Genomic DNA, 115,343 nt, shown 5'->3' with positions numbered 1-115,343 from the left:
TCGCCAGACTCGACATCAAGATATTCAACCCAATCACAAACATCACAAAACTCAACACCATAAGCACCGATATTTTGAATCGGAGCTGCGCCAACTGTGCCCGGGATCAGGGCTAAATTCTCAAGTCCAGGCATATTCTGATCTAAGCTAAATAGGACCAATTCATGCCAGTTTTCACCCGCCTCAACATCAAGATAAAAGTGAGAGTCATCTTCGGAGCAGGAAATACCTTTAGACAATACTCGCACTACAGTGCCATTAAAATCATCGGTAAATACGATATTGCTGCCACCACCAAGCACAAGCATTGGTTGCTTTGATTGATATAAAGATAAGCAAGTCGTTTGCAGTTCCATCTTGGAATGGACTTCAATCAATGATGAACAGGATTGCTCTACGCCAAAAGTATTAAACGGTTTTAGCGAGTATGGAAAAGACATGATGATGTTCTGCCGCGATAAAAGCGACATTGTAAACGCTTCACCCTAGAATTGCAGCAAACTGAGATTGATCGATAAAACAGATACGTCATGACTCAAGCTTTTGAGCTGTTGAGCTGTTGAGCTGTTGAGCTGTTGAGCTGTTGAGCAAGAGTTAAAGATGAGCAAAAACAAGTTGAGGAAGCTGTGAATAAAACATCAAAAACAAAAAAGCCAGCTTATTCAGCTGGCTTCATTGTTTAATTAGGCGCTTGGCGATGACCTACTCTCACATGGGGAGACCCCACACTACCATCGGCGCGATTGCGTTTCACTTCTGAGTTCGGGATGGGATCAGGTGGGACCACAATGCTATTGTCACCAAGCAAATTTGGTTTAAACAAGACTCGAGAGCGCACTCCGTGCTGCTAGATTCTAGGAACTAAAATCTGCTCTTATCTTATTTAATAATTCGGAAAGCTGTATTGAGTACCACTTCTTAAGTGTTTCTATTCGTCTAAGTGCTACTTAGCAAAACCCATCTGGGTTGTATGGTTAAGCCTCTCGAGTCATTAGTATCAGTTAGCTCAACGCCTCACAACGCTTACACACCTGACCTATCAACGTCCTAGTCTCGAACGGCTCTTTAGTGGACTTATAGTCCAAGGGATGACTCATCTTGGGGCTCGCTTCCCGCTTAGATGCTTTCAGCGGTTATCGATTCCGAACATAGCTACCGGGCAATGCCATTGGCATGACAACCCGAACACCAGCGGTTCGTTCACTCCGGTCCTCTCGTACTAGGAGCAACTCCCCTCAATCATCCAACGCCCACGGCAGATAGGGACCGAACTGTCTCACGACGTTCTGAACCCAGCTCGCGTACCACTTTAAATGGCGAACAGCCATACCCTTGGGACCGACTTCAGCCCCAGGATGTGATGAGCCGACATCGAGGTGCCAAACACCGCCGTCGATATGAACTCTTGGGCGGTATCAGCCTGTTATCCCCGGAGTACCTTTTATCCGTTGAGCGATGGCCCTTCCATTCAGAACCACCGGATCACTATGACCTACTTTCGTACCTGCTCGACGTGTCTGTCTCGCAGTTAAGCTGGCTTATGCCATTGCACTAACCGTACGATGTCCGACCGTACTTAGCCAACCTTCGTGCTCCTCCGTTACTCTTTGGGAGGAGACCGCCCCAGTCAAACTACCCACCAGGCACTGTCCTTACCCCAGATAATGGGGCCAAGTTAGAACATCAACACTACAAGGGTGGTATTTCAAGGACGACTCCATCAGAACTAGCGTTCCAACTTCATAGTCTCCCACCTATCCTACACATGTAGGGTCAATGTTCAGTGCCAAGCTATAGTAAAGGTTCACGGGGTCTTTCCGTCTAGCCGCGGGTATACGGCATCTTCACCGCAATTTCAACTTCACTGAGTCTCGGCTGGAGACAGCGTGGCCATCATTACGCCATTCGTGCAGGTCGGAACTTACCCGACAAGGAATTTCGCTACCTTAGGACCGTTATAGTTACGGCCGCCGTTTACCGGGGCTTCGATCATGAGCTTCTCTTGCGATAACCCAATCAATTAACCTTCCGGCACCGGGCAGGCGTCACACCGTATACTTCCTCTTGCGAGTTTGCACAGTGCTGTGTTTTTGATAAACAGTTGCAGCCACCTGGTATCTGCGACTCCCGTCAGCTTAGAGAGCAAGTCTCATCACCAACAAGAGCGTACCTTCTCCCGAAGTTACGGTACCATTTTGCCTAGTTCCTTCAGCCGAGTTCTCTCAAGCGCCTTGGTATTCTCTACCCGACCACCTGTGTCGGTTTGGGGTACGATTCCCGCTAACCTGAAGCTTAGAAGATTTTCCTGGAAGCATGGCATCAACTACTTCATCCCCTTGGGGACTCGTCATCAGCTCTCAGTGTATAGTGACCCGGATTTGCCTAAGTCACCCACCTACCACCTTAAACGCGGACTACCAACGCCGCGCTAGCCTAGCCTTCTCCGTCTCTCCATCGCAGTTAGCGGAAGTACAGAAATATTAATCTGTTTCCCATCGATTACGCCTTTCGGCCTCACCTTAGGGGTCGACTCACCCTGCCCCGATTAACGTTGGACAGGAACCCTTGGTCTTTCGGCGAGGGGGTTTTTCACCCCCTTTATCGTTACTCATGTCAGCATTCGCACTTCTGATACCTCCAGTGTGGGTTACCCCTTCACCTTCAACGGCTTACAGAACGCTCCTCTACCGCGCAACTCTAATGAATTGCACCCGTAGCTTCGGTGGTATGTTTAGCCCCGTTACATCTTCCGCGCAGGCCGACTCGACTAGTGAGCTATTACGCTTTCTTTAAATGATGGCTGCTTCTAAGCCAACATCCTAGCTGTCTAAGCCTTCCCACATCGTTTCCCACTTAACATACACTTTGGGACCTTAGCTGACGGTCTGGGTTGTTTCCCTTTTGACGACGGACGTTAGCACCCGCCGTCTGTCTCCCGAGTAGTACTCATTGGTATTCGGAGTTTGCAAAGGGTTGGTAAGTCGGGATGACCCCCTAGCCTTAACAGTGCTCTACCCCCAATGGTATTCGCTCGAGGCGCTACCTAAATAGCTTTCGAGGAGAACCAGATATCTCCCGGTTTGATTGGCCTTTCACCCCCAGCCACAAGTCATCCGCTAATTTTTCAACATTAGTCGGTTCGGTCCTCCAGTTGATGTTACTCAACCTTCAACCTGCCCATGGCTAGATCACCGGGTTTCGGGTCTACGCCTTGCAACTAAACGCGCAGTTAACACTCGGTTTCCCTACGGCTCCGCTATTCGCTTAACCTCGCTACAAAACGTAAGTCGCTGACCCATTATACAAAAGGTACGCAGTCACGGTCTCAAGAACCGCTCCCACTGCTTGTACGTATACGGTTTCAGGTTCTATTTCACTCCCCTCACAGGGGTTCTTTTCGCCTTTCCCTCACGGTACTGGTTCACTATCGGTCAGTCAGGAGTATTTAGCCTTGGAGGATGGTCCCCCCATATTCAAACAGGATATCACGTGTCCCGCCTTACTCGTTTTCATCAAAGGTTAGTTTTCGTGTACGGGGCTATCACCCTGTGCCGCTGGACTTTCCAGACCATTCCACTAACACCCCTCTGACTTAAGGGCTAATCCCCGTTCGCTCGCCGCTACTAGGGGAATCTCGGTTGATTTCTTTTCCTAAGGGTACTTAGATGTTTCAGTTCCCCTCGTTTGCCTCATGTAGCTATGTATTCACCACATGATGACCGCTTATGCGGCCGGGTTCCCCCATTCGGACATCGTTAGCTCAAATGCTTGTTACTAGCTCGCCAACGCTTTTCGCAAGTTACTACGTCCTTCATCGCCTCTGACTGCCAAGGCATCCACCGTATACGCTTAGTCGCTTAACCATACAACCCAAATGAGTTTCACTTGCGTGAGCCACTTGAGTCGTTGCGACCAGCTGGTTTTACTTGTCTCATCTTCGACCAAGAAGATGGACTCGCCTTAGACTTGAATATTCAAGACACTTAACAAGTGTTTTAAGAACTCAATTTTTTTCGTATTAACACAACGACAGACATCATTGTGTTAATTACTATCAGCTTTCCAAATTGTTAAAGAACAATGCTTACCGGCTCGCGGTGCATGTCGCTCTCCCTTCCCTTACAGGAAGTTCAACAAGCCATCTGTGTGAACACTCAGCAAACATCGAGTTAGTCGTATAGGTAAGGAGGTGATCCAGCCCCAGGTTCCCCTAGGGCTACCTTGTTACGACTTCACCCCAGTCATGAACCACAAAGTGGTGAGCGCCCCCCCGAAGGTTAAGCTACCCACTTCTTTTGCAGCCCACTCCCATGGTGTGACGGGCGGTGTGTACAAGGCCCGGGAACGTATTCACCGTGGCATTCTGATCCACGATTACTAGCGATTCCGACTTCATGGAGTCGAGTTGCAGACTCCAATCCGGACTACGACGAGCTTTGTGAGATTAGCTCCACCTCGCGGCTTTGCAACCCTCTGTACTCGCCATTGTAGCACGTGTGTAGCCCTACTCGTAAGGGCCATGATGACTTGACGTCGTCCCCACCTTCCTCCGGTTTATCACCGGCAGTCTCCCTAGAGTTCCCACCATTACGTGCTGGCAAATAAGGATAGGGGTTGCGCTCGTTGCGGGACTTAACCCAACATTTCACAACACGAGCTGACGACAGCCATGCAGCACCTGTCTCACAGTTCCCGAAGGCACAACCGCATCTCTGCAGTCTTCTGTGGATGTCAAGAGTAGGTAAGGTTCTTCGCGTTGCATCGAATTAAACCACATGCTCCACCGCTTGTGCGGGCCCCCGTCAATTCATTTGAGTTTTAACCTTGCGGCCGTACTCCCCAGGCGGTCTACTTAATGCGTTAGCTTGAGAGCCCAGTGTTCAAGACACCAAACTCCGAGTAGACATCGTTTACGGCGTGGACTACCAGGGTATCTAATCCTGTTTGCTCCCCACGCTTTCGTGCATGAGCGTCAGTCTTTGTCCAGGGGGCCGCCTTCGCCACCGGTATTCCTCCAGATCTCTACGCATTTCACCGCTACACCTGGAATTCTACCCCCCTCTACAAGACTCTAGTTCGCCAGTTCGAAATGCTATTCCTAGGTTGAGCCCAGGGCTTTCACATCTCGCTTAACAAACCGCCTGCGCACGCTTTACGCCCAGTAATTCCGATTAACGCTCGGACCCTCCGTATTACCGCGGCTGCTGGCACGGAGTTAGCCGGTCCTTCTTCTGTAGGTAACGTCACAGATGAGCCGTATTAAGACTCACCCTTTCCTCCCTACTGAAAGTGCTTTACAACCCGAAGGCCTTCTTCACACACGCGGCATGGCTGCATCAGGGTTTCCCCCATTGTGCAATATTCCCCACTGCTGCCTCCCGTAGGAGTCTGGGCCGTGTCTCAGTCCCAGTGTGGCTGATCATCCTCTCAGAACAGCTAGGGATCGTCGCCTTGGTGAGCCATTACCTCACCAACTAGCTAATCCCACCTAGGTTCATCCAATCGCGAGAGGCCCGAAGGTCCCCCTCTTTCCCCCGTAGGGCGTATGCGGTATTAGCAGTCGTTTCCAACTGTTATCCCCCTCGACTGGGCAGATCCCTAGGCATTACTCACCCGTCCGCCGCTCGCCACCTCAGGAGTAAACTCCCTTGTGCTGCCGCTCGACTTGCATGTGTTAGGCCTGCCGCCAGCGTTCAATCTGAGCCATGATCAAACTCTTCAATTAAAAGTTTTTTGTTTAACTCGCGTTAAACGACTCAATGAATTCTGTCGTTTGTTTCCGCTTTTAAAAAAGCGAAACCAAAACTTTGTACATATTGCTATGAACACTCATTCATTGATTTAATTCTTTGATTACTCGCCAAACGGCAGAGTAATTTCGATTAACTCAACACCTGTGAGTGTCCACACAGATTTCTTGTTTAGATTGTTAAAGAGCATTTGACCTCATCGCTTGCGTTACCGCTCACTGGGTCAGGGCTGCGTATTTTACGCATTCCCGTTTTTGCGTCAAGTAGTTTTTTAAACTTTCTTTTCGCTCATCAAGGATTGAATCACTCGATGAACTGGCACTTGCAACTGCGTATCGCTGTCTGCCGTGTCAGTGGATGCGCATTATAGGCAGCGGAACTTTTTGTGCAAGCGCTTTTTTAGCCCCCAAAGACTGTACGCCGACATTTTAAGCATTATGTTTATTTTTTATCTATTTTGGCTTGGTTATTCAATTTTGATGTAAGTTTTTATCTGATAAATGATAATTCGCGCTCAATTTTTCGGCAGCAGTCTAGTGTAAAAGTAAATAATTCATTACCATATGACTTGCTGTTAACAGTTATTTATCATTTTCTATTTCATTCAGAGAGCATTTATATGCAAAAGTCATTTCTTATTGTTTTGGTTATTGCCATTCTTGGCGCAATTGCGCTATCTCAATTTGCAACAACATTACCCGCTTACATCGCCTTTGTTGCTGGCGTGATTATTACTACGCTTATCTTTAAATTTGTCCCTGATTTAGGTACCACTCAAGCTGCTGATGAACAATATGTCGGCCCGACAATGACACTCTATGTAGGCAACTTGCCTTATCGTGTGCATGAGGGAGAAGTGAAAGTCTTGTTTGGTGAATTCGGCCCAGTCAATTCAGTCCGTTTAGTTCGAGATCGTAAAACAGGTCGCCGTAAAGGCTTCGGTTTTGTTGAAATGTCCGAAGCAGGTGCTCAAAAAGCAATGGTTAAGCTAAATGACTTTAACTTCCAAGAAAGAACCTTAAAGGTTAGAGAAGCTAAGACTCAAGATTCGGAAGCTGCCGACCGTACAGGTACTGATGAATAATCTGCGTTAGCTTATCCGTTCTGGTTGATTGTGGTGATTCGCTCTAGGGCCGAAAAGCCACAATCGACTAACATAGTCATCAATCCCTCACTGATTTCCGCTTTAGTATAAAACGCCTGCATAACCGAATCTTGATGCGCGTCTTTTAGACCTTGCTGTTCGCTCTTAGTAGCTAACAGTGTTTTGACTCGTTTAGCTATTGCTTCACCTGAATCAAGCAGAGTCACACCTTGACCCAATACCTGCTGCAATTCATCACGCATCATTGGGAAATGAGTACATCCAAGTACCAATACATCTAACTCCGCCTCGACAATCGGCGACAATATCTGCGTTAATCGCACCATATCCAGCTGACCAGTGGCAATCTTCTGCTCGGCCATCAGTACTAATTCCGAACATCCGAACAGCTCTACATGGCAGTCATCGGCAAATTGGCTAATGAGTTCGTGAGTATAGTGGCGCTTTACCGTACCTGGGGTGGCTAGTAAACCGATACGCTTACTTTTAGATAACTGCGCCGCGGGTTTAATGGCGGGGACAACGCCCACCACAGGAATAGATAAAGTGGCACGCAGCGCGGGCAGCACAACCGTACTCGCGGTATTGCAAGCAACGATAACAATGGCAGCATGGGTACGCTCGACGACTTGGTCGATTAGCGCGACACAGCCTGAGACAAGTTCATGCTCCTCCAATTCGCCATAGGGCAATCTGGCATTATCGAATAAATAGCAGTAATCATGGTGAGGAAGCAGTTTGCGAATTTCTGCTAATACGGATAGACCGCCGATGCCAGAATCGAATACTAATATTGGTTGCGACAAGCCCATCTCCAGTTAATTCTTCGCCCCATGCGCGGGCGGATTTTCCCACAGCTTTGCTCAAACCGCAAAACCAAGATGCTGGACATTCGTGTCACCTAGTATAAAATTTGCGCCCCAATTTACAGCCACGGTGAATCAACAATGAATTTAGCAGCAATGGATCCCACGACCTATGATGCGCAACTGACTGCAAAGCGTATCAAGCTAGAGCAGACCTTTGCCCAATTTGAGACGCCGAGTGTTGAAGTGTTTGCCTCTGAGCCTGCCAACTACCGTATGCGCGCCGAGTTTCGCGTATGGCATGAGGGCGACGATTTATACTATTACATGTTTGATAAAGTATTGAACGACAAAGTACGTTGTGATCAATACTTACCTGCGAGTGCGTTAATCAATCAAATGATGGCGGCACTGATCGCCGAGTTAAAACCTAACCACAGCCTACGCCACAAACTCTTCCAGGTTGATTTTTTATCAACGCTCAGTGGTGAGATTCTAGTATCACTGCTGTATCACAGACAGCTTGATGACCAATGGCGCAGCGAAGCCACCGCGCTCAAAGCTAGATTGAGCAGCCAATTTAAGGTCAATATCATTGGCCGTGCGCGCAAACAGAAAATCGATTTAGATAAAGACTTTGTGGTTGAGTCACTGCAAGTGAATGACAAAGTTTTCCATTACAAACAAATCGAAAACAGCTTTACCCAGCCAAATGCCAAGGTGGCAATCAAGATGCTGGAATGGGCTATCGACGTGACTCAACACAGCCAAGGCGATTTGCTGGAGCTTTACTGTGGTAATGGCAACTTCTCTATCGCGCTGGCACAAAACTTTAATCGCGTGCTCGCGACCGAGTTAGCTAAACCTTCGGTGGATGCAGCCCAATACAATATCGAAGTCAACAATATCGATAATCTGCAAATTATCCGCATGTCGGCGGAAGAGTTTAGCGATGCGATGGCCAAAAAACGCAGCTTCAGGCGCTTAGAAGGCATCGATCTGGATAGCTATGTGTGCAACACCATTTTTGTTGACCCACCACGAGCAGGTATTGACCCAGCTACGTTGGACTTAGTGCAAGGTTATGAGCGGATTTTGTATATCTCGTGCAATCCCGACACCTTAAAAGACAATTTGCAGCAATTAAATCAGACTCACAAGGTGACACGTTTTGCGCTATTCGATCAGTTCCCTTACACCGACCATATGGAAACAGGTGTGCTGTTAGAACGTCGTTAGGCGACTCTATATACCTAAAAACAAAGGAGCCTGTGGCTCCTTTGTTTTTAGTCAAACCGTACCCAACTAACGATGTTCTACTTTATGTTGTAATGCTTCAGCGCCCTTGGCGACCATGCGCAGCTGCATTACTAATTGATCGGCAAGCACTTTACGATCGGCGCGCTTCATATCCAGTGCCGACGCTCCGGCGTTAAACACTAAGGTCACTAGCGCTTCTGCCTGCGCTCTGGCTAGCATAGGTGTACGGCCCGCCGTCGCTTCGGTGTAATGGGCCAATTCAGAAATAAAATGTTCAATCTCGCGAGCCACCGCAGCGCGGAATGCCGCCGAGGTACCTGAACGCTCATGCAGTAAAATTCTGAAAACGTTTGGATTAGAATCAAGAACTTCCATAAAGGTATCCACTGATATACGGATCACGCTACCACCCGCTTCAGCACGTTGACGCCCCTTGCGCATCATTTGCCTTAGGGTAAGCCCGCCCTCGTCGACCATAGTCAACCCGAGTTCATTCATATCCTTAAAATGACGATAAAAGGATGTGGGCGCAATGTTGGCTTCCCTCGCCACTTCTCGCAAACTTAAGCTAGAGAAGCTCCGCTCAGCACTGAGCTGGTTAAACGCCGCATCGACTAGAGCCCGCCGAGTTTTCTCTTTTTGCTGTGCACGAATACCCATTCTTGAATCCGCTAACTGAATGTAATGACGCGATAATACCGCTTTTGCGATTGAAACACAGCCCTATCCACCTTGACCAAACAAGATTGCTGGGCTAAATTAGCTTACAGTTGTACGCTCAAATGCGGATATTGGAAACTATAATGAATAAACCCCCTATCATCTGGCTTAATGTCACCCTATTTAGCCTAACCTTTCTCAGTGCGGTAATCCTCGTTCCTTGGTATGGCCTAGCCCACGGTTACGGTGCCAGCGAATGGATTGCTTTTGTGGTGTTAGCCTTTGCCAGTGGCCTGTCGATCACTGCGGGTTACCATAGACTCTGGTCACATAAAGCCTATAAGGCACATCCTGTAATACGTTTCATCTACGCACTTGGTGGTGCATTAGCATTACAAAACAGCGCGTTACATTGGGCATCCGATCATCGAGTGCATCATAAGCATGTCGATGACAATGACAAAGATCCTTACTCCGCCAACATGGGTTTCTGGTACAGCCATATCGGTTGGATGCTGCGCGAATACCAAGCCCAGCGTTACCATGACTACCAAAACGTGCGTGATTTACAGAACGACCGTATCGTGATGTGGCAACACAAGCACTATCTTGCACTTGTGCTACTTATGAATATTGGTCTGCCTGCTTTATTAGGCTGGTTCACTGGCAATATCGCGGGTATGTTACTGATGGCGGGACTTCTGCGCTTAGTGGTCGTGCATCACTGCACCTTCTTCATTAACTCCCTCGCCCACGTTTGGGGTAGCCAACCTTATACCGATAAAAATACGGCTCGCGATAATGGTTTTCTGGCTGTACTGACCTACGGTGAGGGTTACCATAATTTCCACCATATCTTCGAAAACGATTATCGTAACGGGATTAAATGGTGGCATTACGATCCGACTAAGTGGTTGATTAAGGCGTTATCTTGGGTGGGTTTAGCCAAAGACTTACGCACGAGTCCGCAGGAGCGAATCGAGAGTGCCCGCTTACAAATGCAACTGCTGCATGCTAAAAGCAAAGTGCTCAATTTGCCAAATGCCGATGAAATTATTGAAAAAATTCAACAAGAGTATGAGTTGATGAAACAACACTTACTCGAATATTATCAAGCCCAAAAGGCACTGTTAGAGGCCAAACGTAAGCAACTGGTCGATCAGCAATTATTGCAGCAAGTCGAAGAGCTAAAAACCCGACTCCTGAATCAGCAAAAAAGCTGGAAGAGCCTGACTGCAACTTATAGCTAGGCCACAATTATCGGTAAAAATCATACGGCCGCCTTGCATGGTGGCCGTATCCTATTATGATGATGCCTCATTCACTTTTTACAGGATGTTAGGCTCATGTCGAATTGTGCAGTATCTCCAACCGATAGCATTAAACTCACCGAATATAGTCATGGTGCCGGTTGCGGCTGTAAAATTTCCCCTAAAGTACTGACCACCATTCTTGCCTCGCAGCTGCCTGTATTTACCGATCCTAATCTGCTGGTCGGCAATCAGAGTCGCGATGATGCGGCCGTGTATAAGCTCAATGATGAGATTGGCATTATCAGTACCACTGATTTTTTTATGCCCATTGTTGATGACCCCTTTACCTTTGGCCGCATTGCTGCCACCAATGCGATTAGTGATATTTACGCCATGGGCGGCACGCCGATGATGGCGATTGCTATTTTAGGCTGGCCAATCAACAAATTGCCTGCCGAAATCGCGCAACAAGTGGTTGATGGCGGTCGTCAAGCCTGTATGGAAGCAGGCATTATGCTGGCTGGCGGTCATAGCATCGATGCACCTGAACCTATCTTTGGCCTTGCGGTCACAGGGCAAATCGCCCTTACGGATTTAAAACAAAACGACACAGCTAAAACTGGCGATCGTTTGTATCTCACAAAACCGATTGGCATTGGCATTCTTACCACGGCACAAAAGCAGAAGAAGCTAAAAGACGAAGATAGCCACATTGCGGTGAATGCCATGTGCCAGCTCAATAGCGTAGGCGCTAAGATCGCTAAGATCAAAGGCGTAAACGCCCTGACAGATGTCACTGGCTTTGGCCTTGCAGGCCATCTGCTCGAAATGTGCCAAGGCGCTAAACTCACCGCCAAATTAACACTCGATGCAGTGCCGCTCTTACCTCGCGCCCTCGACTATCTTGCGCAGGGTTGTGTTCCCGGCGGAACCCACCGTAACTACGACAGTTATGGCGAGCACTTACCCACTCTAACCGATTATCAGAAAGCCATTTTGTGTGACCCACAAACCAGTGGCGGCTTGTTAGTGGCGGTATCGAATGAGGCCGAAGCAGAACTGGTGGCACTGCTTAATGCCCATCAAATTGAGCCTATCTGCATTGGTTCGTTAGAAACGCCCACCTCCACCGCCAATGTGGTGCTGTGTTAATGACAACAACGATTATCCAGGCTCAGCAATACCACGATATCTTTGTCGCTGGGCAGCCATTAATCGACTTAAGAGCGCCAATCGAGTTTGACCGCGGCGCGTTTCCTTCTTCGGTAAATCTGCCGTTAATGGTTGATAAAGAAAGGGAAAAGGTCGGCACTTGCTACAAAGAGCAAGGACAGCAAGCCGCGATTACCTTAGGCCATTCACTCGTACATGGCGCAGTAAAACAACAAAGAATTGATGCTTGGTTAAACTTTTTATCGGCCCACCCCGAAGCTTACCTTTACTGCTTTCGCGGCGGGCTACGCTCACAGCTAACTCAGCAATGGCTTAAAGAAGCGGGCGTAGTCGTACCTTATGTACAGGGTGGCTACAAAGGCATGCGCCAATATTTAATTGGTGTGATTGATGCCGTCCCTAGCGAACAACGCTTGTTAAGCCTAAGTGGTATGACGGGCTGCGGTAAAACGGATTTTTTAAGACAGCGCAAAGAGGCAGTGGATCTTGAGGGTATAGCCAATCATAGAGGATCGAGTTTTGGTAAAAACATCGACCCACAACCAACGCAAATAAACTTTGAAAATCAGCTCGCGATTGCACTACTCCGCCACCAACAGGGTAATCATTCCTGCTTACTACTTGAGGATGAAAGCTTTCTGATTGGCCGCTCAGCGCTGCCGCAAAGCTTTTATAGCGCCATGCAGGCAGCCGATATTGTGGTACTCGAAGAAGAAGATGACATCAGGCTCACTCGCTTACTCGATGAATATGTTCATAAAATGCACCGAGGATTTATCGAGCGTCTCGGCTTAGAGGCAGGTTTCGAAGCCTTTAGCCACTACCTATTACAGAGTCTTGGCAGCATTCGCAAACGTCTTGGCGGTAAGCAATATCAAGAGTTACAAGACATGATGCAAAATGCGCTATCGCAACAACTTAATCAAAACCAAACTTCACAACATTTGGCCTGGATAAGTATGCTACTGCACAAATATTACGACCCCATGTACGAATACCAGTTGCAAAAGAAAGCCGGCAATATTCTGTTTAGGGGAGGTCACCAAGCCATGCATGAGTGGCTGGATAACTATCAGCGGGATAACTATCATCGGAATAACAATCCGTTGGATAGCCACCACTCAAACCGCTAAAAACAAGAAAACCGTGTGCGAACTGCCCACGGTTTTCTTTATCCATCTCGTTAACTTAATGCTTATTGAGTAGATTTGCGACACTATCCCTGAGCGAGTGCCGATCAGCATTTTGCCCATCCACCACATCCGTTAAACTCACCAATACCTTGGACCAGAAGCGTTTAGGCATTGTAGTCAATGCATGGCCATCTTTATGACTAAAGTAAGAGCCCCACAGACCATTGAGCGCCATAGGGATTACGGGCACGGGATCGCGGGCCAAGATTTTATCGATACCAGGGCGAAACTCACCGAGTTCACCATCCGGCGTTAAACGACCTTCAGGGAAGATACACACCAACTCGCCATTCGCTAACGCTTCATGAATTGATTCAAAGGCTTGATTGTAAGTCGTCTCACTCTGGCGCGGCGAACAAATCGGAATCACTCCTGCATGGCGGAACAGGTATTTCAGCACCGGAATTTCACTGATCGATTTATCCATCACAAAGCGAATCGGCCGGGTCGACGCCCCCATAATGATCAACGCATCCACATAGCTCACATGGTTACAGACTATGATACCCGCGCCTTCTTTGGGGATCTTTTCCCGCCCAGTCACAGTCACTCGATACATCACATGGCTGAGTAAGTAACTGATAAATCGTTGGGTAAACTCAGGCACTTGTGAATACACATAGAGAGCAACAACGAAATTCATCACGGCTAGCAGTAAGAACAACTGTGGAATACTCCAGCCAGCCACACCGAGTAACAGCATAGACAACAACGCTGACGCCACCATAAAGAGCGAGTTCATAATGTTATTCGCGGCAATCGCTTGCGCACATTCTCCCTTCGCAGAACGCGCTTGAATAAAGGCGTACAGAGGCACGATAAACAGACCACCGCTGACCCCAATCATAAAGAAGTCCAACATCACTCGATAATGCTTCTGCTCAGCAATAAAGCTTTGTAAGCCATAAACAAAACTAGCATCCGCAGGTGCAGGCGGAATCGCCCACAGCAAGTCCACACCAAACACGGTTAACCCGAGCACCCCAAAGGGCAACAAGCCTAACTCCACATGGCCAAAGGAAAAACGCTCACAGACAAAGGAGCCCACCGCAATCCCAATAGAGAACATTCCCAGTAGCAGCGACACCACTGTCGCACCAGAGTGCAAATGCAGCTTGGCAAAGTTAGGGAATTGGGTCAGATATGTCGCCCCCAAAAACCAGAACCAGCTAATGGCGAGGATGGCCATCCAAATCGAAGGCGTTTGGCGTGCCTTCTTAATGGTGCGCCAAGTGCCTGATAATGGCCGAAATTGGATTTTCTGTACCGTGCCCTGCGGCGGTAAAGCAGGGATCGCACGGCTAGACAAATACCCCGCCAAGGCAAGGGCTGCGACCGTGATGGCCGACCACAAGGTGGCGTTGTTTTCAGACACTAAGATCCCGGCACTCAAGGTACCGATCAAGATAGACAAAAACGTCCCCATCTCAACCCAGGCATTGCCCGTCACTAACTCATCCTCTTTTAAGGCTTGAGGCAAGAGGGAATATTTGACCGGTCCAAAATAGGCTGACTGGCTACCGGTTAAAAACAGCAGTAATAACATCATCATATAATTCTCACTCACAATGGCGAGTGCGGCGCTGAACATAATGATGACTTCGAGCAATTTTAATCGACGGATAAGTTTGGCTTTATCCATATTGTCGGCCACGACGCCAGCATGGGCAGAGAACAGGAAAAACGGCAGGATAAAGACCCCCGCAGCCAAATTAACAAACATGTCGACGCTAATGGGTAAATCATTGACTTGGCTGAAGGTGACGAGCAACAGCAACACATTTTTATAGATATTGTCGTTAAGTGCGCCCAGACATTGGGTTGCGAAATACGGTAAAAAACGTTTTGTTAGCAGCATGATGCTTCCCTCTGATAACCCATTCCCTGTAAATACCCTGTCACATGACTCTCTAGTAAAGCGGGTAAAGATGCCGTATCGGCAAACAATTTATTATCCAGTGATAAGGCGGTGAGTCCGTGGATGCCGCCCCAAAGCACTCGGCTCATTTGAAGTTGCTGCTCAGCAGTCTTATTGGGGAACAATAGGGCTAACTCACGCTCAATTAAACTGAATAAACCCGCAATAAGTTGGCCTTGGGATTCGGGCAAAGGTTCGGAGTCGAGTAGCTGCAGTTCAAATACCAACTTAAAACATTGGCGCTGCGCATGGGCAAACTCAGCGTATTTTTGCGCCATACTGATGATCTGATTGCGACTATTATCTGCATTTACCTCGGAGAGCTCATGCATCAGCGCCTGCAGCGTTGCCTCAGAAACGGCTAACAAAAGGTAGTTATAGCTACCAAAGATATTGATTAAGGTACTCGGCACATAGCCAATCTGGCTTGCAATCTTGCGTAAACTCAGTTCTTGTGTCCCTTGCTGTTGCAGCAGTGCCATTGCTGCTTCTATTGCCATAGCACGAATCTCATCATGACTATGTTCTTTGCGTCTCGCCATAGGTCTCACTCCCTGTTGAATGGTGTGAGATTAACAGCCTAAAAAATAAAAAACAACGTTCAAAATAAGTTTATTTTGCGTACAGCATGAAGTAAAAGGCATAAAAATGAGGGAAGAAAGTCTAACTCTGGGCAATCGCTCGATGCGAACCTTGGAGGGAATTTAACTTTTAACGCATAAAAAATGACGCCCTCAATTGAGGGCACCATTTCGAGATTGAACTTTTACCTAGCGGCAGTGATAACTCATCACGACTCTGTCGGCCCCAGCGCCAAAATAGTCCGCTTCGAAGGCAGTATCGACAAACCCTAAACGCTGATATAAACCATGGGCAGGATTATGGGGATCGACAGTTAAATCCACCCGCTTAACCAGAGGTGGTATTTGGCTTAAACATTGTTGTATTAATTGTTTACCAATGCCTCGTCCGCGGGCTTGCTCACTCACCGCCACGGACAGGATCCACATACAGGTAGGGTCGCCACTTTGAGCGCAGAGCACATAACCTAACAGCTTACCGCCATCATCTATGGCAACAAGAAAATACTCAGGCCAACAATCAAACCCTTGGCGGAAGAAAAAATCGGGATAACAATGATCGCCAAAGATAACCTGTTCAAGTTGAAAAACGTCGGCTAACTCTGACTTTAATACTGGACGAATCGACTGCATGTAAACCTATTCACCAATTAAAATTTTATCCCACTCTAAATTTGGCGCACCAACAACAATAAAGTTAGGATTCTCAAGCGTCTCACGCTCGTTATAAGTCAAAGGTTGCAGCTCGGTATCCATGAGCTGACCACCCGCTTCCTCAATAATGATCTGCGCGGCGCCGGTATCCCATTCACCTGTCGGCCCTACTCGCACATAACAATCGGCGCGTCCTTCGGCGACCAGACAACTCTTCAAGGCCGCACCGCCCATGACCACAAGCTCACAATGCTTAGGATGATTGAAGAGGGTCAACACGGATTGAGGATCCTGACGACGACTCACCGCTAACCTAAGGGAAACTTGCTCACGGTGCTGAATTTGCCGACTACTGATGCGCACTTCCTGCTTATCGGTGCGTTTATAGGCACCTAATCCCGCGATGGCGTAGTAACACACCTGCGTCATCGGCACATAGACCACACCCATTACTGGACGATTGTGCTCCACCAACGCAATGATCACCGAAAAATCACCACTACCGGCAATAAACTCTCCCGTGCCATCGAGAGGGTCGACTAACCAATAACGTTTCCAGCCTTCACGCTCACTCAGGGGAATATCGGCAGCCTCTTCAGACAGGATAGGAATATCGGGCGTCAATGCGGCCAAACGTTCACATATCAGCTTATTCGCCGCTAAGTCCGCCGAGGTGACAGGGGTATTATCAGACTTAGTCTCTCGCTCAAAATTACCCTTGAGGTAAATCTCACGAATAGTGCGACCCGCATCCGTTGCTATCGCAATCACCTCGTCGATTAACTCTTCTGGCTTCATAACTACTCCAATCGCTAACATCGCGAATGATCCACAAGCACTCAATTGCTGAATGCTATAACAAAAAAGATTATTTAAGTTGTAGATGTTTCTGCGCTAAAAACAATGCGCTTACACTACGGGATTCTGAAAAATCGCTATTTTCGAGTAACGCTTCCCACTCGGCCAACGCCCAAGGCACCACATCTATGGGTTCAGGCTCATCGCCTTCGAGGCGGCTTTCATATAAATCTTCTGCTATGAAAATTTGCATCTTGCTAGAGAAATAACCCGGCGCAAGGCTAAGTTCTTTCAACAGGGTCAGCTTACGGGCCCCAAAACCGATTTCTTCCTGCAATTCTCGATTGGCCGCTTCGATAGCTTGCTCACCAGGGTCTATTAATCCCTTAGGAAAACCTAGCTCGTAATTGTCAGTACCAGCGGCATATTCACGGGCTAACAGCATGTTACCTTGATGAATGGGTACAACCATCACAGCGCCACGGCTTCCGCCCTTCATCCGCTCATACTGGCGCTCGACACCGTTAGAGAATTTAAGATGGACTTGTTCAATTTGAAACAAACGGCTCTTAGCGACAACTTCAGTATGCAAGATTTCCGGCTTGTGGTGCCGCTGTGACATAACTGCCCCTGGATAAAAATAGCAACAAACTAACTAGGATAAGTGACAATCTTACTATCCTGTCTTTAATCTACAACCTGAATTTAGTGCGGCTATTCCAAAGAACACGACCCAAGTAATGGGATTTAAGTCACGCACTAAGCAATAACAAAGGAGAAGCGGCTAAAACTATCCCGCTTTTTATCGCGAAAATTCACCCACAAAAAAGGGGCTAAGCCCCTTTTGATGTCAATATCATCTAAAACTGATAACGCAGATTGAGTTGATAACTCAATAGGTCATTCGGCTCGATAGCTAGGTATTGATAACCTAAACCCACAGACCAAGCATCACTAAATTGGTAACTAAAACGCACTCCCGCATACCAATCTGTGCCATCTAAATCAGTCGTTATCGTGGTATTGCCCATGGTACTACTAATATCCGCTTGCCAATGGAACAAGCCAACGGGTACTTCAAAGCGCCAACCCTCATGTTCAAGCAAGGTAAGCCTCAGGCCAAGCATAACCCCATCGGCAAGCACTGGGGTGACGGTTTTCACCAACTCATGGTATTGTTCCGGCGTTAACGTCGCGCCCTTAATCCTCGCTGTTCCTTCACCAAAATCGGCATAGCCCAGTTCCAACGCTACAATCGGTGTCCATTGATAACCTAGGCTCACCCCAAATGCGGTATCCGAGTCATCGACGTTGAGGAGTTGTCCCTCTCCGACTTGGGCGTTTAACTCAGGCAGGGTTTTATCGGCCTGCGCTTGGCCGATAAAACCCTCAACATACCAGTCTGTTGCCTGTGCCTGTTGCATCACACTGAGCAATAACAGGCAGCCTAAGGCCAATCGCTGTAATTCTCGGCGACGCAATATCGCGCATGCCAAGATAAATGCCAACGCCCATAAGGTCATACTGCCTCCTCCTGACTTATTATCGATAATCACCTCTTGATAGGCTTTCACTGTGATAAGCACTTGCCCCGTCGCTTCACCACCTTGGCCATCGCTAATCCTATAGGTCACGGTATCCACACCATCGAATCCTGTTTTAGGGATATAGCGCAGTTTATTGGCTTCGATAGCCACAGTGCCCTGTTGAGCCGTCGCACTTAACAAGGTTAACGTATTACCATCCACATCGGTGTCATTACTCAGCACATCGATAAGCAAGCTGGTGCGGTCATCGGTAGCGGCGCTGTCATCGACAGTCACAGGTGCCGTGTTGCCATTTACCACGATCGTCAGCTCACTACTTGCCGTACCGCCTTTGCCATCGGTAATGCTATACACCAACACATCGGTGCCGATAAAGTCTGCCGCCGACGTGTAGCTGAGCTGCTGATTGGCCAGCACGGTGACTGTGCCAAACTCACTAATCACTTGCGTGACGCTCAAACTATCGCCATCGCTATCCGTATCGTTGGCAAGCACATTGACATCGATACTTTGGTTCCAAGCAATCGCAGCAGAGTCGGGATTGGCGACAGGCAAGTGGTTACCATTGAGCATCACCGCCACGCCACTTGGGTCGACGATAGTACGGTTAGCCACACCATCATCATCGTTAGGACCGCCGTCTTCGATAGTCAACTGCACACACCAATGGCCTTCGGTTAATCCCGGTGTCCAACGGCTATCCCCCGGTGGCGGGCAGAAACCACGTTCCCCCTCAGTACTGGCAACAGTGTTGTTTGCATCAATCACAAAGTCTCGCCAGCCCGCTTGCGCATTAAACTTGCGGTAGACGGCATTCGCTGGAGCGGGCGAACGTTGTGGCAATACCAAGCTATAGCTTTGGCCCTGTTGTGGCAGACCCGTCGCGATAAAGTCGAAAATACCGCCCACATTGGCAGCTAAAGCATCTTCAGCCACGGCTTCAGGCTGTAGTTGCACACCGCTCTGTCCACGGCTTAGGGCAATATTTCCCAAACGTAAACAGACGCCCGCTTGCCCTTCGGCCAAGAAGTACACTGGCTGCAATTCCCCTTCAGGCATCACATTACAGTCATTGTTCGCATCCAAATAATCTGGGATGCCATCACTATCGCTATCGCTATAGCCTTCTTGAACATCAGGGATTAAATCGCCATCCGCATCGGCACTCGTCAATGCAGCTAAACTTGGACGCACTACGATGTACACTGTTTCGGTACTCGACAGCATAGGCGAACCATCATCGGTCGCTGTTAAGCTCACGGGATAAATCCCCGGCGTTACCGCGGCTGGAGAGAACATCATCCCCGTCGCATCCGCTTGCAAGCTTAACGCGCCGCTTGCCCACGTCAACGTCAATGTATCTTGCTCATTGGCATCGGAGGCGGTGGCACGAATATGCACGTCGCCGCCATTTTGCGCGACTATCACCTGCTGTTGGCCAGCTTGAGTCACCGCCAAACTAACCTGTGGTGCAATATTGGCTTCGGTAATCACCACTTGGGTCTGCTGCTTACTACCAAGATTCAGGCTTGGGTCAAGGCTGATTAGCACCTCTTCATTCCCTTCACTCACACCATCGTTCAAGGTAGTAAAGTGGATTTCTGCCATTTGTCCTGAGGCGATCTCCACTACGCCATCAACCAAATCATGGTCGCTGCTGTCTGCCGTTCCTGACACTGTGTAAGGAATGCTCAGCGGATAACTCGGCGCCTCACCATTGAGGTGAACACTCACGGTCACTTGATTCCCTTCAGCAACAACTTGATCTTTGCTCAGCGAAATCAATGGATTGACTTTGACCTTCTGCGCTTTAATCGCCTTATTGCCCTCGCTGTCTACAGCCTGCCAATAGGCTAAGTAGTTGCCAGGAGCGAAGAACAAGCTCTTATTCACCAGCGACACGGGTAATGGATGTCCATTACGGTCAACCGCCTTGGCAAAACCGAGTTTCACCCGCGTAAACAGGCCAGTCGCATTCACTTCCACATCATCAGGGAGGGTGATCACGGGTTGACTCGCTGAGTCAGCGCCTTCAATCAGCACATTCACTTTAGCGGTTGCTCGGCCTTTGTTGCCATCGCTAATGGTATAACGCAGTGCAACAGGCCCCACATAAGCCTTGGGCGCGGTAAAGCTGAGTCCATCAGCAGTGATTTGTACACTGCCAATATCCGCAGCAGCACCATCAATGCTTAAGGTGTTGCCATCGACATCCACATCGTTTGCCAGCACCGCCAGCGAATAGGTGTCATTTGCAGTACTGGTTAAGGTATAGCTGTCATCGATAGCTTGAGGATCGTCGTTCACTGGCGTAACCGTAACAGTGACTGTGGCAGGCTCTGAGCTCAGCTCTGCATCTTTAGCGATAAAGCCAATAGAGTCAGTACCATTAAAATCCTTCTCAGGCGTGTAGAGCCAGACACTACCGTGCTGCTCTAAGGTACCAGAGGCAGGTTGGGCGCTGATCTCATAGGTCAGAGGATCATTATCGGCATCCTCACCCGCAAGCGTGATCATCACCGAACTGTCTTCCTCAAGAGTTACAGACTGATTGGAAGCGACAGGCGCATCGTTGACGTTTGCCACCACAATCGTAAAGCTCTGGTCAATCGTCAGACCATCCACATCCGTAGCACGTAGCACCACCGCATGACTGCCGACATTAGCATTAGTTGGGGTACCGCTTAACACGCCCGTGGCCGCATTAAAGCTCAGCCAACTTGGCAGTGTCATGGCGCTTAAGGTGACACTGTCGCCCACATCGCTGTCGGTCGCCACCACGGTATAGCTATAGGCCGCATCTTGGGTGGCGCTGGTTAACGCCGTTGAACTGATGGTTGGTGCATCGTTGACGTTTGCCACCACAATGCTGAAGCTTTGCTCTGCGGTTAAGCCATCTACATCGGTGGCGCGAAGCACCACGGCATGACTGCCAACGTTAGCATTAGTTGGGGTACCGCTTAACACGCCAGTCGCGGCATTAAAGCTCAACCAACTTGGCAGAGTGACTGCGCTTAAGGTGAGGCTATCGCCGACATCGCTGTCGGTCGCCACCAAGGTATAGCTATAGGCCGCATCTTGGGTGGCGCTAGTCTGTGCACTAGAGGTGATGGTCGGCGCATCGTTAACGTTCGCTACCACAATGCTGAAGCTCTGCTCTGCGGTTAAGCCATCGACATCGGTGGCGCGTAGCACCACGGCATGACTGCCAACATTGGCGTTAGTTGGGGTACCGCTTAACACGCCCGTCGCGGCATTAAAGCTCAGCCAGCTTGGCAGTGTAACCGCGCTTAAGGTGACACTGTCGCCCACATCGCTATCGGTCGCCACCAAGGTGTAGCTATAGGCTGCATCTTGGGTAGCACTGGTTAACGCCGTTGAACTGATGGTCGGTGCGTCGTTGACGTTTGCCACTGCAATGCTGAAGCTCTGCTCTGCGGTTAAACCATCCACATCGGTGGCGCGAAGCACCACCGCATGACTGCCGACATTAGCGTTAGCTGGGGTACCACTCAGCACGCCCGTGGCTGCATTAAAGCTCAGCCAGCTTGGCAGTGTCACGGCGCTTAAGGTGACACTGTCGCCCACATCGCTGTCGGTCGCCACCAAGGTGTAGCTATAGGCTGCATCTTGGGTGGCACTGGTTAACGCCGTCGAACTGATAGTCGGTGCATCATTAACGTTTGCCACCACAATCGTAAAGCTTTGCTCTGCCGTCAGACCATCCACATCGGTAGCGCGAAGCACCACGGCATGACTGCCCACGTTAGCATTAGTTGGGGTACCACTTAACACGCCCGTGGCGGCATTAAAGCTCAACCAACTTGGCAGAGTGACTGCGCTTAAGGTGAGGCTGTCGCCGACATCGCTATCCGTCGCCACCAAGGTATAGCTATAGGCTGCATCTTGGGTAGCACTGGTTAACGCCGTTGAACTGATAGTCGGTGCATCATTAACGTTTGCCACCACAATCGTAAAGCTCTGGTCTGCGGTTAAACCATCCACATCGGTGGCGCGAAGCACCACCGCATGGCTGCCGACATTGGCATTAGTTGGGGTACCACTCAGTACGCCTGTCGCCGGATTGAAGTTCAGCCAGCTTGGTAAGGTCTCTGCGCTTAAGGTGACACTGTCGCCGACATCGCTGTCGGTCGCCACCAAGGTGTAGCTATAGGCCGCATCTTGGGTGGCACTGGTTAACGCCGTTGAACTGATGGTCGGTGCATCGTTGACGTTTGCCACCACAATCGTAAAGCTCTGGTCAATCGTCAGACCATCCACATCCGTAGCACGTAGCACCACCGCATGGCTGCCCACGTTAGCATTAGTTGGGGTACCACTTAACACGCCACTGGCTGCATTAAAGCTCAGCCAACTTGGCAGTGTCACGGCACTTAAGGTGACACTGTCGCCCACGTCGCTGTCGGTCGCCACCAAGGTGTAGCTATAGGCCGCATCTTGGGTAGCACTGGTTAACGCCATTGAACTGATGGTTGGTGCATCGTTGACGTTTGCCACCACAATGCTGAAGCTCTGCTCTGCGGTTAAGCCATCGACATCCGTAGCACGTAGCACCACCGCATGGCTGCCCACGTTAGCATTAGTTGGGGTACCACTCAGCACGCCCGTGGCTGCATTAAAGCTCAGCCAACTTGGCAGTGTAACCGCGCTTAAGGTGAGACTGTCGCCCACGTCGCTGTCGGTCGCCACCACGGTGTAGCTATAGGCCGCATCTTGGGTGGCGCTGGTTAACGCCATTGAACTGATGGTCGGTGCGTCGTTGACGTTCGCCACCACAATCGTAAAGCTCTGGTCAATCGTCAGGCCATCCACATCGGTAGCGCGAAGCACCACGGCATGACTGCCCACGTTAGCATTAGTTGGGGTACCACTGAGCACGCCCGTCGCCGGATTGAAGCTCAGCCAGCTTGGCAGTGTGACGGCGCTTAAGGTGACACTGTCGCCCACATCGCTGTCGCTTGCGACCAAGGTGTAGCTATAGGCTGCATCTTGAGTGGCACTGGTCACAGCAGTTGAACTGATGGTCGGTGCGTCGTTGACGTTTGCCACCACAATGCTGAAGCTTTGCTCTGCGGTTAAGCCATCCACATCGGTGGCGCGTAGCACCACCGCATGGCTGCCGACATTGGCATTAGTTGGGGTACCACTCAGCACGCCCGTGGCTGCATTAAAGCTCAGCCAGCTTGGCAGTGTAACCGCGCTTAAGGTGAGACTGTCGCCCACGTCGCTGTCGGTCGCCACCACGGTGTAGCTATAGGCTGCATCTTGGGTAGCACTGGTTAACGCCGTCGAGCTGATGGTCGGTGCATCGTTGACGTTTGCCACCACAATGGTAAAGCTCTGGTCAATCGTTAGACCATCCACATCGGTGGCGCGTAGCACCACCGCATGACTGCCGACATTGGCATTAGTTGGGGTACCACTCAGCACGCCCGTGGCTGCATTAAAGCTCAGCCAACTTGGCAGAGTGACTGCACTTAAGGTGACACTGTCGCCCACGTCGCTGTCGGTCGCCACCAAGGTGTAGCTATAGGCCGCATCTTGGGTAGCACTGGTTAACGCCATTGAACTGATGGTTGGTGCATCGTTGACGTTTGCCACCACAATGCTGAAGCTCTGCTCTGCGGTTAAGCCATCGACATCCGTAGCACGTAGCACCACCGCATGGCTGCCCACGTTAGCATTAGTTGGGGTACCACTCAGCACGCCCGTGGCTGCATTAAAGCTCAGCCAGCTTGGCAGTGTCACGGTACTTAAGGTGACACTGTCGCCCACATCGCTATCCGTCGCTACCAAGGTGTAGCTATAGGCCGCATCTTGGGTGGCGCTGGTTAACGCCATTGAACTGATGGTCGGTGCGTCGTTGACGTTCGCCACCACAATCGTAAAGCTCTGGTCAATCGTCAGGCCATCCACATCGGTAGCGCGAAGCACCACGGCATGACTGCCCACGTTAGCATTAGTTGGGGTACCACTGAGCACGCCCGTCGCCGGATTGAAGCTCAGCCAGCTTGGCAGTGTGACGGCGCTTAAGGTGACACTGTCGCCCACATCGCTGTCGCTTGCGACCAAGGTGTAGCTATAGGCTGCATCTTGAGTGGCACTGGTTAACGCCGTCGAACTGATAACGGGAGCACCATTAGGCTTCACTGCGTTACTCGCCGTGGAAGCGCTACCGGTTCCGGCTGAGTTTATAGCTGCAACCGTAAATGAATAGGAAGTCCCATTGGTTAATCCCATTATCGTGATGGGTGAAGAAGTGCCCGATGCCGTAATACCGCCTGGAGTCGATACTAAGGAATAGCCCGTAATGGCATCACCACCAGTGAATGCCGGAGCACTAAAACTCACCGTTGCTTGAGCATTCCCCGCAGTGGCAGTGCCGATTGTTGGCGCGCCGGGTACAACGGCATTGACACTGAATGAACGACTAACTTGGGTCGCCGCCAAATAACTCGCATTGCCCACCTGGTCTGCGTTGATGGTACAAGTGCCTACAGTGACAAAGCTCAATAAGCCCCCACTGGTGATGGTACAGACACTCGGAGTGGATGAGGTAAAGGTTGGCGCCAAACCTGAATCAGACGTTGCAGTCAAAGTCGGTGAAGTACCAAAGTTTTGCGATCCCGGATTGAGGAAGGTAAGCGTTTGGATCGCTTTGGGCGTAATTGGGTTAGATGCGCTGGAGGCAGGGCTGAAACCCACGGCATTCTCAGCTTCCACCGTAAAGGTATAGGTCACACCATTAGTTAGACCACTCACCACAATCGGTGAGCCTGCTCCACTGACAGGTAAAACGTCATTTGGCGTCACCGATACAACATAGCCGAGGATATTCGAACCCCCGTTATTGGCAGGAGGTGCAAACGCCACGCTCGCCTGGGTATCGCCTGCCGTCGCAACAATAGTGGTGGGCGCGCCGGGAACAATCGCACTTACCGCAAACGAGCGGCTGACTTGGGGAGCGGCCAAGTAGGATGAATCGCCCGCTTGATTCGCATTAATAGTACAGGTGCCAGCGGTCACGAATGTTAGCGTAGTGCCGCTCACCGTACAGACACCAGGGGTGGACGAGGTGAAAGTGACAACATAACCACCGCCTGCAGACGAACTGGCTGTCAGCGTTGGTGTAGTCCCAAAGGTCTGTGCTCCAGGGTTGTTAAAGGTGATGGTTTGTGGTGATGCCGGGGTAATGGAATTCGATGCTGCCGAAGCCGCCCCCGTGCCCGCCGAGTTAGTCGCTGTCACCGTGAAGGTGTAGGAAACACCATTGGTCAAGCCGGTCACTGTAACCGGCGAACCGGAGCCAGTACCAGTTGCACCACCTGGGCTAGCAGTGACGGTGTAACCACCAGCAAGGATCGATGCACCACCGGTACTGGCAGGTGCAGTAAATGTTACCGTTGCCTCGGCATCGCCTGCGGTTGCCGTACCGATGGTTGGCGCATCAGGAACTACCGCATTCACCGTAAAGCTTTGGGTTACTGTAGTCGCCGCATTGGTTGCGCTATTACCAGCCTGATCGGCATCAATCGTACAGGTACCTGCGCTTACAAAGGTCAGAGCAACGCCACTCACCGTACATACACCAGTGGTAGACGACGAGAAGGTGACTGTGAGACCGGAGTCTGAAGTTGCAGACAAGTTCGGTGTGGTACCAAAGTTATAGTTGCTCGGCTGGGCAAAGGTAATTGTCTGGTCGGCTTTAGGGGTTGCCGAGTTGGATGCGGCCGAGGCAGTGCCTGTACCTATACCGTTGGTCGCCGTCACAGTAAAGGTATAGGCAGTGCCGTTGGTGAGACCGGTGATGAGAATCGGTGAACTGGCACCCGTATTTGTAAAACCTCCGGGGTTAGAGGTCACGGTATAACCAGTGATAGCAGAACCACCGTTATTGCCGGGAGCGCTGAAAGCAACTGATACCTGGCCATCACCTGCAGTTGCAGTGCCTATGGTTGGCGCATCAGGCACTGTCGGAATGGCCACAGTATGGGCGGAACCACTCGTATAGGCGGCTGGACCTACGTTGCCAGCAGCATCGCTGATATTCGTTGCGCCATTCAGGTTCAGCTTGATAGTACCGTTGCCGGTGATACCACTGACGGTCACCGTCACACTTGAGCCAGAGGTCGCGGAGACACTGGCGACAGTGCCGGTCGCGCCACCGGTAGTACCAAGCGCAAAGTCATCGGTAGAAATGTTGTTGACGGATTCGCTGAAGTTAACCGTGAAATCGACGCTGGTATCAGTCGATACTGCGCCACCAACAGGAGCAGTGCTAGTTACAGACGGTGTAACGCCATCCACAACCAGCGCTTTATTGGCGCCCAATGAGTTGGCAGCACCCGGTGTTGCCAATGTCAGCGTTGCGTTGTTGCTAGCGGCGTCACGAATGGTGCCACTGTTTAACGCCAGTGCACTGGTTGATACGTAGTCCAAATCGCTGCTATTGTCACCCGCCTGAACCGTATAGCTGAAGGTCAAGCTACTGGTTCCACTGCCACTGGTATAATTAACTGCACGATCTGTTGTGCCTGTTTCAAGGGTTAATTGCGGCGTACCAGTGACATTGACCACTTCGCTAAAGTTAACTTGGATACTGATGCTATCGCCCACTTTATAAGTGCCATTGGCTGTACTGGCTGTCACAGAAGAAACGGTGGGTGCTGTACTATCCACAAGAACACTGCTTGTGGAGCCGACAGAATTTAGCGCTGAAGAATCCCCTGATGATTTACAAATAAATCATCAAATTAGAGTGGAAGCGCATCTTGTTGCATGATCAAATGGTTTCGCTAAAAACTACACTTGGACAACAAGATGCGCGAAGCCAATATCCTACAACATTCTTTACACCAATACTGCCCAGAACTTCACCTAAAACGATTAAACAGCTTGATGCTGGCCTCTAAGGCACTGATTGAATGTAAGACACTGACCTTGACTGAGTTAGGTCGAAATTTACCAACCACGGCCCGAACCAAGCACAACATCAAGCGCATTGATCGTTTGCTCGGCAACACGCATCTGCATCAAGAACGGTTAGCTGTCTACCAATGGCATGCCAGCCTCATCTGTTCTGGTAACCCTATGCCGATTGTGCTCGTCGATTGGTCAGACATCCGAGAGCATAAACGCATCATGGCTCTGCGCGCCTCAATAGCCTTCAATGGCCGCTCTATTACCCTGTATGAGAAGTCCTATCCCCTATCAGAACAATGCTCTAAGGCCTCCCACAACGGTTTTTTAGCGGACTTAGCCAAGATTTTACCTTTGCATGTTACCCCTCTCATCGTGACTGACGCGGGGTTCAAAGTGCCTTGGTACAAAGAGGTTGAGGCGCATGGTTGGTTTTGGCTAAGCCGTATTCGCGGTACAGTTCAATTTGCAGATATTGGCGCTGAAAATTGGCGTGCAGTTCGCAGTACACATGACTTGGCCAACGGTCAAGCGAAGAGCCTGGGTTGTAAGACCTTGACCAAAACTAACCCTATCAATTGCCATCTCACGCTTTATCGTAGCAAACCTAAGGGGCGTACAAATCAGCGTTCAACGAGGACTAATTGCCACCATCCATCGGCAAAAACGTACTCAACATCGGCGAAAGAGCCTTGGGTGTTAGCCAGCAATTTACCACCAGAATCTCGGAGCCCAAAGCAGCTGGTAAACCTGTACGCCAAACGTATGCAAATAGAGGAAACCTTTCGTGACCTCAAAAGCCCGGCATACGGCTTTGGCTTACGCCAAAGTCGTACCAACAGTCCAGAGCGATTCGACATCATCCTACTGATAGCGTTGATGGTTCAATGCCTGTTGTGGCTAGTTGGTTTACACGCACAGCAACAGGGCTGGGATAAGCATTTTCAGGCCAATACCATTGGGCATCGAACGGTACTCTCAACGATTCGCTTGGGATTGGAGGTGCTCAGGCGGCCTGATTATCAAATCACGGAGAAAGAATTGCTGGCGGCCTGGGTATTATTCGCCAATCAGTTGCTCAAATATGGCTATGCTATGGCTGATTTATGAGGGGATCCTTCAGAATTTAGCGTCAGCGTCATGTCATTATTGGCAGCATCTTTCAAGGTTCCGCCGTTCAAACCAAGCGCACCTACGGTAATACCATCAGAATCAACCAAACCACTCTCAACCGTGTAACTGAAGACAAGCGCAGAGGTTCCAGATCCCGACGAGTAGGTTGCGTATTTGGTTGTGCCACCAATAGTCAATGCAATGCGAGGGGTACCTCCACTAATATTCACGATCACGTTTTCGCTGGTGTTAACCGTGAAACTCAGTGATTGCCCAGTGATATAAGTTGCGCTGAAAGGAACGCTTACACTGGTGACTGTTGGAGGGGTGACATCAGGAACCGTATTAAATACAAAGCTATCAAATACATCAAAATAACCGCCGCCATTTGAAGTAATAACTACCTTGTCAACATTATCAAAGGGATTGTTGTTTAACGTTACAGTAAATGAGCCATTAGCCTGACCAAAGCCAGACCCAGTACTTTGAGTCCCCACAGATGATCCGTCTCTAAAGCCCTCAACCGAGGCAAAACCACCACCAAATGCATTGATGTAAAAACTAACGAAGTCAAATTCATTGCCCGAGGTGGTTTCGACAGTAATTGTTTCAACTCCAGAATACATACCTGCAAATAACCCGGCAGAATTACTCTGACCATCATCCGTATCCTGAAACCAGTTAGCGGCGCTGTAAGTTATTTTAAAGTCACCCTGTGTAAAAACATTTGATCCATGGTCTGCACTCTCAACAAAACCAGAAGCATTGAAATCGACAATGACATTAGAAGGAATTGAAGCCGCATTGACACTCATACTTAGCAACACTACTGCTGCAAAACCCAGTTGAACGATCCACTTAATGCCTGTATTTATATTTACGAATCCACAAGCCGGAGTTTGATATCGCTCATCGGGATGATCTGTTTTGCAGCATGACATATTAAGCCCCTTAATAGCTGTGTACGAAAATTTTTGATTTAGCTAAAGTAGCTAAAACCAGCAATCCAGAAGATTTAACTCCCTCTGGATTACTGAATTAATTTAATAGCAATTATCCAACGTTAATTACGCGACGGATAAATACCCTCTAACGCGATAATAAAATTCATCCCCAGATAGGGATTGCGAATTCCGACAGGCTGTCCTCCACCAACAGGATTGACGGTTACGGTGCCAGCAGGTGTAACGCTACCATGCACTCCACCGAGGCTGCTCTTGGTAGAATCTGGCGCCGTACTGGTAAACAATCCATTAAACGCAACACTGGTAGGCCCCGCCTTAGCTGTCGTAGCAGAGAGGTAGGTAGTCGCGCCTGCTGCCGGAGGAACCATTGCAGTGGCCGTGGTGGTAGCAACATCAACCGTTGCTGTTACGCTACTTGCATTACCAATGAAAGTAGCTGTTGGTGCATGAATGGGTAGCTGATTGGTAGTGAGGTTAACGTTTTCAACACCGGCAACTTGTCCCAAAACAACATTACTTAACCCTGCACCAGTTCCGGTACCCACAGGAGTACGACTTTGCAAGTTAGGCAACCCAAAGGTTGTGGTGCCATTGCCACCATAGGTTGTACCCAGAAGAGAGAAAAGCGCGCTGTTGGTGGAAATGGCCAATAACTGTCCATTGCAAAGCGCCCAGCCACGCGGAGCGAAAGTACCAGCGAACATGCGGATTTCTCCAATAAATGGATCTGACATTGTATTTCTCCTTAAATAACGATTTTGTCTATGTAACGTCTTGCAATGACTTAATTACTCACGACAATTAATCGACAGCGAGTCCTTTTGCTGATGACAACATCATTCACATCACACAATCGAAGGCCTATTGTGAAACATAATGAAAACAATTTAGCTACAACTAAACATATCTGAAAAATCGGCAAACACAATTAAGCAGAAATAATTTTGTGTAAATTATCAGCCGACGTTTAAGGCCACAGCATTGACTCATAGGTTTCGGAACGGCTTTGAAACTGAAATCCATGCCGTAAATAAAGTGATTTAGCTTGAGTATTTTCACTCTCTACTGATAAATGAACAGGCAACTGACGTTGCCTCGCCTCAAACTTGACCGCCTCTAATACCGCTGAACCTAAACCGCGACCTCGCATACTTGGCGCAATAATAAAATCAACAAGATGAACCCTATGCTCATTGGTATCGAGCATCAGTTTGCCGACCGCTTGTTGCTGATAAAACAATATATAGGTAATGGCATGTGGATATTGCTCCCGATAGGAGACTTGTTGCAGCCGATATTGTTGCTCCAACATGTTCTGTACGACATCAAGGGGTAAACCAAGCTCATAGAAGAAGGTTTTAGTTGAATAAAAAAGTTCTGCCATAAATAGGTTATCGCTTGCATTGGCAGGCTTAATACTCAAGCCAGTGAATGGATTTAACTCAGCTAGCATCATGGTTTTTATCTCGAACTAAAGGTTGCAACAGTTGCTCATAAGCATTCAATAACAGTTGCCATGAGAGAGTTTTTGATTCATTTAATGGGGTAGATTGGGCGGGTACCATGGGTACAAACAATTGCCCTTGTCGCTTTACATCAAAGCGCCAGTGGCCTTGCCAATGCTCAATATCTTCTGCGGCTAACGGCCATTCTAAAATGGCCGAAAGTGCACTGGGTTTAAGCGCATTTAATTGTTGATAATCCATTAAGATGCAACGACTTGATTGATAAAGTGCAGCAGTTTGCTGGGCAAAACCATGTAACACGCCCATTCGAAATGCATCTACACTAGGCTCAGCATGTGTGTTTTCACTAAGCGGCAATGTATGGCGAAATACAGCCTTCACCCGCCCCGCCATATGCATCCCAGCCTCTCGTTGATGCGAAGCCAAAATATCTCTGGGATGGCGCATCAGACATAGCACTCGACTATTAGGGTAGAGTTCTAGCAACATGGGCCAACAAGCTAAATCCCACGCATTCCACTTGATCACTAGCTCACGCTCATCAGGCCTCAACCGCCCTTGTAGCCTTAAACATAAATCCACCAGCAGTGGTGTTAAGGCCGAAGGCCAAGCATCATGGTGCATCACATCGCTGCAGAGCATAGATTCGGATAACACTCGGCAAGTTTTGAGTAGAGAAAAACTACTAGAAACGAGTGTTGACCCACAACGAGACCAATGGAAAATCATCAAGTTAGGATTGATAGCGGGCAAACTTTCGCGTTGGGATAATAAGGGTTCGAGCAAGGTTTGAGGCTGGATAAAACTGGCCAGTAAGCCACGACGAGCATCGCTGATATCGTCCTCCAAAAAAGGTTTTGATAACCGCTTAAAAACCGGAACCCAACTGATTGTTTTGGTTTGAGCATGATAACGAGCAGGAAACCACACTTGGCTGAAGCGTGCTAAATCCGGAATGAACCCTTGTTGCTGTAAGGCAATAAATGCCAGCATCTGCTCTAAATTTAGCTCGGGCCAATTGAGGAAGTCGGCCATCAGAACAATAAAATGCTCAACATCCTGCGCTTGATGCAGTAAAAACAATGATTCAGGCTGATGCAGCAATTGCCAATAGTGTTGCTGCTGTTCATGAATATCAATCATTAGCTGGCCATTGGATAGAAGTTAATGTACTGCACCATGCGTGGTAACACGCCTCGATTTGGCGTCGGTCCATGGAGCAAGGCATGGTGCCAAATAATTAAATCCCCTGCGTTTGCGGCAATGGGGTTAATAGGCCACTCTTCCCAACGCTGTTGCTGCAACTCAATATCAGTCTTGTTTTGTTCCTGTAGCCAAGCTTCTATTTTGAGGTGAAAACCGGGAACACAGCAAAATGCCCCTTGCTCGGCAGGGGTATCCGTAAGATAAATCAATCCTTGAGTTCCAAATGGCACGGGTAGTTGCAGTGGCATATCCCAATGCATATTTGGGCCAGGAAACTGCCAAGTGGGCGTTTCAGGGGGATTAAAACTCACTCTATCAGTCGTCATCACTAAATCGGTTCGCTGCCATAATTGTTCAAAGGCTTGACGGATTAGAGGTGCTTGCCGATTGGCATCGAGGATAGGATGACGAAATAACTGCAGCATGATTTTCTGCATCAACTCATGGGACTGATACCAAGTTGATGGATCATTTTCATTCGCGCCAAGCTGTTGCCAAATCACGGCTCGACTGGCCGCGCATTGGGCTTTTGACAACACTTGCGGGATGACTAAATAACCTTCCCGTTGCCAAAAGGCGAGTTGGGCATCGGTAAGCACTTGAGGTAAAGCGTTACCATAAGCTAACTCGGTATTGCCGCTTTCTGGCTCAGCTTGGGATAAGGCACGCAATCGCTGATTAATACCGACAATATCCGCGGTGGTCAGTTTAGTTTGTCTTTGAACGAAGGCGATAAAATCAGTTTGTTTATCAAATTGATAGAGCGCCTTGATCCCAGGTTCTAATCCAATACCGCACAGATCCAGCAGCGCTTTATCTAGGCTCCATTCTCCCTCTGCCACCTCATTGGTTTGTCCACGCTTTTGCAACTGAATTTTTTGCCATAGTCGCTGCAAGTGATAAATGCCCAAACAACTCAAATCCTCACTGCCAACAAGCGCCAATTTATGCTGCTGATATTGGAAGATAAAATCGGGATATGCTCCCAGCTCGTAACGGAAGTCCACTCTGCTAAGAGGTTTAAGCCACAAGGATTTTTTATATTGGGAGAGGGTTAATTGTGATTGGTTTTCAAGTAATTGATGTTCGCCATAAACCCTGATTTTTGTCGTCAGTTTTAGGCTTATGGGTTGGGGTTCATAATCGGGTAACAATAAGCTCCCCACTAGCCCACTTCTGTCATCTTGAGCGAGCAAGCGGGCATGAGCTAAATCGAGACAGAATAAAGGACCCAAATAAATTGGCAGCCGATCTTTTAGCTCGAGCCATGCATCCAACTCAATCGACTCAGGGATTAAACATCCATCCTCTGCTAAAAAATGCTGTAGATGGCTAAAAATCTGTACCTGCGGTTCCTGTTGCAGCAGGTGTTTCATGGTTTCAGAAATTATCAGATCAAAGGTTTGTGTTGATGCTGGCCGCCAAAGCGTAGCGTCAGCACAAATAATCGCATCGACACGATCCGCTACATCGAAATATGCCAGCAGCTTTTCAACACTCTCCAATGACGCTCGATGAATGTCGAGTAAGGTTACTCGCACTTGCTTCGCCGTAAATAGCGGTAATAAGGCTAAGATTAACCAAGCAAAAGGCCCGGTTCCGGCATAGAGTATGTGCACAGGATGGTTCGAGTTAGCTTTAAGTTTGTCCTGTATCGCTTGATAAATTCCTTGAATAAACACTCTGCTACGTTCGGGATCTTCTGCACATTGCGCCGCAGTTGTCGGTGATACCGCCTTGCCAAAAGCCGTAATACTCGCCTCTGTATCGAGAAACAACGCCGGGTGCAGTTCCAACCCAGTCAATTGGCATAACTGCGCCAGCATTGGATCGATAAGCCGCTTTGCCTCCCCCGCTGAATGGGATTGCAACAGCGCCTGAGCAAACAGCTTTAATCTTAGAAACGCCTCGCGCTGCCCTGCATTAGGCTTTGATCTTGGCATCATGGATAAGCTCCTTTAACCACGAGTTGACTTCACAATCGATCACCAAATTAATTCTGGCATCCACGCCTTTATTCGCGACCCAATGGGTTTGGTCAGCATTGATATACCAAAGCTCTCCGGCCCGCATAGGTACACGTTTCTCATCCACATAAAAATAAAGCTGATCATGGGTTTGTAGGGGCAAATGTAATCTAGCCTCACCCTGTTCAAGTGATAATCCTTGATCCCTATGGGGCTTGATTTCAGCACCAGCGTGTAAGCGCATTAAGCGCACCGATTTAACTGGGCAAGCAAGGGATTGAATAAACTGCAGCAGCGCGGGGCTCGATTCCAGTGAAGGCAAATTATCCCAATCTGTCGCGGCACTAATGGAAAAGGCTTGTAAAATGGGGTGCGCGACTCGATATTCCTCGGCGCAGCGTAGAGCCAACACATCCCAACCGCCCTGAGAGCCCGCGTGATAATCACGTTGGTTAATGTGTGGCAACCACTCATGCTGCAACAAAGTCGTGAGTTCTTGCTGTAAACTAGTGATATTCGGAGCTTGGGTGAGTAAGGCGAATGAGCAGATATCCATATCCAAGTGTCTCATTTTTAGACAAAAACGAATTAATCAAGCCTAGCACAAAGTGTCATGCTGGCAAGATAGGCTACTGTAAACCTCACGCTGAGCTGAGTTAACCACACAGGATATCCCATGTTTGACTGGAAGAAGATTGATACTGTACTGCTCGATATGGATGGCACCCTGCTCGATTTGCACTTTGATAACCATTTTTGGCTGAGTCTGGTGCCACAGGAGCTGAGCAAGCAGCGGGGATTAAGCCAGAGCCAGGCACAACAACTGGTGGAAGAAGCCTACGGCAGAGTCGCAGGCACGTTAGATTGGTATTGCCTCGATTATTGGCAGTCCGAGCTGCAGCTCGACATTATGGGGCTTCACCGCGACTTAGTTGACCGTATTCAACTGCGCCAAGACAGTATGCCTTTTCTCGATGCCCTCGCCGCCGCGGGCAAAAAACGCATCTTAGTCACCAATGCCCACCCTAAGAGTCTTGCTCTTAAGCTGGAGCATACTGAACTGGGGAGTGGTTTAGATGCGATGATCTCAAGCCATGAAACGGGTTATCCCAAGGAACACCCACAATTTTGGCAAACGCTATTCGAAAAATTCGCCCTAGTGCCTGAGCGCTGCCTGTTTATCGATGATAGTGAACCTATTTTAAATGCAGCGCGCTTAGCGGGCGTGGGGCATCAGCTCGGGATCAGCAATCCCGATAGCCAGAAACCTGCCAAAACCTTCAATGATTTTCCGGCCATTAGCGACTATCGTTTATTGCTTAACGATCTCGCGAGTTAACCCCTCGAAATAGAAAAGGCACCCAAGGTGCCTTTATCAAATCATGCATTAGGTTACATTACTGGCTAGATTAAAGCCCAGGAATACGCCCCTGATAAACAATAGGGAAGTAACCGTCATCTCCACGCTTGCCGAGGATATTAAGAGATTTACGCATATCTTCCGGCTGTTCGTTGGTCTCTTTGATCTTAGCGGCAACCTTGACCATATTCCCCTCGTCTAACTGTAAGGTACCGATAATTCCCAACTGGTTTTTACTCTCATCGGTAGCAAGCTGGGCTTTCCCCTCAACACAGCTAAGGCCCAACTCGATATTACCCAGTGGATAATCGCCGAATTGATTCTTCACATTGGTTTGGTTTAAGAATAATTTACCCGATAACTGCTCGCACCAAGGTTTACCTTGTTCTAGGGTTTCAACCAGCAGGCTGACTTCACCATTAATTTCGGTTCTAAAGGGCAGCTTAGTATTACCAATTAAGAAGCTATCGGGCGCTTCAAAGCGTAATCCCTGCGCACTAATGCCAGCCATTGACCAAGTGATTAACCCTTTAGCACTTACGGGTGTTGCTCGGCTACCTACTTGAAAATCCAGCTTCACTTTGCCTAAAAACAAAGACCAAGGGCTGAGTTCCCAACGCACTTGCTCCAATTGGCGCTGCTGAATATTCAAAGTTTCAATGCTACCCGCCCAAATACTGCCACTCACTCCAGAAATTCCCACATTCGCTGGGAGTGGTGCGAGGCGCACGGCCACACTGGCAGGAAACAACGCCACTAAAAACACGATATAAATTAGTACACCAATAATAATCTTTTTTATCAGACTCACAGCTACACCTTAACCTATTGCGCTAGTTGGATCCGTCTTACTTTGACATAGCCAGGCGCGTCAGCCTCCGCCAAATCAACACTCTCAAGGGATAAGCCCTTTTGCTGCACTAAATCATTCAAATAACTGAGTAAGGCATCGAATGGCACATCATCCATCCACACTTGGATTTTATCGCCCTGGGGCTGCATGCGAGTAATCACTAAGCCATAACTACCCGCTGTTTGGTTGACGACTGAACTTAAACTGCCGCTCATCGTCGGCTTAGCGCCGCTTTGTTTTAAGCCAGCGATTTTATTCGCCGTCTGCTTTACATAGGTCAAGGTTTGCTGCTGAGCCGTTAAGTTGCGCAGTGCATTGGCCTCAGCATTGGCGATTGGCGTCCAAATCCCCCAGTAAAATAGACCGATCACTAAAAATACGGCGCCAAAACCTACGATCTGCTGCTCGCGCGACGCAAGCCCTTGCCACCAAGTCCGCAAATTATCCATCTTATTTGCTCCTCAAGGTTAAGGTGCTGGTGACCTGATCTTCACCGCTATTCATAGTGCCACCATCCATTTGGAAACGACGGCCGACAATCTCTTTAAACTTCTCAATTTGCGCGTAATTTTTAGCAGTGACCTGCATGCGGATTTCATTACGGGCACTTTCAAATCTCAAGCTATTGGGTTTTAGCTCAGGTACTTGTTTAAAGGCGTCTTGTAACCCCGCCAGCATAGCAAAAAACTCTGCACCACTGCCTTGGCCTTGGAGTGCGCGCAGTTGGCTCTCCATCTGCGAGCGTAAATTCACGATGCGTGAATTGCCTGGTATCACTTGTTGATAAATGGCTTCACTTTGCGCCTTCAAATCGGCGATTTGGCCATTTACCTGATGAATGGTTAAGCCTTTATTTACCAGAGACAACACAATAGCAATGGCTAGTACAATTGCCGCATTTTTCCATTGCAACAGATGCTTACTGTATTCGCGCTTAGGCGTATAGACACCCGTCAGTAAGTTAATCGGCGCATGTAAAATGCCGCGCGCCAGCACCAACATAGGTAAGTCGAGTGGCTGTGGCTTAAGCTCGACACCGTCCAACTCCATCTCGGTGTAACTGGCGACCGACACCTCGTCTGTCTGAGCCGTCAGTTGCTTCATAGCTACTGGCAGCCAAGGTAAAGGCAGGCTATGGCCGGTTCCTAATCCTGTACGCAGTAATAACTCGTTACCGAAACGCATGGCCGCCCATTGGCATTCCTGTAATGGCAAGGCGAGGCAATCGGGCACGATACGCTTCACTTTTAAACCCGCTTCAGCCAAGCAGCTAAGCCAAGTTTGCATTTGCTCATGGGCAACGGCTACCACGCTGAGGGCATCGCCATTGCGTGGGCCAACGGTAAAGTGCATCGCATCCACATCATCGGCGATGGTTTCTTCCAGCATAAAAGGCAGGGCTTTTAAGGCTTGGCGTTGGCCTTTTTCGGGCAGATTCACGCTGGTGAGCGTCATGGCGGAGGCTGGCACCAATACATCGATAGGCCGATTTCCCGCGCGCTCGGTTAAGGTTGATAAACCTTGGGCGTTGGCAAGTTCACCAGAGGCGATAATTTCTTGTTCTTGTTCGGACCAAACCAGCCAAGAGCATGCCTGCTCTGCGGTTCTGCCTAAGCGAATAAATAGCCGTTCACTCACAGTTTTTCTCCACCAGCTTCCATCTTAAAAGATTGAGCTTGTTTGCTATTATTTTTGTCCACCAAACTGACGGGTGAGCACATCCATTTTGTTACCGCTGCTCTTTTTGAGCACGCTCTCCATTCTAAAAATGGCGTTATCGACCTTAGCGCCCGAGGCGAGGAGGAAGTACTGACTGTCCACCACAAAACTGGACTTCATCGCATCTTCCCACTTAATCGACCCCATTGAGGAGGATTCATAAAAATCATCGATCTTGGCAAAACCATCGCCAGGGCGTTGGTTGATAATGCTTTCGGCCTCACCGACGGAAATCTGATTATCGAGCATGGCCGCCAGCAGCGCTGCTTGTTCGACATCAATGGTATTCACATTCAACAATTGCCTGTCATTCCCCGGGATAACACAAATATAAGGCAATAATTTCAAATAAATATCCTGTGTGTATCCCATCACTGCCCGCAGCTCACTCCGATGATTCATCAGAGTGTTGGCGGCACGGTATGGCACATGGCGAGCTTCATACTCGGCATCTTCAGCGCCATAGGGGCTGGTGATCGTGTCTTCGTCGATATAATCCTTTAGGGTTTGAGTGAGATGATCAGCGGTAAAATCATCCATACCTAAACTCACTAATAACGCCTTGTATTGCTTAGCCGCCAAGGGCAATTTAGGTTGACCGTTTTCCACATCTTTTGTGGTGACAGACAAGGCATTTAAGTTAAAACACGAACGCATATCGGTGATCTTGCCTGCAATCTCGCCATATTCTGCCGGAAATACCACATCGCTCATGGCCCAATATTGTTGCTTATGGACACGCCCCTCTGAATCGTCTAAGTCCTGCTTGAGGATCTTCTTCGCCAGCTCTTCGGCGGAAATCGCATACCAATAGGCCTGATCGTACTGAGCTAAGTTTAAGGTGCGGCGCATCGACAACTGATTACGACTGGTAATATTGGTGGCAATAATCACCACCATGGCCACGATCAGTAATACGACGATCAGCGCGACACCACGCTGTTTAGTAGGAGTTCGCCTTATCATGCGCCATCCTCATTTTCTGGCTCACCGGTGCCGGGATCTTCTTCCCCGTTACCGGAACCATCGCCGTTATTATCTTTGTCACCGTTGTCTTCTTTATTGTCTTCGGTGTTTTCGTCTTTGTTGTCTTCATCACTAGACTTTTCTGGCGCCGCCGCGCCCAGAGGCAGCATAAACTTACGCTGAATCTTACCTAGACCTTCAATCTCAATTTCGATTGCAATGGCTTTGGGTAACTTAGTCGCCTCAACCTTGCGCTCCCACTTATCCTCCATAAAGAAGGAATACTCGACCGAAAGCACCTTATCGATAATCACCGTCTTGATTGGCTCGGCGCCAAATTCCGGCTCAGGGTAAGGAAAATACCAGCGTTCTAATTTTCCTTCTCGTACAACATAGGCGACTGACTGCAAACTGCCACGGGGCAATAAGCCGTCTGGATTGAGCCAGCCCAAGCGGTAAAAGACTAAAGCCTCGGACTCCGAATCTAAAAGGTCATTCCCCGTCTGAAATACCGTTGTTCCGCGGCCACCTTCGAGGAGTCTAGGTGTGCGGGCAACCATCTGTCCCAAGTCGCGCTCAATCGCCCCAAAGCCCTGTTGCAACGCTTTTAAACGGGTTGAGAAATTCTTTGTCACTTCATCATTGGTCAGAACTGTGCTGAGTACCGCATTGGCCGCTAAGCCCAACATGGCAAAAATCGCAATCGCGATCAGCATTTCCAGCAGGGTAAACCCCCGATGAGCATTAGTTTGTTTTAAGGACATAACTGCTCACTTGTGCTGCAATACGCTGATAACGCTCATCTTCACTGACACTAATACGGATCATGCGAAAATTATCATCGGTGGTTTTCACCACTTCTTTTCGCCAGTACCAATCCTTACCCGCCAGTTCTACTTGGCCCTCTTTTTTACCGATTTCCGGAAATTGAGGCTCGAGTCTGGCATCGACCATTTGATTGTCGGCAACCCACTGAGCAAGGGTGCGCGACTCCAAAATCGGCATATTCGCCATTTGCTCACCCAAGCTTTTGGTGATTGAAACGGCGGCAATCGCAAACACCGCCAAGGCGACGATCACTTCGAGTAACGTCATGCCCTTAGCGTATTTCATCGGGGCGCCCTAGGGTTAAACGGCCAAGGGCATCGCCCACCACCAATACGTCGAGGGGGCCTTTATCTGTCTTGGTAATAAAACTCAACTCAAAGGCGCTCATTTCGCCGCTGGGAAATAGCAAAATCTGTGGTTCAGGGTGCTTTTTCTTATCTTCCGCAGAGGGCTCGATTAAAGGTTCTTTAAACCAAGAGTCATCTTGTTCGTCCTCTTGTGCGAGCGGTAAACCATCGAGCACCAAATTAATCACCACACCAGGTTCCATTTGTTTTTCAGACAGAATTCTGTCCTTTTCCAATGGATTCCATTTACCATCTTTATAAAAAACAAACTGATAACTGGTTTTTTCCACCACAATACCGATAAATTGGCCGCTTAATACGGTTTCATCCAGCACTAACTCTGTAGCGGCTATAAATTGCTGCGCGGTTTTTTCCAGCGCCTGTTGTGGCCCCGAATTGCCAATAGACATGGTCACCGCCGCGGCGGTGAGTCCCATTAGCAAAATCACCAGCATCACCTCCATCAAGGTGAAGCCAGCGTGGCGCAGCGTTAACATCTTATTGGAAATTCTGTAAGTTCCAGTTACCGATATCATCTTCGGTACCTGGTTGACCGTCTGGGCCTGCACTAAAGATATCTAACTTGCTGTTTTCGCCAGGGCTTAACAGTAAGTAGTTATTACGCCATGGGTCCTGTGGTAAACGCTTTACATAACCTTCTTCGCGGTAGTTACGAGGCTCAGGTGAAATCGTTGGTTTTTGCACTAAGGCTTCTAAACCTTGCTCAGTCGTTGGATAAACACCGTTATCTAACTTGTACATATCTAAAGCGTTTTCGAGCGCGACTATGTCAGATACCGCTTTTTGTTGGTCGGCTTTATCTTTGTTGCCCATCAGATTTGGCACCACCATAGACGCCAAAATACCGAGGATAACGATTACCACCATCACTTCAAGTAAGGTAAAACCCTTGTGCTTTTTATTCATTTGCATCGATTACATCTCCTAAAAAACCTGTGCCATTCTCAGCACTATGACTGAAAGGCAATATTCCATAATGTCAAAAACTAGCCACTAATCAAATTGTTCAGCGCCAATATCGGTTGCAGAATGGCCATCACGATAAAGAGTACAACCCCCGCCATACTCACCACTAACATGGGTTCGAATACGCCGAGGGCGAGCGTCACATTACTCTCAAACTCGCGATCTTGGTTATCCGCAGCACGCTCAAGCATATCTTCGAGCAGACCACTCTTCTCCCCCGAGGCGATCATATATAGCATCATCGCCGGGAATAGCTTAGTGTTAGTCAACGCGGTACTGAGGCTAGTTCCTTCCCGTACGCGCGCCGTTGCATCATCCACCGCCGCCCGTACCCGCATATTTTGCAATACCTCGCTGGCAATGCGCATCCCGTCCAACAAAGGCACCGAACTGGCGGATAAAATACTCAAGGTACGCGCAAAACGCGCAGTATTAAGCCCTTTACTCACTCGGCCAATCACCGGCATTTTCAGCAAAAATGTATGGTATTTCATCTTGAAAATCGGTGATTTGAGTAGACGCTGGAACACTACCAACAGAATACCAATCGCTAAAACAACAAACAGACCATAGTGTTGGACAAAATCCGAGGCAGCAATTAAGAAACGGGTCGTCGCCGGTAACTCGGCGCCCATATGCTCAAACTGACCAACGACCTTTGGTACCACAGCCGCAAGTAACACTGAGACCACCCCAATGGCGACAATCGTCAGCATGATGGGATAAATCATCGCCTGTTGCAGTTTAGATTTAAGCTGCTGGCGACGTTCGGTGTAATCGGCTAAGCGATTTAGCACCACTTCCAAGTGGCCTGATTTTTCCCCCGAGGCCACCATAGCGCGGTATAAGTCATCGAAAATATGCGGAAATTCAGCCAAGGAATCGGCCAGACTATAACCCTCAACGACCCGGGAGCGCACCGCCATGATCATACTGGCAAGTCGCGCCTTCTCACATTGCTGGCCTACCGCCTTAAGACATTCCTCGATCGGTAAGCCCGCCGCCACCAGTGTCGCGATTTGACGGGTGATCAGCGCTAATTCCGCCACTGAAATCCCGCGCTTAAAGGGCGAAAATCCCGCACCTTTCGCCTTGGCTTCTTTTTCAGTGACCGGCAGAATATCCAGCGGCATCAAGCGTTGATCGCGCAATTGGCTACGTGCGTGTCTGGCGGTATCCGCTTCGATCACGCCCTTAAGCTGCTTCCCCTTGGCGTCCAGCGCCTTATATTCAAATGCAGGCATAGCTTACTCCTCGCGGGTCACCCTTAGGACTTCTTCCAGAGTGGTGATACCTGAGAGCACCTTGCTCATGCCATCGTGGCGAATGCTTGGTACCGACTGGCGGATATATTTCTCAATCGCCAGTTCGCCACGTCCACCGTGAATAAGCTCGCGCACATTATCGTCGACCAACAATAGTTCGTGAATGCCCGTACGACCACGGTAGCCACTGTTACCACAGGCCTTACAGCCGTTAGCACGATAAATATGGCGTGGATCATCGGCAGTAATACCCAACAGCTCACGTTCACGCTCATCGGGCACATGCTCTGTCTTACATTTTGGACAGAGGGTACGGATCAAGCGCTGAGCCAATACCCCGAGCAAACTTGATGAGACTAAGAAAGGCTCTACGCCCATATCCTGCAAACGGGTAATCGCGCCCGAAGCGGTGTTGGTGTGGAGAGTCGAAATCACTAAGTGACCCGTCAAGGATGCCTGCACCGCAATTTGGGCGGTTTCAAGGTCACGGATTTCCCCGATCATCACTACATCGGGGTCTTGACGCAGAATCGCCCGTAGACCACGGGCAAAGGTCATGTCCGCCTTAGTGTTAACTTGAGTTTGGCCTATGCCTTCTAATTCGTATTCGATGGGGTCTTCAACGGTTAAGATATTGGTATCTTTAGAGTTAATCTCAGTAAGTCCAGCATACAGCGTGGTACTCTTACCCGAACCCGTAGGACCCGTTACCAAGATAATGCCGTGGGGACGACGAATAAGCTCATCGAACTTGGCTCGGATGCTGTCCGTCATACCCAGCTGTTTTAAATCCAGATTACCAGCGTTCTTATCCAGCAAACGCAGCACCACACGCTCACCGTGGCTCGATGGCATGGTCGATACCCGCACGTCCACCGCGCGGCCCGCAATCCGCAGCGAAATACGGCCATCTTGTGGTACACGTTTCTCGGCGATATCGAGGCGCGCCATAACCTTAATCCGCGACACCAATAAAGATGACAGTTTACGGTTTGGCTTGAGCACTTCTTTGAGTACACCGTCGATACGGAAACGCACGACCAATTGCTTCTCGTAGGTTTCGATATGGATATCCGAGGCTTCTTCTTTAATCGCTTCTGATAACAGGGCGTTAATGAGCTTAATGATCGGCGCATCATCATCGCCTTCGAGCAAATCTTCGGTTTGTGGCAACTCTTCTGCAAGAGTAAATAAATCCATTTCGTTACCAATGTCTTCCATCAGCTGCTGCGCTTCGGAGGAATTGGCTTGATAGGCCTGAGTCAGTTTGACCTCAAACTTACTCGGCTCGAGCTGTACCAAAGGTAAATCCACGCCCGAGTAGCGACGCGCTTCAAGCATCGCCGCTAACGGGGTTTTGGCGGTATAAAACAGGTTCAAGGCGCCATCATCGCCATAGGCTAAAATCACCTCATGGCGGTGGGCAAAGGCAAAGGGTAAACGCTCTTTGCTGCTGGAGCGAAATACCTCATCACCTTCGGCTTCAATACCTAGTTCATTGGAAACTAAGCTTAAATCCTCGACTTGGGATACTTGTATTTCACTCATTGTGTTTTATCTTTGTTTTTGTTTTCATCCAGCGACTTGAGAGTCGGGTCAGTTTTACGCATCTGAGTCTCTAGCCCTTTGCCTTCTTTATAACGATCTAAAATATCGTTCACTTCTGGCGGCACATACTCAGACTGGTTCCACTCATCTAATACCGGCACTTTAGTCTCAGGCATTAGATTGACACCACGCTCCTGCTGTTCAAGCTGCAATGCTCTGAAATAGTTGTATTTACGACCTGCGATACCTTCCATCGTCACACCATCACGGATAATGGTGGGTTTGATAAAGATCATCAGGTTCTTCTTGGTCTTCTTACTGGAAGAAGATTTGAATAGATGGCCAAGTACTGGAATATCGCCGAGGAATGGCACTTTCTGCACGCTTTCTTGCACTTCTTCGTTAATCAAACCACCGAGTACCACGATTTGGCCTGAATCAGCCATAACAGTAGTGGTTAAACGGCGAGTCGCGAAGGAAATATCCACACCCGTGTTACCGTTTACGCCGGAGACTTCTTGCTCAATCGCAAGCTTAACCGCGTTACCTTCGTTGATCTGAGGCACCACTTTTAACTTCACCCCAACCTCTTTACGTTCAACGGTTTGGAATGGGTTGCTGTTGTTTGAGCTGGCGGTAGAACCAGTCAGAATAGGCACTTCATCACCGACGATGAAAGATGCTTCTTGGTTATCTAAGGTAGTAATAGAAGGTGTTGCCAGTACGTTTGAGTTAGTGTCACTCGATACGGCTTGTACTAGGGCACCAAAGTCACCCATGGCAACGCCCCATGCCATGCCATTCACTTTACCTAAGGCTTGAGCAAGTAAGGTAACATCGCCCTTTGTATCTGGGTTTTTACCAATCACGTCACCTGTGTTTGGATTGGTAATATAGGTTCCTTCTTTATCCTGCGCCTGCCATACACCCGCGCCAATCTCACCTATGGTTGGGCCTAAGTTATTGAACTGAGTGCCACCATCCGCTTTCGCGGCCCATTGCACCCCAAAGCCGACGTTATCGCCTTCGGCAACTTCCACGATAATGGCTTCGACTAATACTTGGGCGCGGCGAATATCGAGTTGGTTGATCACGCTTTCAATAGTGCGCATTTGATCTGGCTCAGCGCTGATCACTAATGCGTTAGTATCAGTGTGGGCCATAATATTGATTTCATTACGACGTTTGCCACCACCCGCTGCCTGAGCGCTAGGATCTTTTTCACCTTCCAACTTTTGGGCAAAACCAGTTAGCACTTCAACTAAGTCTTCGGCCTTGGCATACCGTAAATAACGTACTTTCGTATTGCCCGTGCTGGCTTGCTCGGCATCGAGACGGTGGATCAGCTCCACCACCCGTTGACGACTCTTTTCATCACCACTAACCACTACGGCGTTAATCCGCTCGTCGGCCACCACTTTGGGTGCTTGTCCGGGAAGCTGCGCTTGGTTAGCTGTCGCGCGGTACAGGGTATCGATAATTCGCACCATTTCGCCAGCAGAAGCATATTCAAGTGGCACGACTTGAACAGAGGTATCACCCTGTTTATCTACACGGCGAATGATTTCAACTAACTTATTAACCACCGCAGCGCGGCCAGAGAGCATCAGCACGTTTGATGGATCGTAGTTCACTACGTTACCACCACCAGCGTTATCGTTTAACTGACGTAATAATGGTGCTAATTGCTTGGCTTCGGTGTTATACAACGCCACGATGCGGGTAACCATTTCATCGCCTAGGCCAGGATCGTTGTCATTAGCAACACGAATCGCCGCGGTTTTCGCATCTTTGTCTTTGATCACTTTGATAACGTTATTTTCCATCTCGACGATGGCATAACCGTATACTTGCAGCACGTTGAGGAAGAACTGGTAATACTGCTCGTCATTGAGCAGATCATAGCTGCGAACGTTGATCTTGCCGCGAATCGTCGGGTCAACAATGATGGTTTTGTTCAAGTTTTTACCAACAATATTGATAAACTCTTGAATATCAGTGCCTTTAAAGTTGGCCGCATATTGTTCAGACCAAACAAATTGCGAGGTCAGCATAGTGGCGCCCGCCACAACTCCAGCAATCAGTTTGCGTCGAATCCGTTTGTTATTCATTATTTTACTTTCCCCTAACGCGTGTTATTGCGGCAAACTAAACATGATTTCAACCAACTGCCCTTCCCGTTCAACCATAACAGAAACTTCAGTTAATTCAGACAATTGGCTCATCATTTCTAACGCCTGACTCATTACGGTCAGGTCGTATCCATTAATCGATTTAGCAAGGTCATTGGGTTTAAAGCCTGCTTGCTTAAATAGGTTCACATCTTTGCCAGGATTGAGGCGATAGCCAACAACGTTTTCTCCCTGTCTCACGGGCGAAATCGCAATATAGTCAGTAATTTTACTGGGATCGGCTAAGAGTTCACTGCGAGATTCGGCCAGCTCTTGAGAGATTTCAGCATTCTTGCGCTGATCCACTCGGCTAACGACTTCAGCTTTTCCGCTCTTGGCCTTTTGTAATTGTTGATTCGCTGGGCTTTGACTGGTGTAAACCAAACCATCAAGCATCAAGGTTTCATAGCGACCCGCATTGGTAATGATAATCCGGTCTGCATAGACTTCTTTTAACGAAGCGGATGTACCCTTAATTTTATCACCCAAGCTGTAGGTTTCTTGGCTACCACTGGATTCAATAATCGCTAGACCTTTTTGGTCAGCGGTGGATGCCACCACCCCCGTCAGTTGAATAGAAAGGGAAGTCTTTGGCGCATCGGTTACGGTTTCGACCACTTCGACTTTAGGTTTATCCGCCTTGGCGTCGGCTTTGCCGAAAAGTGCGAGTTGCTGTAATCCTGCCAGATCAATTTGCCCAGCCCCTTTACCCGCCGTGGTCACCGCAGTGGGAGACCATGCTGTAGGAGAAGAGGTGGTAGGCACGAGTTTCCATGTAATTTGCGCGGCTAAGAGTAAACTCAGAATAAAACCAAGCCAGAAAACAACCTGACTCAACGGCTTATGCGGAATACCTGCAGCTTTTGCGATAACGTTATCTAATAAATCCATATTTATGTGGACCCTCAATACAGGTCTCTGTTCTGATTATAAAAATTATCATGTTCGCCACATGCTAACCTAGGCCGCATTTGGCAACAACCCCATAACAGTATTGCAATTGGCGAAAATTGGCCATTTATGCTAACTTTGCCCGCCTAAAAAGGGTGTGAAGCGCACCACTCTTTAACATAATAGCAATGCGACTTAGGCATTTTATTACTCAGCATGTGAACTCATCGATCTTTTATCTTGGAGACACTATGACACAAAGTTCAGGCGACAGTGGCAGCGTTCGACTCGATAAATGGTTATGGGCCGCACGTTTTTATAAAACCCGAGCCATAGCCAAAGAAATGATCAACGGCGGCAAAGTACATTACAACGGTGCGCGCACCAAATCTAGTAAGAATGCTGAGATAGGTGCCGTCCTTAAGATACGACAAGGTTATGACGATAAAGAGATCGTCATAAAAAAATTATCAGAATCACGCCAAAGTGCATCAATTGCACAGGAATTGTACGAAGAAACCGCCGCCAGCATCGCTAAACGCGCGTTAAATGCCGAAGCAAGACGATTGAATATTCTTAATAATCCTGCACCCGACCATAAACCGGATAAAAAGCAACGACGCCAACTTATCCGATTTAAAGAATGCTAAGAATTACGTAAAAGTTACCTAATAGTGAGATACAAAATGACCCAAGATATTTTACACCGCTACCTATTCGATAATGCCGATGTGCGTGGTGAACTGGTGCAATTGCAAGATAGCTATCAGCAGGTAATAGGCTCACATGCCTATCCTCCTGTGCTGCAAACCCTGCTCGGCGAGTTGCTAGCGGCGACCTCTTTATTAACCGCCACCCTAAAATTTAGCGGTGATATTAGCGTGCAGTTGCAAGGGAATGGCCCAGTATCGCTGGCGGTGATCAATGGCAATAACCAGCAGCAATTACGCGGTATCGCACGCTGGGATGGCGAGTTAGCCGACGATGCCAGCCTAGCCGATCTGTTTGGCCAAGGTTATATGGTTATCACCCTCACACCGGACGAAGGCGAACGCTATCAAGGCGTGGTCGCCCTTGATAAACCCACCTTAGCCGCCTGTGTCGAAGACTACTTTAACCAGTCAGAGCAATTACCCACAGCAATGTGGTTATTTGCCGACGGTAAACAAGCTGCTGGCATGTTCCTGCAAATATTACCAAGCCAAGAAGATCATAATGCCGACTTCGAGCATTTATGTCAGCTGACAGCGACCATCAAGGCGGAAGAGTTATTCACCCTAGAAGCGCAGGACGTATTACACCGCTTGTATCATCAAGAAGAAGTACGTCTGTTCGATCCTATCGAAGTCAGCTTTAAATGCACTTGTTCACGCGAGCGCAGCGCGGCGGCGATTAAAACCATCGATCAAGCCGAAGTCGAAGCCATTCTGGCGGAAGACGGTAAGGTCGAAATGGGTTGTGAATACTGCAATGCGAAATACGTATTCGATGCTATTGATGTTGCAGCAATCTATGCCAATGGCACCACTTCAAATACCCAGCAGTAAGTTTTTACTTACTGTCAAAAGGGCACCTTGGGTGCCCTTTTTTGTACCACCTCAATGATCCAGCTCACACTTTAGCTACGGATAGGATACAATCGGCACACTTTGTCCCCTAGCACGCCTCGGGCGATAAATAAAAGCAAAATCGGCAGACGATCGATAAAAAATAACCTTACAAATACAAGTCAATGGAGACCTCACTATGGCGGATGGATTAAACCGCGTTCATTACAACCCCTCAACAGCACAACTGGTCGAATTTGCCCTGCTCCGCGGCGAAGGTGAATTAACCGCCAATGGTGCGCTGGTTGCCAAAACTGGTACACGCACAGGTCGCTCTCCTGGCGATCGTTTTATTGTTAAAGAACCTAGTTCAGCGGCTGATATCGAATGGGGACCCGTCAACCAAGCATTTGAACCCGGTGCTTTTGAAGGATTATGGGCGCGTGTAGAAGCATTCCTCGCCGATAAAGAGTTGTTTGTATCTGACCTCGAAGTCGGTGCAGACCCAGAACATTACCAGCCAGTGCGCGTGACGACTCAATACGCTTGGCACCAACTGTTCGCCCGCAACCTTTTTATCATCCCAGAAGAATTTAACCGTCAAGACAAGCCTGTATGGCAAATCATCAACGCACCAGACTTCGTCTGTGTTCCTGAGCGTGATGGCACCAATTCAGATGCGGCGGTGATCTTAAACTTTGCCGAGCGCAAAGTGTTGCTAGCGGGCCTGAAATACGCTGGCGAAATGAAGAAGTCGATGTTCTCTGTACAAAACTTCCTGCTGCCAGCCCAAGGCGTATTGCCAATGCACTGCTCGGCAAACGTAGGTAAAGACGGCGACACCACCCTATTCTTCGGTCTGTCGGGTACAGGTAAAACCACCCTGTCTGCGGATCCAAAACGCTTCCTGATCGGTGACGATGAGCACGGCTGGGCACCGGGCGGCGTATTCAACATCGAAGGCGGCTGCTACGCCAAATGTATCGACCTGAGCCAAAAGAACGAGCCTGTGATTTGGGATGCGATTCATTTCGGTACTGTGCTGGAAAACGTGATAATGGACGAGCACCGCGTACCTAACTACAAAGACAGCAGCCTGACGGAAAACACCCGTGCGGCTTACCCGCTCGAGCATATCGCCCAGCGTAAAGAAGACAACCGTGGCGCCGAGCCTCACGCAGTGGTGTTTTTAACCTGCGACGTGTCTGGCGTGTTGCCACCAGTTTCTATCCTGAGCAAAGAGCAAGCGGCTTACCACTTCCTCTCTGGCTACACGGCGAAAGTCGGTTCGACTGAAATCGGCTCAACCTCTGCGATTCAGTCAACCTTCTCTACCTGCTTCGGCGCGCCGTTCTTCCCACGTCCTGCGGGCGTGTATGCTGAGCTGCTGATGAAGCGTATCGAATCATTCGGTAGCCAAGTATACCTAGTTAACACTGGCTGGACTGGCGGCCCACACGGTATTGGTAAACGTTTCGACATCCCAACCACCCGCGCCATTGTCGATGCGATTGTCAGCGGCGAGCTGAAAAACGTTGAAACCGTTCATTTAGATACCTTAAACCTCGCGGTGCCTGTAGCGGTTAGCGGTGTCGACAGCAATCTACTCAACCCAGTGAACACTTGGAGCGATAAAGCACTGTACGCCGAATACGCCCAAAAACTGGCCGAAGCCTTCACTAAGAACTTCGCGAAGTATCAAGTGTCAGACGCCATCCGTAACGCTGGCCCAAAGGCATAAACGCGTAGCGGATTCATTTAGATAATGTAATCAAACACATTGTTGAGTAAAAAAGCGCGGATTCAGTGATGAACCCGCGCTTTTTATTTGTCGGTTAATTTTGTAACTAAAACCCACCCGCACTAACGTCGCTGCGTTAGATTTTTATGTGTTTTATTTCTTATCGATTAGTTAAACCAAGCTTAAATTAATGCTGCGTTTTTATAATCACCAATAACAATCATCATTTTTAGGAAGCGGCACCCAAATGGAAAATCATAAACCTGCCACAGGATTCCAGCGATTTCTCAATACTGTCGAAACAGTAGGGAATAAACTCCCCGACCCCGCAGTATTATTTGCACTATTTCTAGGCTTGGTCTGGCTGATCTCTTGGGGGTTATCGGGCGTCAGTTTTGATGAAATCGATCCCCGAACGGGTAACCCGATTCAAGTCGTCAATATGCTCGAAGGCGGTGCATTAACCGCCTTTACCTCAACACTCGTATCAACCTTTGTGACTTTTCCGCCGCTCGGTGTCGTGCTGGTTGCAATGCTTGGCTTAGGTGTTGCAGAACATACAGGCTTTATTAATGCGGGGCTGCGCTCAATTTTATCCGTGACACCCAAGATTTTACTCACTCCGGTACTGATCGCAGTGGGTATCCTGAGCCATGTCGCGGTTGACGCAGGTTATGTACTCGTTATCCCACTGGGCGCGGTGATCTTCTATGCTGCGGGTCGTCATCCCCTAGCCGGTATTGCCGCCGCTTTTGCTGGCGTATCCGGTGGTTTTTCTGCAACAGTGGGCGTGCCATCGAGTCTTGATCCTATGTTAGCGGGCTTAACTCAGGCGGCCGCAAGATTATCGGCCGACCCAGCTGCCGCAACATTAACAATTAACCCACTGAATAATATTTTCTTTACGTCAGCTTCAGCCGTGTTAATTATCTTAGTTGGCTGGTTTATTACCGATAAGATCATCGAACCGCGCCTAAAAAACACTGCGGTAAATGGCGATCCAGCAACACTCCCCACACTTGATGAGCTGCAACCCCATGAGCGCCGCGGACTCAGATTTGCGATGCTATCCATGTTATTGTGTGCATTAGGATTAGTATTCACCGCCTATGGTGACAACTCTGCTTGGCGCGCTACTGACGGCGCCTTAACCAGTGCCTCCGCACCATTAATGCGCTCCATTGTGGCGATTATTTTTGTGTTCTTCCTTATCCCCGGCATTGTCTATGGCTATGCCGCTGGCACGGCAAACAACCACAGAGCGATTATTCAGGGCATGAGTAAATCCATGAGCGGTATGGGTTATTACATCGTCATGGCCTTTTTCTGTGCTCAGTTTATTTATGCCTTTGGCCAATCCAATTTAGGCGCATTAATGGCCATTAAAGGCGCGTTGGCGTTAAAGGAATTGGCCCTTCCGATGGGGGTGACTTTGGTGGGGATTGTGTTTCTCACCGCGTTCGTCAATCTATTAGTCGGCTCGGCGTCGGCTAAATGGGCGTTGATTGGTGCCATTATGGTGCCCATGTTAATGGAGCTGGGCGTATCGCCCGATTTGACTCAAGCCGCTTACCGCGTAGGCGACTCGTCGACCAATATCATTACCCCGCTGATGCCTTACTTTCCGCTGATAGTGGTGTTTTGCCAAAAATACGTTAAGGAGTCAGGTATTGGCACCCTAGTGGCGCTGATGCTGCCGTTTTCAATCAGTTTTCTCCTGCTTTGGAGCGGTTTCTTATTGGCATATTGGGCATTAGGTCTGCCATTAGGTATCGGTAGCTCATTCACTTTCCCAGCAATGCCTTAGGGCGAAAAGAGTATCGAGTGCTAGCAACATTGAATTTATAATAAACAGGGCACTCGATCCTCAATAACCACTAAACACTGCACCACTTACCACCTCGCTTTAAACGCCGATGCCGACGTAAAACGTCGGCATTTTATCTGATTAAAAACATATAAATACAAATACTTAAATATCGATAAACGCATCTCGCTCATAGTAAAAGATAATAGCTTCAAGCAGTTCCTGTTCACTGGGCTGAGCTTTTTGCAGCTTAAGATTAGCAATGACATCCTCGATTTGATCCGTATTTAGCAGATAACCATAGTCACTCCGGCCTAAGCCATCCTCAAAGGCATCGATTTCGGCATCCGATAGATCCCTAGTATCAGCCACTATCGGGAACAACAATGTTGTCAGTTGAAGGGATTCACCTTGATCAAGATCTTGATAGACCAGCCAATAACTTAGTCCCGGTTGTTCGATGCATTTTCTTATCCAGCACTGTAACGACTCAGGTTTACCAAAGAATGAAGTGATATTCATAATGTCCTCGAAATGGTGTTGTCATAGGAAAAACCGAGTAAGTCAAAGAGTTGAATAGTCATGGAGGCTATTTGGCTATTCACCACTCTCAAGATTCATACAAGTAAAAGATGGGAATTATCGCGACTCAACCGGTGCCAAGAATACGAGAGGATATCTGCGCCCATCAAAGCCTAAATCACAATTCATCAATTCGATGGACAAAAAACAAGTCTAAATTAAATAAAAACCATTTTAATATGATAATTTTTAAACATTCTTTATTTATAGGTTATGTTATTTAGGTTTTGGTTATTTTCATACCAAGGTTGATGATGTTTCACAAAACCCGTTACAGCAACTGTGATACCTTAGGCGCCCAAAAAACCTGTCGGGGCTTAGCTTTTTACGCTAAAAGCAAAGGCTGACCTGTAAATAGATAACGAGTCTTAAGACACAAAATGCTGCGGCAACCGGGGAGTTTCGCAAGAATGAAGAGCAAGAGTTTATTAGGCAACATTGGTGTTCAAGTGGTTATCGCCATGATTATTGGCGCACTGGTGGGTTTTATGATGGGTGAAAGTGCGAGTATCTTCGCACCGCTTGGTACCATTTTTATCCATTTAATCAAAATGCTAGTGATCCCACTGGTACTGGTTTCTATCATCAGCGGTGCCGCCAGCTTAGGTGATAGCCCCTCGGCAGGTAAGATTGGTGTGGGCACTTTTGGCTTCTTTATTGTCACCTCAGGCCTTGCCGTCGCTTTGGCATTAGTGATGGGTAAGATGTTTACACCCGGCGCAGGTGTTGACTTTACCGCCCACAGTGGCAGTGGCTTGATGGAAGTGACCGCCGAACATGGCGCACTCCCCGGAGTGATCGACACCTTTATCGGCATGATCCCAACCAACGTGTTCGAATCGCTAAACGGCGGAAATATCCTTCAAATACTGGTATTTAGTATTTTCTTTGGTATCGCACTGACGAAGGTCAAAGGTGATGGCGCTAAGCCCATCATGGCGGCGTTAAATACCGTCGTCGACGCCTTTGTGTGGATGATCAACTGCGTGATGGTGATTGCCCCTATCGGTGTGTTTGGTTTGATGGCCGATTCCGTCGGCACTTTTGGTTTTGATGCCTTAGAAGTCGTATTTAAGCTGTTTGCCGTGTTTGTGGCCGCGATTCTGCTCTATGGTTTTGTGTTCTTCCCCATAGTGGTGCAACTGTTTTCTAAGGTCTCGGCACGCCAATTTATTTCGGCGATGAAAAAGCCGCAGGTGATGGCACTGTCTACCGCGTCATCAATGGCAACGCTGCCAGTAAATATGGAAACCTGCGAAGAAGATCTTAAGGTCTCTAAGGCAACCACCGCCTTTGTGCTGCCCTTAGGTGCCACTATCAATATGAGCGGCAATGCGATTTATTATGGTCTGGTCGCGATGTTTTTCGCGCAAATGTACAACATTGACCTCTCAATGACCGCCTATGCTGCGATTATCTTTACCTCCACCTTAGGCGCCATTGGCCAAGCGGGTGTGCCAGGTCCGTCATTTTTAGTGGTCGCAGTGCTATTGGCTGCGGGTATTCCCATTGATGGTTTACCGCTGTTATTCGCCCTCGACCGAGTGTTTGACATGATCCGCACCGCGCTTAACATCACAGGTGACGCCGCCTGTGCCGTGATTATGGATAAGTACACTGCGGAGCAACCGACTCAAGAACCGAGTTAGCACGCACGCGCATCCTAAGGCTTGAATAGGCTTGCTTATTCAAGCCTTTTTTATGACTGAGCCTTGTACAGACCGCATGCTATCTTACTGATTTAATATCAATTACCTAGCTTTAATGTGATCTTGGCGGTGCCTTGGACTAAGCTCAAACAGCGCCGCCTCGCAATTTGCATTTCTTTATCAGCCAAGCCACACGGGCGAAGTGCCTTTCTGCGATAATGGCTTGGCTACCATCAGTCCAAAGGAGTGTTGCATTATGTCCGTCTTTGCCCCTGCAAGCCCTTTTGCCGACTTTATATATCGCCATTTCCGCGCCATTCACGCCCTCAAACTCGGCCTCGCCCTGCTGATTGCCGTCACCATTAATGCCATTTGGTCACCGCCGCATTTTATTTGGAGCATGGTGACGATTGTGATCATTATGATGAGTCTGCCACAGGTGGGTGGTGCGATTGAAAAGTCACTGCAACGGGCGGTAGGCACTTGTTTAGGCTCGGCTTATGGCGTGATGTTAGTGGCCACACTCGACAGCTATTGGGTAATTATGGGGCTGTTAATTTTAGGGGTGACGCTGATTTGTTTTATCTCGGCGGGACGCTACAGTTATGCCTATCTGGTGGCAGGATTCACCATTATTATCGTGGTGGGCGATGCTAATCATGATACCTCTGAGGCGCTATGGCGCACGGCAAATATTCTGCTGGGTTGTGTTATCGCAATTCTGGTGTCGCTGTTTATCTTCCCGATTAAAGCCAAGCAGGACTGGCGTAGTCAGCTCGCCAATGCCATCGATAATATGGCCAAGGTGCTGACCCAACATTTACAGGCCCCCGCCAACCATGATTTAGATTTTCGCGCCGAACTCGAAGCGGCGATGAAGGCGGTATTAACTCAGAAGAAACTGTTTTTCTCCCTCGAGTGGGAAAGCCAAACCCTAAAAAAACATAAAGTGCTGCTGGCGGAATTAATCAATAAACAGGTGCGGCTGATCACCCTGCTCGAATTATTACCTTTGAGCCGCTGGCAGGAGGCCGACAAAGAGGCTTACCACCAAATCAACAAAGTCGCCGCCGAGCTTACGGCTTATCTGCAACGCCTTAGTGAATTTGTTGCGGGTAAAACCGCGGCTTTACCGACGCTGCCCACCGCCCTAGAGCAAGAGTTGCAACACAGATTACAACTTAGCTTGGCCAGCTCGGCACCGAATTCGCCCCCTTTGGCGAATGAAGTCGCACAGGGATTTGCCCTCACGGGATACGGCTGGCTTATCTATCAACTCGCCATCGCCGTCGAAGCGCTCTACGCCGATATCGAGATTATCGAAGTCGCCTATCGCGGACAAACCGTGTTACATAAAACTACCAAGCGCGCATAGGCCGTCACCACGGGAATAGCAGCGAAAAATCACTCCCTCAGACCAAGATAAACCCTTGGCAGCCCTTGCACTTGTAGGGGCTTAATGAAAAGATACCGCCCTAATAAAAATTCGATGTGTGGACTGTTTTCATGCGCTTGTTTTCCCCTTCCGTTATCGCCATTGCCTGCTTATCGGCGGGCTCATTATTCACAGCCCAATTAGCCGTTGCCGCGAATACCGAAGTCGCACAACCCGAAGTGACTAATTCTGGAGCTGCCAACGCTGAAGTTGCCAGCACTGAGGCCGCTAAAACCGACGCGGTTGAAACAAATTCCAGCGGTAGCGCTTTGAGCGCGACAGAAACCGCTCCCGAAGTCGCAGCAACACCAACTCGTGCTAATACCTTTGTCAATGACGCCATTCTCCCGCCGAGTATTACTTGGCATGGTGGCAGCGAAGCCCTGTTACTCAGCGCCGATAACGAATGGGCGACGCCCTTCGAGCAAAGCAACGGCACCGAAAGCCCAAGCTATGACGACACCATCGCATGGCTCGACCGATTGGCGGCCGAAACCACTAAATTGCAAAAAGTCAGCCTAGGTCAGAGCCCTCAAGGCCGCGACATTTGGATGTATGTCGCCAGCAGTGAAGGCATTAACGAATCGGCACGGCTAAAGCAAAACACTAAGCCGACGATTCTGGTGCAAGCCGGTATCCATGCCGGTGAAATCGACGGTAAAGATGCAGGCATGATGCTACTGCGAGATATAGTCAAAGGCGACAAAAGCGAGCTACTCGAAAAAGCCAACCTGCTGTTTGTGCCTATGTTTAGCGTTGATGCCCATGAGCGCAGCGGCGAATTTAATCGCGTTAACCAACGTGGCCCGGTGAATATGGGCTGGCGCACCAATGCCAATAATCTCAACCTGAACCGTGACTATGCCAAGGCCGACACCTTAGAAATGCAGAATATGCTGCGGGCAATCAATGTGTGGCAACCGGATCTGTATATCGATGTGCATGTCACCGACGGCATCGATTACCAATACGACATCACCTTCGGCTACAACCTCGCCCAAGGCTTGAGTCCCGCCAGTTTCCGCTGGCTCGAAAATAGCTACCGCCCAGCGGTAGAAGCGGCCTTAACAGCCCAAGGCCATATCCCTGGTCCACTGATTTTTGCCATCGACAATACCGATATCACTAAAGGCATGTCACTGTGGAACCCAAGCCCACGCTTCTCTAATGGTTATGGTGATGCCCGCCATCTGCCGACTATTTTGATTGAGAACCACAGCTTAAAACCCTTTAAGCAGCGCGTACTTGGCACCTATGTGATGCTAGAGCAAACCCTTAAAACAGTGGGCGACCAAGCGACCAAGTTAAAGAGTGCGATTCAAGAGGATAAATACCGCGCCTCGCCACTGATCACGTTAACGTGGAAATCGGCGCCACTGGCTAAAGGCTGGGATTTTAAAGGCATCGACTACACTCTTGAGCAGAGTCCGATTAGCGGCACCGAGGTAGTGCGTTGGACAGGCGAGCCTAAGCTGTACCCGAATTTACCTGTGATGGCCGAAACCGTGCCCGATATTAAAGTCACTCGCCCGAGTGCTTACTATATTCCCGCCCAGTGGACACAAGTGATCGACCGCTTAACTCTACACGGCATCCGGATGACACGTTTAAGCAAACCGACTGAGCTTAAATTGCAACAATACAGCTTGAGCAATCCGGTGTTTAATACCAAAGCGTTCGAGGGGCGACTCACAGTGAAGGCCGACTCGACACTGGCGAAACTGACCACCACCTTGCCCGCAGGCACAGTGAAAATCAGTACAGATCAACCCTTAGGCGATCTGGCGATTTTACTGCTTGAGCCACAATCACCGGACTCGTTACTGCAATGGGGCTTCTTTAACCCTATCTTTACCCGTACCGAATACATTGAGGACTACGCAGTAGAGCCGCTGGCCGCCAAGATGCTTAAGGAAGACCCAAAGCTACAGGCGGAATTTAACAAAGCGCTAGAAAACCCAGCGTTTGCCGCCGATCCCGAGGCACGCCTACGCTGGTTCTATGAGCGCAGTCCTTACTACGATAATCAATATCTTAAGTATCCAGTCTACCGTAGCCGTTAATTCCCGCCGTTAAAAACGGCAAGGATTAAGCAGGCTTACGCGCGCTAATGCTATATACCAAGGGCACATGCTGCCCTTGGTGTTTTAGTACATAACGGCCATCGGCTTGCGCCTCTAGCCCTGCGAAACAGTTATAGGGGCTAAACGCAAATTCGTGGATGAACTCCAACACTAAGCCCGCCTGCAATAAGGCATTGATCACCTCAGACAAGCTATGGGACCAGCACATTAAGGTCTGCTGCTCATCACCGGCATTCTCGGTATAAGTCCCTTCCTGCTCAATATCTGGCTCACCGCGATTAAAATAACTATACCCATCGAATAGCTGCTGCGCCGGATGAAACTCGGCCATGTAAAACTGTCCGCCGGGCTTTAAACACGCCGCAATGGTCTGCGCCCAGAGTGCTAAATCCGGCAACCACACAATGGCACCATAGGAGGTAAAGACAATATCTTGCGGTTCAACCTTGCCCGCTACGCTGTAGACATCGCTACAGATAAACTCGGCGGACAACTGCGTCTGCAACGCCAGCTTGCGCGCCTCAGCAATCGCCACCTCGGATAAATCGACCCCAGTCACTTTTGCGCCCATTCGCGCCCACGACAGGGTATCTAAACCAAAATGACATTGCAGATGCAGTAGATTTTTGTCCGCCACCGCAAGCTCACTCAGCTCGATTTCCGTTAGAGATGTGTTGCCATTCAAAAAGCCTTCAACATCATAAAAATCCGAGGTTAAGTGCACCCGAGTGCGGGCATCCCAAGCGATTTTATTGGTCGTTAAGTAATCCATATGAGTCCTTTCTGGTTACGCTTTTTATCAAGCAGGGATGTTGGACACACGCTAACTGAATAAGTGAGTAATTTCACCACTCTTTGGGAAAAATCACTTATTCAGCGGACATGTCCGCCTACGGCCAAGCGGACACATTTAATTTATCTACATGATTATTAATACATTTTAAAATTGGCATAGGATGTGCAATCTCGACTGATATCAAGCTTATCGCTCATAGCTCAGCACTCAGTCGGTCGTCGAGTGTCGATAACAAGGAAGAAGAAAATGTCACTACGCCCTTTTATATTCACCCTCGGATTTATCGCCGTCTTTACGGTTGGCGTGTCACTCACTGGCTGCATTATCAATGTGAACGCCGCTGGCATGCCGGATTTAGACCACGAGCAACGTGAACTCAACCTCGATGCTCAAGACTTGCAAGAGCTCGTCGCCGAAACAGGTGCGGGCACTCTTGAAATTATCGGTGTCGAAGGCCTAACCCAAATTAAGTTAGTGGCTGATATCTATAGCAATGACGATAGCAAAGTGATTCTCACCCTAGAGAAAAAGGCTAACAAAGCCCAGCTTAAGGCCGACTTTGAATCCCATAGCAGCTTTAACAATTACTCACCCTATATCGACCTTAAGTTACAAGTCCCCGCCGGATTAGCGCTGGACATAGACGATGGTTCGGGTGCGATTTTGATCAACAAGATGACCGCGGATATCAAGGTCAAGGATGGCTCGGGCGAACTGGCAATCCATGGCGGCAATAATGTCAGCATCGACGATGGTTCTGGCGCGATTGAAGTCAGCCAAGTCAACGGTAATCTGGCGATTGTCGATGGTTCTGGCGGTATCCAAGTCAATGATATTAAAGGCAGCATCACCATTGATGATGGTTCAGGTGAAATCAACGTCGCCAATGTGCAAAACACAGTCACCATCAACGATGGCTCAGGCGATATCAATGTGGTGAACACTAAGGGCTTAACCATTCTCTCGGCAGGTTCAGGGGATGTGAGCTTCGATAAAATCGATGGCACAGTCAGTAAACACTAAACCCGTTAGATCAATAGCGTTCCACTCAACCAACTTCCCGGCGTAGAGACTGATGTTGCAGTACCCAACCAAATGTCAGTCTTCTACCCACCCCTTTTGCGTTACCGTTCCATGGACATTCTTATGCACTTTATGCCACTAACCCCTTGTAGTGGCATCTTTTTTTGTGTCTGAGACTTTCTCAGGCTCAATTCAGGTAAGCCTTTGGTAACGTTTTACCTATTTGTTTTTCGGAGCAAAATTTAGCAATGAGTATATAACCGACTTTCCGCACCTGATTTAGGAATAAATTTGCCGATACCGTTCGCCTAACACGTCGAGAATGATCTGCTGGTCCACTGTGAGTCCTGTGACTTGAGGTGGCGCCTCTCCCAACTGGTACTCGTGCACCCCGCCAAAGCGTAAAAAAATCCACCGCGCAGTCGGTTTTTGCGTGGGTTTCTTTTTCATGTCCGCCACACTCCGGTTCTGCTCTACTAAGCCCTGCCGGATCCGGTGCTCCAGCGCCGCATAAATCATCAGGCTACAGGTCATCACCATCAGCAACGCTTCGATACGTTCCGGTTTTTTAAGATATAACGAGGAGGTTAAAAATTCGGGACTTTTCAGAAACCTAAAACCACGCTCGACATTCTGCTGGGCTTTATAGGTAGCCAACAGCTCAGCCATGGTGAGCGTTTCACTGTGATCATTGGTCGCGAGGATGAACACCCCTGTCTGGTTGCGCGCCTCAGCCACCCGCGCCAAGCTACTTGCGGCTAACCCCTTGATGTGAAATTGGTAGTTCACCGGCATTTCACCCTTTTGGGGCCTTCCGCGCCCTGCATAGATAGGTTCACTCACGACTTCTGCTTCTAGTTGCAGCAGATTTAAGCTGACAGCAAAACGGGCTAATTCAGCCTGCGCATCGGTCTCGCAGGCAAAACGCTGGGCACATAATTTGTTGAAGGCTTTCAGTTCACGCGTGCTGTCTTTCAGTAGGTTTTTGGCTAATGTTTGCTGCTCACGGTGGCTGGCCTGTTCGCTGCGCACCAGCAACCAACGCTGCGCGACGTCGGCATAATTGGCGCTTTGCCAACAGCCATGATAGCCATTGCCCAGCGCAACCAGCGACTGGGTGCCAATGGTTGCCACGGCTCGCTTGGCTTCATTGAGGGTGACAGGCACACGAGTCACGAACAACTGTTGCTGTTGTGCCAGTAGTTGCAAGGTGTCGGCGCAATACAGCGCCGCATCGCCGACCAGATAACGACTCTCCTGCGCGGCCTTGAGACTGCTCAAGTGGCGCCGTACCGTCTGGGCAAAGGCCTTGGTATCATTAATATTACCACTCAAGGCTTGCATGTAGATGGGCAGGCCGGCCTGATTTTCACAGATAAGCTCCAGGATAACCTGGTTTAGCTCTGGCCGATGGTCGCGGCTATAGCCCCGTACCAATTGCAACTTACCGAGCTGCTCGCCATCGGCTTGGTCATAGGCGCCATCGACGTGGAAGCTGGTGATATCGAGGTGTACTGCAGTACTTTTGAGCCCCAATCGTTCAACGACCTGCTCCGCCATCACCTGATAAAGCGTGCTGACATCGGCCTCAAAGAGGGCATCAAGGCAGCGGCCGAGCACATCATCATTGAGGTCATCGGCACAGATCCCCGGGCCAATCAGGCGTTCTACAGGCTTGTTGGCAAAGAATTGCGGGAACATGTGCAAGGTCGAACTATGAAAGCCAAGACCGTTCAGTATCATCGCCACCAACGCTTCACCATGTGAGACTTTGTAGGGCGGCGTTTTGGGTAGCACCGCATCAATCATGCGAGCAATGCCGAGTTCTTGGCAAAGTGCAGCGACCAAACCAAGGTGGTCGAGGTTACGGATAGAGATAGCGGGAGCGGCCATGATGAATTACCTGCAAAAGAGAGTAATAGATCAGAATGACCGATCGCCGTCAAGTTTTTTAAATCGAAAATTAGGTGCGGAATGACGGATATAAATAAGGCTTTATTTTGTTTGTTGATATGTTTAAAAAAGTCAAAGTCGTGGGGCTTAACCCCACACCCGACCAAGAAGGACTGCTCGTCCTATCCTCCTTGCTAATGTTTTCACAAGCAGCCAAGACGCCCCTAGCGAAGTTACATGCATTAATTACTGGCTTCGTGCTTATTCGAAAATAGCTAACGCTTCCGATGGGGCATCCCTTCCCCCCGAAAGCTACGCAGACATCCTGTCTGCGTCACGCTATTTTCTTCAACGCCCTTCAGCAACTTCGCAGGGGAGATGAACTTCTGGACCATCTGGGCAAACTGTTAATTCTGAAAGAGTTTTTCCAGTCCTATCATTCCTGTAAGAAAATTTAACAGTGGGTGTCTCGATAAACTTTACTGCTTTGATAACATTACTTTTTATGATTTTTTGAGCAACTAACCTAACATTTCAACTAATTTTACTGTAAATTCTGTATGTCGATGACAGATAAACTTTTGATTTAGGTCTTATTATGAATCTTGTGCAAGAAATTCATCAAGCTCACTTCTTTACTGATAACCAAGATGTCACAGCAAGTCCACCAATTGTGACAGCATTAATGAATTCTATTGGTAAATTCAATTTGATTCCTAATATGGGGCAAGAAATAAACGCGATCACTGGAGAACGAAAACTAATCCCAATGATGGTAAGTCCTGACCAGTCTTTGCACGTTGAATTTCCTAGAAATGAAATTGTGATTATAGGAACAGTTGGATCTCAACATGAGTTTATGGGCAAATCTCTTGGAATTTTCGAAGCTCTCGCATCAGTATTCCCTGAGAAAAAAGGAAACCGACTGTCGATACTAAATAGCAGAATTTTCAAGGCTGAGGAGGATACTTATAGCTGCCTTTATAGACAACTTTTTACTCATCATAAAGCGCAACCCTTTGAGTGGGATAACCGTATAGTAGAAAGACGAACACTTCCTAAATGTGGTGAAACTATAAATAGTATAAGTTCAATTCGTAGATGCGAAATAATGGGACAAGCGCCTAGTCTAGCAGAGCCAATGGATTGTGTTATTTTTGACCTAGATAGCAACACTGTACAACACAACACAAAACTCCGCTTTAGCCTAGAGCAAGCTCATGTGGTTTTTAAAGAGTTACATGAGAATAACTTAGCATTATCTAAACAACTGAAAAGATATACAGAGTAAATTATGGCCATCAACGCAAATTTACGTTCTAGAAGCACCCAGATAATGAATCTAATGGAGCTACTATCAAGTAGTACCTCAAAACCAATAATTACGTCCTCAAGTTCAACATTAGGTATTAGCCAAGTTCGCGATGCAAAAGTTAACCAATGTGCTGAGCTTATTGTTGATTTTGTACTAGATGATGAATACATAGAAGGACAAACAAGTAAATCTCAGTTATATATTGAAAACTTATACTACCAAGATCCTCAAGTTCTCAAGGATAGCTTTCAGAAAGCTTGGTTAAATATTTACTCACATGGTGAACACGCAATGTTCACATTTATAAGTATTGCATCTTCAATTCGTTATGAGTGGTTAGAGGATCGTGCAGACACCTTGATTTTTGCTGGTTACTGTCATGCCAGTGGATTGGTCAATGAAGCAACTATTAGAGCAGTTGAATCTTGGGAGCAACCTGGGCACATAGCTTTATTAAAAGAAATGAAGCCCTTAAACATACTGTGGCTAGAAGAATATAAACAAAATGTAATCAGGTACTTAGAGACTTTGTGATGGCATATTTATTACGAAAATTCTCCCTTAGCAAATGGCAAAATAATCTCGAAAACAACCATGAAAATTATGAAGCAGACGCCATTACAGGCTGCACAAGAACAAAAGGAAATACACTTTCAGTTTGGCAATCTGCCACTACAAACTTTGATGATGATGAGGTAAAAGATCTCATCGTTGCTTTGGCTATTTCAATGGATGAGCCAGCGACTATAGATGTACTTTGGTTAGAAGAAAATTGGCTAGCTGAAAGTGGACTCGAAATTGAGTCCAAGCTTGCAAATACTAAATTTTCACGTATTAATGACAGACATAAAGATTTAGTTAATCTTGATCACAGCAAGCTAGGTATTATGGCTCATCATATTGTGAATCAGGCTAAAGATACTAATAAGCGTAAAAAATTTTTGAAATCAGAAGTTATAGAACTTGTTGCCACATGGTCAATGAAAGAAGATACCTTTCATTTAGAACAACTTAAACCTAAATGGCAAGAAGCAGTAACAGAAAAGATAAAAAGAATGAACGATAAAAAGTAGTATCATATTCTTCGCCCACTACCTTAAGTGATTAATATAAATTGGGTTCTGCTTTGCTCCAGTCAAAATTATATTTGACTACCGTATACTATATCTCATACCACATCATCTGGACGCATAGACAAATTTATCAAGAAACCCACGGTTAAATTCTGCGGTGAAACAACAGAATTGGGGCAGGTAGGGCAAAAAATACTCCGAGGTTAACGGGATTAAGCACTGACATGGAAGTGACCGTCCGTGACATGGATGTCACGGTCGAGCATACAAGGACGTACTTGCTGCGTGTCACTGAAATGATAGTGCTTAATCATTTTACAAGTACATCAAGGATGTGAGTACGGCTCTAGGGAGCTATGCTCGACAGATTCAATCAACGCCAACTTCTGAGCGCGGCTTAACTTTTTAACTGCGATTTCACGCCTTAGCGCATCCCCGTGACTGCCGACGACTTCTTGATACATCGTAAGCGTAACGCCAACCACACATTCCAATCCTAACTGATCAACTTTACCCTGTCTGCCATTATCAACTGCCAGGGTAATCATCATGCACCGTACCAAAGAACAATGGCTGGCCTTGTTTGCCGAGCAAGCCCAAAGTGGTCTCACCCAAACTGAATTTGCAAAACGTCAGGGCATCATTCCTACATATTTTAGTTATCGCAAGCGTCAGTTGTTGGCGTTTCAGGATGATGACGGTGGCTTTGTTGAGCTGACGCCACAGGGTTTGCAGCTGAATCAATCCATTTTGCTACGCAAGCGCGATATCGAATTGCAGTTTCCAGCCGGCACCGATGCACAGTGGTTAGCAGCCTTGCTAAGAGCGCTCTGACCATGAAAATGTTCCTCGATGTGCCTAAGGTCTATTTGCATAAACAGCCGGTCGACTTTCGTAAATCCATTAATGGCTTATCGTTGCTGGTCGAGCAAGAGATGCAGCTCTCGCCATTTAGCGGCGCACTGTTTGTGTTTTGTAATCAGCAGCGTACCCGGTTAAAAGTACTGTACTGGGATAGCACCGGGTTTTGCCTGTGGTACAAACGGCTTGAAAAAGACAAGTTCCGCTGGCCACGGCAGATGCCTGGCAAAATACTGTCTATTAGCGAGCAGCAATGGCATTGGCTGTTGCAAGGTGTCGATATCCAAAAAATCACCGCCCATCAGCCACTGCATTACCAGAGTGTGGGCTGATATGACGATCGGCTATAAATCCTTATGATCGCATCCAAAACAATCTAAATTTTACCAAGCACTTAGCTAAATTGGCCGTTACAATAGCGGCCATGAAAAAGACACCTCAATCCTTACCTGATGACGTTGCACTGCTCAAGAAAATGCTGCTTGAGCAGACGCAAAAGCTTGAGCGCAAACTGGCGCAAAAAGATAAACGCATCGCCAAATTAGAGCGGGTTAACCAGCAACTGTCGGACAAGTTGCAGCAGTTGCTGGAGCGTTACAACCTGAAGAAGTACCAGAAATTTAGCCCCAGCAGTGAAACCTATGAAGGTGAAGGCGAGGTGTTAAATGAGGCCGAACAGCTTATTGAAGACGAGTCAGTAGCGACAGAGCCAGATACTCAGACGACCGAGAGCGCTAAGAAAGCTGCTAAGCCACGCCGCCCACGGATTGCCCCTGAGCTGCCGCGCGTTGATGTTATCCATGACATTGACGATAAAACCTGTGCTTGCTGTGGCCATGCGCTACATCAAATGGGTGAGGAAGTCAGTGAGCAAATCGAGTTCGTACCGGCACAAATCCGGGTGCTCAGAAACGTGCGGCTGAAATACAGCTGCCGGCAGTGTGAAACCACGGACACCAAGGTCGACATTAAAATTGCCGATGTGCCACCGGCGGTTATCCCTAAGAGCATGACCACACCGAGTCTGCTTGCCCAAATCATCAGCAGCAAAATGCACTATGGCTTACCGCTTTATCGTCAGGAGCAGTTGTTTAATCAGGCCGGTATTGAGCTTAGCCGTCAAACGATGAGCCGCTGGCTGATAAGCTGTGCAGAGAAACTGAAACCGTTACTGGCGTTAATGAAAGCTGAGCTTCTGAAACAGCCCGTGCTGTGGGCAGATGAAACCACGGTTAATGTGCTGGATGTTGAGAAAAGCACCTGTTATATGTGGGTATATGGCTGTGGCTTAGAAAAAAGTACCGGCCCCAAGCTCGTGCTGTTTGATTATCAGGATAGTCGCAGCAGTAAACATCCCACCGACTTCCTGGCGGGGTTTAACGGTTATCTGCAGGTCGACGGTTATGCCGGATATGAGAAAACCCACGCAACCTTAGTCGGCTGCTGGGCGCATGCCAGACGCAAGTTCGTCGAAGCCCAAAAAGCGCAGGGCAAAGGCAAAACGGGTAAGGCCGATGTGGCCCTTAACCATATCCAGAAACTCTATGCGCTGGAGAGTAAATTAAAAACTGCGCCGCCTGATAAGAAATATGAAGCCAGGCAAACGCTAGCCAAGCCGTTGCTCGCGCAATTCAAAAGCTGGTTGGATAAATCAAGCGAGAGTGTCACGAAAGAAAGTTTACTGGGAGCGGCTATTACGTATAGCCTGAATCAGTGGCCCAAGCTTGTCCGCTATCTGGATGATGGCTGTCTGAATATCGACAACAATCGTGCGGAGCGCGCCATCAAACCGTTCGTGATTGGTCGCAAGGCGTGGTTGTTCGCTAATACCAAGACGGGAGCACAAGCCAGTGCGGCACTGTACAGCCTGGTCGAGACCTCAAAAATCAACGGACTGGAGCCGTATGATTACCTATGCCGCTTATTAACCGAGCTACCCAAAGCCAACACCCAAGAGAAACTACAGCAACTCCTGCCTTACTGATCACCAGCCACACCGCAAGGTGTGGTTGGCGTTACGCTTACGATACATCAAAGTTAATGGCCCTTTGCCGCGCAGGTACTTTGCCGCTTTGGGGCTGCTTGATTGATGTTCGTTAAAGCGGCGTGCGACATCTGTGGTGATGCCAGTGTATAGGTGGCCATTGGCGCAGCGGATAAGGTACAGATACCATGTCGAGACTTGTTCTATCTCTAACGTCGCACCTTGCTCCGAAGTCACAGCTTGCTCAGCTCCTAGCGCTTCTGACTTACTATAAAGCTGAGTTTGGTTAACAGCTGGCGCTTGGCTAGCCCCTTTTTGGGGGCTAGCCGAGGGAGTTGAATTAGCGGCTTCAATCACTAAATCGGTCACCCGTTGGCGCCTACTTAGTCATGCCTAGCAGACTTAAGAAGAAGGCATATTCCTGCGCTGTGTCTTGGTACTGGCGATAACGACCACTCTTGCCACCGTGTCCTGCATCCATATCGACGTGGAATAACAATACCTTATCGTCGAGTTTGTACCATTTATTTTGCACTTCGCGCAGTTTTGCTACCCATTTAGCAGGCTCGAAATACTGCACCTGTGAATCATGCAAACCCGTGGTGACCAACAGGTGTGGGTACTCATGGTCGGCAACATTGTCATAGGGCGAGTAGCTGAGCATATAGTCGAAATAGGTCTTGTCGTTTGGATTACCCCATTCATCGTACTCGTTGGTAGTGAGCGGAATCGACTCATCGAGCATGGTCGTGACCACATCCACAAAGGGCACGTGTGCTGCAATGGCAAAGTACTTTTCAGGCGCCATATTGGCAATCGCGCCCATTAGCAGCCCACCAGCACTGCCGCCCGAGGCCACCACTTTATTTTTATCACCATAACCTTGCTCGGTTAAGGCCGTAGTGACATCGATAAAGTCATTAAAGGTATTCTTTTTATTCAGTAATTTGCCCGCATCGTACCAAGGGCGGCCTAACATTTCGCTGCCGCGCACATGGGCGATGGCATATACAAAGCCACGGTCGAGCAGACTAATAACCGACGACGAAAAGTCAGGCTCAACAGTGTAACCATATGAACCATAACCATATTGGTACAGAGGGTTGGTGCCGTCTTTCTTGAACTTATCCTTACGATACACCAAGGACACCGGCACCTTAGCGCCATCGCGGGCGGTGACAAATAACCGTTCGGCGCGGTATTGGCTGGCATCGAAGCCGCCGAGCACTTGTTCCTGCTTAAGCAGATCGCGTCTATCAGGATTACTTAAGTGGTACTCATAAATCGTCTCGGGCGTAGTCAGGCTGGAGTAGAAAACCCGTAACTTATTGCTATCTTGCTGGGCATTAACATCTAAACCCAGCACATAGGCGGGCTCATCAAAACTCAGCTCAAAGGGCTTTTGACCATTGAATGGCATCACTTTAATCCGTGTCAGGCCATTTTCACGGGTTTGAATAATCAGGTAATCCTTTAGCACCAGCTCATCTTCAAGCCGCGCATTGGGATTGTGAGCAACTACTTCCTGCCATTTGGATTTATCGGCGGCATCCTTAATCGCCACTTTCATCAAACGGAAGTTAGTCGCCTGCCAGTTGGTGAGAATGTAATAACTATCACCCAGTTTAGAAACGCTATATTCATGGCCTTCTTCCCGCGCAAGCACAGGTTTGAACAGGCTTAAAGGATCGTTTGCATCCAGCACTGACACTTCGCTGGTTGTGGTGCTCTCGTGGAACAGCACAATTTGCGACTCATCTAAACTCTTGCCGAGAGAGATGTAATAAGCATCGTCTTGCTCCTCATACACCAACACATCTCTCGATTGTGGCGTGCCGAGTTCGTGGCGATACACGCGATAGCCCAGCAGGGTTTGCAGATCTTTGGCGATATAAAACACATGGCGATTATCATTGCCCCAAACGATACGACCCTCTGTGTTTTCAAGCACATCGGTGATCATGGCGCCGGATTCAATATCTTTAAAGTAGATGTTATACACGCGGCGGCTTAACACATCTTCACCGAAGGCCAACATGGTTTCATCTGGGCTGACGCTAACGCCACCTAAACCATAAAACTCATGGCCCTTGGCGCGTTCATTCACATCGAGCATCATTTGCTCAACCCCGTCACTGCCTTTGCGGGCGATCAGCGGATATTCGCTGCCCTCTTGGTAGCGGCGGTAATAGCTATGCTGGTGCCATTGGTACGGCACACTCGACTCATCGGCCACTAAACGCCCAGTCAGCTCGTTAAACAACCCGTCTTGCAATGACTTAAGCGGCTTAAAGTAAGCTTGGGTATAACGATTCTCAGCCTTAAGGTGCGCTAATACCTTAGGATCTTGGCGTTTATCGTCGCGCATCCAATAGTAGTCATCGGTGCGTGTGACGCCGTGCAAGGTCATCACATGGGGGATTTTTTCCGCAACGGGCGCAGAGACTTGCCCTTTTGGAGTGGAGCAACCGGGTAATAACATAGCAAGACCTAAAGTAAGCAGCAGAGTGCGCATGTATACGTCCTTGTGACGTTCAAACACCATCGTAAGATACGACGGCAAGCCAATAAGTTGATGTGCCGGATATGATATACCCAAGCTAGCTCAAGTTGCGAGTTTCCTAAAGATTGCGCTTGCTTAAGGATCACAAGGCATTGTGCGCTTGCGCAAACATTGCCCAATTTCCGGCGCGATGTTGTTGCCATCACCAATAATTAGGCGCAACATAACCGCGTTTTTAGGCTAAAGCCTATCAACAATTCTCAGGGCGGGGTGAAACTCCCCACCGGCGGTAAATAGTGAGGTGAATAAATTTCCCCACACTAAAGCCCGCGAGCGCCCGAACGCAATTCGGGGTCAGCAGATCTGGTTCCCTAGCTTGTCTCGTTATGGTTAAGCCTATCGAGCGCTACTATTCCAGAGCCGACGGTAATGGACTGTTTGCCGCAAGCAACAGTACTGAGTCCGGATGGAAGAGAATGTAAGACAACACTTGGATAATTGGCATTAACTTGAGCTAAGTATCCCTGCTGTTAGCCTCATATTTTGCAATCACGTTTTTAAGCCTGCGCTTAAAGCGGGTCGATTGCTACAGCACAATCCCCTTTAGGGTAATGGCTGTATTTCTGCACGCCCTGATTCTGGATATTCCCATGTCGTATTTTTGAAGGATATTAACCATGAATCAGTCTTTACTTGCTCCTTTTGGTACTGCTATCGAACGCGTTGAAGCGGGTCTTGCTGCCCTGCGCCAAGGCCAAGGTGTGTTGGTGGTCGATGACGAAGATCGGGAAAACGAAGGCGACTTAATTTTTGCCGCCGAGTCACTAACCAATGCGCAAATGGCCATGCTCATTCGCGAATGCAGCGGTATCGTGTGTTTGTGTTTACCGGACGAAAAGGTCAAAGCCCTTGAGCTACCACCTATGGTCGAAAACAACTCGAGCCAATATGGCACAGCGTTTACCGTGAGTATCGAGGCCAAAGTGGGCGTCACTACAGGGGTTTCGGCCGCTGACCGTGTCACCACCATTAAAACCGCCATCGCCGACAATGCTAAGCCAAGCGATTTAGCTCGCCCAGGCCATGTGTATCCGCTGCGCGCTCAACCCGGCGGCGTGTTAACTCGCCGTGGCCACACCGAAGGCACTATTGATTTAATGCAACTGGCCGGACTCAAGCCCGCAGGCGTGTTATGTGAAGTCACGAACCCCGACGGTACTATGGCGCGTCTGCCTGAGATTATCGCCTTTGGTGCAGCGCATAAAATGCCTGTACTGACGATTGAAGATATCGTGGTTTACCGTAAGTCGTTATTAGCCAATGTAGGCTAAATTTGACCCCATAAACGGGATGCAATTTAAAGGACGCGTGCGAAGGCCCGCGTCCTTTTTTATTTAACTTCGATAAAACACTTTGGTTAAGCATCAAATCACGCTAGATATCACAGACAGCAAAACAATTTATCTGCTAGGAGAAAATTTCATCAATAAAAATATAATCTTAAGTGTATATAATAAATAGCTGAATTTCGTGAGCTAGATTAGATATCCATAAACCAAGGGTCGCGAGCGACAGACTTGTATGTTAAATATTCGCACCCAGTGCCTGACCTTCCGCTTTCACCCCATCAAGGAAATTCCTTGATTTTTTATGTCTCAAATCAGGCCAATTGAGGAGTAAGTTTGTATGCCATCCACGCTACAGCATCTCAGCTTGAAACAGAAACTGATTCTGTTTTCGCTGCTACCTTTGCTGATGATGAGTATTTTTGTGCTGTCGCGAATGTATGTACTTGTGAAAGAGTATCGCTTTGCCACTCAAAACCATTTGGCAATACAAACTACTTCAAAAATCAATGAATTACTCTATCAACTTCATAACGAATATGGATTAAGTACCCAATTACTCCCAGCCACTACGCCTCAAGATGAAACTCGTCTATTGCAACAGCAACAACTGACCTCTGATGCACTAGAAGCACTGCTTAAAAGTCCGGCTTTGCTTGCGTTGAATACTGCGTTAAGTGGCCAACTAGCATCGACCCAGTTACAGGAAAAACTGACGAGTTTAACGCTGCTAAGTCATAAATTGGCATCGAGCCGCCAAGAAGCGCTCGATCAACACCCATCTGCATTTATCGATTTATATCAACAATTTAATTCTGAATTAATGCAGTTAATCCAACAACTGCAATTACTCACCAATGATATTAATCAATCAAGAGCCTACGCAGATTTACTGAATCTACTGATGGTGCAAGAGTTGGCAGTGAAAGAACGCAGCGCCATCAATCGTATGTTGTTGTCAGAAAGCCTCAGCATTAATGACTACAAAGCCATCAATACCATTATGTATGAATATGGCCAAGCCATCTCCCATGCCAGCAATGCCTCAATATCAGACAGACATTCCCTCATCCGCCAGATACAAGCCTCACCGGAAAGCTTGCGAATACTTAAAATCAGTCAACAAATAGAGCAACAGATCCATATCAGCACGTTAGTACAAAGCATCAACGCCCATCTGGGTTACGATGGGTTAATCGATAGTTTTCAAGATTACTTATTAACGGGTAGCCTGATATCGCTTGAGAAGTTCAATCAATCCTTAGCCACGATTCAGCAAAAACTCGCAGAACTTAACCGCGAAACAATCAACCTGCCTTCACTTGCGCCTGCAGTACAGATTATCGAAGAGAGTATCAACCAGTATCAATTCTGCATGTCCAAGATCTTACAATTAAAAGATCAAAAACTATCGCTCGCTGAAATCACCGCCCTTGCCCATATCAACGATACCAACCTTGCTGGTGCCATCAATAAATTATTAATGCCTCCCCACCCAGTGAGCAGCAAACACTGGTGGACATTAACCACAGATAGAATCAATAAGCTGAACGCGCTCAGTAATGAAATCACGCGTACCATGGCTCGCCAGAGTAATGAACAACAACAGCATGCGCTAACCTTATTAGGTATTTATCTGCTCTCCGCCTTATTTACCGCCACCATCACCCTGTGGCTAGGGCGGAAAATCATTCGTAGCTTTATGGATAAAATCACCCAAATTGCTAATGATATGCAGCGAATGGCCGCCGACCCGGAGTTGAATATTCATATTGATGTGTCAGGCTCAGATGAACTTGCGCGGATGTCTCGGGCGATGAACCGTATGCTGAGCGAGCGCCAGAAAGCGAATCAAGCGCTTAATCGGGCCGCGGCGGTCTTTAACTATTCGGCCGAAGGCATTATGGTGACGGATGCCGATAACCATATCGAATTAGTTAACCCCGCCTTTAGCCAGATCACAGGCTATAGCTTAGAAGAGGTGAAAGGCCGAAGCCCTTCAATTTTAAGCTCAAAACGCCATCCAAGCCATTTCTATACCGCGATGTGGGAAGCATTAGAAAAAAACGGCAAATGGGAAGGCGAAATCTGGAATAAGCGCAAAGATGGCCAAGTGTATCCCGAGTATTTAGCCATTACTGTAGTGCGTAATGAACGGGGTGAAATAATCCAACATATTGGTTTATTTATGGATATCAGTAAACGTAAGCAATATGAACAGGATCTGTGGTACCAGGCACATTTCGATACGCTCACCGGATTACCGAATCGCAAACTCTTTAATGAGCGGCTGCAGCATGAAATCCAGCTCGCCCAACATGACTCCCGTAAACTGGCGATTCTGCTGATTGATTTAGACCAATTTAAATATATTAATGACGTACAAGGCCACGCCACAGGCGACTTATTATTACAAGATGTGGCCAAGCGACTGGAAAATATTGCTGGTAAAACCGACTTTGTCGCCCGCATCGGCGGGGACGAATTTGTGCTTATCCTTCCGCGTGTCACCAATGAATTTGCGATCGAGCATATGGCAAGCCATATCATCGAAACCCTGTCGACGCCTTTTAGCTTGAATGAACGGGAAATTCAAATTTCCGCCAGCTTTGGGATTGGAGTTTACCCAGAAGATGGGCTAGATGTCAGCTCGCTGACCCGCAACACCGAAATGGCCATGTATCAGGCAAAAGACGCCGGCCGCAATAACTTCAAATACTTCACCTCGGGAATGAACCAAGCCATGTTTGCCCGTATGGAGCTTGAACAGCGGCTACGCCGTGCCGTGGCACAGAATGAGTTTACGCTGCACTATCAACCGATTGTGGAGATGAAAACAGGTAAAGTCTGCAGTGTTGAAGCGCTGATCCGCTGGCAAGATCCGGATTTAGGCTTAATCCCTCCTGACCAGTTTATTGGCATCGCTGAAGAAACAGGACTTATCGAACCTATGGGGGAATGGGTGCTCAACCAAGCGATGCACGACCTCAGACAATGGCAACAACTTGGCTTACACCTTAACGTGGCTATCAATGTTTCAAGCCGCCAATGTGTAAATGCTCGAGGTTTAGGATTTGATCAAGTGCTGCAAGAATGCTTTAACCGCCACCATATCAACCCAAGAAACGTGCATATTGAGATCACTGAAAGCATGCTGATGGGCGATGCTAGCCACTGCTTAACCACCCTAGAATCCATCCGTCATTTAGGCTCGCAGATTTATATCGACGATTTTGGTACTGGCTATTCATCCTTGAGTTATTTGAAGAAATTCCCTATCTCTGTGATAAAAATCGATCGCAGCTTTGTGGAAAATGCCCTGAGCAATAGCTCAAATACCAATTTAGTGAAAGCCATCGTGATGATGGGGCAAAGCCTTGAAATGGAACTCGTGGCCGAAGGGATTGAAACCGAAGCCCAATGGAATCTACTGCGTGATTTAGGTTGCCACTACGCCCAAGGCTATTTGATCTCTAAGCCCCTGCCATTTGCAGCCATTACGCCGCTGCTAAGCCAAACACTACCGGCATTATTACAGCAGCAAGAACCGCGCGAAAAGTGCGTAAATGCTTGATAGATTGACGAAAATCCTGATTTTTGCCCATAAAAAAACAGCCTAGGCTGCTTTTTATGGGCAAAGGTGTTGCGCTTAAGCCTGCGGTTGGCTTTGGGCATTCATAATACTTTCGCCGCCCTTTGAGGCTAATTTGGCAAGATCTTTATCAATAAAGAACAACGCTTTGCCATCTTCACCCACTAAACGGATCTTATCGACAATCGACTTAAACAGCTTTTCTTCTTCATGCTGTTCAGCCACATACCATTGCAGAAAATTGAAGGTTGAATAATCTTGATTCGAAAATGCGGTGTGGGCTAACGCGTTAATCTGACGAGTAATTAACTGTTCATGCTCATAGGTCAGCTCGAATAACGCTAGCAGAGAATCGAACTGTGACTGAGGTGCTGCAATGGCGCCTAATAGAGGTAAACCACCGGTTTCACTCACATAGGTGAACAAACGGCGCATATGGCCCATTTCTTCATCTGCATGTTCGCGCATAAATTTTGCTGCGCCTTCAAAGCCTTGATCTTCACACCATGCACTCATTTGCAGGTATAAATTAGAGGAGAAAAACTCCATATTAATTTGTTCATTCAACTTTTCGATCATGGTTGCAGACAGCATAGTTAATCCTCTTGGGCATTCGCACTTAAATCATCGGCTCACATTGTCATGAAGGGCGGCAGCAAAAGCAACAAAATTTACCTTTGTTGACTTAGCTAAGTTAATGATTCATTGATAAAAATGATTTTCATTTGTTCATAGAATCGCGTTTAGTACCGCACGAACGGTACTGCAAACTCAAGTATAAAAAGAGTAAACCTTAGGCAACACTTAAGGAAAACTACCTAACAAATCACATAAACTCCTATGCAGATCATAGCCAAGCAAGCGCAGCGTGGCATAATAGCTCCCATATTTGCTCCAACCCTTTGCCCATAAGGAAGACCCGATGTCCGTGAAAGCCGATCCTTGTTCGCAACCTAGCTTAATGCATCCAGATCAAGCCATTCCCCTTCTGCTTGAGCAGGTTAGCCCAGTGTCAGACACCGAAGTCGTTACACTTCCCCACGCGCTTGGCCGCGTGTTAGCAGAGGACTTGGCCTCGTGTATCGATTTACCCCCCTTCGATAACTCATCAATGGATGGCTACGCTTTTCGCTTTGCCGATTTAAACAGTCAAACCGAGCACACCACATTAACACTGATTGGTAGCTCCTTCGCAGGCCATGGCTTTGAGGGTGAAATTACCCCCAACTCCTGCGTGCGCATTATGACGGGCGCGCCAGTGCCTGCGGGTTATGACACAGTGCAAATGCAGGAAGAGACCCAAGCACAGGGCAATCAAATCCAAATCAATCACCCTAAGGCTAAGGGCGCCAATGTGCGTTGCCGCGGTGAAGAGCTGTTGCAAGGCACCAAAGTGCTGAAAGCGGGCATCGAAATTAAAGCCGCCGAGCTCGGTGTATTAGCCACCATTGGCGTGAGTCAGGTGCGGGTTTACCGCCAACTCAAGGTCGCATTTTTCTCCACCGGAGATGAGCTGCGCCCCGTGGGCAGCGACTTAGCGCCAGGGCAAATTTACGACTCCAACCGCTATTCAATCCAAGGGTTACTCAGCCGTGCCAATGTGGAATGGTTGGATTTAGGGGTTGTCGCTGACGATCCAGAGGCGATTCGCCATGCATTTCGCCATGCCGCGAGCCAAGCGGATATGGTATTAACCTCGGGCGGCGTATCCGTCGGTGAGGCAGATTTTACTAAGCAGATCCTTGATGAAGAAGGCAAAATCACCTTCTGGAAACTCGCCATCAAACCAGGTAAACCCTTCGCCATGGGACGCATAGGCAAAGCAGTATTCTGTGGTTTACCGGGTAATCCTGTGTCCTCTATGGTGACCTTCTACAAGCTGGTGTGGCCAATTCTAAACAAGATGCAGGGCTTAACCCCAAAAGCGCCACTGATGTTATCGGCTACCCTGACGACACCAGTGCGTAAACAGCCCGGCCGCGTTGAGTATCAGCGCGGTATTTTATCCCGCAATGCACAGGGCGAGCTGGAAGTCGCCATTACAGGCAGTCAAGGGTCGGGTATGTTGACCTCTATGAGTTTGGCTAACTGCTTTGTGTTGTTAGAACAGTTCCAAGGTGACTCGCCAGCGGGCACAAAAGTCATGGTTGAACCCTTTAACAGCGTGCTTTGCTAAGGTCTTTTTATGAATCAACAAGTAGACATCCTTAGCGATAGCGAACTCACCCGCTACAGCCGCCAAATCTCGATCAAGGCGATGGATATCGATGGCCAAGAACGCTTAAAACTCGCCAAAGTGTTGATGATTGGCGCCGGCGGTTTAGGCTGCGCGGCGGGGCAATATTTGACCGTTGCGGGTATTGGCGAGATGACCTTAGTCGATTTCGATACGGTTGAGCTCTCTAACCTACAGCGCCAAGTGCTGCATCAGGATGCCACTATTGGCCAACCTAAAGTCGAGTCGGCCAAGCAGCGCCTTAATCAGCTCAATCCTCACGTTAAAATCAATACCATCAATGCGGTATTGGATGACCATGAGATCGATGCCTTAGTCGCCAACCACAGTATCGTGGTCGATTGCACCGATAATGTCAGCGTGCGTGAGCAGTTAAACCAAAGCTGTTTTAAGCACAAGATCCCACTGATTTCTGCCGCCGCCATCCGCATGGAAGGCATGGTCACCGTATTTGACTATCAAGCGCAAACGCCTTGTTATCATTGCTTTAGTTCACTTTTTGGCGAGCAGCAACTCAGCTGTGTCGAATCCGGTATTCTTGCGCCTGTCGTCGGTATGGTCGGCTGCTTGCAGGCGGTTGAAGCAATCAAAATCATCACGGGTATGGGCAAAACACTGGCAGGACGAATGCTGATGATCGATGCTATGACCATGGAATTTCGCGAGATGAAATTACCCAAGCACCCTCACTGCAAGATATGTGGTGAGTAGCACATTAACCTTTAATATTCAGCACGCTTTTTACAATTAAGGAATGACAAATCAAATGGATACTGAAAATAGCGTATTTGACCGCCGCACAACCGATGACCCCATTATAGGCGCGGGTGTCTATAACTTAGTGATTGGCTTAACCCTCGTCTGGGGTTTTGCCGTGAACTATATGATGGTCAGCTATATCGACCCCGAGGCGATTGCCAGCGTGAATCCGTGGGTGTTCTTTATCGGTTACTTTGCCTCCTGCTTCTTGGGGATTTATCTGTTCCAATCTTCAACTAATCCCCTCGTCAGCTTTATTGGCTATAACTTTGTAGTCGTGCCCTTTGGCCTGATTATTAATATGGTTGTCAGTCAGTACGATCCCGCATTAGTTACCGAAGCGATTAGAATAACTGGCCTAGTCACGATTGCCATGATGTGTTTGGGCACCCTGTTTCCAGCGTTTTTCCAAAAAATATCTGGGGTACTCACCATCGCATTACTATTGGTGATAGTGGTCGAACTAATTGAAATATTTATCTTTAATACCCATCACGGCATTTTAGATTGGATAGTTGTGCTGATCTTTTGTGGCTATATTGGCTACGATTGGGGCCGCGCGAACCAAATCCCGAAAACCGTCGATAACGCCGTCGATAGCGCCGCCGCTTTGTATATGGATATCATCAATCTATTTCTGCGTATTTTGCGGATTTTAGGACGAAAATAAGTCACTCAATGACAAGGAAAACAGCATGAAACTAACCTCACCACTGTTAATCGGCATCATCATCGGCACCAGCTTAATCGGCTGCGGCGAGAAAACCGAGCCAGCAACAAACGCTCAGGCTGAAACAAAAACGGAAGCGAAAGCACAAATCGCCAACCCGGCATCAGAGTATTGCGCCTCCCTCGGTGGCATATCGGAAATCCAAAGAACCGCAGAGGGGGAACACGGTATGTGTACCTTGCCAAACGGTGAACAGATTGAAGAGTGGGCGCTATTTCGCCGCGACCATCCACAGGAAAAGCCCAGTAATTGAGGCTGAGTAAAAAAGCAGGCGCACTCGGCGCCTGTTGTTTTATGTCCCGCTGACGATCTGATTTCGCCACTGCAAACGTTTAGCCTGCGAATGGAAACTCCAGGCTAACACTCGGGTGATCTTATTACCCTGCTGCATCTCAATGGTTTTAACGGTATCCACACCCAACTTTGCCAATGCTTGATAGCAAGGTTTAAGATTTTCCTGCTTTGACACTAAACTGGTAAACCACAGACACTGCTCGGCAAACGCTTGGCTCTCGCGGATCATTGTGGCTAAAAATTGCCTCTCTCCACCTTGGCACCATAACTCCGCCGCTTGACCACCAAAGTTTAAGGTTGCGCTGGCCGCTTTAGGCTGTTCACCGCGATTAAGTTGCAGATTACGCACCTTGCGCAGCGAGCCTTCGCTAGCTTCTTTTAACGAGCCATGAAAGGGAGGATTGCACAGAGTTAACTCGAAGCGGTCAGATGCCTGAATGATCCCCTTAAAGACCGACTTTTCATCCTGCTGCTGCCTTAAGGATAAGTGCCCCTGCAAACTCGGGTTATTGTCGATAATCCGCTGCACATTGGCTAGCGACTCGGCATTGATATCCGAGGCGACAAACTGCCAGCCATACACTTGATGCCCTAGGATGGCATAAACGCCATTCGCCCCAGTGCCGATATCTAAAACGCTAACTTGTCCAGCACGCTGGACGGGGGCGCCTTCGAACAACAGATCAGCCAAGTAGTGCAGATAATCAACTCGTCCGGGGATTGGTGGGCACAGCGCGCCCTTAGGAATATCCCAAAACGCCAGCCCATAATGATGTTTCAAAAGGGCCGCATTGAGGGTTTTCACCGCCAAGGGATCGGCAAAATCTATCGATAAGGCGCCGTATGGCGTTGGCCGAACAAAGGTTTTTAGCTTAGGGTAACTCGTCATCAACGCCGAAAAGTCATAGCCGTGAGCATGCAAATTACGCGGGTGTAAGGTCTTTCTCTCAACGCCCTGTTTTGGCTTGCTCATCGCTTTAGCGGGGGCAATATTTGGTTTTGCTGATTTTGCTGATTTTGCCACAGGTGGCTTAGGCGTGCTTGGTTTGCTGCGTTTTCCTGTAGGTGACATCGCAGGCTTAGCGGCAATTTTAACGATGGGCTTTGACATAATGATGGTTCAACAAGAGCGGGCCAATCCAAAGATCGGCCCTTAGCCTATTGGCTGGATTAATCGTAAAGATAAGAGGTAAACAGTAGATTGACTACTATTGGTTTACCCGCTTCCGTGGTCAGCAGATTATTGACCATATCAAAGCATTCGCGGCGGATTTCTTCACGGCCAGTAAGAGACTTAATTTTTTCTTCGGCTTGGTTACCCAGCACCTCAATAATGGCGGCACGCAACAGTGGATCATGGCGCTCAACGATCACTAAATCATCGGGACTCTTTACCATCAGTTCAACACTGATCTTTACAAACCCGAGCTTTTTGCGGTTTGAAATATAGTTAGTCACAATTTCGGGCTCAAACCCGTAATAGGCGAAATCCCCAGTAGGGGGTGGAGCTTTCTCGTCGGCTGCATATGCGCTAAACACAGCACTGAGCAAGATCAGGCAGGCTGATAATAATTTTTTCATCGCGGTTTACAGCTCCCTAAAAACAATAATGGTCAATGGAAGAAACTTCCCAATCTATCTGGTAGACTGCCGACGTTTGCTTATATTGTAACGAGTATTTAATGAATGTGACCAGCTTAAGCTTTCCCTATGGCGAATCTATTCAATGGTTTTGTGCCGATAATGCCAAAAATCTTCCCGCTTCTCCCCTTAAGGAATGGTTACTGGCGCCAGGAAGCCTGACGCAAAAACTCAAAACCTGCTGCGATAAGTTTGAAGTAAAAATCCTTGGTGAAGGCCAATGTGCCCCGCTCGAAGGGGAATATCCTAAGCAAAACACCGTTTGGGTGCGCGAAGTGTTACTCTGCCTCGATTCTGTACCTTGGGTATTTGCCAGAACCTTGATCCCTCAGTCTTTGTTATCGACCCGCCAAGCCGATTTTTTAGGCTTAGGTACACGTCCGCTCGGCGAATTATTATTTAGCCAAGATAGCTTCATTCCTGGTCGCATTGAAATCGCCCAATTTGACACCGATAGCCGCCTTGCCCAACTGGCACAGAGTTTAGCGCAAAACGTCGAGCATGAACTTTGGGGCCGACGCCGATATTTTCACCATGACGAAGAGGAAATGTTTGTCAGTGAAATGTTCCTTCCGGCCGCTGTACAAGCGATGGCGAGGCTACAACCCTAGCACTCTTAAGCTAAAACAAAAATGCCTCTATATCAGAGGCATTTTTCGTTAGAACAATCCCTTCTTATTGGCGCTGACGGCGCCACGCAAAACCACCGAGCAACATCAGGCTTAGCCAACCTAGACTGCCACCACCAGAGCTTTCTTTATCACTTGCTGTAATGGGAACTGGTTCGGCATTCGCATTGGCTAAACGAATTACCGCGGTGCGGTTATCGCTGGCCTGAGAGACCACTTGCATCGTCAACCCAAGTTGTTGCAGTTGCATGCCAGACTGAGGTTGTAGTGGTGCGCTGTAATCCAAACTATCATCAAAAAGACTGACCGCATCGAGGTTATTGTCCCCAGAGTAAGCTGTTTGTTTTACCATGCTAAAAGCCGCATCACGGATTTGTTCATCGGTAGAAAGAGTGCCAATCATATTCTGGTCAGCATCAATCACACCTATCAAGCTACGGCCGGGATGATCCGATACATTGTTATCGCTGTAACTGGCATTCTCTAGCCATAGCAGTACACCAGGATCAAACCCTTTACTCTTTAAGCCCGCATCGACACCATTATGGCTACGTAATTGAATAAGGTAACGGGATGCGGCGCCAGGGCGAGTACTGGTAATGCGGCTGTAACCCACAAGAGCCGCTTTACCAGCCACCTCAGCATTATCGGCATACCGCTCAGTTACGCCCTGTTTAATGCTGATATTGTCGATAGTAATCCCCGACTCAATTGCCGCCTCATCGGTCACATAGGTAAATTCAATGGTGACACTCTTACCTGCATAGGCTGACAAATCATATTCCAAGGCAACCCAAGCATCGCTGCCCACTGCGGTAGAGATGTCTGATGACTTACCAGTGATAATATGTCGGGCATTGTTAATTGCGTTGATCGACTTAGTGTAATTACCCGCAATCGCCGTACCATTAACCTTAACTTGCATATAGTCATAGTCAGTCTCAATTGCCCAACTCGCCTGCAAAGAGAGTGTGAGTTTTTCGCTGGTGCTAGGCAAGGTTGCGGTAAAACTCATACTGTTTGTCAGCATGTTACCTTGACCAGAGTAGTACTGGTAACTCCCTTGATAAGGTGCTTTAAAGGCAATTTGTGCCGCTGGAAGCGGTATCGATATTTGATTCACGGCATCTTGGTTTATCGCCTGATTAAGCGTGATTTCCATACCCGATTTAGGAATACTGTCTAAACTAATCTCGCGCTCGTTAAGCCACTTTCCTTTATATTTTGTCTGTAAATACGAACGTGCGTAGGGGCTAAAACCACTCGGCTGCGCACCAGGAATAGCCCCTGTCCAACTGCCTCCCGACATTAAAGACCAATAACCGACAGGCGAACCATCTTTGTTAGCGTTGTCTGTAGTGTCGTACTCATCGGGCAGCCCAAGATCATGACCAAATTCATGGGTACAGACCCCAGTCGCTGCATCAATCGGTTGGATAGTGTAACCAAAGAGTTTTTTGCTCGAGCCCGGTAAAGTGTAACCCTGAGTACCTTGATCCACGTAATAACGGTGCGACCAAATAGCGTTGTCCCCTAATTTACCGCCCCCTGTTTCTTCCCCAATACTCGAGTGGAAAATCATCACATGGTCAATAATACCATCGGGCTCGTTTAGATTGCCGTTATCATTTAAATCATATGGATCTTCAATATCATAGGTTGCAAGCTCTGCAGCTGACATATTCGCTACTGCTAGCGATACTGCTTCTTTAACCAGTTCAGTCACGTTAACATCGTTGCCAGTGTCGGCATCATTAGCGCCATAATAATCAGCATTTTGGCTAGCGGTATACCAACCTTTAACGTCACCACTAAAGAAGAAGGTTTTGCCCGAAACGGCTTGGTAATACTGATAGGCCGAATCTAAAGTTTGCCCCTGCGGGCCACTAAAACCAGCCGTAGAGAAGAGTAAATTCTTGTAGTGAGAAGCAGGATAACTCGAGTAATACATGTCGGTATCACTCGCTGTTAAGCCGTTGTTATTATATTTTAAATCTGGAAAATCAATCAGTACGGTTAACACCTTAACCGTTTTAGTCACATCTGCATCCGCTAAAACACGCTGTGCGGGTGCACGCATCACCGCTGATGTTTTGGCTTTTTGCAGGCGTTCATGCTCAGCCTCAATCACCATTCTAGGCTCTTTAGGCTGTGCGAAACTTGCGCGGGCAATAAAGGCTTCAACGGCCGCTTGCTTAACGCTATCGCTGGCATCCTCTGAAACTTCACCCCGCTTAATCAACCAATAGAGGATCCGCTCTTTATTAATGACTCCTGCATCCGCTGGCGTGTGATTGGGCGCAGCAATACTCGCGCCACTCAGCAAGGCCAACATCAATCCAAACGCTGTGATACTCTTTGTACTTCGCATTACCGTCTTCCTTCCGTCACAATCTGCGCTGTTATAGCCAAGCTATTTTTTAAGGCTAGTGCCTATTTGCTCTATGGCAAGTTTGTTTATTGGTTGTCTTCCCTCATCGGAAAGCCAACTTCAATGGGATGTGAAAACATATCAGGACACCAAGAGTGTAACAACTTGATACAGATTGGAAGGTGATGGTTTTTATACTTTTGTCAGCGTTGGTTCAGCAAGCATCCTCAACAGCGATTTTTTGCCATAAAAAAACCGCATTAACGATGTAATGCGGTTTTTGATAACTTGGTGCAATACGCTTACCCAGCAGTTTTCATATAGTTTGATACTCCATCGAGGAACATTTGTACCGATATCATTACCAGCACCATCCCCATCAAACGTTCAACAGCCGTTAACCCTTTTTCACCCAACATACGGGTAAAGAGCTTATAAAACATTAAGATAACCGCACTCGCGCCCCAAGCTGATACGAGAGCAATAGTCCAATCCCCCATACGTGAGCTATCGGTATGCGCTAGCAAAATGAGCGCGGCAAGAATAGATGGCCCCGCCATTAATGGTATCGCCATCGGCACGATAAATGGCTCCTCCCCTGCTGCAAGGCCAACCACACCACCCGGCTGGGGGAAAATCATCCGAATCGCGATCAGAAACAAAATAATCCCACCGGCAATACTGACCGATTCAGATCGCAGATTTAAGAAACTTAAGATGGCTTCGCCGGCATACAAGAAGGCCAACATGATCACTAATGCAAAAATGAGTTCACGAATCAAAACCCTACGACGTTTTTTAGGATCAATATGCCGTAAAATCGACGCGAATATCGGTAAATTACCGAGGGGGTCCATGATAAGAAACAACATTACCGCAGCAGAAAATATATCCATTTAACTTTATCAACGTCTAAGCCAACATGAGCACATATTGTATAACCTTTTCGCGTTACAGATGTGAAAAATTATCTAGAAAATTCCTTAAGATGGATTATGAGTGCCGTTTCATGATCCTCTAGCGGTTTTTTACCTATCATCCATAAGCCATTGAGTCGTTGATTCATTTTTACTACAAGCCGCAGCACAACATCTCGCTTGAGTAAATTGCCTGTAAGTCGCTGCTCATTTAAATTACAACTGGTATACTACAGCGTTTTTTCAGCCAATTTTCGTGGAATCCATGCTCTATCTTCTTGCTAGTTGTCTCGCACTCTTAATCGGGCCACTGTTTTACCGCTACTTTGCATCAGGCAGCGGATTGCAGAAGGGACTTGATGGCTTTATTTTCGTCTCCTTAGGCGGATTAGTGCTGATCCATATTCTACCTGAACTTCTCGAGCATGGCGGCCTGCTGGCCATCGTCTTTGTAGTACTCGGCCTGTGGGGACCCACTGCCAGTGAACGCTTATTCCACCGCTACTCAGAAATTACGCATAATTTTGCCCTTTTTCTTGGCATTAGTGGCTTATTGCTGCACACCATCACAGATGGGAGCGCTATGGTATTAGCCCAAAATGAGGGCAACTCCATTTTGTTAGCCTTGGGCGTTATACTCCATCGTCTCCCTGTTGGTTTTGCTATTTGGTGGATACTAAAACCTCATCTTGGAGCTCGTTGGACGCTGGTTATTTTTGGCGCCATTATGCTATTCACGAGTATTGGCTATTTTGCTAGCGAACAGCTTTTATCGCACATGAGCATAGATAAAACCGTTTATTTACAAGCTTTTGTGACAGGCTCGATTCTGCATGTTGTGTTACATCAGCCACATGGTCAACAGGAAACAGATAAACAAGGCCAGTATGAATATCAGGCGGGTATCGGCAGTTTGCTCGGTATTGGTTTATTAATGATGCTGTTATTGATGGATTCTGGCGGCCACGAACATGCCCATCACGACCACAGTACAGAGCAGCTAACAACATGGCTAATAACCATAGCGCCAGTGCTATTACTCAGTTACGCCGTAGCGGCACTAAGGTTCCAGCTTGGTTTAACACCACAGGACAATAGCCTCGCCCGTCGTTGGTTCCAACGTTTAGCAGGCCCAGAAGCCCTCGTACTGACGGCGCTATTGCTTGGCCCTTGGTTAGCGCTGTTTCAACTCGTAGTCGTCTTGATCATGAGTGCCTATTTAGCCTATGCGCGGGTCGACATTACCGATCCCCATACTAAATTACCAAGCCAAGCCCTGCGTTTTGGTTTCGCCCATTTGGTTGATCGCAGCGCACCTTGGGTGCTCCTCAGCTTAGTATTAGTTAACTTGATTGGTCACCCTTCGGTACCGTTAAGTAACCCTATATTACAGATTACCGTGCTATTGCTGGTATTTTTACCGATGCGCTTCTGCAATTTAGGCGCGGCCGTATTGTCAATCGCCTTAGCCTATAGCGGCTGGAGTCCGCTGGCCATCGTATTGCCTTTGATTGCCGCTCCGGTGTTGAATATCGCTCAGCTAAAACTTATGGGTTGGTCACAACGTGGGATTTTGCTGGCAATTATTGCCATAGCCCTCGTTGCTGCCCTTAAGTTGCCCATGTGGTTCTCGTTGTTCACTCTACCAGAAGCCATTAACCTCACGGCACTGCTGATCTTATCAGCCTTATTTGCAGCCAGCTTACTGCGCCTCGGGCCTCGTAAATTCTTGCGCCGCTTAATGATGTTAAAACCTGTGGCCCACGGCCATAAACACCGCCATGATCATGCGCACGCGCATGCTAAAACAGCCGAAACATCACATGTGCACGGGCATGGCAACTCTCATTCACACGGTCAGACTAGCGGCCACAGTCATCCCCATAGCGATAAGCACCAGCACTAACACTGTTCATTTGCCGACAGACAGGCTAAGTTAACCCCATCTTTGGATAAACTTAGCCTGTTATGTGCATACTTTTCGTCGCCCTTAATACTCACCCCCAGTATCCGCTGATTATTTGTGCGAATCGGGATGAGTTTCACCACAGGCCCACTGCACCTGCACAGTTTTGGCCGCCTGAGCAGAATATGCTCGCGGGCAAAGATTTACAGGCGGGCGGCACTTGGTTTGGGGTGAATAAGCAGGGACAAATTGCCGGAGTCACTAACCTCAGGGTGGCTCAAAAATCCCAAGAGCCGATGCGTAGCCGTGGCGAACTTGTCATTCAGGCATTAAGTTCGGGCTCGCTGATCTGCCCTAACTGGCTTGTGGAACACGCTGAAAATTATCAACCCTTCAATCTCGTGTTTGGCCAAGGGACTCATCTCTACTGTTTTAATAGTCTTAAGCAAGAAACGGTAAAACTCACGGCAGGATTCCATGCAATAAGCAACGGCGCGCTCGATGATATTTGGCCGAAAATGGCTAAAGGTCAGCGCTCGCTCGAGGCCCTTATTCAACAATCGGGACCGCTTGAGCTAGAGTCACTTATACGGTTGATGCAGGATGATTCTCGGCCACAGGATAACGAGCTACCCGACACTGGCGTCGGGCTAGAGTGGGAACGCCGACTCGCGGCGATTTATATTTGCCACCCCGACTATGGCACTCGTTCCACCAGCATTTTGCTACAAAATGCCCAAGGGGAAGTTCAGTTCACTGAGGTGAGATACGATGGCAAGGGACGACGTTTGGGACAACAGGATTTTCACTTCACCCTACCATCCCAATTACCGCAACAGCCCGACTGCTTAGCCGATTTTTAGTATATCAGTCAGAGCTGTGATCCATAGTGATCACCCAACGGTCATCAATTTTTTCCACCAGCAAGGTAAATACGCCTGTCGGGCTATCCTTTTGCCGCTTTAAATCCCAACGACCCACCACCATTGCGGCGTAGTTACTGAGCATTTTGATTTCTTTGATGGTGAACTTCAGCTCGCCTAGTGCCTCTTTATCGGGATAATTTTTCTTATAGGCTGCAAGCGTTTCTTCCCAGCCATAACGAAACTTACCGTTTGAGACGAATCTAAGCTGCTCACTCTGCCAATAACCCTGCATGTAAGCATCAAGGTCACCGCGATTCCACGCATCTTCCTGACCTTTTAACATTTGGGTAATCTCATCAGTTGGCACCGCACTTACCTGCCCAACAAATAGCAGCAAAAGCGCCGCGAGAGACTGCAAAATGGGTTTTCTTATCAATCCTTGTCGCAACATAGTACCGCTCCCTCACAATCAGGTTAGACTGTATTATCAGTATTTCGGCCCAGACTATCTTGTCTAAGTCGATTTATAATTAAAAAAAGCTAATGATATTATTCATTTTTCGACTCTGGGCACCACACTATGTTTACACATTTATGCCGCTGGCTACTCAAGATTTCAGGCTGGCAAATCCAAGGGGAACTCCCCAATCAAGCCAAATACATTGTCATTGTCGCACCACACACCAGTAACTGGGACTTTATTATTGGGGTACTCGCCCGCGGTGCATTGGCTACGCGCATCCACTTCCTTGGTAAGCATCAATTATTTATTCCACCTTGGGGTTGGTTCTTCCGAGCGATTGGTGGTAGCCCAGTTGATAGGCGTAAAAACAATAACTTAGTCGATTCTGCGGTGCAACTGTTTGCCACTCAGTCCGAATACAAACTGGCACTCGCCCCCGAAGGAACGCGTAGCCCTGTTACTCGTTGGAAATGCGGCTTCTACCATATCGCGACCAAAGCGCAGGTCGCTATTGTCCCTGTAGGCTTAGATTTTGCGCGTAAAGCCGTGGTGATCCGTGCACCACTGCAACCCACGGATATAGAGCAAGATATGGCTGAGATTTTATGCTTTTACCGCAGCATTAAGGGACGTCATCCCAAGGTCATCCCTGATTATTCACCCGATAACAAACGCTAATTCTCTCATCTAACACGGAGCAAAACATGCAGACCGAAACTTGGTTACTCTACCTTTTTGCGATTGTTTTGATTGGTATTTCTCCTGGGCCTATTGCAATGTTGTCTATGTCCCACGGTATTCATTTCGGTAAAAAACGCAGCATAGCCACAGGGCTTGGCAGTGTCAGCGCAGCACTGGTATTAATGGTGGCCTCGGCGGCAGGTTTAGGGGCACTGATCAGCGCCTCGGAATACGGCTTTACCATACTCAAGTGGTGTGGTGGCGCCTATCTGGTGTTTTTGGGTATCAAATTATTGCTCACAAAACAGCACGGTCAGCCATTGGAAGTGGCAAAAAAAGAAGGAAATGGTCAGCCTAAACAACTCTTTAAACAGGCATTTTTAGTAGGGATCAGCAATCCTAAAGACTTACTGTTTTTTGCGGCGTTATTTCCACAATTTATCGATTTAACCGCACCACAATTACCGCAATTGGCGATTCTTGCCCTCACTTGGGCGCTGGTCGACTTTAGCTTTGTAATGATCTACGCCTCGATGGCCAATGTGCTGGCACCTAGCCTTAAGGCCAGCAACAAATTGCATTGGTTTGACCGAACCAGCGGCGGCGTATTTCTTACCCTCGCCGCGATTCTCGTCAGTCGAGACTAACCCTCGACCTTCACCGATTTCAGACTGCGGATATCGTTACCCGTCGGCGCTTGGAAGGCCTGCAAACCAAACTCAGGCAACACGGCAAAGATATGGTCGAAGATATCCGCTTGTATCGCCTCATAAAAAGCCCAGCGGGTATCATTGGTAAAGATATAAACCTCAATCGGTAAGCCTTCAGTGGTTGGTGCCAATTGGCGCACCATAAGGGTCATATCCTTATGCACTTTATCGTGGCGTTGCAGGTATTCCTGCAAATAAGCGCGGAAAGTCCCCACGTTGGTCAAATGGCGACCATTGACCATCATATCCAGATCCGACACTTTAGCATTCGACGCTTGGATCTCGCTGATCTTGGCGGGGAAATACTCTTTCAAACAATTGATTTTACTCAGGCGATGTCGATCTTCCTCAGTTAAAAACTTAATACTGTTGATATCGATATTAACCGCGCGTTTGATACGTCGCCCGCCCGATTCGGACATGCCACGCCAGTTACGAAAAGCATCCGAGACGAGTGCATAAGCGGGGATCATGGTGATGGTCTTATCCCAGTTACGTACTTTAACTGTAGTTAAGGACACCTCCTCCACCGCGCCATCGGCGCCGTACTTATCCATTTGGATCCAGTCGCCCTTGCTTACCATGCGGTTGGCTGCGAGCTGAATCCCTGCGACAAAGCCTAAAATCGTGTCGCGGAACACTAACATTACAAAACCCGTCGCTACACCTAAGCCGCTAAGGAAGTACACAGGAGACTGATCGGCGAGCACAGAAAGGGACACGATAAGGCCGACAAAGAATAGGAACAACTTAAACAACTGCACAAAGCTTTTAACCGGTAGTCGGCGGCTGACCAGATTGATGTCAGAGATTTCATTAACCGCATCCAGCCCCGCGTAGATAGCGCGGATCATCAATACCACCAGCCAGATACTCAGTAGGCGATCAACTAAGCCGCTAAGTACCGGATGCTCTGTTAAGGTTATAGGCACCAGCAGATTGAGCACGATAGCGGGCACTAACATCGCCAGCTTTTCGAGCACTTTATAGCGCATAAACACATCGTCCCACGTCACTCTAGATCGCAGAATCACCATGTTAACCGCGCGGATCACCCCACGGCGCATAATAAAATAGGCAATGGCCGCGACTAACACGCAAGCAAGCAGCATAATGCTGGTTGATATTCCGTCGGATGGTTGACTGTCAATTCCCAAACCCGTTAACCATGCCGAAATTTCGAGCCTTATTTCCTGATCCACAATTCACTCCAATTTAGGCGCTAGCGCAACAAAGTCATACAAAGGAAACAACTGGGTTACCCTCAGTTAAATATCCCTTTAAAAACACTCACCATAAGATACAAAAATTTTACAACCAATTATTTTAAAAGAGATTTTAGCATTTTGAATTGACCACACACAAAAGGAAATGAACAATAATCCACCTGCTACCAAGGAAGCCATCCCATGTATCGTCATTTAGCTAAATTCGCCTATCTTAGCATTGGGCTACTGAGCCTATGCCAACCGCTACAGGCAACGGAATATAACACTTCAAATCATCTGATGATGCCAGATAAATCAGTTGAGAGAACCACCACTCCCTATGTAGCGCTGATGCTCGACTACGTTCCCGCAGAAGATAATCTCTACGGAATCACCCTTGCGCCCTATCATTTCGATGATGATTATCAGCGATGGGGTTATTACCTTGGTTATGCCCGCAGTCGTGAAACCGATATTGAGGTGCCAGAACCCGCACTATCACATCGACAAGAAAGCCTCTGGCGCTTAGGTTTAAGCTACAGTTTAACCAATGACTTTAGCATTTATGCGGGCGGCAGCCTCTATATCAGCACCACAGCTTATACCAACAATATTTCACCCCGCATTATCGATGGCAAACCCTCGTGGGAAGAAGATAAGTCCAAACATTGGGGTGCCGAAGCAGGCCTAAGATATCGCCTAACAGAGCATGTCATGCTGAGTGCAGGTTATAACTCCAGCACTGAATCGACCATTTTGAGCATAGGGTATGCGGGTTAAACCGAAAGAGTCCGAAGTTATTGTGCGAGCTCTGCTCTCGCCTTAGCAAGCTCAGATTCAACTTCTGCAATCTTTTGGCGTTTTTTATTGATTTTATCCATAGGCTTACCATCGGCAATCGCTTCGGTAAGCTCATGCTGGCGCTCGGCTAATTTAGCCTCTAAGACCTCAATTTTAGCTAAACGCTCGGCAGTTAAGCTGTCATCGTCACAATGGTTTGCGACCTCACTATAGGCCTTTTCTAGCCCTGCCACTTTGTGCTGATGACCAGCAGCCTTAGCCTCAGTGAGTTCAGCACTTATAGCCGCTAATTTTGCAGCACAGCCCGTTTTAAGAGGCTCATCTGCCCAGGTTACAGCACTGAAAATCAAGCCGATAACGAGTCCATAAGTACGATGTTTACCTTGCATTTTACTCTCCTCTACAGACGTTTATAGACAATCCGACTCTATGACAACGCCCTGATACTTTTTATCCCTAAGCGCAAACCTTAAACTCAGTCTGCCCTCTCTTACGGCTAAATCCGCTTTATTCATCAAAACGCGACTTAGACAGTGACGAATATGCTGCAAATTGTTTATGTTAGGGCAGAATGTTGACTCAGATGGATACCGGAGCCAGAAAATCAATGCAAACCTTATTTCGCCTTAGCGCACTTAGTTCACTCTTATTGCTCTCATCCTCAGTGATGGCAGCCGATGTGGCCACCATTACCCTTGAGAATGGCGCTCAAGTCAGACTAAAAGACGACTTTACCTGGGAATATATCATCACAGAGACCAAAGCCGCTAAAGCGCCAGCAGTTGCTACAGTTGCGACCCCAAGTTCTACTGTAACAACAGCCGCAGCGGCAGTAGCCAGCAGCACATCCGCCGTTGAAGCAACCAAACCTGTCACAACTCTGACCGCCAATGCCATCGCCAGACCCGAGATCTTAGGCTCTACTGCCAAAGACGGCATTAAAGTCACCTTCAGCGAGAGCCAATGGAAGCAGGAAAAACTCGGCTTGACCTTTGAGCTTGCCAGCACCAGTGGCGAGCACGTAACCTTAGTTGAGGTAGAAGCCAGCTTCTTTGCCGACGATGGCACCTTACTCAAAACCGAAAAACTGGAAGTCTGGGAAGCGATTTTCCGCATGCCAGAAACCTACCTACGTAAGGGCGAGCAACGTAAGAGCCCTGTGATTTGGGTTGAAGGCGTCGATAAAAACCGTTGGCAGAAACAATTGCTCAATCTCAAAATCACCGAAATCAATTCTCGTTGATCCTTAAGCAAGATAGGGAATTGGGTGCTAACATCCAATTCCTGAAATCTTCGCCTATTGTTATTGCCTTACTCTGCGCCATATAGGCTAGAATGCCCAAATCTTCGACACTGTTTATTTTTTAGAGCCAGCCACTAATGCCAAATCACTTTTCTAGGTTATCTGTAGCCATATTACTGGCAGGCTTAAGTGGGCAAAGTCTGGCAGATACTGTGTTACTGAGAAATGGCGATAAAATCACTGGCGAAATTAAAAGCTTTGACGAAGCACACTTAGTTATCAAACCCAGTTATTCCCCCAAAATATCCATAGAGCGTAGCGCGATTAAAAGCTTTGAAACCACCCAAAATCAGCATTGGAGCATCAACCGTACGCTACAAGATGTGAGCATAAAATCCTCCGAACTCGATGGGTTTGTTCAGGTTAACAATAAACAAATTCCCATTAGTGAGCTGGTGTATTCAGACCGAAAAAGTGACTCAGAATGGCGCTATAGTGGCAGTGTTGAGGCCGCACTCGATGTCACCAGCCACAGCAAAAATACCCAAAAACTCCATGCAAAAAGCGATATCACAGCCGAAACCTTGCAATGGCGCCATAACCTGAAAAGTGAAGTGCGCTATGAAACCGAAGGTAACGCCACCAAACGTAATACGATTGAAGGCCACTACAGCCTTGACTACCTCATCAGTGAACATTGGTTATTGCGGCAAGAAGATTATTTTCAAGAAGATAGACTCGACTTCCCAATTAGCAACTATTACGCCGCGATTGGTCCGGGTTATCGGTTTTGGGGAATAGGACGAGATAAACTGGACTTTGTTGTTACATACAACCATTTTTGGTTGGATACCCAAATATTTACCTATCAACTCAACGCTTGGGCATCCACGCTCAACTATAAACAATATTGGTTTGATGGCGTATTGGAGACCTATGCCGATCTCCAAATCGCCTTTCCTGACACACCAACCATTGATTATATTTCGGACTCAACATTTGGGCTTAAGTATCTACTGACTCAGCAAATTTACCTCTCATTCAAATATGATATCAATGAGACTAAAACCTCGATACGCCATGTTCGGGATGTCAGTTATAACCTAGGGCTTGGTGTTAATTTTTAATCATTTAGCTGTTTTGACCGTACAGGTCATTTCTGGCGCTTCATATCCCCAGACAATTTTGGCTTCGCCATGGTGTTCCCATAGGCTTTCGTTGCGCCCCTGATACTTAGCGCCACTGCCACTTGGCTGAACAAACATCAAGGAAGTTTGATCGCCATACTCTGCAATTAAGGTGGCAGGTTCAGTATTAAAGTAACTGACCACGACTTCATTGGCAGGGTTGCCATCGCAGGCATAAAATACTGGGCCAGTCATCTCAACGAGGCGATATTGCGCCTGTAACTCTGCAATCCGTGTTTGGTAACTCGATTCAATACACGCATGTTTATCATCGCTTTTCCAACATTCGTTGCGACCTTTTACCCAACCCCGTTGCAGCGCTTTTAACGTCGGAGGCTGTTCATTTTTAGCTTTTGCGGTGGCCTTAGCATAGACCTCGGCCAATTGTTTATCTAACTTAGTTAAGCCCGCATCCTTACACACCATATCTTCGATACTGTCCGGCTGTACTTTACTACAGTCAAAGGAAGGCTTTTCAGCCGCAATAGCAGGCATACTCAAAGCGATGGCTAAAAACCCCGCTATTCCTGCGATTTGCATATTGATTATCTTAGTTAACCTCATACTCTTGAGTCCCTTATATCAACGACCAATCACTATTCATTGCCATAGCTAACGCCATCTCAGCTTAACCTAAGCTGACTTAAGCAAAATACGCTTATCAAACTGGCAAAAAACAGCACTACTCCACAAATAACCACTCAATGCCTGTTCCGCAATCAAGCAGTGTTTAACAAACTCGACTAAGTGTAGTGCAGCCTGATGGGTTATCCCAAAAGTGTCCACTGAACGGACACATTGAGACTGAACGCGCGGACACATTTAGGCTCGCCAGGCGGACACTTTCTACATGTGATTGATAAATAAAGAATATTTTATTGGCATGGACTCTGCTTATACAGGTGAGTTAATCACAAACACTTATTCATACAAGGAAGCATTATGAACACACGCACTAAAGTATTCGGCGGCTTATTGATCCTCGCACTTATCCCCTGTGGAATTTGGGCTACACAGCAGACAAGCACTCAGTCATCGACCGAAACCAATATTTCAATCAATAGCAGTAATTATCCTGACTTTTCGTGGATTTATGTACGCCAAGATGGTGAACTCACGATAGGCGCGGGTGAAAGCCAAGATTGGAACACACTCAAACAACAAGGCAATGCTTACCAAACGGATTACCTGTGGGTTAAGACTGGCGGAAACCGCTATGTGATTACCGATCCAGCCCTTGTAAATCAAGTGAAAGAGGCCGTGCGCCCAATGCAGATCCAAGGCGAAAAAATGCAGCGTCTAGGCGAGCAAATGCAAGTAAAGGGTGATGCTATCAGTGCCGAAACCAACAACCTCTTAGTCAATCTCGCCTCAGGTGAAAAAGATGCTGAGAGTAACGCGCAAATTGAAAGCCTAGGCGCATCGATGGAAGTGATGGGCAAAGAGATGGAGCAACTCGGCGATGAACACCAAAAGCTAGTTAATATAGCAGAAAAGCAGGTTTACGAACTGGCGCAAAACGCGATTAAAAATGGCACCGCCGTATTGGCACCTTAAGCCATTTTTAGCACGAAAAGGTAAATTATCGGTTATTCCAGTTATAGAGATTGAATTTCCTAGTGAAATTGACTATTTTCACGCCGCTTTGTTATTTCACTAGGAAAAGGATCAACATGGAACAAGTGGTTAGTGCAGGGAACGACAACCCTATTCAAATGACCGATACCGTCTATTCGAAGGAAAAGTCACTCTTTACAATTTTAGCGATTATTTCAGGACTGATTTGGGCCGTGCTTATCATAGCCACTAAAGGTCTCGCCCTGATTTATGTGCTGATGTTTTTTATTATCTACCTCTTCACCCACTCGGCGTTTATCAGCTACTTAAAGGGAACGGCGGTTGAGATTAGCCCTGAGCAGTTCCCCGATTTACACAAGCAATACCTTGCTTGCTGTGAGCGTTTAGAGATTAAAGAACCACCGCGCGCCTACCTGTTAGCCGCCGATGGTATGTTAAATGCCCTCGCGACCCGCTTTTTGCGCCGCAACTACATAGTGCTGTTCTCATCAATAGTGGATGCACTTGAGTCGGATAAAGACGCAATTAACTTTTATATCGGTCATGAGCTTGGCCATATTCGCCGTAACCATATTGGCAAAGAACCGCTGTTAGTGTTTGCCACTTGGCTGCCATTGATCGGCGCCGCCTATGCCCGTGCCTGTGAATATACCTGTGATTTACACGGCTTGCGCTGCTGCAATAGCTTACGTTCAGCCACCAATGCAGTCGCCGTACTCGCCGCCGGGGTTGAGCAGTGGAAACGGATGAATGTCGATCAATATATTCGCCAAACCCAAGAGTCGAGCGGCTTTTGGATGTCTTTCCATGAGATCAATAGCAGCTATCCATGGCTCACTAAACGCATGGCAAGAGTACAAGCAACCGCACAAGGCAAAGTGTATACGGCGCCTTCACGCAGTGTATTTGCCTATCTCTTTAGTTTGTTTATGCCACGTATGGGCACAGCAGGCGGCGGGATTATCATCCTTGCGGCGATTATCGGTGTAGCAGCAGCGATCGCGATTCCCGCCTATAAGGAATACCAAGAAAAAATGGGCGCAGAAGTAAGTTATGAGGCGCCAACTGATCAAACTCCGGCTTTAACTTTGACCGTTCCCGATACCGATGCTGCGGTTAAACATATAGATCAATTACATCAGTCATTAACGCCCATTACAGATACTTTAACGGCCTACTACCAAGCCCACAAAGCTTGGCCGACAGAATTGGAAGTCCTTGGGCTCACGGATGCACAACTGGCCACCTTTAATCTCTACACCGATGGCATAGTCGGGTTTGTTGGCGGTGAAACCCTAGGGGATTATCAAGACTATGAGGTGTACCTATCGCCACAAGTCGACGAGCAGGATAATGTGACTTGGGTATGTAGTAGTAATGGTATTCCCGACGAGTATTTACCCGTCGATTGCCAAGGCTAAGATCAAAAAGCGCTAAAGTGCTAAATCCCCTCCCTAAATGAGAAAAAGGCATAGCAAATCGCTATGCCTTTCACTTTATTGGTCGCTTGCTTCAGCACTTTTCACCCGCAGAGGGGTTATCGACGCCAAAGACTGTGCATTACAGACTCGGCAATACGCCTTGGGGCAAGTAAGTATTAAAGCTGGCGGTGTACAACAGATCCGTTGCCGCTTCGATATCCGGCGCGAAATATCTGTCTTTATCGTAGTAGGCAACCACTTCGCGTAGCTCGGCTTTGGCCTTAGCCACTGCATCACTTGGCGCTAATGGCGCGCGGAAATCCAACCCTTGGGCGGCAGCTAACAATTCAATCGCTAATACGCCGCGGGTGTTTTCACTCATATCCCGCAAACGGCGCGCCGCAAAGGTCGCCATTGAGACGTGATCTTCTTGGTTTGCCGAGGTTGGTAAACTGTCTACCGAGGCTGGATGGGCGTAAGTTTTGTTTTCAGAGGCTAATGCCGCCGCCGTTACTTGAGCGATCATAAAGCCCGAGTTAACGCCGCCGTTTTTCACTAGGAAAGGTGGCAATTTAGACAGGCTAGAGTCGATGAGCAGCGCAATACGACGCTCTGCAATCGCGCCTAATTCGGCAATCGCAATCGCCAAATTATCCGCAGCCATAGCGACTGGTTCGGCGTGGAAGTTACCGCCGGAGATAATGTCGCCAGTATCTTGGAACACTAGCGGGTTATCGGTCACGCCGTTGGCTTCTGTGCCTAACACCTCGGCCGCTTGGCGAATTTGCGTTAAGCAAGCGCCTAGCACCTGTGGTTGGCAGCGCAGTGAGTAAGGGTCTTGCACCTTCTCGCAGTTGATGTGGCTTAAGCTGATTTCAGACTCTTCGCCCAGCAGATGACGGAACACCATCGCCGCATCGATTTGTCCTTTCTGACCACGGGCCGCATGAATGCGTGGGTCAAACGGACTGCGGCTACCCATGGCCGCCTCAACGCTCATCGCGCCAATCACTGAGCTGGCAGCAAACAAGTCTTCAGCGTGGAACAAGCCTTCCAGCGCCAGCGCGGTAGAAGCCTGAGTACCGTTGAGCAGCGCTAAGCCTTCCTTCGCGGCTAAATCGATTGGCTTGAGGCCAGCGATTTCTAAGCCTTCGGCGGCCGAAATAATCTGCCCTTGGTAGCTCATCTCACCTTCACCCAAGAGCGGCAAACACATATGGGCTAACGGCGCTAAGTCGCCGGAGGCACCCACAGAACCTTTTTCAGGCACGCAGGGATAAACCTCGGCATTCACTAGGCTGATAAGGAAGTTAATCACCTCTAAACGAATGCCAGAAAAACCACGGCTTAAGGAGTTGATTTTTAACACCATCATCAAGCGCACGGTCGCATCCTGCATATATTGACCCGTGCCCGCTGCGTGGGATAACACGATAGAGCGTTGCAGCAATTGCAGATCTTCCGGGGCAATCTTAGTGTTGGCCAGCAGACCAAAACCTGTGTTGATGCCGTAAACGGTGCGACCTTCATCCAACACCTTTTGCACGATTTGCGCGCTGGTGTTGATGTCGCTTATCGCCTCTGGCGCCAGTTCGAGTGTCAGTTTATGACGGCTGATTTCACGCAGTTGCGCCAGACTTAAACTGCCAGGCGTTAATACTAAATGATTGACTGATTTCATTTTTACATCCGTATTCTTGTCGTTGTTTTTCACGGTTTGTTGAATAGTTAGTCTTTAAGCATGGGCAAATCTAAGCCCTGCTCCTTGGCGCAGTTTTTCGCGATCTCATAACCCGCATCGGCATGGCGCATCACGCCTGTCGCTGGGTCGTTCCACAGCACGCGGCCAACACGTTTAGCAGCGGCCTCAGTACCGTCACAGACGATCACCACACCCGAGTGTTGGCTAAAGCCCATGCCCACACCACCGCCGTGGTGCAGCGACACCCAAGTCGCGCCGCTGGCAGTGTTTAGCAGCGCGTTCAGTAATGGCCAATCGGATACTGCGTCTGAACCGTCCATCATAGATTCGGTTTCACGGTTAGGGCTGGCGACTGAGCCTGAGTCTAAGTGGTCACGACCAATGACGATCGGCGCCGACAGCTCGCCGTTTTTCACCATCTCGTTAAAGGCTTGGGCTAAACGCGCACGGTCCTTTAAGCCCACCCAGCAGATACGCGCAGGTAGACCTTGGAAGGCGATACGCTCACGGGCCATATCTAACCAGTTGTGCAGGTGAGGATTATCTGGGATCAGTTCTTTGACTTTAGCGTCGGTCTTGTAGATATCCTCAGGATCGCCAGACAGGGCAACCCAACGGAACGGGCCGATACCTTCGCAGAACAGTGGGCGAATATAAGCAGGCACAAAACCTGGAAAATCGAACGCGTTTTTAACGCCGGTTTCGAAGGCCATTTGGCGAATGTTGTTACCATAGTCTAAGGTCGCTGCGCCTGCCGCTTGCAGATCCAGCATGGCTTGCACCTGCACCGCCATCGAGGCTTTAGCCGCTTTAACGACGGCAGCCTCATCGGTTTTACGCATGTCGGACGCTTGCGCCATGGTCCAGCCCTGTGGCAAATAGCCGTTCAGCGGATCGTGGGCAGAGGTTTGGTCGGTGACAACGTCAGGAGTAATACCACGCTTCACTAATTCAGCAAATACATCGGCGGCGTTAGCTAATAAACTCACAGAGACGGGTTTGCCCGAGGCATTGGCGTCATTGATCATAGCCAAGGCTTCGTCTAATGAAGTGGCCTTTTTATCCACATAACGGGTACGCAGACGAAAATCGATTCGGGTTTCATCGACTTCACAGGCAAGCACAGAGAAACCCGCCATAGTACCGGCGAGCGTTTGCGCACCGCCCATACCACCTAAACCACCTGTGAGGATCCACTTACCGGCAGCCACACCGCCAAAGTGCTGTTTTGCGACAGACACAAAGGTCTCGTAGGTACCTTGGACAATGCCCTGAGTCCCGATATAAATCCAAGAACCCGCAGTCATCTGGCCATACATTGCCAAACCTTGTTTATCTAACTCATTGAAGTGTTCCCAGTTTGCCCAATGTGGTACTAGGTTAGAGTTAGCAATCAGCACGCGCGGAGCATCTGCATGGGTGCGGAATACGCCCACAGGTTTGCCCGATTGCACCATTAAGGTTTCGTCGTCTTCGAGGCGTTTTAGCACTTCGATAATCTTGTCGTAGCAGTCCCAGTCACGGGCCGCGCGGCCGATACCGCCGTAAACCACTAAATCCTCTGGGCGCTCGGCCACATCGGGATGTAAGTTGTTCATTAACATGCGCATTGGCGCTTCGGTTAACCAGCTTTTACAGCTTAATTGGCTACCATGGGGCGCAATAATACGGCGGCTTGGGTCGTGTCGCTTGTCCATTGAGATGTCCTCTTTCAACCTGTTGAACTCACTCGCCATTCGGCTAAGTGCTATTGTTTTTATTGTGTTTTTGTCGCTAAACATCGGATGAATGCCATAAGCATTCACCTCTGTTTGCGTACGTTATTTATTGAATGTCAGGTGTCCGCCGAGCTTAAAGCGGCTCCCCGGGTGTACTAATTTGGCAAAACTCACCACCCCTTGGCGTGACCAAGTGCGGCGTGAAATCTGTAAACAGGGTTCAGTCGCCGGAATGGCTAACCTCTGCTGCAACTCGCTACTGGCAATAATGGCTTCGATGGTGTGGTGCGCCTCGGTCAGCGGCGCCACCTGCGACAGGTATTCATGGGGAGTTTGCTCGCTAAAGTCCTGCACAAGGTAGTCTGGTGCAAAGGCGGGATTCACATAACGCTCCTCGACTTGCAGCGGCACGCCCTGCTCGCAATGCACTAACACCGAATGAAACACCGGACTCCCGAGCTCCAGCGCCAGTGCGATGGCGATAGGCGCGGTGGCATTCACTTGCTCAAGTGCCAACTGCTGCACACTGTAACCATGACCACGGTCTTTGATTTCGTCGGCAATGTTGCGGATCGCCAACATCGAGGATTGCGACTTTCGCCCAGCCACAAAGGTGCCCAGCCCCTGTGAACGCTCAAGCACGCCGTTGTCTGTCAGCTCGGTCAAGGCGCGACGCGCCGTCATGCGGCTACAGACAAACAGTTCGGCCAGCTGATTTTCCGAGGGCACGCGGGCATTTTCTTCCCACTCACCAGACTCAATACAGCCAATGATATATTGCTTAATTTCTGCAAACTTAGGCGTAGCCAAAACACTTCCTCGGTATAAAAATCTAGAATCTAGGTGCTAGATGCGGGCACACTTTCAAACGTTCAAAATTGCGGCTACAATCCTAGCTTGTATATACAAGTAAATACAAGCTAGCTCACATAACTTTCGATAATAAAGAGTTTGCGGGGCCCAAAAGCCAACGCAGCGAGGGATAACAATGTCTTGGGATCAGGTTTGGATAGACGTTAACGTAGCAACAATGGACCCTTCCATATCAGCACCTTACGGCGGAATTACCAATGCGGCTATCGCAGTAAAAGACGGTAAAATTGCCTGGTTAGGCCCACGCAGCGAGCTGCCCGCCTTCGATGTGTTGTCCATTCCTGTTTACAGGGGCAAAGGCGGTTGGATCACTCCAGGGCTGATTGATGCCCACACCCACCTAGTATTTGCTGGTAATCGTGCCAACGAATTCGAGCTACGCCTAAAGGGCGCCACCTACGAAGAAATCGCCCGTGCTGGCGGCGGAATTATTTCCACGGTTAACGCTTGCCGCGAGGCCGACGAAGCCGAACTATTTGACCTCGGGCGCCAGCGTTTAAACGCGCTAGCCAAAGAAGGGGTGACTACGGTTGAGATTAAATCTGGCTACGGTCTAGATACCGAAACTGAACTCAAAATCCTGCGCGTAGCCCGCGAACTCGGCCAACATCACCATGTGGATGTCAAAACCACCTTCCTCGGTGCCCATGCGGTGCCCCCCGAGTTTAAAGACAATAGCGACGGGTATGTCGACTTAATAATCAATAAGATGCTGCCTGCGGTGATTGCCGAAAACCTCGCCGATGCGGTGGATGTATTCTGTGAAAACATCGCCTTTAACCTAGAGCAAACCGAGCGCGTACTGAGCGCCGCCAAGGCGGCTGGCCTGCAAGTTAAACTGCATGCCGAGCAATTATCCAATATGGGCGGTTCTGAATTAGCCGCACGTTTAGGGGCTATGTCGGTTGATCATATTGAATATTTAGATGAGGCTGGCGTTAAGTCCCTAAGTGAAAGTGGCACCTGCGCCGTGCTGTTACCGGGCGCGTTTTACTTTTTGCGGGAAACCCAAAAACCGCCTATCGACTTATTGCGTCAATACGGCGTACCTATGGTGCTCGCCAGCGACTTTAACCCCGGCTCATCGCCCATTTGCTCTACCCTGCTGATGCTGAACATGGGTTGCACCCTGTTCCGCTTAACGCCAGAGGAAGCGCTTGCGGGTTTAACACTCAATGCAGCCAAGGCGCTAGGGATTGAAGAGAATGTCGGCAGCTTAGTGGTCGGCAAACAAGCCGATTTTTGTCTGTGGGATATCGCCACCCCAGCGCAGTTGGCCTACAGCTACGGCGTCAATCCCTGCAAGGATGTAGTGAAAAGCGGTAAGTTAGTGCATCAATAACCCGCGGTTCAGCTAAACAAGGTCGCCATGGATACTGGCGGCCTTGTTTAGCAATCATATCTGCGGTTATTGAGCGCCATTTTCTAACTGCTCATCTTGTTGTTTTACCAGCTTGTGCTCGCCTTCATTACAGCCGATTTTCCAGTAACTTGATGTATAAAAATGGCTTTTCGGTAAGTCGTATGTCTGCTTAAGCAGCTTACTTAGGGCGCGCATACTGCTAAATTCGCAGGCGAGCCATACGGCGCCTTGTCCCTCCAATTTGGGCAACTGGGCAATGCGTTCGGCCAAGGGCTTACCTTCTGGGTCGGCCTCTGGATTAATCACCCAATGCAGTTGCACATTGCTAGGATGCACTAAGGGCTGAATATCGGCTTCACTTAGCACCTCAATAACAGCGTAACCCACTGCATTGCTTGGCAATTGCGCCAAGTTCACGCTGATGGCGGGCAAGGCCGTCATATCCCCTGCCAGTAAAAACCATTCGGCATCCACATTGATCAGTTTTTTCAGTCCGGGGCCACCGATTTGGATGGCATCCCCAATCTCGGTCGACTTTGCCCAAAGGGATGCGGGGCCATCGGTATCATGCAGCACAAAGTCCACATCGATTTCATTAACCCGCTGCTGACGAATGGTATAAGTGCGCATTAATGGCCGCTCATCCCCCAGCTGCGGAAACAGTAATTTGATATAGGCACTTTCTTGTTCGGCGGGGAAACCTACAAAGCCATCGCCGCCTAATGTGATACGCAGCATATGTGGCGTGACTTGGCTTTTACCTATCACGGTCAATTCGCGCGGAGCGGGTCTGTTCATACTTAAACTCCAAAAGGATAAATAGCACTCAATTGTTAGCTTTCCGCCACGCTATCACTGATCTGGTTGGCAATACGGATAAACACCGCAATTTCGTCCTGATCGAGCGCTTGGGTCATATGGGCAACGGTGGCTTTTTCGGCGGCAATAATTTGCGTCATCAACTGCTCGCCCTGCACCGTCGGCCTCAATAACTGGCTACGGCCATCCTTAGGATTATCGACCTTGAGGATATAACCACCCTGCTGTAGCTCATTGAGCACCCGCGTAATTTGGGCTTTATCCCGTTGCATGCGTAAGGCAATAGATTGCGCCGTAGCCTCGGGATGACGGCAAATCCCCTTGAGCGCCCGAATATGGGTGACGGGTAATTCAATCTGCTGCGCGGCAATATCCGCACGCAGCTGTTTTTTGTAGGCATGCACTAATCTGTGCAAGGTTTCACCGAGGGAAATAGCAGACATAATGGCATCTCGATATAGTTGATAATATCAACAATATCGAGATTAATTGACAATGTCAACCATTTGAAATTAGAAACCGTATTTTTGACTTACATCCACTAACAATTCCTGCCATTTAGGATAGTTTGATAACTCTCCATTCCATGGCGCCATAGTCTTTTCTATTTCTGGTTTTTGGCCTTGCTTTAACTGATATAAATAGGCAAACGCTGAGGCGCGATAATTAGCAAGGCAATGAACTAACACATTTTTCCCCTTATGCTGATCCATTACTGTAAAGAAGGCTTCAACATCTTCTACTTTAGGGTTTTGCCAATCCACGGGAATATACACATAGTCCATTCCGGCCTGAGTCACGAGTTTTCTTTCATCGGGATGGGCATCTTTGCTACTGTCCGGCATAAGGTTGATCACTACATCCACACCCGCCTGTTTTAGCTGCGCAAACTGTTGCTCACTCGGCAAGCCTGAACTTAATAACTGTGGCGCTTGCTGCTGTAATGCCCTCACATCTTTTATATTTTCAACCGATTTAAATTCAGCCGTGATATTTGTGGCATTCGCCAGTGGAGTACCTAAAAGTAGGGCAAAAACAAGGCTCGAAAGTGCAGTTTTTCTCATCAACAACTCCTTAGTCAATATAAACATCAACGACTTACTTAATCCTCTGATAATCCCTTATCCGCTAAGTTCAGTAAAATCACTCTGGATGTAAAAACCTTTGAGCAAGCGCTCATTTTTAATATTACCTAGGACAACTTTTCCCAAATACAACGCAAAGACAGCAATTAATCGCTCAATCGCAAAAATTAACCACTGAATGGCAGCAGCCTCAGCGAGATGAACCCCAATGGTATTGCCTATCTGCCCCAGAGGCCATGATGAATAATGCTTTCTCAGTTAGATATGAATTAGGTGCTTTGCTGTTTTATGTGGATGGGAATCCATTTGAAAGCTACCTATTTGAAAATGGCTGCCCATTATAATGATCGATAAGGATTTCCTTAGTCCCCCACTTCCCTTTTCACTCCAGATTATCAATAAAACTAGTAACAAAATTTATGCAGTTTGAGTGCAATAAACTGTTAGGATAACCGTTCAAATTTGAGCTTGATCACACTAATCACGGTTTAACGCTTGCGGCACAAGTCCAACAACGGATTTGCCACAATGTTTTTGTATGAGTAACCTGATGAAAAGAATAGTAAATGCTTTAATTCTGGCCATGTTAGCAACGGGTTGTAGCGATCCAAACCCAACACAGACCAATCAAACTACTGAGCAGGCCAAGGCCGAAAAGGCCGTCCAAGTATTGAGCCTTAAGCAGCAACTTGCGCCAATCACCCAGCGTTATTTTGCCCTTAGACCCGAAATCGCCACCTATTATGGCGTGGCCGAGGATGAGGCGGGCAAGGATGTACTCTCTAAGCTGACCGATTACAGCCCGTCGGGGGAAAATCATCGCCGTAAAGCGCTTAAGGCCATATTAGCTGAGCTCAATGCTATCGATGCCAGTAAGCTTAGCGCCTCTGAACAAGTGAGTTTAGGCTCGATAAAATCTGAAATCGCCGGCGCCCTGTTGCCTGCCGAAACCGTGGCCTATGGCACTATGCTTGGTGAATACGGCGTTTGGTTTTTACCTTATGTCGTCAACCACTTATCTGGATTGCATGTTGAATTTCCGAGCTATATGGAAGATAAGTTTGCGGTCAGCACTCCAGCGCAAGCTAAGGCTTATCTTAACCGCTTAAGCATGTACCCTGCCGCCATGGGTACGGTTATCGATAAGCTGGATCAAGATGTACAAATGGGGGTAATCCCACCCGATTTTATTATCGATAAGACCATAGCTGTGTTGCAGCAACAGTTAGTCCACCATGCCAACAAGCATCCCTTGGTCAGCAGTTTTAAAGCCAAATTAACCGCCGCCCAAGTACCAGAAAGTGAGGCGTTGGTGAACTCTGCCGCCGAACTGGTGGAGACTGAATATTACCCTGCTACGCGCCAGTTGATTTCAGCACTACAAGCTGTGCGTCTCAAGGCCACCCATGTGGCGGGACTTGGACACCAGCCTCAGGGCGCGAAACTCTATAAGGCGATGATTAAACACCTCGCCAATTCAGATAAGACCCCAGATGAGATCCACCAACTGGGATTAGATGAAGTCGCCCGCATTACCGCCGAGATGGATGTGTTACTCAAACAAGTGGGTTACCGCAAAGGCACAGTTGGCGAGCGCATGCAGCGATTGCTCAAGGATCCTAAATATATCTACCCCAACACTGCCGAGGGCAAACAACAATTAATGACGGACATTCACGGCTATCTGGCGCTAGTCAATGCCAAATTACCCCTATGGTTTGGCCGCTTACCCGATCAACAAGTTGCAGTTGAAGCCGTGCCCGATAGTCGCGCCGCCGCAACCAGCGGTGCATTTTACGATGCGCCGTCACAGGATGGTTCGCGTAAGGGTACTTTTTGGATAAGCCTGTACGATATGGCGGCGCTGCCCTCCTATTCGCTGCAAACCTTAACCTATCACGAGACCAATCCCGGCCATCATCTACAGACCCTTATCGGTCTGTCGGATACCTTGCCGCTGCTGAGTACCATTTTTTACTCCAATGCCGCAGGTGAAGGTTGGGCGCTCTATGCCGAGCGGTTAGCCGCTGAGATGGGCATGTATCAGGATAATCCGATTAACGATCTTGGTCGCTTGCAGTCCGAGTTACACCGCGCGGTGCGCTTAGTGGTCGACACAGGTATGCATGCAAAGGGATGGAGTCGTGAGCAAGCCATTGATTATGCAGTGGCGACTGAGGGAATACACCGCTCAGAGGCCACGTCCGAAATCGAGCGCTATGTGGTTTGGCCGGGACAAGCCTTAGGTTACAAGTTGGGCGAGCTGAAAATTATCGAACTGCGAACTAAGGCCAAACAAGCCTTGGGCAATAAGATGGATATCAAAGTCTTCCACGACAAATTGCTCGAAAATGGCGCCTTGCCCTTAGATTTATTAGAGCAAAAGATGGATCAGTGGCTCGAGTCTGCTAAGACGGCCAATGCTACCGAGACCAAGGTTTAACTCGGGTAAAACCGCTCACATCATCTCAAATCGGGGCAGCTTAGGCGGCCCCTGTTCTTTTTACGGCTCCCTATGCTTTTACGTTTCAGGTTAATCCGCAAAGCGACGCTGATACTTGCCGCTTAAATAGCGGATCACCACAAAACCCACAACACCTGGCAGTGTCCACGACAACAGACGCAAATTGCCATGGTCGATAAACAAACGGCTGCCACCAAAGGCGAAAAAGGCGGTGTAGCAGGCGATACCTGAGCCAATCATCGCGCCTAAATGCTCTATCCACCATTCTAATTTGGTCAGAGTCGCCTTAAAACTATAACGCAGGAATCCCGCCCCAACCGTAGTGCCTAATAGGCCGAAAATCACCGCGAGGATCAGCTTTTCTTGGTATCCCCATAGCGCCATCACGGGGCCAAGTAGCGTTAAGCTCAGCATTAACGACAAATGCAGCGGCGATTTTAATTGCTGACGCTGCGCCTTATAACGCAGAACCAACACGCCATGCCTAACGGTCACTAGAGTTAACAAGCTGATATAGATGAGAAATATCCAAGAATTTTTACGTTCCGCTATCTGCTCTGCTAAGGCGTCGACACTGGCCGCAGGCTGTTTAATCACAGCGAGCGGATCAATGAGGCCCGTCGTTGCCATCGCCACGCCCGTCGTCGCCACTGTGTACATGGCATAGACATAATAACGGCCAAAACGACTATGGTTCGCGCTGCCCTTTTTCAGCATGGCAGGCATCCAAAATAACACTAATGCCAGTGCGCCCGCGGTGATATGTAAAAATTGCGACAGGGTGAAAATCGTGTTCATCATCTTGCTCCATCAAAGTTGAAGCTTGATAGTAACGAGCACGGGGAGTCACCCATAAGTGCCAAAAGTCATGTTTTAAGCTGTAGCATAAAGCAGCCACTTAATGTGGCTGCAATTGAGGCGACTGTCGCTATAACCCAGAATGTTTATCGAGCCTTAAGGTATCGATGATCGAGAAGGTATAACCTAGCTCGGTGAACATCCACTCGATATTGAGCTTAAAATCGATGGGGCGATCTAAATCGAGTTGATTGATAAAGAAATGGTGTTTAGTCGGGATCTTTATCAGTAATTGTTTTTGATAGAAACAGGCTTCAACTTCGGCATTTAATTCGCGACTAAGGACTAAGAGATTCTCCATCATCAAAGGATTGAGTAAGTAGCGCGCCTCGACTTGGTCGCTGCTATACACCTCAAAACAACGCTCAAAACGCACATCCTCAAGCTTAACCCGCGACAGCTTTGTCTTAAACCCCTCAATTAGATTTTTTAAACTGCCCTTATCCGTGACTAAAAGCGTAGTGCCGTTGAATCGCTTAGGAATATTGCACACCAGCAGCACACCATTGAAGATGGTCTCTCGCTCAACCGAACCATTATTGTTCGCTTTAGTGTTGTAAGCATCGACCTCGTAAAACTGGAACGGCACCTTGTTATAGGTTCCCTTAAGGCAATTTTGCGCATACTGCTTATCGGTTTTAGGCAGCAGCCCCAGCTCAAGGAAGAGAGAGAAATCGACCTTAGGCGCCCTCGTTAGCGCAAAGTCATCGCCAAAATACTTAAGGCTAATGGGATAGAGTTTTTCAAAGGCAGCATTATAGAGTTCATCGCTTTCCTTACCCGAGGCAATGACTACTAACGCTATCACGGGAACGGGCAGAAACACGCCAATCATCAAAGGCACAAAATAATCCATAGGCACCAGCATAAACTGCACCCCGAGCAGCCCAGCGAAGGCCCCTAAAATCACCGTGATGCATAGGTAGTAGATTGGGGTGGTGAACTTGGCATTTTCACGCAGCCTTTGGTTTACGCCTTCACGTTTTGCTTCAAACAGTGCACATTTAGGGGCGATTTTTTGTTTGTAATACTTCAGAAAGGGAATGCGGTGCTCTTCGGGAATATCAAATTCAATCGAACTCATTGGCTCCTACTCTTTACGACTCAAATCCATTTAGGCCAATGATTTTACGGATTTTATTCCTGCAAGGCCAGTTTAAGGCCTACAAATGACCCATTAAGCCTGAGCAAGCCTGCGGCCACGGCGTTGCAGTAAGCCAAAAATAATCAGCACCCCAAAGGCGGCGCTAAAGAGAGTTAAAGCTCTAGCTACACCGTAAAAGTCCGTGAGATTAAAGGAAACCCCATCCGCCCACAGCACCAATAAACCCAGTGGCATTTGCATCGCCACCGCAGTGTACCAATCGAATGGTAATCGAGGGAAAAGCCGCTGATAGCTAAATAGCATCAGCCCAGAGAGCAGCAATAATAAGCCCGCATCATGGGCAGCTAACCCCAGATAAACCGGACTAGTGGGGCTAAGATTATCGACGCTCCCGAGCAAGGCATGCATATAGCCAGCACTGGCAACCAGTGCAAAACTCGTAAAGCTCAATACCGCCAACAGAATACCTAAGCCTAATGCGGGTAAATATTTCATAAACAGCCTCATCATTGCTACGCGCTCAATCCAATCTTTAAATCGTAAAGGCGCACAAATTCAGTCGAAAGAGAGTAAAGCAACAATAACAGCCAAAATTTCCCTTAGCTATTAAGACCATAGTCTTATGTCGACAACAAACTGCTGGATTATAAACAGCATAATTCCCCACACTAGATCCAGTATTTCACCTATATCCACTAGATAAGCCTCTAAAATTACTCATTTAATTGATTTCCAGCCAAATGAGTTAGTGATATGGCGCACATTCTCCCTTGGCTTAAAGGTGAAATCCACTAGCCAATTACCCCAATAACGCTTAGGATCGGGGTTGCATTTTTTAGCCAACATATTGTGGAGTATCAAAACATTATGGGTATCAGAGCCATAGTCGTAGACACAGCAGGCACCACGACAGACCTAACCTTTATCCAAGATGTGCTATTCCCCTATTCTGTCAAAGCCTTGCCAGACTTTTTAGCGCAGAACCAACACAATGTTTTGGTGGAAAACTGTATCTGCGACACCCGAGATATCGCGCTAGAGCCAGATGCTGACTTAGCGCGCGTGACTGAAATTTTACAGCAGTGGGTTCGTGAAGACCGCAAAGCGACCCCGCTCAAAACCCTACAGGGGTTAATTTGGAAGCAAGGTTATGCCCATGATGAGTTTAAGGGCCATATCTTCCCTGACTTTATCGAAGCTGTTAAACGTTTTAGCGCACAAAATCTGCGTATTTACAGTTTCTCATCGGGCTCTGTCGATGCCCAAAAACTGTTATTCAGCCACAGCGATGGCGGTGATTTAACCGAGATGTTTAACGGTCATTTTGATACCCGTACAGGTAACAAATTAGATAAACAAGCTTACTGCAATATTCTCAACACCATCAGCTTAAGCCCTAAGCAAGTGCTGTTTGTGTCTGATGTGATTGAAGAATTAAAAGCCGCCGATGCAGCGGGCATGATGACCTGCCAAATGGTGCGCGACAGCAAGCAACGCACGGGCGATTTTCGCACTATCAGCAGTTTCGATGAGCTAGTGATCGAGTAACATCGGCACTGCACATCAAAAGCGACCCTAGGGTCGCTTTTTGTTTATCGGGCAACCAAACCTACCTATCCGCAGGGTGATTCACGCCATCGCAAACGGGCACATCACCTAATTCGTAGGGATTTATGCCTTCGAGGCAACCAAGGTTATAGCCATATTCATTGGGGTTGGAGCGCCTTTGATGATGGGTATAAATGCCGCATACAGAGCAGAAATAATGCTTGGCTGTTTTGGTATTAAATTCGTAGCACTTTAATACGGCCTCGCCCTTGATAATCTTCAATCCCGCCAGCGGCACAGAACCAACAATTGCGCCCTTGCGCCGACAGATTGAGCAATCACAACGCCTTGGCTTTTCAATGCCATTGGGCAGCGATAACTCCAACACCACGGCGCCACAATGGCAAGACGCAAGATGTGTTGCCTGAATAACCGTATCCCCAATCTGTTTTATCATCGCCAACTCCTTGCTTCACTTAATGTTGTCACTATTGTCTAAGGCTTGTCGCTCGCACTTTATACTGCTAGTCTGGCTGCCTTAAACGAGCGTTTTAACTAGAGCTTTTGACTATGAGTAATGCAATGGAAAGTCCAACACTAAGTCCAATGGAAAAGTTTCTCGCACAGCACCCACTAGTGACCGAAATCCCCGTGGCTTGGGGCGAAATGGATGCGCTGCAACACGTCAACAACGTGGTCTATTTCCGCTATTTTGAAACCGCACGTATCGACTTTTTCAACCGCCTTTTTCCACTCGATGCCCTGTATAAATCCGGTGTTGGCCCCGTGATTAGCGAAAATCAGGCCCGCTATAAACGTCCAGTGACCTTCCCCGATACGCTATTGGTCAGCGTGAGTATCAGCGATATTCAAAGCGACAGATTTACCATGCATTATCAAGCATTTAGTAAGCAGCAACAGGCCATTACGACCTTAGGTTCTTCGGTCGCTGTGATGTTTAACTTTAAAACTGGTCAAAAAGCCGAGCTTCCCACGGAATTACTCGCCATTCTAAAACAACACGAGCAAGCTTAAGCTACCGAGTCGATGGCTACATTGCCATAACACTTTAGGCCATATCAGAGGGAGGCTGTATGTCAGAAAAAGCACCAATTGAAATCACCGTTGAGCATCAACAGGATAAACAACGCTTTGTGATCCACGTTGACGGGCATGAAGCCGTGCTGGAATACCGACTCAATGGCCAGCACATCGACTTTAACCGTACCTTTGTGCCCGACGAGCTGCGTGGCAAAGGTCTTGCTGAACATTTAGTTCGCCATGGCCTAAAATGGGCCAAAGCCCAAGATTACGAGATAGAAGCCAGCTGCTGGTATGTGCAGAAGTTTTTGAAATAACTGGCTTCTCGACAGGTACGCTAAATCCAATACACAGGGTAGTGGCGCTTGGGATCGGTGGAGAGATTATTCACGACCAACGCCACCAGTAATAACAGTAGTGAGCCGAGGAATACTGGCATCAACGCATAGAGAAATCCGAGTTGATGCACGTTCTCACCGCCTATCACAGCAATTAATGCCGTTGCACCGCCCGGTGGGTGCAGCGTGCGAGTTAAATACATCAATGCGATGGCTAGTGATACGGCTAGAGCGCTCGCAAGCACCATATAATCGGCAAACACTTGGTACACAGCCACACCAATCAGTGCCGATAACACACTGCCGCCAATCAAGTTACGTGGCTGAGAAAACTCAGCCAGTGGCGCGCCATACACTAATACCGCCGACGCCCCAAATGAGCCAATCACAAACATAGTGCCAAGCAGATGTTCGCCCATATAAGTGGCGAGACTGGCGACTAAGTAAATGCCACAAAAGGCCCCGACCCATGACCAAACGATCTTTTTCAGGGGTTGTCGTGGCGGACAGATGTCCTTAGAACGCATTCGGGTGAAGTAAAATCTCATGCTAAATCCGGCCAAGAGGAATAAAGGTGCAGATAAGTGATCCGCATCACGTTTGCGGCCGCCACGTTAACGTTTTCACCGCACAATTGCAATTGTGCGGTGAAAGCGAATATCAGACTTATGCAGCTTCGCCGTTCAGGCTAGCTAAGATTTCACGAATATCTTCGGGAATAGGGCGACTCTTTTCACAACTGTAGTCGTAGTGGACTAAGGTAGTTTTCACTTCCGCAGTTTTACTGCCAGCTTGCCAACAGCTTTGAGTCAGTTCGAAACTGCTATTACCGATACGGCTAACATAGGTTTTCACCGTCACGCTCTTGCCGTAATAAGTCGGCGCGATAAAGGCTACAGTAAAACCCGCCACAATCAGATTCCATTGATGTAAATCCAACTCGGGATTAAAAATCTCGAAGATTGGCGTGCGCGCCGCCTCGCACCACACGGGGATCACTGTATTGTTAATATGGCCTAGGCCATCGGTTTCGGTAAATCTTGGCTGGATTTCTAGGCTGTATTCGGTGGCTGACATGCAAACTTCCCTTTTGTTGTTCTTATACTTTTATGCTGTGAATGGGATAAACAAGGCGATTGCCCCGTTTATCCCTACCAAGCCTAACAGAAATAAGAAGCGCGATGCTAGAACTGGCAGCTCGCGGTATCTGGGGTTTGCTTGCCGTTAGCATCGTACTTTTTCATACAGCCAGCTTTACCCATATCATAAATTTTTTCGTATTTGAGCTTGCCACTGCTGTCGTAGGACTTAAACACACCATGGCTTTTTGGGTTTTCTAGGTGATAGATTTTGCGTCCCTTGGTCACATGGGAAAAATCCGAAAACCCAGGTTCCTCTTGATAGATCACTCCGTTGATATAGCGCTTGTGCACCACATGTTGCTCATCAATCCGCAGCATTTCGCTGGCTAACTTGCCATTCTGGTCATAACAGACTTTATCCACGGCATAATTGCTGTCGAGATCCTCGATACAACTCACGGCACCATTATCAAAATACTCCCGCTGGATACCGCAGCGTGCAATGGCGTTATCCCAGAAATAAGGTTCACCGTTCCAGGTTTCGCCTTCTTGCTGGCAATAGTTCCATAAACTCTTTAACTGGCCGTTCGGGTAAAAGGTGTAATGGGGGCCAGAGAGACGGTTATTGATAAGATGACCATATTGTACGAGCGAATAGCCGCCGTCGGTGGAATAGCGAATGCTTGGGCCATATTCCTTACCCGCTTTATAAGTCTGCAAAGACATTAAGCGGCCGTTAGAATCGAATCGATATTCTTTATCGACTGACCCATTGGTGTAATAGCTTAATTCGGATAGTCGGCCGCCGCGATACACTCGCTGATCACCATCTTTAATCGAGCTAGTCTCGGCATTGTTTGCGTTTATTACACCCTCACAATCTCCTGTATAAGGCTCTTTTCGCATCATGCATTCATCCTGCGAGGGTTTAAGTTTTACGGCGTCATTGAACTTATACTGACTCAACTCATTCAGATCGCCGTTAGGTTCGAGCCACATTTGTGGGCCATCTAACTCGCCTTGACGATAGTTAGCTACATTGCTGACAGTATTCGGGGCTGAATACCATAGACTCTCACCGTGGAGTCTGCCCTTATCATAATGTTTAAGGGCAAACATAAAATTATCTTTATTGAATAACTTAGCCTCACCTTGGCGTAGGCCGTTCTCATAGTTGACTTCCGTCTTGTAGAGGTAAGTCACCGATTGCCTAGTGGTAAATGCATCGTTAGCATCTGGGGTTCGAATATATACCCAAAGGCCTGAACGTTTACCATCGAGGTAGCTGCCTTCACCGCTTTGAAAGCGATAATCCCCTTGGGTGACCTTTTCTACCCAAGCGCCTTGCTTCACACCCTTTTGGTATTGGCCTTTGCTGCCATCGGACTCAAGCCACTCACCGTCTTTTACGCCATTGAGATAAATGCCCTTTTCGGATAATTTCTTCGCGCCTTCAGTGCCGGAATCGTAATCTGGGGTATAGATTTCACTCGGGCCATCGGGCACGCCCTTGTTGTAGTGAATAAAGCCGTAGTTATCGGCGTCATCCATCATGGACTGCAATACCCATTTACCCTGCTTTTGGCCGTCGAGGTACTCGCCCTCCCAATAGGTTTCACGGCTGTCGGCTTCTATCCATTTACCCACTTGTTTGCCCAGCTTATAGTCACCGGCATACATCACACTGCCATTGCGGGCATCGTAGGCGGCAAAGTGACCATCAAGTTCGCCTTGAACATAATTGGCTTCACTGGCAACACCAGCCCAAGTACTGCCCATGCTCATGAATTCGTAAAAAGGCCCTGTTCGCGGGATTTTTTCGCTGCCATTTTTAAGCCAATCGACATCGTCGGCCTCATAACCAATGGCGACTAACATAAAACTGCCATCTTCTTCGACGTAGGCACTGCGATCAAACGTGGCGACTAGACTGTATTTTCGTTCACGCCCCTCGGCATCCTTATCGGTGCGAGTCACGGGATAGCGCAGCTTGTATTCCACTGCGGTTTTTACATCCGCCGCTGTGCCTTCAGAATTGCGATAACCAATTAGTGTTGGTTTGAGCTTAGAGGTCCCATCCAAAATCGCTTTAATATCAGGATCTTTTACCCCTTCCGCCTCATAGGTCATACGATACTGCTGCGGCGGCAGCTGGCTTAACACCTTGCGAACGCCGCCGACGGTAAAGGTGCTAATGCTTGGTACAACTTCATCGAGCACTGCTTGCAAGCGTGGCAATTTAGTTAGCTCTTCACCCTCAAAGCCATAACCCCGTAGATGCTGACCATCGGCATCCTTGAGCATGACGATAACTTCCTTAGTACCGCCCTTGTCAAAGTCATGGTAAAACACCGCCACGATTTCAGCGCGGCCGTAATCGTCAATACGCACACCGGGCGCATCGCCATAGAGCATTTCGCCCCATACCTGTTGATCTTTTTGATAAAAATTAAGCCATTGGCCATTGGGAAGATCCACGGGACCGTGAACCATTTTGTCATATTCCGCCGCAACCGCAGCAGGAATGACCACAAAAGAAGATAACCACACCGCACCGACAGCGGCGCATAAACGACGAATCGAAAGTTCCATTTAACTATCCTTTACACCGACACCTTGCGCCTCGTGCGCACCAGTAAACGGGGCGAATTTTAAGCTAAGAACTATGCGTCAGGAAGTAGTTGAGACAAAAAAGGCCGCTAAGCGGCCTTTTAAGATCAAATATTTAACAATCAATTATTATACATAGCATTAATTTCATGGGCGTACTTGTGATAAATCATTTTGCGACGCAACTTAAGCGTCGGCGTGATTAATCCTGCCTCCATCGAAAAAGCTTCCGGCAGCAGGGTAAACTTTTTGATTTGCTCAAAACTAGCCAACTCCTGCTGGAGCTGTTTGAGGCGCTGCTCGAAATGCTCAACCACATGGCTATGGCGCAGCAGCTCAATAGGCGACTCATACTTTAAGCCTTTTTCCTTTGCCCATGCTTCGAGGGATTCAAAGGCTGGCACAATCAGCGCCGTCACATAGTTACGCGCATCGGCAATCACCGCCACTTGTTCGATAAAAGGACAACACCCAACAGCACCCTCAACCCTTTGCGGTGCAATATATTTACCGTTAGAGGTCTTCATCAATTCTTTAATACGATCGGTAATAAACAAATTGCCGTGGGCATCGAG

At 48.2% G+C, this 115,343-nt stretch carries 98 protein-coding genes, 3 rRNA genes and 1 riboswitch (2 of these 102 running past the window's edge); of the genes, 42 read left to right on the top strand and 59 right to left on the bottom strand.

Going from position 1 to position 115,343, the window contains the following annotated elements; translation table 11 throughout:
• The 4 genes from murB to CEQ32_RS17165 form a co-directional block, all read right to left on the bottom strand.
• Window positions 1–440, bottom strand: partial view of a UDP-N-acetylmuramate dehydrogenase gene (gene murB, locus CEQ32_RS17180; protein WP_088587007.1) — the beginning only. Its footprint begins 586 nt before the window's first position; the window shows 440 of its 1,026 coding nt (coding positions 1–440); the start codon lies at window positions 438–440; its stop codon lies off the left edge, out of view.
• Window positions 441–689: 249 nt separating this feature from the next.
• Window positions 690–805, bottom strand: a 5S ribosomal RNA gene (gene rrf, locus CEQ32_RS17175).
• 165 nt (window positions 806–970) lie between these two features.
• A 23S ribosomal RNA gene (locus tag CEQ32_RS17170) occupies window positions 971–3,863 on the bottom strand.
• A gap of 319 nt (window positions 3,864–4,182) precedes the next feature.
• Window positions 4,183–5,725 (bottom strand): 16S ribosomal RNA (locus CEQ32_RS17165).
• Together the 16S, 23S and 5S rRNA genes form the textbook arrangement of a ribosomal RNA operon.
• 644 nt (window positions 5,726–6,369) lie before the next feature.
• On the opposite strand from CEQ32_RS17165, the gene CEQ32_RS17160 reads away from it, so the two are divergent.
• Complete coding sequence (locus CEQ32_RS17160) at window positions 6,370–6,834, top strand: RNA recognition motif domain-containing protein (protein ID WP_037430549.1); 465 nt, start codon at window positions 6,370–6,372, stop codon at window positions 6,832–6,834.
• A gap of 11 nt (window positions 6,835–6,845) precedes the next feature.
• Here the strand turns inward: CEQ32_RS17160 and murI are convergent, their stop codons facing one another.
• Window positions 6,846–7,661, bottom strand: coding sequence for a glutamate racemase (murI, locus tag CEQ32_RS17155; protein WP_088587006.1), 816 nt, complete (start codon window positions 7,659–7,661; stop codon window positions 6,846–6,848).
• A gap of 141 nt (window positions 7,662–7,802) precedes the next feature.
• On the opposite strand from murI, the gene trmA reads away from it, so the two are divergent.
• Window positions 7,803–8,900: a tRNA (uridine(54)-C5)-methyltransferase TrmA gene (trmA, locus tag CEQ32_RS17150; RefSeq protein ID WP_088586505.1), complete on the top strand. Its 1,098-nt coding sequence runs from the start codon at window positions 7,803–7,805 to the stop codon at window positions 8,898–8,900.
• Window positions 8,901–8,966: 66 nt separating this feature from the next.
• Here the strand turns inward: trmA and fabR are convergent, their stop codons facing one another.
• On the bottom strand, window positions 8,967–9,581 hold the full coding sequence (fabR, locus tag CEQ32_RS17145) for an HTH-type transcriptional repressor FabR (protein ID WP_011070594.1): 615 nt from the start codon (window positions 9,579–9,581) through the stop codon (window positions 8,967–8,969).
• 143 nt (window positions 9,582–9,724) lie between these two features.
• Between fabR and CEQ32_RS17140 the strand changes: the two genes are divergently transcribed.
• The 3 genes from CEQ32_RS17140 (at window position 9,725) to mnmH (ending at window position 13,140) form a co-directional block, all read left to right on the top strand.
• The gene (locus CEQ32_RS17140) at window positions 9,725–10,831 is read left to right on the top strand and encodes an acyl-CoA desaturase (protein ID WP_037416479.1); all 1,107 of its coding nucleotides are present in this window, start codon (window positions 9,725–9,727) and stop codon (window positions 10,829–10,831) included.
• A 96-nt stretch (window positions 10,832–10,927) separates the two neighbouring features.
• Complete coding sequence (gene selD, locus CEQ32_RS17135) at window positions 10,928–11,986, top strand: selenide, water dikinase SelD (RefSeq protein ID WP_037416476.1); 1,059 nt, start codon at window positions 10,928–10,930, stop codon at window positions 11,984–11,986.
• On the top strand, window positions 11,986–13,140 hold the full coding sequence (mnmH, locus tag CEQ32_RS17130) for a tRNA 2-selenouridine(34) synthase MnmH (RefSeq protein WP_069453811.1): 1,155 nt from the start codon (window positions 11,986–11,988) through the stop codon (window positions 13,138–13,140). Before selD ends, mnmH begins: the two co-directional genes overlap by 1 nt.
• Before the next feature lie 55 nt (window positions 13,141–13,195).
• Here mnmH and CEQ32_RS17125 read toward each other — a convergent pair whose 3' ends face one another.
• From CEQ32_RS17125 to CEQ32_RS17100, 6 genes are all read right to left on the bottom strand, one after another.
• Window positions 13,196–15,058, bottom strand: a complete 1,863-nt coding sequence (locus CEQ32_RS17125) for an MFS transporter (protein ID WP_069453812.1) — start codon at window positions 15,056–15,058, stop codon at window positions 13,196–13,198.
• Window positions 15,049–15,660 (bottom strand): TetR/AcrR family transcriptional regulator, encoded by a 612-nt coding sequence (locus tag CEQ32_RS17120; RefSeq protein WP_088586504.1) that lies wholly within the window; start codon window positions 15,658–15,660, stop codon window positions 15,049–15,051. Before CEQ32_RS17120 ends, CEQ32_RS17125 begins: the two co-directional genes overlap by 10 nt.
• A 228-nt stretch (window positions 15,661–15,888) precedes the next feature.
• On the bottom strand, window positions 15,889–16,332 hold the full coding sequence (locus CEQ32_RS17115) for a GNAT family N-acetyltransferase (RefSeq protein WP_088586503.1): 444 nt from the start codon (window positions 16,330–16,332) through the stop codon (window positions 15,889–15,891).
• A 6-nt stretch (window positions 16,333–16,338) separates the two neighbouring features.
• Window positions 16,339–17,151 (bottom strand): 3'(2'),5'-bisphosphate nucleotidase CysQ, encoded by an 813-nt coding sequence (cysQ, locus tag CEQ32_RS17110; RefSeq protein WP_037430525.1) that lies wholly within the window; start codon window positions 17,149–17,151, stop codon window positions 16,339–16,341.
• 70 nt (window positions 17,152–17,221) lie between these two features.
• Window positions 17,222–17,773 carry an ADP compounds hydrolase NudE gene (gene nudE, locus CEQ32_RS17105; protein WP_037430523.1) on the bottom strand — a complete coding sequence of 184 codons (552 nt, stop codon included), beginning with the start codon at window positions 17,771–17,773 and terminating at the stop codon, window positions 17,222–17,224.
• 238 nt (window positions 17,774–18,011) lie between these two features.
• Complete coding sequence (locus CEQ32_RS17100; protein WP_226871841.1) at window positions 18,012–27,398, bottom strand: putative Ig domain-containing protein; 9,387 nt, start codon at window positions 27,396–27,398, stop codon at window positions 18,012–18,014.
• 141 nt (window positions 27,399–27,539) lie between these two features.
• Here CEQ32_RS17100 and CEQ32_RS17095 point away from each other — a divergent pair, with 141 nt between their 5' ends.
• Window positions 27,540–28,748 carry an IS4-like element IS10A family transposase gene (locus CEQ32_RS17095; protein ID WP_001206290.1) on the top strand — a complete coding sequence of 403 codons (1,209 nt, stop codon included), beginning with the start codon at window positions 27,540–27,542 and terminating at the stop codon, window positions 28,746–28,748.
• Here CEQ32_RS17095 and CEQ32_RS17090 read toward each other — a convergent pair.
• From CEQ32_RS17090 to CEQ32_RS17065, 6 genes are all read right to left on the bottom strand, one after another.
• The gene (locus CEQ32_RS17090; RefSeq protein ID WP_088586502.1) at window positions 28,727–29,692 is read right to left on the bottom strand and encodes a hypothetical protein; all 966 of its coding nucleotides are present in this window, start codon (window positions 29,690–29,692) and stop codon (window positions 28,727–28,729) included. The two genes, CEQ32_RS17095 and CEQ32_RS17090, sit on opposite strands and share 22 nt — an antisense overlap.
• Before the next feature lie 122 nt (window positions 29,693–29,814).
• A complete protein-coding gene (locus CEQ32_RS17085) occupies window positions 29,815–30,450 on the bottom strand; it encodes a phage tail protein (protein ID WP_037427516.1) in 636 nt (211 codons plus the stop codon).
• Window positions 30,451–30,683: 233 nt separating this feature from the next.
• Window positions 30,684–31,139, bottom strand: coding sequence for a GNAT family N-acetyltransferase (locus CEQ32_RS17080; RefSeq protein WP_226871840.1), 456 nt, complete (start codon window positions 31,137–31,139; stop codon window positions 30,684–30,686).
• A gap of 19 nt (window positions 31,140–31,158) precedes the next feature.
• Window positions 31,159–32,325, bottom strand: coding sequence for a hypothetical protein (locus CEQ32_RS17075; RefSeq protein ID WP_088586500.1), 1,167 nt, complete (start codon window positions 32,323–32,325; stop codon window positions 31,159–31,161).
• Window positions 32,325–34,334 (bottom strand): phytanoyl-CoA dioxygenase family protein, encoded by a 2,010-nt coding sequence (locus tag CEQ32_RS17070; protein ID WP_088586499.1) that lies wholly within the window; start codon window positions 34,332–34,334, stop codon window positions 32,325–32,327. The genes CEQ32_RS17075 and CEQ32_RS17070 overlap by 1 nt, the downstream gene beginning before the upstream one ends.
• Window positions 34,312–34,911, bottom strand: coding sequence for an aspartyl/asparaginyl beta-hydroxylase domain-containing protein (locus CEQ32_RS17065; RefSeq protein ID WP_047535785.1), 600 nt, complete (start codon window positions 34,909–34,911; stop codon window positions 34,312–34,314). Before CEQ32_RS17065 ends, CEQ32_RS17070 begins: the two co-directional genes overlap by 23 nt.
• A 120-nt stretch (window positions 34,912–35,031) precedes the next feature.
• Between CEQ32_RS17065 and yrfG the strand changes: the two genes are divergently transcribed.
• Window positions 35,032–35,694 carry a GMP/IMP nucleotidase gene (yrfG, locus tag CEQ32_RS17060; protein ID WP_037427521.1) on the top strand — a complete coding sequence of 221 codons (663 nt, stop codon included), beginning with the start codon at window positions 35,032–35,034 and terminating at the stop codon, window positions 35,692–35,694.
• 70 nt (window positions 35,695–35,764) lie between these two features.
• Here the strand turns inward: yrfG and CEQ32_RS17055 are convergent, their stop codons facing one another.
• From CEQ32_RS17055 to gspC, 12 genes are all read right to left on the bottom strand, one after another.
• Window positions 35,765–36,526: a type II secretion system protein N gene (locus CEQ32_RS17055; RefSeq protein ID WP_037427523.1), complete on the bottom strand. Its 762-nt coding sequence runs from the start codon at window positions 36,524–36,526 to the stop codon at window positions 35,765–35,767.
• 14 nt (window positions 36,527–36,540) lie between these two features.
• Window positions 36,541–37,017 (bottom strand): type II secretion system protein M, encoded by a 477-nt coding sequence (locus CEQ32_RS17050; RefSeq protein ID WP_037416438.1) that lies wholly within the window; start codon window positions 37,015–37,017, stop codon window positions 36,541–36,543.
• 1 nt (window position 37,018) lies between these two features.
• A complete protein-coding gene (gene gspL, locus CEQ32_RS17045; protein ID WP_088586496.1) occupies window positions 37,019–38,206 on the bottom strand; it encodes a type II secretion system protein GspL in 1,188 nt (395 codons plus the stop codon).
• A gap of 48 nt (window positions 38,207–38,254) precedes the next feature.
• Complete coding sequence (gspK, locus tag CEQ32_RS17040) at window positions 38,255–39,253, bottom strand: type II secretion system minor pseudopilin GspK (RefSeq protein WP_088586495.1); 999 nt, start codon at window positions 39,251–39,253, stop codon at window positions 38,255–38,257.
• Window positions 39,250–40,017: a type II secretion system minor pseudopilin GspJ gene (gene gspJ, locus CEQ32_RS17035; RefSeq protein ID WP_037416432.1), complete on the bottom strand. Its 768-nt coding sequence runs from the start codon at window positions 40,015–40,017 to the stop codon at window positions 39,250–39,252. Before gspJ ends, gspK begins: the two co-directional genes overlap by 4 nt.
• Window positions 39,998–40,366, bottom strand: coding sequence for a type II secretion system minor pseudopilin GspI (gspI, locus tag CEQ32_RS17030; protein ID WP_037416429.1), 369 nt, complete (start codon window positions 40,364–40,366; stop codon window positions 39,998–40,000). The genes gspJ and gspI overlap by 20 nt, the downstream gene beginning before the upstream one ends.
• Window positions 40,353–40,925, bottom strand: a complete 573-nt coding sequence (gspH, locus tag CEQ32_RS17025; protein WP_081990910.1) for a type II secretion system minor pseudopilin GspH — start codon at window positions 40,923–40,925, stop codon at window positions 40,353–40,355. The genes gspI and gspH overlap by 14 nt, the downstream gene beginning before the upstream one ends.
• A gap of 1 nt (window position 40,926) precedes the next feature.
• Window positions 40,927–41,361 (bottom strand): type II secretion system major pseudopilin GspG, encoded by a 435-nt coding sequence (gspG, locus tag CEQ32_RS17020; RefSeq protein WP_011715426.1) that lies wholly within the window; start codon window positions 41,359–41,361, stop codon window positions 40,927–40,929.
• Between the two features lie 74 nt (window positions 41,362–41,435).
• Entirely contained in the window at window positions 41,436–42,659 is a 1,224-nt protein-coding gene (gspF, locus tag CEQ32_RS17015) for a type II secretion system inner membrane protein GspF (protein WP_088586494.1), read from the bottom strand.
• A 3-nt stretch (window positions 42,660–42,662) separates the two neighbouring features.
• A complete protein-coding gene (gene gspE, locus CEQ32_RS17010; protein WP_055647590.1) occupies window positions 42,663–44,228 on the bottom strand; it encodes a type II secretion system ATPase GspE in 1,566 nt (521 codons plus the stop codon).
• Entirely contained in the window at window positions 44,225–46,339 is a 2,115-nt protein-coding gene (gene gspD, locus CEQ32_RS17005) for a type II secretion system secretin GspD (protein ID WP_055647591.1), read from the bottom strand. The genes gspE and gspD overlap by 4 nt, the downstream gene beginning before the upstream one ends.
• A 24-nt stretch (window positions 46,340–46,363) precedes the next feature.
• On the bottom strand, window positions 46,364–47,290 hold the full coding sequence (gspC, locus tag CEQ32_RS17000; RefSeq protein WP_037427535.1) for a type II secretion system protein GspC: 927 nt from the start codon (window positions 47,288–47,290) through the stop codon (window positions 46,364–46,366).
• Between the two features lie 251 nt (window positions 47,291–47,541).
• Here gspC and hslR point away from each other — a divergent pair, with 251 nt between their 5' ends.
• From hslR to CEQ32_RS16980, 4 genes are all read left to right on the top strand, one after another.
• Window positions 47,542–47,940: a ribosome-associated heat shock protein Hsp15 gene (hslR, locus tag CEQ32_RS16995; protein ID WP_037416410.1), complete on the top strand. Its 399-nt coding sequence runs from the start codon at window positions 47,542–47,544 to the stop codon at window positions 47,938–47,940.
• Window positions 47,941–47,976: 36 nt separating this feature from the next.
• Entirely contained in the window at window positions 47,977–48,837 is an 861-nt protein-coding gene (gene hslO / locus CEQ32_RS16990; protein WP_037416407.1) for an Hsp33 family molecular chaperone HslO, read from the top strand.
• Window positions 48,838–49,036: 199 nt separating this feature from the next.
• On the top strand, window positions 49,037–50,578 hold the full coding sequence (locus tag CEQ32_RS16985) for a phosphoenolpyruvate carboxykinase (RefSeq protein WP_088586493.1): 1,542 nt from the start codon (window positions 49,037–49,039) through the stop codon (window positions 50,576–50,578).
• Window positions 50,579–50,825: 247 nt separating this feature from the next.
• Window positions 50,826–52,385: an AbgT family transporter gene (locus CEQ32_RS16980; protein WP_055647593.1), complete on the top strand. Its 1,560-nt coding sequence runs from the start codon at window positions 50,826–50,828 to the stop codon at window positions 52,383–52,385.
• A gap of 165 nt (window positions 52,386–52,550) precedes the next feature.
• Here the strand turns inward: CEQ32_RS16980 and CEQ32_RS16975 are convergent, their stop codons facing one another.
• Window positions 52,551–52,907 (bottom strand): hypothetical protein, encoded by a 357-nt coding sequence (locus tag CEQ32_RS16975; protein WP_055647594.1) that lies wholly within the window; start codon window positions 52,905–52,907, stop codon window positions 52,551–52,553.
• Between the two features lie 470 nt (window positions 52,908–53,377).
• Between CEQ32_RS16975 and CEQ32_RS16970 the strand changes: the two genes are divergently transcribed.
• From CEQ32_RS16970 to CEQ32_RS16960, 3 genes are all read left to right on the top strand, one after another.
• Window positions 53,378–54,616: a dicarboxylate/amino acid:cation symporter gene (locus tag CEQ32_RS16970; RefSeq protein ID WP_055647595.1), complete on the top strand. Its 1,239-nt coding sequence runs from the start codon at window positions 53,378–53,380 to the stop codon at window positions 54,614–54,616.
• 256 nt (window positions 54,617–54,872) lie between these two features.
• Complete coding sequence (locus CEQ32_RS16965) at window positions 54,873–55,991, top strand: FUSC family protein (RefSeq protein ID WP_055647596.1); 1,119 nt, start codon at window positions 54,873–54,875, stop codon at window positions 55,989–55,991.
• 131 nt (window positions 55,992–56,122) lie between these two features.
• Window positions 56,123–58,114: a M14 family metallopeptidase gene (locus tag CEQ32_RS16960; RefSeq protein ID WP_088586492.1), complete on the top strand. Its 1,992-nt coding sequence runs from the start codon at window positions 56,123–56,125 to the stop codon at window positions 58,112–58,114.
• 25 nt (window positions 58,115–58,139) lie between these two features.
• On the opposite strand, the gene CEQ32_RS16955 is transcribed toward CEQ32_RS16960, so the two are convergent.
• Window positions 58,140–58,907 (bottom strand): class I SAM-dependent methyltransferase, encoded by a 768-nt coding sequence (locus CEQ32_RS16955; RefSeq protein WP_088586491.1) that lies wholly within the window; start codon window positions 58,905–58,907, stop codon window positions 58,140–58,142.
• Window positions 58,908–59,177: 270 nt separating this feature from the next.
• On the opposite strand from CEQ32_RS16955, the gene CEQ32_RS16950 reads away from it, so the two are divergent.
• A complete protein-coding gene (locus tag CEQ32_RS16950) occupies window positions 59,178–59,954 on the top strand; it encodes a hypothetical protein (RefSeq protein WP_088586490.1) in 777 nt (258 codons plus the stop codon).
• Window positions 59,955–60,233: 279 nt separating this feature from the next.
• Here the strand turns inward: CEQ32_RS16950 and CEQ32_RS16945 are convergent, their stop codons facing one another.
• Window positions 60,234–61,847, bottom strand: coding sequence for an IS1634-like element ISShes12 family transposase (locus CEQ32_RS16945; protein ID WP_011715680.1), 1,614 nt, complete (start codon window positions 61,845–61,847; stop codon window positions 60,234–60,236).
• Between the two features lie 598 nt (window positions 61,848–62,445).
• Here CEQ32_RS16945 and CEQ32_RS16940 point away from each other — a divergent pair.
• Genes CEQ32_RS16940 through CEQ32_RS16930 form a run of 3 tightly spaced genes read left to right on the top strand, consistent with a single transcriptional unit; the run spans window position 62,446 to window position 64,235 of the window.
• Window positions 62,446–63,138 (top strand): hypothetical protein, encoded by a 693-nt coding sequence (locus CEQ32_RS16940; RefSeq protein WP_055647600.1) that lies wholly within the window; start codon window positions 62,446–62,448, stop codon window positions 63,136–63,138.
• 3 nt (window positions 63,139–63,141) lie between these two features.
• Window positions 63,142–63,696, top strand: coding sequence for a hypothetical protein (locus tag CEQ32_RS16935; protein WP_055647601.1), 555 nt, complete (start codon window positions 63,142–63,144; stop codon window positions 63,694–63,696).
• Window positions 63,696–64,235: a hypothetical protein gene (locus CEQ32_RS16930; RefSeq protein WP_055647602.1), complete on the top strand. Its 540-nt coding sequence runs from the start codon at window positions 63,696–63,698 to the stop codon at window positions 64,233–64,235. Before CEQ32_RS16935 ends, CEQ32_RS16930 begins: the two co-directional genes overlap by 1 nt.
• A 326-nt stretch (window positions 64,236–64,561) precedes the next feature.
• Here CEQ32_RS16930 and CEQ32_RS16925 read toward each other — a convergent pair whose 3' ends face one another.
• Window positions 64,562–64,786 carry a hypothetical protein gene (locus CEQ32_RS16925; protein ID WP_088586489.1) on the bottom strand — a complete coding sequence of 75 codons (225 nt, stop codon included), beginning with the start codon at window positions 64,784–64,786 and terminating at the stop codon, window positions 64,562–64,564.
• On the opposite strand from CEQ32_RS16925, the gene tnpA reads away from it, so the two are divergent.
• The 3 genes from tnpA to tnpC all read left to right on the top strand — a co-directional run bounded on the left by tnpA (window position 64,785) and on the right by tnpC (window position 67,080).
• Window positions 64,785–65,069 carry an IS66 family insertion sequence element accessory protein TnpA gene (tnpA, locus tag CEQ32_RS16920; protein ID WP_088585668.1) on the top strand — a complete coding sequence of 95 codons (285 nt, stop codon included), beginning with the start codon at window positions 64,785–64,787 and terminating at the stop codon, window positions 65,067–65,069. The two genes, CEQ32_RS16925 and tnpA, sit on opposite strands and share 2 nt — an antisense overlap.
• Window positions 65,070–65,071: 2 nt before the next feature.
• A complete protein-coding gene (gene tnpB, locus CEQ32_RS16915; protein WP_057786146.1) occupies window positions 65,072–65,428 on the top strand; it encodes an IS66 family insertion sequence element accessory protein TnpB in 357 nt (118 codons plus the stop codon).
• A gap of 92 nt (window positions 65,429–65,520) precedes the next feature.
• A complete protein-coding gene (gene tnpC, locus CEQ32_RS16910; protein ID WP_088585667.1) occupies window positions 65,521–67,080 on the top strand; it encodes an IS66 family transposase in 1,560 nt (519 codons plus the stop codon).
• On the opposite strand, the gene CEQ32_RS16905 is transcribed toward tnpC, so the two are convergent.
• Window positions 67,081–67,449, bottom strand: coding sequence for a GIY-YIG nuclease family protein (locus tag CEQ32_RS16905; protein ID WP_226871839.1), 369 nt, complete (start codon window positions 67,447–67,449; stop codon window positions 67,081–67,083). It lies immediately after the preceding gene.
• A 10-nt stretch (window positions 67,450–67,459) separates the two neighbouring features.
• Window positions 67,460–69,595, bottom strand: coding sequence for a S9 family peptidase (locus CEQ32_RS16900; protein WP_069453833.1), 2,136 nt, complete (start codon window positions 69,593–69,595; stop codon window positions 67,460–67,462).
• Window positions 69,596–69,835: 240 nt separating this feature from the next.
• A riboswitch (FMN riboswitch) is annotated at window positions 69,836–70,065 on the top strand.
• 195 nt (window positions 70,066–70,260) lie between these two features.
• On the opposite strand from CEQ32_RS16900, the gene ribB reads away from it, so the two are divergent.
• Both ribB and CEQ32_RS16890 read left to right on the top strand, forming a co-directional pair.
• Window positions 70,261–70,914, top strand: a complete 654-nt coding sequence (gene ribB / locus CEQ32_RS16895; protein ID WP_037416362.1) for a 3,4-dihydroxy-2-butanone-4-phosphate synthase — start codon at window positions 70,261–70,263, stop codon at window positions 70,912–70,914.
• A 355-nt stretch (window positions 70,915–71,269) separates the two neighbouring features.
• Window positions 71,270–74,503 carry an EAL domain-containing protein gene (locus CEQ32_RS16890; RefSeq protein ID WP_069453834.1) on the top strand — a complete coding sequence of 1,078 codons (3,234 nt, stop codon included), beginning with the start codon at window positions 71,270–71,272 and terminating at the stop codon, window positions 74,501–74,503.
• A 75-nt stretch (window positions 74,504–74,578) separates the two neighbouring features.
• Here CEQ32_RS16890 and ftnA read toward each other — a convergent pair whose 3' ends face one another.
• Window positions 74,579–75,115: a non-heme ferritin gene (gene ftnA, locus CEQ32_RS16885; RefSeq protein ID WP_037416358.1), complete on the bottom strand. Its 537-nt coding sequence runs from the start codon at window positions 75,113–75,115 to the stop codon at window positions 74,579–74,581.
• A gap of 328 nt (window positions 75,116–75,443) precedes the next feature.
• Here ftnA and glp point away from each other — a divergent pair, with 328 nt between their 5' ends.
• Genes glp through CEQ32_RS16865 form a run of 4 tightly spaced genes read left to right on the top strand, consistent with a single transcriptional unit; the run spans window position 75,444 to window position 78,499 of the window.
• Entirely contained in the window at window positions 75,444–76,697 is a 1,254-nt protein-coding gene (glp, locus tag CEQ32_RS16880; protein WP_037416354.1) for a gephyrin-like molybdotransferase Glp, read from the top strand.
• A gap of 9 nt (window positions 76,698–76,706) precedes the next feature.
• Window positions 76,707–77,468: a molybdopterin-synthase adenylyltransferase MoeB gene (gene moeB / locus CEQ32_RS16875; RefSeq protein ID WP_037416352.1), complete on the top strand. Its 762-nt coding sequence runs from the start codon at window positions 76,707–76,709 to the stop codon at window positions 77,466–77,468.
• Window positions 77,469–77,523: 55 nt separating this feature from the next.
• Entirely contained in the window at window positions 77,524–78,186 is a 663-nt protein-coding gene (locus tag CEQ32_RS16870) for a Bax inhibitor-1 family protein (protein WP_037416350.1), read from the top strand.
• 25 nt (window positions 78,187–78,211) lie between these two features.
• Window positions 78,212–78,499, top strand: coding sequence for a DUF333 domain-containing protein (locus tag CEQ32_RS16865; RefSeq protein ID WP_037416348.1), 288 nt, complete (start codon window positions 78,212–78,214; stop codon window positions 78,497–78,499).
• 39 nt (window positions 78,500–78,538) lie between these two features.
• Here the strand turns inward: CEQ32_RS16865 and rlmF are convergent, their stop codons facing one another.
• Together rlmF and CEQ32_RS16855 are read right to left on the bottom strand one after the other, a co-directional pair.
• Window positions 78,539–79,651 (bottom strand): 23S rRNA (adenine(1618)-N(6))-methyltransferase RlmF, encoded by a 1,113-nt coding sequence (gene rlmF / locus CEQ32_RS16860; protein ID WP_088586488.1) that lies wholly within the window; start codon window positions 79,649–79,651, stop codon window positions 78,539–78,541.
• A gap of 59 nt (window positions 79,652–79,710) precedes the next feature.
• A complete protein-coding gene (locus CEQ32_RS16855) occupies window positions 79,711–80,121 on the bottom strand; it encodes a flagellar basal body-associated protein FliL (RefSeq protein ID WP_088586487.1) in 411 nt (136 codons plus the stop codon).
• 101 nt (window positions 80,122–80,222) lie between these two features.
• Here CEQ32_RS16855 and CEQ32_RS16850 point away from each other — a divergent pair, with 101 nt between their 5' ends.
• On the top strand, window positions 80,223–80,792 hold the full coding sequence (locus tag CEQ32_RS16850) for a chorismate--pyruvate lyase family protein (protein WP_037416341.1): 570 nt from the start codon (window positions 80,223–80,225) through the stop codon (window positions 80,790–80,792).
• A 64-nt stretch (window positions 80,793–80,856) separates the two neighbouring features.
• Here the strand turns inward: CEQ32_RS16850 and CEQ32_RS16845 are convergent, their stop codons facing one another.
• Entirely contained in the window at window positions 80,857–83,181 is a 2,325-nt protein-coding gene (locus CEQ32_RS16845; protein WP_088586486.1) for an immune inhibitor A domain-containing protein, read from the bottom strand.
• Between the two features lie 302 nt (window positions 83,182–83,483).
• On the bottom strand, window positions 83,484–84,077 hold the full coding sequence (locus CEQ32_RS16840; protein ID WP_037416335.1) for a YhgN family NAAT transporter: 594 nt from the start codon (window positions 84,075–84,077) through the stop codon (window positions 83,484–83,486).
• Between the two features lie 286 nt (window positions 84,078–84,363).
• Here CEQ32_RS16840 and CEQ32_RS16835 point away from each other — a divergent pair, with 286 nt between their 5' ends.
• Together CEQ32_RS16835 and CEQ32_RS16830 are read left to right on the top strand one after the other, a co-directional pair.
• Entirely contained in the window at window positions 84,364–86,004 is a 1,641-nt protein-coding gene (locus tag CEQ32_RS16835) for a metal transporter (RefSeq protein WP_047536493.1), read from the top strand.
• Between the two features lie 62 nt (window positions 86,005–86,066).
• Entirely contained in the window at window positions 86,067–86,867 is an 801-nt protein-coding gene (locus CEQ32_RS16830) for an NRDE family protein (protein WP_088586485.1), read from the top strand.
• Between the two features lie 4 nt (window positions 86,868–86,871).
• Here CEQ32_RS16830 and CEQ32_RS16825 read toward each other — a convergent pair whose 3' ends face one another.
• Window positions 86,872–87,321: a YybH family protein gene (locus CEQ32_RS16825; protein WP_037416327.1), complete on the bottom strand. Its 450-nt coding sequence runs from the start codon at window positions 87,319–87,321 to the stop codon at window positions 86,872–86,874.
• 129 nt (window positions 87,322–87,450) lie between these two features.
• Here CEQ32_RS16825 and CEQ32_RS16820 point away from each other — a divergent pair, with 129 nt between their 5' ends.
• Together CEQ32_RS16820 and CEQ32_RS16815 are read left to right on the top strand one after the other, a co-directional pair.
• Window positions 87,451–88,011 (top strand): lysophospholipid acyltransferase family protein, encoded by a 561-nt coding sequence (locus CEQ32_RS16820; RefSeq protein ID WP_047536489.1) that lies wholly within the window; start codon window positions 87,451–87,453, stop codon window positions 88,009–88,011.
• A 26-nt stretch (window positions 88,012–88,037) separates the two neighbouring features.
• Entirely contained in the window at window positions 88,038–88,661 is a 624-nt protein-coding gene (locus CEQ32_RS16815; RefSeq protein WP_088586484.1) for a LysE family translocator, read from the top strand.
• Here the strand turns inward: CEQ32_RS16815 and CEQ32_RS16810 are convergent.
• Window positions 88,658–89,926, bottom strand: a complete 1,269-nt coding sequence (locus tag CEQ32_RS16810; protein WP_088586483.1) for a mechanosensitive ion channel family protein — start codon at window positions 89,924–89,926, stop codon at window positions 88,658–88,660. The genes CEQ32_RS16815 and CEQ32_RS16810 overlap by 4 nt on opposite strands.
• Before the next feature lie 207 nt (window positions 89,927–90,133).
• On the opposite strand from CEQ32_RS16810, the gene CEQ32_RS16805 reads away from it, so the two are divergent.
• Window positions 90,134–90,712: an outer membrane beta-barrel protein gene (locus CEQ32_RS16805; protein WP_088586482.1), complete on the top strand. Its 579-nt coding sequence runs from the start codon at window positions 90,134–90,136 to the stop codon at window positions 90,710–90,712.
• A gap of 17 nt (window positions 90,713–90,729) precedes the next feature.
• Here the strand turns inward: CEQ32_RS16805 and CEQ32_RS16800 are convergent, their stop codons facing one another.
• Entirely contained in the window at window positions 90,730–91,122 is a 393-nt protein-coding gene (locus CEQ32_RS16800; protein ID WP_037427934.1) for a DUF1090 domain-containing protein, read from the bottom strand.
• Window positions 91,123–91,340: 218 nt separating this feature from the next.
• On the opposite strand from CEQ32_RS16800, the gene CEQ32_RS16795 reads away from it, so the two are divergent.
• Window positions 91,341–91,976 (top strand): DUF3157 family protein, encoded by a 636-nt coding sequence (locus tag CEQ32_RS16795; RefSeq protein WP_088586481.1) that lies wholly within the window; start codon window positions 91,341–91,343, stop codon window positions 91,974–91,976.
• Between the two features lie 137 nt (window positions 91,977–92,113).
• Window positions 92,114–93,103, top strand: coding sequence for a DUF481 domain-containing protein (locus CEQ32_RS16790; RefSeq protein WP_037416307.1), 990 nt, complete (start codon window positions 92,114–92,116; stop codon window positions 93,101–93,103).
• Here the strand turns inward: CEQ32_RS16790 and CEQ32_RS16785 are convergent, their stop codons facing one another.
• Window positions 93,104–93,703 carry an MliC family protein gene (locus CEQ32_RS16785; protein WP_372841599.1) on the bottom strand — a complete coding sequence of 200 codons (600 nt, stop codon included), beginning with the start codon at window positions 93,701–93,703 and terminating at the stop codon, window positions 93,104–93,106.
• 402 nt (window positions 93,704–94,105) lie between these two features.
• Between CEQ32_RS16785 and CEQ32_RS16780 the strand changes: the two genes are divergently transcribed.
• Window positions 94,106–94,720, top strand: coding sequence for a hypothetical protein (locus tag CEQ32_RS16780; protein WP_037416298.1), 615 nt, complete (start codon window positions 94,106–94,108; stop codon window positions 94,718–94,720).
• A gap of 116 nt (window positions 94,721–94,836) precedes the next feature.
• A complete protein-coding gene (locus CEQ32_RS16775; RefSeq protein ID WP_088586480.1) occupies window positions 94,837–96,162 on the top strand; it encodes a M48 family metallopeptidase in 1,326 nt (441 codons plus the stop codon).
• Between the two features lie 139 nt (window positions 96,163–96,301).
• On the opposite strand, the gene hutH is transcribed toward CEQ32_RS16775, so the two are convergent.
• The 3 genes from hutH to hutC all read right to left on the bottom strand — a co-directional run bounded on the left by hutH (window position 96,302) and on the right by hutC (window position 100,392).
• Window positions 96,302–97,843: a histidine ammonia-lyase gene (gene hutH, locus CEQ32_RS16770; protein ID WP_088586479.1), complete on the bottom strand. Its 1,542-nt coding sequence runs from the start codon at window positions 97,841–97,843 to the stop codon at window positions 96,302–96,304.
• A 47-nt stretch (window positions 97,844–97,890) separates the two neighbouring features.
• The gene (gene hutU, locus CEQ32_RS16765) at window positions 97,891–99,561 is read right to left on the bottom strand and encodes a urocanate hydratase (RefSeq protein ID WP_088586478.1); all 1,671 of its coding nucleotides are present in this window, start codon (window positions 99,559–99,561) and stop codon (window positions 97,891–97,893) included.
• A gap of 123 nt (window positions 99,562–99,684) precedes the next feature.
• Window positions 99,685–100,392: a histidine utilization repressor gene (gene hutC, locus CEQ32_RS16760; RefSeq protein WP_088586477.1), complete on the bottom strand. Its 708-nt coding sequence runs from the start codon at window positions 100,390–100,392 to the stop codon at window positions 99,685–99,687.
• Between the two features lie 178 nt (window positions 100,393–100,570).
• Here hutC and hutI point away from each other — a divergent pair, with 178 nt between their 5' ends.
• Complete coding sequence (hutI, locus tag CEQ32_RS16755) at window positions 100,571–101,797, top strand: imidazolonepropionase (RefSeq protein WP_088586476.1); 1,227 nt, start codon at window positions 100,571–100,573, stop codon at window positions 101,795–101,797.
• Between the two features lie 66 nt (window positions 101,798–101,863).
• Here hutI and CEQ32_RS16750 read toward each other — a convergent pair whose 3' ends face one another.
• The 3 genes from CEQ32_RS16750 to CEQ32_RS16740 all read right to left on the bottom strand — a co-directional run bounded on the left by CEQ32_RS16750 (window position 101,864) and on the right by CEQ32_RS16740 (window position 103,701).
• On the bottom strand, window positions 101,864–102,616 hold the full coding sequence (locus tag CEQ32_RS16750; protein WP_088586475.1) for a siderophore-interacting protein: 753 nt from the start codon (window positions 102,614–102,616) through the stop codon (window positions 101,864–101,866).
• A 35-nt stretch (window positions 102,617–102,651) separates the two neighbouring features.
• A complete protein-coding gene (locus CEQ32_RS16745) occupies window positions 102,652–103,080 on the bottom strand; it encodes a MarR family winged helix-turn-helix transcriptional regulator (protein WP_037416251.1) in 429 nt (142 codons plus the stop codon).
• A 69-nt stretch (window positions 103,081–103,149) separates the two neighbouring features.
• On the bottom strand, window positions 103,150–103,701 hold the full coding sequence (locus CEQ32_RS16740) for a protein tyrosine phosphatase family protein (RefSeq protein WP_088586474.1): 552 nt from the start codon (window positions 103,699–103,701) through the stop codon (window positions 103,150–103,152).
• Window positions 103,702–104,272: 571 nt separating this feature from the next.
• On the opposite strand from CEQ32_RS16740, the gene CEQ32_RS16730 reads away from it, so the two are divergent.
• On the top strand, window positions 104,273–106,165 hold the full coding sequence (locus CEQ32_RS16730) for a DUF885 domain-containing protein (protein ID WP_226770050.1): 1,893 nt from the start codon (window positions 104,273–104,275) through the stop codon (window positions 106,163–106,165).
• A 90-nt stretch (window positions 106,166–106,255) separates the two neighbouring features.
• Here the strand turns inward: CEQ32_RS16730 and CEQ32_RS16725 are convergent, their stop codons facing one another.
• The 3 genes from CEQ32_RS16725 to CEQ32_RS16715 all read right to left on the bottom strand — a co-directional run bounded on the left by CEQ32_RS16725 (window position 106,256) and on the right by CEQ32_RS16715 (window position 108,644).
• On the bottom strand, window positions 106,256–106,987 hold the full coding sequence (locus CEQ32_RS16725) for a hypothetical protein (protein ID WP_181159856.1): 732 nt from the start codon (window positions 106,985–106,987) through the stop codon (window positions 106,256–106,258).
• A 127-nt stretch (window positions 106,988–107,114) separates the two neighbouring features.
• The gene (locus CEQ32_RS16720; protein ID WP_088586471.1) at window positions 107,115–108,128 is read right to left on the bottom strand and encodes a DUF3137 domain-containing protein; all 1,014 of its coding nucleotides are present in this window, start codon (window positions 108,126–108,128) and stop codon (window positions 107,115–107,117) included.
• A gap of 93 nt (window positions 108,129–108,221) precedes the next feature.
• Window positions 108,222–108,644: a hypothetical protein gene (locus CEQ32_RS16715; protein ID WP_037416234.1), complete on the bottom strand. Its 423-nt coding sequence runs from the start codon at window positions 108,642–108,644 to the stop codon at window positions 108,222–108,224.
• Between the two features lie 372 nt (window positions 108,645–109,016).
• Here CEQ32_RS16715 and mtnC point away from each other — a divergent pair, with 372 nt between their 5' ends.
• Window positions 109,017–109,697: an acireductone synthase gene (gene mtnC / locus CEQ32_RS16710; RefSeq protein ID WP_037427953.1), complete on the top strand. Its 681-nt coding sequence runs from the start codon at window positions 109,017–109,019 to the stop codon at window positions 109,695–109,697.
• A 61-nt stretch (window positions 109,698–109,758) separates the two neighbouring features.
• Here the strand turns inward: mtnC and CEQ32_RS16705 are convergent, their stop codons facing one another.
• Window positions 109,759–110,154, bottom strand: coding sequence for a GFA family protein (locus CEQ32_RS16705; protein ID WP_088586470.1), 396 nt, complete (start codon window positions 110,152–110,154; stop codon window positions 109,759–109,761).
• A gap of 149 nt (window positions 110,155–110,303) precedes the next feature.
• Here CEQ32_RS16705 and CEQ32_RS16700 point away from each other — a divergent pair, with 149 nt between their 5' ends.
• A complete protein-coding gene (locus CEQ32_RS16700; RefSeq protein ID WP_088586469.1) occupies window positions 110,304–110,732 on the top strand; it encodes an acyl-CoA thioesterase in 429 nt (142 codons plus the stop codon).
• Between the two features lie 59 nt (window positions 110,733–110,791).
• Entirely contained in the window at window positions 110,792–111,055 is a 264-nt protein-coding gene (locus CEQ32_RS16695) for a GNAT family N-acetyltransferase (RefSeq protein WP_088586468.1), read from the top strand.
• 20 nt (window positions 111,056–111,075) lie between these two features.
• Here the strand turns inward: CEQ32_RS16695 and CEQ32_RS16690 are convergent, their stop codons facing one another.
• From CEQ32_RS16690 to CEQ32_RS16675, 4 genes are all read right to left on the bottom strand, one after another.
• On the bottom strand, window positions 111,076–111,624 hold the full coding sequence (locus CEQ32_RS16690; RefSeq protein ID WP_037427960.1) for an HPP family protein: 549 nt from the start codon (window positions 111,622–111,624) through the stop codon (window positions 111,076–111,078).
• 118 nt (window positions 111,625–111,742) lie between these two features.
• A complete protein-coding gene (locus tag CEQ32_RS16685; RefSeq protein ID WP_055646913.1) occupies window positions 111,743–112,153 on the bottom strand; it encodes an acyl-CoA thioesterase in 411 nt (136 codons plus the stop codon).
• 107 nt (window positions 112,154–112,260) lie between these two features.
• Window positions 112,261–114,750: a toxin-antitoxin system YwqK family antitoxin gene (locus CEQ32_RS16680; RefSeq protein WP_088586467.1), complete on the bottom strand. Its 2,490-nt coding sequence runs from the start codon at window positions 114,748–114,750 to the stop codon at window positions 112,261–112,263.
• 140 nt (window positions 114,751–114,890) lie between these two features.
• Window positions 114,891–115,343 carry the 3' end of an AMP-dependent synthetase/ligase gene (locus CEQ32_RS16675; RefSeq protein WP_069453857.1) on the bottom strand. It continues 1,341 nt past the right edge of the window, so the window shows 453 of its 1,794 coding nt (coding positions 1,342–1,794); the start codon falls outside the window, past its right edge; its stop codon occupies window positions 114,891–114,893.

Origin of the sequence: Shewanella sp. FDAARGOS_354 (assembly GCF_002209245.2) — a bacterium.
Lineage (GTDB): Bacteria > Pseudomonadota > Gammaproteobacteria > Enterobacterales > Shewanellaceae > Shewanella > Shewanella xiamenensis.
This window is presented reverse-complemented; position numbering and strand designations above follow the sequence as displayed.

Excerpts from the sequence above, each read along its gene's own strand:
- CEQ32_RS17160 (WP_037430549.1), top strand. The coding sequence starts at position 6,370 with ATGCAAAAGTCATTTCTTATTGTTTTGGTTATTGCCATTCTTGGCGCA.
- trmA (WP_088586505.1), top strand. The coding sequence starts at position 7,803 with ATGAATTTAGCAGCAATGGATCCCACGACCTATGATGCGCAACTGACT.
- fabR (WP_011070594.1), bottom strand. The coding sequence starts at position 9,581 with ATGGGTATTCGTGCACAGCAAAAAGAGAAAACTCGGCGGGCTCTAGTC.
- CEQ32_RS17140 (WP_037416479.1), top strand. The coding sequence starts at position 9,725 with ATGAATAAACCCCCTATCATCTGGCTTAATGTCACCCTATTTAGCCTA.
- selD (WP_037416476.1), top strand. The coding sequence starts at position 10,928 with ATGTCGAATTGTGCAGTATCTCCAACCGATAGCATTAAACTCACCGAA.
- mnmH (WP_069453811.1), top strand. The coding sequence starts at position 11,986 with ATGACAACAACGATTATCCAGGCTCAGCAATACCACGATATCTTTGTC.
- CEQ32_RS17125 (WP_069453812.1), bottom strand. The coding sequence starts at position 15,058 with ATGCTGCTAACAAAACGTTTTTTACCGTATTTCGCAACCCAATGTCTG.
- CEQ32_RS17120 (WP_088586504.1), bottom strand. The coding sequence starts at position 15,660 with ATGGCGAGACGCAAAGAACATAGTCATGATGAGATTCGTGCTATGGCA.
- CEQ32_RS17115 (WP_088586503.1), bottom strand. The coding sequence starts at position 16,332 with ATGCAGTCGATTCGTCCAGTATTAAAGTCAGAGTTAGCCGACGTTTTT.
- cysQ (WP_037430525.1), bottom strand. The coding sequence starts at position 17,151 with ATGAAGCCAGAAGAGTTAATCGACGAGGTGATTGCGATAGCAACGGAT.
- nudE (WP_037430523.1), bottom strand. The coding sequence starts at position 17,773 with ATGTCACAGCGGCACCACAAGCCGGAAATCTTGCATACTGAAGTTGTC.
- CEQ32_RS17095 (WP_001206290.1), top strand. The coding sequence starts at position 27,540 with ATGCGCGAAGCCAATATCCTACAACATTCTTTACACCAATACTGCCCA.
- CEQ32_RS17090 (WP_088586502.1), bottom strand. The coding sequence starts at position 29,692 with ATGTCATGCTGCAAAACAGATCATCCCGATGAGCGATATCAAACTCCG.
- CEQ32_RS17085 (WP_037427516.1), bottom strand. The coding sequence starts at position 30,450 with ATGTCAGATCCATTTATTGGAGAAATCCGCATGTTCGCTGGTACTTTC.
- CEQ32_RS17075 (WP_088586500.1), bottom strand. The coding sequence starts at position 32,325 with ATGATTGATATTCATGAACAGCAGCAACACTATTGGCAATTGCTGCAT.
- CEQ32_RS17070 (WP_088586499.1), bottom strand. The coding sequence starts at position 34,334 with ATGATGCCAAGATCAAAGCCTAATGCAGGGCAGCGCGAGGCGTTTCTA.
- CEQ32_RS17065 (WP_047535785.1), bottom strand. The coding sequence starts at position 34,911 with ATGGATATCTGCTCATTCGCCTTACTCACCCAAGCTCCGAATATCACT.
- yrfG (WP_037427521.1), top strand. The coding sequence starts at position 35,032 with ATGTTTGACTGGAAGAAGATTGATACTGTACTGCTCGATATGGATGGC.
- CEQ32_RS17050 (WP_037416438.1), bottom strand. The coding sequence starts at position 37,017 with ATGGATAATTTGCGGACTTGGTGGCAAGGGCTTGCGTCGCGCGAGCAG.
- gspK (WP_088586495.1), bottom strand. The coding sequence starts at position 39,253 with ATGATAAGGCGAACTCCTACTAAACAGCGTGGTGTCGCGCTGATCGTC.
- gspJ (WP_037416432.1), bottom strand. The coding sequence starts at position 40,017 with ATGTCCTTAAAACAAACTAATGCTCATCGGGGGTTTACCCTGCTGGAA.
- gspI (WP_037416429.1), bottom strand. The coding sequence starts at position 40,366 with ATGAAATACGCTAAGGGCATGACGTTACTCGAAGTGATCGTCGCCTTG.
- gspH (WP_081990910.1), bottom strand. The coding sequence starts at position 40,925 with ATGTTAACGCTGCGCCACGCTGGCTTCACCTTGATGGAGGTGATGCTG.
- gspG (WP_011715426.1), bottom strand. The coding sequence starts at position 41,361 with ATGCAAATGAATAAAAAGCACAAGGGTTTTACCTTACTTGAAGTGATG.
- gspF (WP_088586494.1), bottom strand. The coding sequence starts at position 42,659 with ATGCCTGCATTTGAATATAAGGCGCTGGACGCCAAGGGGAAGCAGCTT.
- gspE (WP_055647590.1), bottom strand. The coding sequence starts at position 44,228 with ATGAGTGAAATACAAGTATCCCAAGTCGAGGATTTAAGCTTAGTTTCC.
- gspD (WP_055647591.1), bottom strand. The coding sequence starts at position 46,339 with ATGAATAACAAACGGATTCGACGCAAACTGATTGCTGGAGTTGTGGCG.
- gspC (WP_037427535.1), bottom strand. The coding sequence starts at position 47,290 with ATGGATTTATTAGATAACGTTATCGCAAAAGCTGCAGGTATTCCGCAT.
- hslR (WP_037416410.1), top strand. The coding sequence starts at position 47,542 with ATGACACAAAGTTCAGGCGACAGTGGCAGCGTTCGACTCGATAAATGG.
- hslO (WP_037416407.1), top strand. The coding sequence starts at position 47,977 with ATGACCCAAGATATTTTACACCGCTACCTATTCGATAATGCCGATGTG.
- CEQ32_RS16985 (WP_088586493.1), top strand. The coding sequence starts at position 49,037 with ATGGCGGATGGATTAAACCGCGTTCATTACAACCCCTCAACAGCACAA.
- CEQ32_RS16980 (WP_055647593.1), top strand. The coding sequence starts at position 50,826 with ATGGAAAATCATAAACCTGCCACAGGATTCCAGCGATTTCTCAATACT.
- CEQ32_RS16975 (WP_055647594.1), bottom strand. The coding sequence starts at position 52,907 with ATGAATATCACTTCATTCTTTGGTAAACCTGAGTCGTTACAGTGCTGG.
- CEQ32_RS16970 (WP_055647595.1), top strand. The coding sequence starts at position 53,378 with ATGAAGAGCAAGAGTTTATTAGGCAACATTGGTGTTCAAGTGGTTATC.
- CEQ32_RS16965 (WP_055647596.1), top strand. The coding sequence starts at position 54,873 with ATGTCCGTCTTTGCCCCTGCAAGCCCTTTTGCCGACTTTATATATCGC.
- CEQ32_RS16960 (WP_088586492.1), top strand. The coding sequence starts at position 56,123 with ATGCGCTTGTTTTCCCCTTCCGTTATCGCCATTGCCTGCTTATCGGCG.
- CEQ32_RS16955 (WP_088586491.1), bottom strand. The coding sequence starts at position 58,907 with ATGGATTACTTAACGACCAATAAAATCGCTTGGGATGCCCGCACTCGG.
- CEQ32_RS16950 (WP_088586490.1), top strand. The coding sequence starts at position 59,178 with ATGTCACTACGCCCTTTTATATTCACCCTCGGATTTATCGCCGTCTTT.
- CEQ32_RS16945 (WP_011715680.1), bottom strand. The coding sequence starts at position 61,847 with ATGGCCGCTCCCGCTATCTCTATCCGTAACCTCGACCACCTTGGTTTG.
- CEQ32_RS16940 (WP_055647600.1), top strand. The coding sequence starts at position 62,446 with ATGAATCTTGTGCAAGAAATTCATCAAGCTCACTTCTTTACTGATAAC.
- CEQ32_RS16935 (WP_055647601.1), top strand. The coding sequence starts at position 63,142 with ATGGCCATCAACGCAAATTTACGTTCTAGAAGCACCCAGATAATGAAT.
- CEQ32_RS16930 (WP_055647602.1), top strand. The coding sequence starts at position 63,696 with ATGGCATATTTATTACGAAAATTCTCCCTTAGCAAATGGCAAAATAAT.
- tnpA (WP_088585668.1), top strand. The coding sequence starts at position 64,785 with ATGCACCGTACCAAAGAACAATGGCTGGCCTTGTTTGCCGAGCAAGCC.
- CEQ32_RS16925 (WP_088586489.1), bottom strand. The coding sequence starts at position 64,786 with ATGATGATTACCCTGGCAGTTGATAATGGCAGACAGGGTAAAGTTGAT.
- tnpB (WP_057786146.1), top strand. The coding sequence starts at position 65,072 with ATGAAAATGTTCCTCGATGTGCCTAAGGTCTATTTGCATAAACAGCCG.
- tnpC (WP_088585667.1), top strand. The coding sequence starts at position 65,521 with ATGAAAAAGACACCTCAATCCTTACCTGATGACGTTGCACTGCTCAAG.
- CEQ32_RS16900 (WP_069453833.1), bottom strand. The coding sequence starts at position 69,595 with ATGCGCACTCTGCTGCTTACTTTAGGTCTTGCTATGTTATTACCCGGT.
- ribB (WP_037416362.1), top strand. The coding sequence starts at position 70,261 with ATGAATCAGTCTTTACTTGCTCCTTTTGGTACTGCTATCGAACGCGTT.
- CEQ32_RS16890 (WP_069453834.1), top strand. The coding sequence starts at position 71,270 with ATGCCATCCACGCTACAGCATCTCAGCTTGAAACAGAAACTGATTCTG.
- ftnA (WP_037416358.1), bottom strand. The coding sequence starts at position 75,115 with ATGCTGTCTGCAACCATGATCGAAAAGTTGAATGAACAAATTAATATG.
- glp (WP_037416354.1), top strand. The coding sequence starts at position 75,444 with ATGTCCGTGAAAGCCGATCCTTGTTCGCAACCTAGCTTAATGCATCCA.
- moeB (WP_037416352.1), top strand. The coding sequence starts at position 76,707 with ATGAATCAACAAGTAGACATCCTTAGCGATAGCGAACTCACCCGCTAC.
- CEQ32_RS16870 (WP_037416350.1), top strand. The coding sequence starts at position 77,524 with ATGGATACTGAAAATAGCGTATTTGACCGCCGCACAACCGATGACCCC.
- CEQ32_RS16865 (WP_037416348.1), top strand. The coding sequence starts at position 78,212 with ATGAAACTAACCTCACCACTGTTAATCGGCATCATCATCGGCACCAGC.
- rlmF (WP_088586488.1), bottom strand. The coding sequence starts at position 79,651 with ATGTCAAAGCCCATCGTTAAAATTGCCGCTAAGCCTGCGATGTCACCT.
- CEQ32_RS16855 (WP_088586487.1), bottom strand. The coding sequence starts at position 80,121 with ATGAAAAAATTATTATCAGCCTGCCTGATCTTGCTCAGTGCTGTGTTT.
- CEQ32_RS16850 (WP_037416341.1), top strand. The coding sequence starts at position 80,223 with ATGAATGTGACCAGCTTAAGCTTTCCCTATGGCGAATCTATTCAATGG.
- CEQ32_RS16845 (WP_088586486.1), bottom strand. The coding sequence starts at position 83,181 with ATGCGAAGTACAAAGAGTATCACAGCGTTTGGATTGATGTTGGCCTTG.
- CEQ32_RS16840 (WP_037416335.1), bottom strand. The coding sequence starts at position 84,077 with ATGGATATATTTTCTGCTGCGGTAATGTTGTTTCTTATCATGGACCCC.
- CEQ32_RS16835 (WP_047536493.1), top strand. The coding sequence starts at position 84,364 with ATGCTCTATCTTCTTGCTAGTTGTCTCGCACTCTTAATCGGGCCACTG.
- CEQ32_RS16830 (WP_088586485.1), top strand. The coding sequence starts at position 86,067 with ATGTGCATACTTTTCGTCGCCCTTAATACTCACCCCCAGTATCCGCTG.
- CEQ32_RS16825 (WP_037416327.1), bottom strand. The coding sequence starts at position 87,321 with ATGTTGCGACAAGGATTGATAAGAAAACCCATTTTGCAGTCTCTCGCG.
- CEQ32_RS16820 (WP_047536489.1), top strand. The coding sequence starts at position 87,451 with ATGTTTACACATTTATGCCGCTGGCTACTCAAGATTTCAGGCTGGCAA.
- CEQ32_RS16815 (WP_088586484.1), top strand. The coding sequence starts at position 88,038 with ATGCAGACCGAAACTTGGTTACTCTACCTTTTTGCGATTGTTTTGATT.
- CEQ32_RS16805 (WP_088586482.1), top strand. The coding sequence starts at position 90,134 with ATGTATCGTCATTTAGCTAAATTCGCCTATCTTAGCATTGGGCTACTG.
- CEQ32_RS16800 (WP_037427934.1), bottom strand. The coding sequence starts at position 91,122 with ATGCAAGGTAAACATCGTACTTATGGACTCGTTATCGGCTTGATTTTC.
- CEQ32_RS16795 (WP_088586481.1), top strand. The coding sequence starts at position 91,341 with ATGCAAACCTTATTTCGCCTTAGCGCACTTAGTTCACTCTTATTGCTC.
- CEQ32_RS16790 (WP_037416307.1), top strand. The coding sequence starts at position 92,114 with ATGCCAAATCACTTTTCTAGGTTATCTGTAGCCATATTACTGGCAGGC.
- CEQ32_RS16785 (WP_372841599.1), bottom strand. The coding sequence starts at position 93,703 with ATGCAAATCGCAGGAATAGCGGGGTTTTTAGCCATCGCTTTGAGTATG.
- CEQ32_RS16780 (WP_037416298.1), top strand. The coding sequence starts at position 94,106 with ATGAACACACGCACTAAAGTATTCGGCGGCTTATTGATCCTCGCACTT.
- CEQ32_RS16775 (WP_088586480.1), top strand. The coding sequence starts at position 94,837 with ATGGAACAAGTGGTTAGTGCAGGGAACGACAACCCTATTCAAATGACC.
- hutH (WP_088586479.1), bottom strand. The coding sequence starts at position 97,843 with ATGAAATCAGTCAATCATTTAGTATTAACGCCTGGCAGTTTAAGTCTG.
- hutU (WP_088586478.1), bottom strand. The coding sequence starts at position 99,561 with ATGGACAAGCGACACGACCCAAGCCGCCGTATTATTGCGCCCCATGGT.
- hutI (WP_088586476.1), top strand. The coding sequence starts at position 100,571 with ATGTCTTGGGATCAGGTTTGGATAGACGTTAACGTAGCAACAATGGAC.
- CEQ32_RS16750 (WP_088586475.1), bottom strand. The coding sequence starts at position 102,616 with ATGAACAGACCCGCTCCGCGCGAATTGACCGTGATAGGTAAAAGCCAA.
- CEQ32_RS16745 (WP_037416251.1), bottom strand. The coding sequence starts at position 103,080 with ATGTCTGCTATTTCCCTCGGTGAAACCTTGCACAGATTAGTGCATGCC.
- CEQ32_RS16740 (WP_088586474.1), bottom strand. The coding sequence starts at position 103,701 with ATGAGAAAAACTGCACTTTCGAGCCTTGTTTTTGCCCTACTTTTAGGT.
- CEQ32_RS16730 (WP_226770050.1), top strand. The coding sequence starts at position 104,273 with ATGAAAAGAATAGTAAATGCTTTAATTCTGGCCATGTTAGCAACGGGT.
- CEQ32_RS16725 (WP_181159856.1), bottom strand. The coding sequence starts at position 106,987 with ATGATGAACACGATTTTCACCCTGTCGCAATTTTTACATATCACCGCG.
- CEQ32_RS16720 (WP_088586471.1), bottom strand. The coding sequence starts at position 108,128 with ATGAGTTCGATTGAATTTGATATTCCCGAAGAGCACCGCATTCCCTTT.
- CEQ32_RS16715 (WP_037416234.1), bottom strand. The coding sequence starts at position 108,644 with ATGAAATATTTACCCGCATTAGGCTTAGGTATTCTGTTGGCGGTATTG.
- mtnC (WP_037427953.1), top strand. The coding sequence starts at position 109,017 with ATGGGTATCAGAGCCATAGTCGTAGACACAGCAGGCACCACGACAGAC.
- CEQ32_RS16705 (WP_088586470.1), bottom strand. The coding sequence starts at position 110,154 with ATGATAAAACAGATTGGGGATACGGTTATTCAGGCAACACATCTTGCG.
- CEQ32_RS16700 (WP_088586469.1), top strand. The coding sequence starts at position 110,304 with ATGGAAAAGTTTCTCGCACAGCACCCACTAGTGACCGAAATCCCCGTG.
- CEQ32_RS16695 (WP_088586468.1), top strand. The coding sequence starts at position 110,792 with ATGTCAGAAAAAGCACCAATTGAAATCACCGTTGAGCATCAACAGGAT.
- CEQ32_RS16690 (WP_037427960.1), bottom strand. The coding sequence starts at position 111,624 with ATGAGATTTTACTTCACCCGAATGCGTTCTAAGGACATCTGTCCGCCA.
- CEQ32_RS16685 (WP_055646913.1), bottom strand. The coding sequence starts at position 112,153 with ATGTCAGCCACCGAATACAGCCTAGAAATCCAGCCAAGATTTACCGAA.
- CEQ32_RS16680 (WP_088586467.1), bottom strand. The coding sequence starts at position 114,750 with ATGGAACTTTCGATTCGTCGTTTATGCGCCGCTGTCGGTGCGGTGTGG.